The sequence below is a fragment of the Ancylobacter gelatini genome (assembly GCF_022601675.1).
GTDB lineage: Bacteria > Pseudomonadota > Alphaproteobacteria > Rhizobiales > Xanthobacteraceae > Ancylobacter > Ancylobacter gelatini.
Genome location: NZ_JAKVIL010000004.1, coordinates 221,726 through 334,907 on the forward strand (window position 1 = coordinate 221,726; position 113,182 = coordinate 334,907).

The following is a 113,182-nucleotide window of genomic DNA, read 5'->3' on the forward strand; positions in this document are numbered from 1 at the left end:
CGCCGGACGCCCTATTCCAGCTCGACGATATGCCCATCCTGCAGCGTCACGCGGCGGTGCATGCGATAGGCGAGATCGAGATTGTGCGTCGCGATAACCGCCGCGAGCCCGGTTGCCTCCACGAGTTGCGACAGCGCGCCGAACACATGGTCCGCGGTGTGGGGGTCGAGATTGCCGGTGGGCTCGTCCGCCAGCAGCACGCGCGGCGCGTTGGCCACGGCACGGGCGATGGCGACGCGCTGCTGCTCGCCGCCGGACAGTTCGCCGGGGCGATGGTCGAGACGCTTGGCGAGGCCGAGATAGCTCAGAAGCTCGGTGGCGCGCTTGGTGGCCTCGCGCTTGGGCAGGCCGCGGATCATCTGCGGCAGCATCACGTTCTCCAGCGCGGAGAACTCAGGCAGCAGATGATGGAACTGGTAGACGAAGCCGACATCGGTGCGGCGGATGCGCGTGCGCTCGGCATCGCCCAGGCCGGCGGTCGGCTTGCCGGCGATGTACACCTCGCCGGCGTCCTGGTGCTCCAGCAGGCCGGCAATATGCAGCAGCGTCGACTTGCCGGTGCCCGAGGGCGCGACCAGCGCGACCGACTGACCCTCCAGCACCGAAAAATCCGCGCCACGCAGGATGTCGAGCGTGGCGTCGCCTTGCGGATAGCGACGCTCGACGCCTTGCAGTCGAAGGGCGGCCGATGGCACGGGCAAGGATCCTATTCGTAACGGAGCGCTTCCACCGGATCGAGGCGCGCGGCGCGCCAGGACGGGTAGAGCGGAGCGAGGAAGGAGAGCACCAGCGCCATGATGACGACGGTCGCGGTCTCGCCGGCATTCATCTCGGCGGGCAGGCGCGAGAGGTAGTAGAGCTCGGGCGAGAACAGCTCGGTGGCGGTGAGCCAGGAAATGAACTGGCGGATCTCCTCGACATTCAGGCAGACCACCAACCCCAGCACGAAGCCGGCGAAGGTGCCGACCACGCCGATGGCCGCGCCGGTGACGAGGAAGATGCGCATGATCGCGCCGCGCGTGGCGCCCATGGTGCGCAGAATGCCGATGTCGCGCCCCTTGTCCTTCACCAGCATGTTGAGGCCGGAGACGATGTTGAACGCCGCCACCAGCACGATCAGCGTGAGGATGAGGAACATCACGTTACGCTCGACCTGGAGCGCATTGAAGAAGGTGGCGTTTCGCTGGCGCCAGTCGACGATATAGATCGGTCGTTCCGCCGCCGCATGGACCAGCGGCCGGAACGCGTCCATGGCGTCGGCATTGTCGGTGTAGACCTCGATGGCGGTGACGTCGCCATCCTTGTTGAAATAGGCCTGCGCCTCGGGCAGTGGCATGAACACGAAGGCGCTGTCATATTCCGACATGCCGATCTCGAACACCGCCGCGATCTTGTAGTTCTTGATGCGCGGCGTCGTGCCCATGGGCGTTACCGCGCCGCGCGGAGCGACCAGCGTGATGCTGTCGCCGGCCCGCAGCGAGAGCTGGTCGGCGAGGCGCTTGCCGATCGCGACCCCCTCCCCGCTGTCGAAGCCCTCCAGCGTGCCCTGCCGGATGTTGCTGCCGATCGAGGGCAGCTCGCGCAGATCCTTTTCCGAGATACCGCGCACCAGCACGCCGCCAGCATTGAAGGGCGATGACGCCAAGGCCTGCCCCTCGATCAGCGGCACGGCGAATTTCACGCCCGGCACGCCGGCGATGCGCTGCGCGACCGCCTCGTAATCGGTGAGCGGGCCATCGAGCGGCTGGATCAGCATATGGCCGTTGAGGCCGAGAATCTTGGACAGAAGTTCGGTGCGGAAGCCGTTCATCACCGCCATGACGATGATCAGCGTCGCCACGCCAAGCATGATGCCGAGAAAGGAGAACCCGGCGATGACCGAGATGAAGCCTTCCTTGCGGCGCGCCCTCAGATAGCGCAGCGAGAGCATCCATTCATAGGCACTGAACGGCCGGGTTCCGCCAGCCTCACGCGGGGCAGCGGCTTTTGCCGCCTTGCCGCGGGACCTGTCCGGCGTCGCGCCGGATGCGCTCTTTGCTGCCATGCGTTCTCCGCCGCGCGGGGCGTTCATTCGAGAATCTGGGCAAGCGCCGCCGCGATCGGCAGCGTCTCGCGATGACCGTCGGCGCGGCGCTTCAATTCCACCGTGCCGTTCGCCAGCCCTTTCGGACCGACGATGATCTGCCAAGGCAGGCCGATCAGGTCGGCGGTGGCGAATTTGGAGCCGGGCCGCTCGTCGGTATCGTCGTAAAGTACGTCGACATTGCGGGCGACCAGCTCGGCATAGATGGTCTCGCAGGCGGCATCGGTGGCGGCATCGCCCACCTTGAGGTTCAGCAGCCCGACCCGGAACGGCGCGATGGCCTCCGGCCAGATGATGCCGTTCTCGTCATGCGAGGCCTCGATGATCGCGGCGGCGAGGCGCGAGGGGCCGATGCCATAGGAGCCCATGTGCACGGGGCGCTCCACGCCGTCCGGCCCGGTGACCTTGGCGCCCATCGGCTCGGAGTACTTGGTGCCGAAATAGAAGATGTGCCCGACCTCGATGCCGCGCGCCGAAAGCTGGCTGCCCTGCGGCACCGCCTCGAAGGCCTCGCGGTCGTGCTTCTCCTCGGTCGCGGCATACAGGCTGGTCCAGCCGTCGACGATGGTCTGCAACGCCTTCGGATCGTCGAAATCGACGCCGGCATCTGGGGTGGCCATGTTGAGATAATCGGCGTGGCAGAACACCTCGCTCTCGCCAGTCGAGGCGAGAATGATGAATTCGTGGCTGTGATTGCCGCCGATCGGCCCGGTATCTGCCACCATCGGAATCGCCTTCAGCCCGAGCCGGGCGAAGGTGCGCAGATAGGCGACGAACATGCGGTTATAGGCCGTGACCGCGCTCTCGAAGTCGAGGTCGATCGAATAGGCGTCCTTCATCAGGAATTCGCGCGAGCGCATCACGCCGAAGCGCGGGCGGACCTCGTCACGGAACTTCCACTGGATGTGGTAGAGGTTCAGCGGCAGGTCCTTGTAGGACTTCACATAGGCGCGAACGATCTCGGTCAGCATCTCCTCATTGGTCGGCCCGAACAGCATGTCGCGTTCGTGGCGATCCTTGATGCGGAGCATTTCCTTGCCGTAATCGTCATAGCGCCCGCTCTCGCGCCACAGATCGGCCGACTGGATGGTCGGCATCAGGATCTCGATCGCGCCCGCCCGGTTCTGCTCCTCGCGCACGACGTTGCAGATCTTGTCGAGCACGCGCTTGCCCAGCGGCAGCCAGGCATAGATCCCCGCGCTCTCCTGCCGGATCATCCCGGCGCGCAGCATCAGCCGGTGCGAGACGATCTCTGCTTCCTTCGGGACTTCGCGGAGGATGGGAAGGAAATAGCGGGAGAGGCGCATCAAGTGGACTCACGATTCGGCCGGCGGGCGCGCGCGGCGGGGGCAATCCGAGTGAAACCGGATCGGTCGGAAAATTACAAGCCCTTGAGGCCCGGACGGAACGGCCATTCCGTCACGCCAGTCCGATCCCGAAGGAAATCGTGCTGCGCGAACTATCGCAATGCACAATCGATCTATTGCGGCGCAAGGATGACAAAGGTGCGACTCATGGCTTATGTTGCGTGCCTCTGAAAGAGGGTCCGCCAGACGCCGCTGCGAGCGCGATGACAGGCTCAGGTCTCGGGAGGAATGACGACTAAGAAAGCCCCCCGGCAGATGCCGAAACGGCACGGAATCGGGTTGCGGGCGGAAATTCAAGAAGAGCAGGCGGGACCGAGGTCCCGCCTCTTTTTTTGCCCGGCGCGTGGCGCGTTCAATAAGGTTTGAACGGCATCGGGAACATGTCGAGCGTCAGCCGTCCGGTTTCAACCGACCAGTAGAACAGCCCGACGATCACCGCGGCGATCACCGAGGTCGCCAGAATCTTGCGCAGCAGGAGCGGGCGCTGGGGCGCGCCGGGCTCGGTGCCGTCCTCGATCACGCCGTCCTCGTGCTGGGAGCGCACGCCGAACGGCAGCACGGCGAAGATCACCGTCCACCAGACGATGAAATAGATCGCGATATAGGTGGTGATGCCCATGTTCCGGCCTCAGGCCTGTTCCAGCTCGACGAGCGTGCCGAGCAGGTCCTTGGGATGCAGGAACAGCACCGGCTTGCCATGGGCGCCGATGCGCGGCTCGCCGGTGCCCAGCACCCGCGCGCCGGCCGCCTTCAGCCGGTCGCGCGCGGCGAGAATGTCCTCGACCTCGTAGCAGATGTGATGGATGCCGCCATCGGCGTTGCGTTCAAGGAACTTCGCGATGGGAGAGCCCTCCCCCAGCGCGCCCAGCAGCTCAACCTTGGTGTTGGGCAGCTCGATGAACACCGTGGTCACGCCGTGCTCGGGCTGGTCCACCGGCTCGGAGACCGCGGCACCGAGCGTGTCACGGTAGAGCGCGCAGGCGCTCGCAAGGTCCGGCACCGCGATGGCGACATGGTTGAGGCGACCGATCATGGCAGGCTCCCTGGTTCGAGGCGCCCTTCATACCGTGATTACCAGCACATGGCAGAGCGGCTTCTTGCCCCACACGCCGTTCACCGAGCCACGCACCGCGCGGCTGAGCGATTCCGCCACCAGATCGGGATCGCGGCGGCGCGGCTTGGGCAAATTGTCCAGGCAATCGAGCACCGCGTCCTCGATCACCTCGTCGATCGGGCGCCCGCCGAGGCCGAGCCTCGGCAGGCCCGACAGATCAATCATCGGATCGCCCACCACCTCGCCCTTGGCGGTCATGGCGACGGCGATCGACACCAGCCCGCCAAAGGACAGCCGCCGGCGCTCCGCCACGGCCGGATCGGCAGCGGCGGTGAGCACATGGCCGTCCTTGTACAGCTTGCCGACGCTGATGCGCTCCGACACTTCCGCCCCGCGCGCGGGATCGCCGCCTGCAAGGCGCACCACATCGCCATCGACGATGCGGATCACTTCCTTGGCGCCCATGCGGCGGGCAAGCTCGGCATGCTCGGCCAGATGCAGCGGCTCGCCATGGACCGGCACGGCGACCTGCGGGCGCAGCCACTGGTACATCTGCTCCAGCTCACCGCGCCGGGGATGGCCGGAGACATGGACCAGCGCGTCGCGGTCGGTGATGACCTTCACCCCGTCCAGAACCAGCGCGTTGATGATGCGGTTCACCGCCCGCTCATTGCCGGGAATGGTGCGCGAGGAGAAGATCACATGATCGCCGGCCGACAGCGCGATTTCCGGGTGGTCGTCGTCGGCGATCCGGGCCAGCGCCGCGCGCGGCTCGCCCTGGCTGCCGGTGAGGATCGCCACCACCTTGTCGCGGGGCAGGAAGCCATAGGCATCCACCGAGCGGAAGGCGGGCAGTCCGTTCAGCAGCCCCTGCTCGCGCGCCACCATCACGACGCGCTCCATGGCGCGGCCGACCAGCACCACCTCGCGACCCGCCTTGATCGCCGCCTCCGCCACCGAGCGGACACGCGCGACGTTGGACGCGAACGTCGTCACCGCCACCCGGTAGGGCGCCTTGGCGATCAACTCGCCCAGCACCGCCTGCACGTCGAGTTCGGACGGCGAAATGCCGTCGCGAATGGCATTGGTCGAATCGCAGATCACCGCGCGCACGCCTTCGTCGCCGAGCGCGGTAAAACGGGCCGGGTCGGTGACGTTGCCGACCACCGGGGTCGGGTCGATCTTCCAGTCGCCGGTGTGCACGAACAGGCCGAGCGGGGTGCGCAGCGCCAGCGCGTGGCTGTCGGGGATCGAATGCGCGACCGGCACGAACTCGACCTCGAACGGGCCGATCTGCACCCGCCCGCCCGACGGCACGACATGGAACGGAATCCTGGGCGCTCCCGGCTCGTTCAACCGGCGCGCCTCGGCCAGCGCATGTGTGAACGGCGTGGTGTAGACCGGACAGTCGAGACGCGGCCACAGGTCGACCAGGGCGCCGACATGATCCTCATGGCCATGGGTGAGCACCAGGCCGACCAGACTGCCGCGCTCGCGCTCCAGAAAGGCGACGTCGGGCATCACGATGTCGATGCCCGGCAGGTCCGGTCCGGCGAAGGAAATGCCGAGATCGACCGCGAGCCATTTGCGCCGGTTCTTCGGGCCGAAACCATACAGCCCCAGATTCATGCCTATCTCGCCCACGCCGCCCAGCGCGACGAAGACCAGTTCATCCGGCATCTTGCTCACTCAACAGCCTTTCACACCCGGTCCCGCTCCGCGGACGTCATCGTCCGAACGACAGGCGGGACCCTCAACATTTCCTCGCGCGAGCATGATCGCCACCTGACGGCCGATCAACTCCCGCTCTCCCCTTTGCCGTGACGCCTTTTGCCATTGGATGCAATCCAAACGGTGGCGATCAGCCGCCTGGCGCCGGAAAAACATCGCCGGCATTGATGATTTCACGCGCGCCGTCGCTCCGGCGCAGCAGCATGGCACCGGACGCATCGAGCGCCTCGAACACGCCGGACGTCTCGCGCTCGCCCAGCCGTACCAGTACCGGGCGCCCGATTCCCGACGCGCGGCGCAGCCATGCGTCCCGTATCTCGGCAAACCCCGCGCCGCGCGCCCATTGCGCCAGCCGCTCCTGCATCGCCGCGTCGAGCGCCGCGAGCAGCGCGTCCGGTGATGTGGGAAAGCCTGCGCCGGCGAGGTTGACGGCCTTGTAGGGCGTATCGGGAGGGTTGTGCGCACAGTTGACGCCAAAGCCGATCACGGTGGCGCCGCGCCCATCCGGCAGCAGCGTGGCCTCCAGCAGGATGCCGGCAAGCTTGCCGCCGTCGATCAGCACGTCGTTCGGCCATTTCAGGCCGATGCGCAGCGGGTCGATCCCCGTCACCGCGCGCACGGCGTCGTGCAGCGCCAGCGCCGCCACGAAGCAGAGTTCGGGTTGACGGATCAGCGGCGCGGCGTCGACCAGCAGCAGCGTGGCGTAGAGATTGCCGGGCTCGGAACTCCACGGACGTCCGCGCCGGCCGCGCCCGGTGGTCTGGCGCTCGGCCACGAACCAGCAAGGCGCCGGACCGTTCGCACGGGCCAGCGCCTCGATATTGGTGGAACCGACGGCCTCGAAGCGGACGACGGGGCTCGGCGCCGCCGCCATCCTCAGAACAGGGCTTTCGCCGCGACGCCGGCCGCCGCCAGCAGGGGCGCGGGATAGGCGAAGAGCAGCACGGTGAACAGGCCCGAAACCGCCAGCACCGCGCGCAGTTCACCGGGCATCGGTTCGAAGGCGCCGGCCGGCTCGTCGAAATACATCACCTTGACGATGCGCAGGTAGTAATAGGCGCCCACCACGCTCGCCAGAACGCCGACCACGGCCAGCGTGTACAGCCCGGCCTCGATCGCGGCGAGGAACACGTAGTACTTGGCGAGGAAGCCCGCGAGCGGCGGGATGCCGGCCAGCGAGAACATGAGCGCCGCCAGCATGAACGCCATCACCGGGTTGGTGCGCGCGAGGCCGGCGAGGTCCTCGTAGTTCTCGACCATGCCTTCCTTGCGGCGCATGGAGAGGATCACCGCGAAGGTGCCGAGCGTCATGGCGACATAGACCGCCATATAGACCAGCACGCCGCGCACGCCCTGCTCGGTGCCGGCGGCGAGGCCGACCAGCGCATAGCCCATATGGCCGATCGAGGAATACGCCATGAGTCGCTTCAGATTGCGCTGGCCGATGGCGGCGAAGGCGCCGAGCACCATGGAGGCCAGCGAGACGAAGACGACGATCTGCTGCCACTGATGGGTGACGTTCGGCAGCGCCTCGATGGCGAAGCGTACGAACACCGCCATGGCCGCCACCTTGGGCGCCGCACCGAAGAAGGCGGTGACCGGGGTCGGGGAGCCTTCATAAACATCCGGCGTCCACATGTGGAACGGCACGGCCGAGACCTTGAAGCACATGCCGGCAAACATGAACACGATGCCGAAGATCAGGCCGAGCGAGGGCTCGCGCGCGGCATTGGCGATCTGGGCGAAATTGATCGAGCCGGTGAAACCGTAGATCAGCGACGCCCCGTAGAGCAGCATGCCCGAGGACAGCGCGCCGAGGACGAAATACTTCAGGCCCGCTTCCGTCGAGCGCACGGAATCGCGGTTATTGGCGGCGATCACATAGAGCGCGAGGCTCATGAGTTCGAGGCCCATATAGAGCGCCAGCAGGTCGCCCGCCGAGATCAGCACCATCATGCCCAGCGTCGAGAGCAGGATGAGGATCGCGAACTCGAAACGGCTCTGCTTCTCCGCCTTCAGCCAGTCCACCGACATGGCCAGCGCCCCGCCGGCACCGAGCAGCGCCAGAATCTTCATGAAGCGGCCGAACTCGTCGACCTGGAAGCTGCCATTGAACAGCACCACCTTTTCGGCGGGGCTGAGGAACACCAGCACCAGCGCCGCGAACAGCGCCGCCAGCGCGAGGCCGTTGACGGTGTCCACCGACTTCGGCCCGACGATGGCGCCGAACAGCACGAGGAAGATCGCCGCCGCTGCGAGCAGCAGTTCCGGCAGCGCGGGGCCGAGCGCGGCAAAAGTGAGGGTCATCGGGCGGGCTCCGCGAAATGCGTGTGTCGGCGGGTCAGATAAACGATCAAGGCAGCACCAGGCTGGCAGCCTTGATGGCGCCGGCGGCCACATCGGCGCGGGCCACGATCGCCTGCACGGCGACGTTGCACGCATCGAGGATCGGCTGCGGCCACACGCCGAACAGGATGGTGAAGAACAGCAGCGGGACGAACGAGACCATCTCGCGGCGGTTCACGTCGAGAATGCCCTTGAGGCTGTCCTTTTCCAGCGCGCCGAACACGACGCGGCGGTACAGCCACAGCGCGTAGGCAGCCGACAGGATGACGCCGCTGGTAGCGAAGAACGCCACCCAGCTGTTGCGGCCGAACACCGCGATCAGCGTCAGGAACTCGCCGATGAAACCCGACGTACCCGGCAGGCCGACATTGGCCATGGTGAAGATCATGAACACCGTGGCGTAGATCGGCATGCGCTGGACGAGGCCGCCATAGGCCGCGATCTCTCGCGTGTGCATCCGGTCATAGACCACGCCCACGCACAGGAACAGCGCGCCCGAGACGAAGCCGTGGCTGACCATCTGGAACACCGCACCCTGGATGCCTTCCTGGGTCAGGGTGAAGATGCCCATCGTGACGTAGCCCATATGGGCGACCGACGAATAGGCGATCAGCTTCTTCATGTCCTCCTGCACCAGCGCCACCAGCGAGGTGTAGACGATCGCGATGATCGAGAGCGTGAAGACGAAGGGCGCGAAATAGGCGGAGGCTTCCGGGAACATCGGCAGGCTGAAGCGCAGCAGGCCGTAGCCGCCCATCTTCAGCATGATGCCCGCCAGGATCACCGAACCGGCGGTCGGCGCCTCGACATGGGCGTCCGGCAGCCAGGTGTGCACCGGCCACATCGGCATCTTCACCGCGAAGGAGGCGAAGAACGCTATCCATAGCCAGTACTGCATGCCCGACGGGAAGCCGTGCTTGAGCAGCACCTCGATATCGGTCGTGCCCGCCTGCCAGTACATCGCCATGATGGCGAGCATCATCAGCACCGAGCCGGCGAGCGTGTAGAGGAAGAACTTGAAGGTGGCGTAGATGCGCCGCTTGCCGCCCCAGATGCCGATGATCAGGAACATCGGGATCAGGCCGCCTTCGAAGAAGATGTAGAACAGCAGCAGATCCAGCGACGAAAACGTGCCGAGCATCAGTGTCTCAAGCACCAGGAAGCAGATCATGTACTCCTTGACGCGGACATGGATCGCTTCCCAGCTCGCCAGGATGCACATCGGCATCAGCAGCGTGGTGAGCAGCACGAAGGGCAGCGAAATGCCGTCCACGCCCATGCGATAGGCAGCGAAGTCGCCGAGCCACGGCGTGCGCTCGACGAACTGGAAGCCCGACGCCGAGGGCTCGAAGCCGACCAGCAGCAGCAGCGAGATCAGGAAGGTGACGAGCGTCGCCCAGAGCGCGACCCAGCGCGTGTTGCGCTGAGCCACCTCGTCATCGCCGCGGATCATCACGACGATCAGCAGCGCGCCGACCAGGGGCAGGAAGGTGACGACGGAGAGAATGGGCCAGTCGTACATATCAGTGCGAGCCCCCGAACATGAACCAGGTGATGAGGGCCGCAACGCCGACCAGCATCACGAACGCGTAGTGATAGAGATAGCCGGTCTGGATGCGCACCACGCGGTTGGTGGCGTCGATGACCCGGGCCGAGACCCCGTTCGGGCCGTAGCCGTCGATCACGCGGATGTCGCCCTGCTTCCAGAGGAACTTGCCGAGCCACATGGTGGGCCGCACGAACAGGAAGTCGTAGATCTCGTCGAAATACCACTTGTTCAGCAGGAAGCGGTACAGCACGTCGTTCTGCTTGGCGAGCGCCTTCGGCACCGCCGGATTGACGATGTACATCCAGTAGGCGGTCAGGAAACCCAGAGCCATCATCACCGTCGGGGCCCACTTCGCCCAGCCGGGAATGTGGTGCATCTCCTCAAGGATCTTGTTCTCCGGACCCATGAAGATCGACTCGCGGAAGAAGTGATCCACGTCGTGCCCGACGAAATACGGGTAGAGGATCATGCCCGCGAACAGGGCGCCAAAGGAGAGCACGCCGAGCGGCACCAGCATGGTGAGCGGCGATTCATGCGCGTGCTCATAATGATGATGGTCATGCGGCTTGCCGTGGAAGGTCATGAACATCTGGCGCCAGGTATAGAACGCCGTCAGCGCCGCCGCCGCCACCGTCATGATCCAGGCATAGGTCGCCACCGGCGAGGCGCTCACGAAGGCCGTCTCGATGATCGCGTCCTTGGAATAGTAGCCAGCCGTGAACGGGAAGCCCGTCAACGCCAGACCACCGATCATCATGGTGCCGTAAGTGAAGGGAATCTTGCGCCACAGGCCGCCCATGTGCCGCATGTCCTGCTCGTGGTGCATGGCGGTGATGACCGAGCCGGCCGCAAGGAACAGCAGCGCCTTGAAGAAGCCGTGGGTCAGCAGGTGGAACACGCCGACCGAATAGGCGCCGGTGCCGAGCGCGGTGAACATGTAGCCGAGCTGCGAGCAGGTCGAATAGGCGATGACGCGCTTGATGTCGTTCTGCACGCAGCCGATCGTCGCCGCGAAGAAGGCGGTCGAGGCGCCGAAGAACATCACCACGTTGAGCGCCGTCTCGGACAGCTCGAACAGCGGGGAGAGGCGCGCCACCATGAACACGCCGGCGGTGACCATGGTCGCGGCGTGAATGAGCGCCGAGACCGGGGTCGGGCCTTCCATGGCGTCCGGGAGCCAGGTGTGCAGGCCGAGCTGGGCCGACTTGCCCATGGCGCCGACGAACAGCAGCAGGCAGATGATGGTCGGGGCGTGCCACTCATGACCCAGGAAGGAGAGCGACTTGTCCGCCAGTGACGGCGCAGCGGCGAAGACCTGCTCGAACGAGACCGAGCCGGTCATCAGATAGACCGCGAAAATGCCGAGCGCGAAGCCGAAATCGCCGACGCGGTTGACAATGAACGCCTTCATCGCCGCGGCGCAGGCCGAGGGCTTCTCATACCAGAAGCCGATCAGCAGGTAGGAGGCGAGGCCCACGCCTTCCCAGCCGAAGAACAGCTGGACGAGATTGTCACTCGTGACCAGCGTCAGCATGGCGAAGGTGAACAGCGACAGATAGGCGAAGAAGCGCGGACGGCTCGGGTCCTCGTGCATGTACCCCATGGAATAGAGGTGCACGAGGGTGGAGACGGTGGTGACGAGGATGAGCATCACCGCGGTCAGCGTGTCGACGCGCAGCGCCCATTTCACGTCGAGCCCGCCGGACGCCATCCAGGTGAACAGCTCCACCGTGCCGCCGCCATGGCCGAACGCCACGTTGAAGAAGGTGATCCAGGCCAGCACGGCCGACACGCCGAGCAGGCTGGTGGTCACGAGCTCGGAAGCCCGCGCGCCGATCACCCGGCCGAAAAGGCCGGCAACCAGAAAGCCGATGAGGGGAAGGAAGACGATCGCCTGAAACATGGAATGACGTCCCTCAGCCCTTCATCGTGTTGATGTCTTCGACGGCGATCGACCCGCGATTGCGGTAGAACACCACGAGGATCGCGAGGCCGATGGCCGCCTCGGCGGCAGCCACCGTCAGCACGAACAGGGCGAAGATCTGCCCGGTGATGTTGCCGAGGAAGACCGAGAACGCCACGAAATTGATGTTCACGGCGAGCAGGATCAGTTCGACCGACATCAGGATGACGATCACGTTCTTCCGGTTCAGGAAGATGCCGAGCGTGCCAAGCGTGAACAGGATCGCCGCGACGGTGAGGTAGTGGGGAAGCCCGATCATGGTCACAGCCCCTTGCCCGAAGGCACCTTGACGATGTCGATCGCCGCGGCCTTGTTGCGCGCGTTCTGCGCCGGGATGCTCTGGCGCTTCACGTTCTCGCGGTGGCGCAGCGTCAGCACGATGGCGCCGATCATCGCGACCAGCAGCACCAGACCCGCCATCTGGAAGAACATCACATATTCGGTGTAGAGCACGCGGCCGATCTGGACGGTGTTCGACACGTCGGAGGTGGTGGTCAGCACCGCGCCGGTCACACCTTCGCCAAAGGTCCAGGAACCAAGCACCAGCACCAGCTCGGCGAGGAAGACGAGGCCCACCAGTACGCCCACCGGCAGGTACTGCAGGAAGCCCTGCCGCAGTTCCACGAAGTCGACGTCGAGCATCATCACGACGAACAGGAACAGCACCGCGACCGCGCCGACATAGACGACGATCAGGATCATCGCCAGGAACTCGGCACCGATGAGGATGAACAGGCCCGACGCGTTCACGAAGGTGAGGATGAGGAACAGCACCGAATGCACGGGATTGCGCGAGGCGATGACCATGAAGGCCGACGCGACGGCGACACCCGCGAACAGGTAAAAGAACAGCGCGGCGAGGGTCATGCCCGGTTCTCCCCGATGTGTCCCGCGCCTTCGCCGGGTGCCTTTGCGGCTTTCCTCGTCACGTCGTTCACCTTGAAATTCTCCCCGGCACTCAGCGATAGGGCGCGTCGAGCGCCATGTTGCGCGCGATCTCGCGTTCCCAGCGGTCGCCATTCGCGAGCAGCTTGGCCTTGTCGTAATAGAGCTCCTCACGGGTTTCCGTGGCGAACTCGAAATTCGGACCCTCGACGATGGCGTCCACCGGGCAGGCTTCCTGGCAGAAGCCGCAATAGATGCACTTCACCATGTCGATGTCGTAACGCGTGGTGCGGCGGGTGCCGTCGTTCCGGCGCGGGCCGGCTTCGATGGTGATCGCCTGCGCCGGACAGATCGCCTCGCACAGCTTGCACGCGATGCAGCGTTCCTCGCCGTTCGGGTAGCGGCGCAGCGCATGCTCGCCACGGAAGCGCGGGCTGACCGGCCCTTTCTCGAACGGGTAGTTCAGCGTCGCCTTCGGCTTGAAGAAGTAGCGCATCGCCAGGAAGAAGGCGGAGACGAACTCCGTCAGCAGCAGTGAGCGTGCAGCAAGGTCAAGTCTCATGACATCCTCCGCTCAGCTTCCGGCGCCCGGCGCCATGCCGGAAAAGTGCAGCACCGACGCCACCAGCACGACCATGAACAGCGAGATCGGCAGGAACACCTTCCAGCCCAGGCGCATCAGCTGGTCGTAGCGGTAGCGCGGGACCATGGCCTTCACCATGGCGAACATGAAGAACACCAGCAGGACCTTGATCAGGAACCAGATGATGCCCGGCACCCAGGTGAAGGGTGCGATCGGGAACGGCGGCAGCCAGCCGCCCATGAACAAGATGGCGGTCAGCGCGCACATGGTCATGATCGCCACGTATTCACCGAGCATGAACATCATGTACGGGGTGGAGCCGTATTCCACCATGAAGCCGGCGACCAGCTCGGATTCCGCCTCGCCCAGATCGAAGGGCGGCCGGTTGGTCTCGGCCAGCGCCGAGATGAAGAAGATCACGAACATCGGGAACAGCGGCAGCCAGTACCACTGGAACATGCCGTAGGGGCCGTTCTGCGCCTCGACGATGGCCGACAGGTTCAACGAACCCGCGCACATCAGCACGGTGACGATCACGAAGCCGATCGAGACCTCGTAGGACACCATCTGCGCCGCCGCGCGCAGCGCGGACAGGAACGGGTACTTCGAGTTGGACGCCCAGCCGCCCATGATGATGCCGTAGATGCTCAGCGAAGAGATGGCGAAGATGTAGAGCACGCCGACATTGATGTCGGCGACCACCCAGCCATCGGCCAGCGGCACCACGGCCCAGGCGGAAAGCGCCAGCAGGCAGGTGATGAACGGCGCGAGCAGGAACACGCCCTTGTTCGAGCCGTCCGGGATCACCGGCTCCTTGAGCACGAACTTGATGAGGTCCGCGAAGGACTGGAACAGGCCGAACGGGCCGACCACATTCGGTCCGCGGCGAAGCTGCACAGCCGCCCAGATCTTGCGATCGGCGAGAAGCACATAGGCGACCACGATCAGCAGCCCGACCAGAAGCCCGAGGCTCTGGGCGAGGATGATCGCGACCTGGATGAGAGTGTCAAGCCAGCTGGTTTCGGTCATGCTCCCCCTCCCCTCACTCGGCCGCCGCCGCGAGGCGGCTGGACGCGAGCGCGGAGCATTCGGCCATCACGGCGGATGCGCGTGCAATCGGATTGGTCAGATAGAACTGGCTCACCGCCGCGCGGAACGGCGCGCGATCGGCCGCCCCTTCCTGCGCCGCAAGCGCCACGAGGGCGGCGACATCCGCCGGCTCCACATGGTCGATGCGGGCGAGATGGGGATGGGTGGCATAGAGCGCGGCGCGAAGCTGGCCGAGCGTGTCGAACGGCAGGCGCTGGCCGAGCACGTCAGACAGCGCGCGCAGCACCGCCCAGTCCTCGCGGGCCTCGCCGGGCGGGAAGGCGGCGCGATTGGCGATCTGCGCCCGGCCTTCCGTGTTCACATAGGTGCCCGACTTCTCGGTGTAGGCCGCGCCTGGCAGGATGACGTCGGCGCGGTGCGCACCGCGATCGCCATGGGTGCCGAGATAAACCACGAAAGCGCCCGGCGCGATGTCGATCTCGTCCGCGCCCAGCGCGAACAGCACGTCGACCCCGCCCGGATTGGTCATGGCGACCGCATCGAGCCCGCCGGCGCCCGGCACCGCGCCGACATCGAGCGCGCCGACACGCGCGGCCGCGGTGTGAAGCACCGAGAAGCCGTTCCAGCCTTCCTTGACCGCACCGACCGAGACAGCGAGACGGGCCGCCAGCGCCAGCACCGCCGCGCCGTCGGGACGCGACAAGGCGCCCTGCCCGATCAGGATAAGCGGACGCTCCGCCTTCTTCAGCGTTTCCGCGAAGGTGCCGTTGCCGGCGAGGTCGGTCAGCGTGTCCGGGCCGGCGCCGAGATAGTCGTAGGCATAGGTCAGGTCGACCGGCTCGCCGACGAGGCCGATCGGAAAATTGCCATGCAGCCAGCGCTTGCGGATGCGGGCATTGAGCACGCTCGCCTCAAGGCGCGGATTGGCGCCGACGATCAACAGCGCATCGGCCTGCTCGATGCCGGCGATGCTGGTGTTGAACAGATAGGAGGCGCGGCCGAGCGCGGGGTCGAGCTTGGCCCCGTCCTGCCGGCAGTCGATATTGGCCGAGCCGAGCGCGGTCAGCAGTTGCTTGAGCGCGAAGGCCTCTTCCACCGAGGCCAGATCGCCGACCAGACCGCCAATGCGGTTGCCGGGCACGCCCTTGACCTTGGCGGCGATGGCGGCGAAGGCTTCGGGCCAGGAGGCGGGCTTCAGCCGGCCACCGACGCGCACATAGGGGCGATCGAGGCGCTGGGTCTTCAACCCGTCCCAGATGTAGCGGGTCTTGTCGGAAATCCACTCCTCGTTCACGTCCTCGTTGAGACGCGGGAGGATGCGCATCACCTCGCGGCCGCGCGTGTCGACGCGGATGTTGGAGCCGACCGCGTCCATAACGTCGACGGATTCGGTCTTCACCAGCTCCCACGGACGGGCATGATAGGCATAGGGGCGCTGGGTGAGCGCGCCGACCGGGCAGAGATCGACCACGTTGCCCTGCAACTCGGACGACAGCGCCGCCTCGAGATAGGTCGTGATCTCCATGTCCTCGCCGCGGCCGATGGCGCCGAGCTCGGCGACGCCCGCGACTTCCGTGGTGAAGCGGACGCAGCGCGTGCACTGGATGCAGCGCGTCATCGAGGTCTTCACCAGCGGGCCGATATACTTGTCCTCGACCGCGCGCTTGTTCTCGGCGTAGCGCGAGGTGTCCACGCCATAGGCCATGGCCTGGTCCTGCAGGTCGCACTCGCCGCCCTGGTCGCAAATCGGGCAATCCAGCGGGTGGTTGATGAGCAGGAACTCCATCACCCCTTCGCGGGCCTTCTTCACCATCGGCGACTTGGTGAGGATCACCGGCGGCTCGCCATTCGGGCCGGGGCGCAGGTCGCGCACGCTCATGGCGCAACTGGCCTGCGGCTTGGGCGGGCCGCCCTTCACCTCGACCAGACACATGCGGCAATTGCCGGCGATGGACAGCCGCTCATGGAAGCAGAAGCGCGGAATCTCCGCGCCCGCCGCCTCGCACGCCTGAAGCAGCGTGTACTCGGCGGGAACCTCGACCTCGATGTCGTCGACGATGAGCTTGGCCATGATGTTCTCTCACTCCGCCGCGACGGGGACGGGATCGGAATGCGGGTTCGCCGAATACTGGTCGATCCGCTTTTCGATCTCGGGACGGAAATGCCGGATCAGCCCCTGCACGGGCCATGCCGCCGCGTCGCCGAGCGCGCAGATGGTGTGGCCCTCGATCTGGGTGGTCACCTGAAGCAGCAGGTCGATCTCGCGCTTCTGAGCGCGCCCTTCGGCCATGCGGTCCATCACGCGCCACATCCAGCCCGTGCCCTCGCGGCACGGCGTGCACTGGCCGCAGCTCTCATGCCGGAAGAAGTAGGAGATGCGGGCGATGGCGCGGATGATGTCCGTGGACTTGTCCATCACCAGCACGCCGGCGGTGCCGAAGCTGGACTTCACCGCGCGGCAGCCGTCGAAATCCATGATCAGGTCGGCGCACTGGTCCGCCGGGATCACCGGGCAGGACGCGCCGCCGGGGATGATCGCCAGCAAATTGTCCCAGCCGCCGCGAATGCCGCCGCCATGCTTCTCGATCAGTTCCTTGAACGGGATGCTCATCGCCTCTTCGACGACGCAGGGCGTGTTCACATGGCCGGAGATGCCATAGAGCTTGGTGCCGACATTGTTGGCGCGGCCGATGCCCGAGAACCAGGCCGGACCGCGGCGCAGGATGGTCGGGGCGACCGCGATCGATTCGACGTTGTTCACCGTGGTCGGGCAGCCATAGAGGCCGACATTGGCCGGGAACGGCGGCTTGAGGCGCGGCTGGCCCTTCTTGCCTTCCAGGCTCTCGATCAGCGCGGTCTCTTCGCCGCAGATATAGGCGCCGGCGCCATGGTGGACGATGATGTCGAAGTCCCAGCCATGGACGTTGTTCTTGCCGATAAGCCGGGCCTCATAGGCCTGGTCGACCGCCGCCTGCAGGTGCTCGCGCTCCTGGATGAACTCGCCGCGCACATAGATGTAGGCGGCATGCGCGCCCATGGCGAAGCCGGCGATGAGGCAGCCCTCAACCAGATGGTGCGGGTCGTGGCGCAGGATCTCGCGGTCCTTGCAGGTGCCGGGCTCGGATTCGTCGGCGTTGACCACGAGATAGTGCGGACGGCCGTCATTGTTCTTGGGCATGAACGACCATTTCAGGCCGGTGGGGAAGCCCGCCCCGCCGCGCCCGCGAAGGCCGGACGCCTTCATCTGGTCGATGATCCAGTCGCGGCCGGCTTCCAGAATGGTCTTGGTGCCGTCCCACGAGCCGCGCTTCAGCGCGCCCTGAAGACCGAAGTCCTCATAGCCGTAGATGTTGGTGAAGATGCGATCCTTGTCGGCAAGCATGGTTCGCTCCTCAGTTCGGCTTGGCCGGGCCGTTGGAATCGGCTTCGCCTGCGGCTTTCACGGCCTCGGCAACCGGCGGCTTAGCCGGCGCCGGATCGCTCTTGGGCGGCGCCGGTGGCGCGGCGGCGGCGGCGGGCTCGGGCACCGGGGCAGGCTGGGCGGCGGCGGCTTCGCGAGCGGCGATCGCCTCGCGGGCGGCGGCAAGGCCGGCACCCTGTCCGACCATCGAGCCGTCGAACAGCTCCGGCGAGATCAGCACGCGCAGGCCCGTGACCGGCTCGGAACTCTTGCGCCCGTTCTGCGGCCCGACCTTCGGGTGCTCGCCGCGATCGAAGGCGTCGATGATGTTTTCGAGGATTTCCGGGGTCAGGTCCTCATAGACGTCGCGAACCACCTGCACCATCGGCGCGTTCACGCAGGCACCGGCGCACTCGACCTCTTCCCACGACAAATTGCCGTTTTCCGACAGGTGGAACGGCTCGGGATGAATCTTGTGCTTGCACACCTTCATCAGGTCGCCCGCGCCCTTGAGCATGCAGGGCGTGGTGCCGCACACCTGGATGTGCGCCTTGCGGCCCACGGGAAGCAGCTGGAACTGGGTGTAGAAGGTCGCGATCTCGTAGACGCGGATCGGCGGCATGCCGAGCATCTCGCCGACATAACGCATCGCCGGCTCGGAAACCCAGCCGTCCGCCTGTTCCTGCGCGCGCATGAGCAACGGGATCACCGCGCTGGCCTGACGGCCCGCCGGATATTTCGCAATGGTCTTCTGCGCCCAGTCGAGATTCTCCGCCGTGAAGGCAAAGCTCTCCGGCTGAAGTTCCTTGGGTGCAAGCCTACGGACAGACATGCCCTAACCTTCCGATCGAACCGCCTCGCCCGACGGGCTCAGCGGTCCACCTCACCGAACACGATATCCAGCGACCCGAGGATCGCCGAGACGTCCGCGAGCATGTAGCCGCGGCAGAGGAAATCCATCGCCGACAGATGCGCGAAGCCGGGCGCGCGGATCTTGCAGCGATAGGGTTTGTTGGTGCCGTCGGCGACCAGATAGACGCCGAACTCACCCTTCGGGGCCTCGACCGCGGCATAGACCTCGCCGGCGGGAACGTGGAAGCCTTCCGTGTAGAGCTTGAAGTGGTGGATGAGCGCTTCCATCGAACGCTTCATCTCGCCGCGCTTGGGCGGGACGATCTTGTTGTCGACGGCCGAATGCGGGCCGGGCTCTTTCAGCAGGCGCTCGCAACACTGGCGCATGATGTAGGCCGACTGCCGCATCTCTTCCATGCGAATGCAGTAGCGGTCGTAATTATCGCAGTTCTTGCCGATCGGAATGTCGAATTCCATCTCGTCATAGCACTCATAGGGCTGCGACTTGCGCAGGTCCCACGCCGCGCCGGAGCCGCGCACCATCACACCGGAGAAGCCCCAGGCGAAGGCGTCTTCAAGGCTAACGATGCCGATATCGACATTGCGCTGCTTGAAGATGCGGTTGTCGGTGAGCAGGCCTTCGAGGTCGTCGCAGACCTTGAGGAAATACGGGATGAAGTCGCGGATGTCCTCGATCAGCTTGACCGGCAGGTCCTGATGCACGCCGCCGGGGCGGAAGAAGGCGGCATGCATGCGCGAGCCCGAGGCCCGCTCATAGAACACCATCAGCTTCTCGCGCTCTTCGAAGCCCCAGAGCGGCGGGGTGAGCGCGCCGCAGTCCATGGCCTGCGTGGTCACGTTGAGCATGTGCGAAAGAATGCGGCCGATCTCGGAGAACAGCACACGGATGAGCTGGCCGCGCACGGGCACCTCAAGGCCCAGCAGCCGCTCCACACCGAGGCAGAAGGCATGCTCCTGGTTCATCGGCGCCACATAGTCGAGGCGGTCGAAATAGGGCACGGCCTGCAGATAGGTCTTGGTCTCGATCAGCTTCTCGGTGCCGCGGTGCAGCAGGCCGATATGCGGATCGACGCGCTCGACGATTTCGCCGTCGAGTTCGAGAATGAGACGCAGAACACCATGCGCTGCAGGATGTTGCGGCCCGAAGTTGATCTGGAAGTTGCGGACGTTGGCGTCGGTTTCGACAGGTGCGTTCATGGGTTCCGTCTCCGCCTCAGCCCGCCTTCGGCGCCGCGGCACCGGCCTTCTCGTCGCCGGGCAGCACGTAGTCCGGACCTTCCCACGGCGACAGGAAGTCGAAGTTGCGGAACTCCTGCGCGAGCTTCACCGGCTCGTAGACCACGCGCTTGCGCTCGTCATCATAGCGCACCTCGACGAAGCCGGTGGTCGGAAAGTCCTTGCGCAGCGGGTAGCCGTCAAAGCCGTAATCGGTGAGCAGACGGCGCAATTCCGGGTGGCCGGAGAACAGGATGCCGTACATGTCGAACGCCTCGCGCTCGAACCAGAGCGCGCCCGGAAACACCGGCGTCGCGGACGGAACCGGCGTGACCTCGTCGGTCTCGACCCGCAGCCGCACACGGGCGTTCAGGGTCGGCGACAGCAGGTGATAGACCACATCGAAGCGCTTCTCGCGCTTGGGATAGTCCACCCCGCAAATGTCGATGAAGCACACGAAGCGACAGGACGGGTCGTCGCGCAGGAAGGCGAGCACCTTCAGCACCTGCGCGGCGGAGACGACGAGCGTCAGCTCGCCGAACGCCACCACCACCTCGTCGACGGCGCCCGGCAGGGCCTCCGCAACGTGTGTTCCAAGCTCTTTAAGGGTCTCGTCCATGGTCGGTTCCGCATCCCGCTCTTGGGTCGCATTGGCCGGTCGGCGTTCGGGAGTTCAGCGCTCGATGGTGCCGGTACGGCGGATCTTCTTCTGGAGGAGCAGCACGCCATAAAGCAGCGCTTCCGCCGTCGGAGGACAGCCGGGGATGTAGATGTCGACCGGAACGATCCGGTCACAGCCGCGCACCACCGAATAGGAGTAGTGATAATAGCCGCCGCCATTGGCGCAGGAGCCCATGGAGATGACGTAGCGCGGCTCCGGCATCTGGTCGTAGACCTTGCGCAGCGCCGGGGCCATCTTGTTGGTCAGCGTGCCGGCGACGATCATCACGTCGGACTGGCGCGGAGACGCGCGGGGAGCGAAGCCGAACCGCTCCACATCATAGCGCGGCATCGAGGTCTGCATCATCTCGACCGCGCAGCACGCCAGGCCGAAGGTCATCCACATCAGCGAGCCGGTACGCGCCCAGTTGATGAGATCGTCGGTAGCGGTGACGAGGAAGCCCTTGTCGGCCAGCTCCGCATTCACCTCGACGAAGAACGGATCCGTTGCACCGACCGGGCGGCCGGTGTTCGGATCGATGATGCCCCGTGCCGCGGGCGCGACCAGCGGCCCGCCGGACACAGGAGAATTCACGGCGCTCAATCCCATTCGAGCGCTCCCTTCTTCCATTCGTAGACGAAACCGACAGTGAGGACGCCAAGGAACAGCATCATCGACCAGAAGCCGAAATTGCCGAGCTCCCCGAAGGTGATGGCCCACGGGAACAGGAAGGCGACCTCAAGATCGAAGATGATGAAGAGGATCGACACCAGATAAAAGCGGACATCGAACTTCATGCGCGCATCGTCGAACGCATTGAAGCCACATTCATAGGCGGACATCTTCTCCGGATCAGGCCGACTGAACGCGACAAGAAACGGAGCGACAAGCAGCGCCACGCCGATGACGGCCGAGACTCCGATGAAGATGACGACCGGTAGATAGTCCTGAAGCAGGCTGCTCATGGGCTGCACCCTCCCCGGCCAGTGTACGCCGGTTGGCGTACCATCGCAGTTGCGAAATATTCAAAGCACGAGGGCAGGCTTATCGCACCGTTCTAGGCGAGGCAAGGGCAACAATGCGGGTTCGCCGAGCCTGGTATACAGAATTCACAGCTTGACCGAAGGGCCTCCAGCCTTTCTACCGCATTGCGGCATGTCCTTGGGTGACGCGCGGATTATTCTGGCATGCCACTTTGGTCGCATAAGCCCGTCAAACGCAGGTCGCACCACGGAAAAAGCATCATGCTGCGCTGCGATCGCGAAGGGCGATATGACGCATGCGCCCGCGGCCGCTGCCGGCGGGAGGTAGCGAAATATGGGCAACCGGGCGCGTCGGCGCGCCTAGCGGGCAGGGTCAGGCGTCATCGGCGCGCCCGGGTCGCGCGCGGCGTTGTCGGCGAAGGGCGAGGGCCGCTGCAGCGCGCGGCTGGTCGGCATGCGAGTCGTGTCCTGGGGCGCAGCCGCCGGCGCGGGGGCCTTCTCGCGCACTTGGCCCGACAGCCACAGCGTCACGCCGACGATGGCAAAGACGCTGAGCCACACGCCCGCTCCCGCGTCGCGACGCGGCGGCACCACCAGCGCGATCGCAAGAGCCGCTCCGACGATCAGGATCAACCAGGACAGCATCGCACCCTCCATTTGAGAAGGAACAATGCGCCCTGCGCCGCCCGGTTCCCCGTGGGCTATCGTGACGGCTGGCCGCGCACCGCCCACCGCGTCATCCGCTGCTCGACCAGAGCGCAGGCGGCATAGACGCCGATGCCCATCAGCGCGATGGCGAACAGCCCGGCGAAGGTGGTGGCGGAATCGTTCCGCGCGCTCGCCGACAGCATCAGGAAGCCGATACCGCGATTGCCGCCCACGGTCTCGGACAGCACGGAGCCGACAAAGGCCAGCGTCACCGACACTTTCAGGCTGGCGAACAGATAGGGCATGGCGCGGGGAATGCCGACCTTGGTCAGCGTCTCCCATTGGCTGGCGCCGAGCGAGCGCATCAGGTCGCGCATTTCCGGCTCGATGGTGGCGAGCCCGGTCGCGACGTTCACCACGATCGGGAAGAACGAGATGACGAAGGCAGTCACCACCGCCGGCAGCGCGCCGATGCCGAGCCAGATCATCAGGATCGGGACGATCGCCACCTTCGGAATGGCGTTGAAAGCGATCAGCAGCGGGTAGAGCCCGGAATAGACGAAGGGCGAGGCCCCGACCGCGAGCCCCAATAGCAGGCCGAAGGCAATGGCCATGACGAATCCGGCCAGCGTGGTCCACAGCGTCTCCAGACAGAATCGCAGCAGGATGTCCCAGCGCTGGACGATCACCTCCATGATGCGGCTCGGGCGCGGCAGGATGATCTCGGGCACCACGAAGGCAAGGCACGCCAGTTCCCAGCCGATGAGCAGCACCGCGAGGGTAAGCCACGGCATGGCGAGGCGCAGCAGGCGGCGCTGACGGCCGGTCATGGCCCCCTCCCCGGCATCAGGCGTGCTCCATCTGGATGCGCTCGCGCAGTTCATGGACGATCTCGACGAAGCCGGGCTCGAAGGTGGTGTCCAGCGTGCGCGGGCGCGGCAGGTCGATGGTGCGCCGCTTCACGATCCGCCCCGGGCGGCGGCTCATCACATAGACCGTATCGGCGAGATAGACCGCCTCGCGCAGATCGTGCGTGACGAGGACGGCGGTGAAGCGCCGCTCCAGCCACAGCTTCTGCATCACCCCCCACAATTCCTCGCGGGTGAAGGCGTCGAGCGCACCGAACGGCTCGTCGAGCATGAGGATTTCCGGCTCGTGGATCAGCGCCCGGCAGACATTGCAGCGTTGCTGCATGCCGCCGGAGAGCTGCCAGGGATATTTGTCGCCGAAGCCGGCGAGCCCGACCGACGCCAGCAGCGCCTCCGCCTTGGCCTCATACTCCGCGCGGTGGCGCCGCAGCCGGTGCTTGTGCGGCGCCACGACCTCGAAGGGCAGCATGATGTTGTCGCGGGTGGTGCGCCACGGCATCAGCGTGGAGTTCTGGAACGCCATGCCGACACCGGGGATCGGCGCCGTCACCTCCCGCCCATGCACCAGCACCGTGCCCGTGCTCGGCGGCAGCAGGCCGGTGACCAGCTTCATCAGCGTGGACTTGCCGCAGCCGGACGGGCCGACCACCGCGACGAACTCGCCCTTCTCGATGCTCAGCGTGGCATCGCCGAGTGCCACCATGCGCTCGCGCCCCTCGCCATAGGCAAGGCTGACGTTACGCAGTTCGACGAGAGGCTCTGACGCCATGGCCGGTGCGTGAGCGCTCACGGCGCGACCATGCGCTGCTCTTTCGGGGGCAGGTATTTGTCGGAGAACACCTTGTCCGGCGCCGGGGCACTCGGAAGGCCGAACGCCTCCGAGACATCGGTGATCGAGCGGGCGAAGCGTTCGGGATCGACATTGCCCATGCCATTCGCCTTCACGAAGGGCGTCAGCACGTTCATGTCGAGCGAGAGCTTGAGCCGCTCCAGCTCCAGCGCCTCGTCGATCAGCGGATCGCGCGTCTTCACCGCGTCGATGCCGGCCTGCGGGTTGGCGGCGACTTCCTTCCACGCCTTCGCGGTCGCGCGCAGGAACGCTGTCACCACCTCCGGCTTCGCGGCCATGGCGGGCGAGCTGATGATGCCGTTGCCGTACACGTCCATGCCGTAATCGCTGTAGTTGAACGAGACGATCTCCTCGGCCGGCACGCCGCGCGCCTTGAGGTCGAGGATCGACGAGAAATAGTGGCCGGAGATGAAATCCACCGTGCCCTGCACCAGCGACTGCTCGCGAAGCTGGGGGGTGAGGTTGACATGCTCGACGCTCTTGGGGTCGAGCCCCACCTTCTTGGCGAAGGCCGGGAACAGGCGGAATGAGGCATCGAACACCGGCGCGCCGAGCTTCTTGCCGGCGAGGTCGGCGGGCTTCTCGATGCCGTTCTTCTTCAGCGTGTGCACGCCGAAGGGCGGGAAATCATAGGCGATGAAGACGGCAAGAATCTCCTTGCCGGGATTCTTGGCATTGTACTCGATGAGCGAATTCACGTCGGCGAAGCCTATGTCATAGGCACCGGTGGCCACCCGCTGCACCGCCCCGGCCGAGCCCTGGCCGGGATCCATGGTCACATCGAGGCCCTCTTCCTTGTAGTAGCCCTTGTCGAGCGCAAGGATGAAGGGCGAGGTCGGCCCCTGGAACACCCAGTCCAGCGTGAACTTCACCGGCGTCTGCGCCTTAGCCGCCATCGGTGCCGCAAAAACCGCCACCGCGCCGAGCGCGAGAGCGCCGAGACCCTGCGTGAAACGCGCGATGCCGGACCGGCGCGATGCACCCTGTCCTGCCGCCGAAAGCGGCGTGTGGCGGCGTGTGATGGCTCCAGTCATCGCGGGACCTCCCCTGTCATGCGCAAGCAATATCGACCGATTCTCACGCGCCGTGGCTGAGAAAGGCCGCGGGCGAGAGGTCGTTCGCATGCAAATTCACCGCCAACGCCCGGTCGAAGCGGCCGCGCGCGTCGCCATGCCTTTGTGCAAACCGCCTGAGAAAATCCGCGCGACTGTCGCTGCGTCATCACTGGTTGCAGCCGTCAGTCCTCCCCATGTCTAGCCGGGGAGCAATGGGTGTGCGTGTTGGCCGTCGCGGAACGGAGGCGGCGGCCGGGAGGGTACGATGCTTTACTGGACCATCCTGATCGTCGGCTGCCTGATCATCGCCGCCATGATCCGCATGCAGCGCAACAACGCCAAGCCGGGTTCCTGGCTGTTGATCGTGGCCGTCGCCGGGGGCGTGCTGTGGCTGGCAAGCCTCGTCGACACGCCGAGCTATGACGAGGCGCCGGGCATCGACAGGGAGGCGACCTCCGTGCCGCCGAGCGGCTATCAGGCGCTGCCGCCACCGACGGAAGATTACGAGCAGCCCGCCGCCCCGCGCTGAGCGAGACGGCGGGTCGCGCTCAGGATCGGATCGCGCGGACGATCCAGATCAGGATGCAGGCGCCGATCACGCCGGCGACCAGATAACCCAGCCAGCCGCCGAAGCCGACGCCGATGAAGCTGAACAGGAAGCTCGCCACGGCCGCGCCGATGATGCCGAGCACGATGTTCGCCAGAATGCCGGTGCCGGTATTCATGACGGCGGAGGCGATCCAGCCCGCCAGACCGCCGATGATGATGGCGGCGATCCATCCGATTTGTGCGTCTTCCATGCCAATCCCCTTCATGGCGTGAGTGCGGAGCGGAAACGCCGGACGCCCCCGATCGGTTCCGGTTCGCCGCTACCTTTCGTGCCGGTGGAACGCCGGTCATGAGCGAGGCGAGCCCGGCATGTTACCGTCATTTCCGCGAGTCGTGCAGATCGGCTCATGTGCATCGGAGTGCCGGACATGAAACGCCCGAACCTGTCGCCCCGCCCCTTCCGCGCGCTGGCGGCGCGCTTTGTGGCCGCCTTGGTGCTGACGGCAGCCGCGGCCCTGCCTGCTGCCGCGCAGGAGCACGGGCGGATCGAGGTCGGCAGCGGCGTCAGCTACCAGGCGATCGGGCGCTGGGACACCGCGCGGCTCGACAGCGTGGCCTCCACGGAGGCGCCGACCTTCTTCGGGATCGATTCGGCGGCCCCGCCGGCGCGTAACGCGGTGAAGCTCTACCGCGTCACCTATCCCTCGGTCGTACCCGAGCGCGGCAACCGTCCTATCGTCGCCACCGGTCTGCTCGCCATTCCCGACACCGACGCCACGCGCTTTCCGCTGCTGTCCTACCAGCACGGCACCGTCTATGGAAAACAGCAGGTGCCCTCGTTCCCCGACCAGTCGCCGGAGACCGCGCTCGCGCTCGCCCGCTTCGCCGCGCAGGGCTACATCGTGATCGGCGCGGATTATTTCGGCATGGGCTCCTCGACCGAACCGGAAGGATATCTCGTCAAGGAAAGCCACCAGCAGGCCACCTTCGACATGATTTCGGCGAGCCGCGCCGTGCTCGCCCATCTCAAGCTCACGGCCGGCAAGCTGGTACTGGGCGGCTGGTCGCAAGGCGGCTTCGTCACCATGGCGTTGCTGGAAAAGCTGGAGAGCGCCGGGGTGAAGGTCGCGGGGGCAGCGACCGCAAGCGCGCCGGTCGACGGCTTCCTCTGTCTCAACGGGTTCCTGTTCTTCCCGCGCGCCAATGACGCGAACTGGGTGAACTCGCTGTTCGTCCTCACCGCCTTCTCCTTCGAGAACTATTACGGCGTTCCGGGCCTTGCCCGCTCGCTGCTGACGACAGAGGCCTATGAGGCCGGACGCAAGATCTATGAGCGCGAGCCGGTCGAGGCTGCCGACCTTCCCACCGACCTGCACAAGCTGATCCAGCCCGACTATTTCGATCCGCAATTCTTCGCCGCCTCGGCCTATGGCCGGATCCTGAAGGAGCGGACGAATGCCTATCGCTGGGTGATCACGACCCCGGTGCGCAATTACTATGGCGAAGACGATGAGGTGATCGCGACCGATTTCGGCAAGCTGGCGGCGAGCTATCAGCACGCCATGGGGGCCGGCAATTCCCGGGTCGAGGCGATCTCGACCGGCAAGACCAACCATCGCGGCACCTACGCCACAGCCATACCGGAATGGAAGGCGTGGTTCGATTCGCTGCCGGACGACTGAGGGCGGGCCCTCGCCTCACTCGCATTTCGCTTTCGTGCGGAACGCGAGGCCACCGGCGCGGGTTGTCTCCTGACAACATCAGGAGGCCACGATGATCATTTCCGAGCAGCACAACAAGGACAAGGCCAAGCCCGGCGAAACTCGCAAGAGCCCCGATCGGCTTGGCCCGAAATCGCCCGGCCATGCCCGCAGCGGCAATCCGCAGCAGAGCGTGCTTGCCGGCGAGGACGACGAGAAGGAAGCCACCAGCAAAGCCACGCCCCGCTAAAGCGGGGCGTCGGCGCGCGACGACCGCGTGGCGAGCAATTCGGATGATATGTGGGGAATTGAGTGGCGGGAGTGACGGGGCTCGAACCCGCGACCTCCGGCGTGACAGGCCGGCGCTCTAACCAACTGAGCTACACCCCCAACGTCGGAGCGCCGTGGGCGCCGCGTCGAGTGGGGCGGGAATTACGGCAGCCCCCGCCGGGTGTCAAGCGCGTCTGACGTCATCCACAAGCGATCAGCCCGGCAATTGTGGACGGCGCCCCGCGAGAATGCCGTCCATGGTCGCCATGGCGGCGATCAAAAGCGGCACGGCGAGGAATGTACCGACCGGCCCCCAGAGCCAGGTCCACAGCGCCATGGACAGGAAAACCGCGAACGGATTGAGCGACACGCGCCGCCCGACGATGAGCGGCGTCAGCACCTGCCCCTCGATGCTGGTGATCACCAGAAACGCCGCCGCCGGCAACAGGGCGGGGACCAGGGTCGGAAAGGTGACGATGCCGGCGATGGTGAGGATCAGCGTCATCACGGCCGGGCCGACATAAGGCACGTAATTGAGCACGCCCGCCAGCGCGCCCCATAGCAGCGCGTTGGGCAGGCCGAGCGCCCAGGTCATGGCGGTGGTCGCGATGCCGAGGCCGATATTGATGGAGGTCGCGGCGATCAGATAGGCGCCGAGCCGCTCCTCGATCTCGCGGAACACGCGCAGCGTCGCAAGCCGGGTCGAGCGTGGCGTCATCGCCTGCACCACCTTGCGCTTGATCTGGGTGCGACCCGCGAGGAAGAACAGCAGCGAGCCGACGAACAGTATAAACTCACCGATCGCCGGCGTGACCAGGCTCAGCACGCTCTCCAGCATCCGCGAATCGGCGACGGCAACCGTCATCGGCGCCTCCGCCGCACGGCCGATCGCCTCGATCGAATCGAAGAAGGACGAGATGCGCGCCATGGCCGGCTTGAAGGAGGCGAAGCGCTCCTGAAGCGTCGCCCCGATCTCCGGCGCACGGGCGATCCACTCGGCGAGCGGGCCGGACAACACGCTGGCGACGCCATAGATCGCGGCGATGATCGCGGCGACCAGCACAAGCGAGGTGACGGCGGTCGGAATGCCGCGCTTGGTCAGCGCCTCCATCGCCGGGCCGATCACGCTGCCGATGATCACGGCGGCCACGATGGGAATCAGCACTGATCGCGCGGCCACCATCGCGCCCGCCAGCACGATGAGCGCGATAAGCGTGATCGAAACCTGACTGACTCGCAGCCAGAGGCGCTCATTGCGTATCTGCTGCACCGAGTCGGCCGGCAGCTCCGGGGGCACTCCAGTGACGGTCGATCCAGCCCCCGCGCCACGCCAGATATCCACGTCTTCCCCCGATCTCAGACGCGCACCACGGCGCCCGCCAGCATGCAAACGCGCCCGGGCCGCGCCGGTTCCCGCGCCCAACGGGAGGTTGTGGCGGCGCGCACGCCATTCGGCTTGGCCCGAGGGCCGATTTCCGGCATGCTGCCCTGTATTGAAGGGTCAGAAGGCCCATTGGCGGCCGATCGGGCCTGCTCCGCGTGGAATCACACAATGCCCCCCACATCCCCCATCGTGCCTGTGATCCTCGCCGGCGGCAGCGGTACGCGGCTATGGCCGGTCTCTCGGGACAGCCTGCCCAAGCAGTTCCAGCCGCTGGCTGGCGAGCGCACCATGTATCAGGCGACGCTGGCCCGGGTTGCCGATTCCACGCTGTTCACCGCACCGATCGTGCTCACCCACGAGGATTTCCGGTTCTTCGCCCGCCGGCAGGCCAGCGATATCGGGATCGAGGCCAAGGTGGTGCTGGAGCCGGCGCGCCGCGATTCCGGCCCGGCGCTGCTCGCCGCCGCGATGATCGCCCAGCGCCTCGCGGGTGAGAACTGCCTTGTGCTGGCACTCGCGGCCGATCATGTCGTGCTCGACGACGACCTGTTCATCGATGCCTGCCGCACCGCTGCTGCGGGCGCGAGCCAGGGCCATATCGTCACGTTCGGCATCACGCCGACCGAGCCCTCGACCGCTTATGGCTATATCCGCTCCGGTGCGCCGCTGGACACGGCGGGCGTCAAGGCCGTGGCGAGCTTCGTGGAGAAACCCGACGCCGCCACAGCCGAGCGCTACATCGCGGAAGGCTATCTCTGGAACTCGGGTAACTTCATGTTCCCGGCCTCGCTCCTGATCGAGGAAGCCGCCCGCTTCGAGCCCGCCATCGTCGGGGCGGTGCGTGAATCGGTGGAGAGCGCGACCGACGACCTCGGCTTCGTGCGTCTCGACCCGAAAGCCTTTGCCAACTCGCCCTCTAAGTCGATCGATTTCGCGGTGATGGAGCGCACCAAGCGCGCCGCCGTGGTCGCGGGTACGTTCCGCTGGTCGGACATTGGAAGCTGGGACGCGCTGCGCGCGCTCGCCAAGGGCGACGCCGCCGGCAATGTCGTCCACGGCCCGGTGACGATGCTGGATTCGCACAACAACTTCATCCACTCGGAAGGCCCGCTGGTCGCGACCATCGGCCTCGACAATGTGGCGGTGGTCGCGACGGAGGACGCGGTGCTGGTGATGCCCGCCAATCGTGCGCAGGACGTCAAGCCGCTCGTGGCCAAGCTCAAGAGCGAGCAGCGCAACGCCGCCAGCGAGCATGTGAAGGCGCACCGCCCCTGGGGCACCTACCAGACCATCTGCCGCGGCGAGCGCTTCCATGTGAAGAAGATCGTGGTGGAGCCCGGCGGGCGGCTCTCGCTCCAGAAGCACTATCACCGCGCCGAGCACTGGATCGTGGTGAAGGGCACTGCCGAGGTCACGCTCGACGGCAGGGTGTTCGAAGTCCGCGAGAACGAATCGACCTATCTGCCGCTTGGCGGCGTGCATCGCCTCGCCAATCCCGGAAAGATTCCGCTGGAGCTGATCGAGGTCCAGACCGGTTCCTATCTCGGCGAGGACGACATCGTGCGGCTAGAAGACGTCTACAACCGCAGCTGATCGCGTCGCGCGTACCCCTCCGTCGACCCAAGGCCCCGGATTTCGCGATCCGGGGCCTCGTCATGTCCGGCCGCCGCGCAGGCGCCCCCCCCCCCCCGCTCCGGACCGCTCTCCATTGCATCCCGGCCCATTGCCGCTTATGTCACCGGGGCCGAAGCCCCCGCCGCCGTTCCGCGACCTGACCGGAAGACGTGGCGGGCCAGCCAGGAGTATATGCCTTGGGCCTTGCCCGCTCGGAAAACCCCGTGATCGCGCCGCTCGCCGACATCCGCGCAAGTGCGCGCCGAACCCTCGCCGTCGAAGCCGGCGGCCTTGCCGCGCTCGGCGAGGCGGTGGAAGGCGCGCTCGGCGAGGCGCTCGAAGCCGCGATCGGGCTGATCGAGCAGGCGCGGGGCCGCGTCATCGTCACCGGCATGGGCAAGAGCGGACATATCGGCCGCAAGATCGCCGCGACTTTGGCCTCGACCGGCACGCCGGCCCTGTTCCTGCACGCGGCCGAGGCCAGCCATGGCGACCTCGGCATGGTGACGCAGGACGACGTGCTGCTGGCGATTTCCTGGTCGGGCGAGACCGCCGAACTCGGCGATGTCGTCGACTATGCCCGCCGCTTCGCCAACCCTCTTCTGGCGATCACCTCCAATGCCGGCTCGACGCTCGGCCGCGCGGCCAATGTCGCACTGGTGCTGCCCCGCGCCGAGGAGGCCTGCCCGAACGGGCTGGCGCCCACAACCTCCACCCTGCTGCAACTCGCGCTCGGCGATGCGCTGGCGGTGGCGCTGCTGGAGAGGCGTGGTTTCTCGGCCTCCGATTTTCGTGTGTTCCATCCCGGCGGCAAACTCGGCGCCCGGCTGCTCAAGGTCTCGGACCTGATGCATGCCGAGGAGACCGTGCCGCTGGTCGCGGTCGCGACGCCCATGAGCGAAGCGCTGATCGAGATCACCGGCAAGCGCTTCGGCTGCTGCGGCGTGGTGGATGGCAGCGGCCGCCTGATCGGGATCGTCACCGACGGCGACCTACGCCGCAAAATGACGACCGACCTGCTGAGCCTTCCGGTGGAGCAGGTGATGACGGCCTCTCCGCTGACCGTCGCGCCCGACGAATTCGCCAGCGCCGCGCTCGGCGCCATGAGTCGGCGGCAGATCACCGTGCTGTTCGTCGAGAGCGAGGGCACGCCCGTCGGTATTCTTCACATTCATGACCTTCTGCGCGCCGGCGTCATCTGACCGCCGCGACCCGCGCCGACCGAGGAGACGCCGATGAGCGGCATCAAGGCCAATTCCGTGGTGAGTGCCGGCTCCGTCCGCTTCGGCAATGAGCTGCCGCTCGCGCTGATCGCCGGCCCCTGCCAGATGGAGAGCCGCGAGCACGCGCTGGAATGCGCCGCCGCCATCAAGGAAATCGCGGATCGGCGCGGCATCGGCGTTGTGTTCAAGGCCTCGTTCGACAAGGCCAACCGCACCTCGATCCATGGCGCGCGCGGCATGGGGCTTTCCGGCGCGCTGCCGGTCTTCGCCGAGATCCGCGAGCGCTACGGCCTGCCCACGCTGACCGACATTCACGAGATCGACCAGTGCGCCCCCGCCGCCGAGGTGGTGGACGTGCTGCAGATCCCCGCCTTCCTGTGCCGCCAGACCGATCTTCTGATCGCGGCGGCGCAGACCGGCCGCGTGGTCAACGTCAAGAAGGGCCAGTTCCTCGCGCCCTGGGACATGACCAATGTGGTCGCGAAGGTTACCGACAGTGGCAATGCGAACGTGATGGTGACCGAGCGCGGCGCCTCCTTCGGCTATAACACGCTGGTGACCGACATGCGGTCGCTGCCGATCATGGCGGAAGGCACCGGCGCGCCGGTGATCTTCGATGCCACCCATTCGGTGCAGCAGCCCGGCGGCAAGGGCACCTCCTCCGGCGGGCAGCGTGAATTCGTGCCGGTGCTGGCGCGCGCGGCGGTTGCCGTGGGCGTCGCCGGCGTCTTTATCGAGACCCACCCCGACCCGGACCACGCGCCGTCCGACGGGCCGAACATGGTGCCGCTGAACCAGTTTGAAGCGCTGGTCGAACAGCTTCAGGCCTTCGATCGCATCGCCAAGGGCCTTAAGGCTCGATGACGGAAGCCAGCTCGCCGGCCCCCCTGCGCCCTCTCCTGCTCGGAGTGATCGAGAGTGCCTCGCGGATCGGCGCGGTAGCCTGCCTGATTGCGCTGCCTCTGCTGTCCCTGCTGCCCGCCGGCTCGATCGAGCGCACCGGCGTCGGGAAAGATCTGGAGCATTTCGCCGCCTATGCCGGCACCGGCGTGCTGCTGACGCTCGGCATCGGCTCGCGGCAGCTGCGCATCGTCGCCAGCATCCTGTTGATGGTCTTGGCCGCCGGCCTCGAAGTCGCGCAGAGCTACACCGCGACCCGCAGCGCCGAGTTGGAGCAGTTCGCCTCTGGGGTTCTCGGCGCGGGCGCGGGCCTCATCGTGGGCTCGCTGGGCCGTCGTCTGCTGGCGGGGCGCAGGCTCTGGGGCGGCTTCTCGCGCTGAGCAACGCCCCCGGCCGTATCAGCGGCCTAGGGGCGCCAGGGCGGCTGTCGTGCCGCTCACAGGCTCTGATTATAGGCGCCGACGTCCGGATGGGTGCGCAGCACGCCGTCCACCAGCTTGAACATGTCGTACATGCGCTCCTTCGAGACCGGGCTTTCCACGACCACGACCAGCTCCGGCTTGTTGGAGGAGGCGCGCACCAGTCCCCACGAGCCATCCTCCGCGGTGACGCGCACGCCGTTGACGGTCACGAGGTCACGGATGGACTGGCCGTCAATCTTGTCGCCGCGCAGCAGCATGCCCTCGAAGTGCTTCACCACGGCGTCGACCACGCCGTATTTCTTCTCGTCCGGGCAATGCGGCGACATGGTGGGCGAGGACCAGGTCTTGGGCAGTGCCTCCTTGAGGTGCGACAGCTTCTTGCCCGGATTGCGGTCGAGCATGTCGAGAATGGCGATGGCCGAGACCAGGCCATCATCGTAGCCGCGCCCGATCGGCGTGTTGAAGAAGTAGTGGCCCGACTTCTCGAATCCGACCAGCGCGCCGCTCTCGTTCACCCGGCGCTTCATGTAGGAATGGCCGGTCTTCCAGTAATCCGCCTTGGCGCCGTTGGCGATCAGCACCGGGTCGGTGACGAACAGGCCGGTCGACTTCACGTCGACCACGAAGGTCGAGCCGGGATAGAGGGCGGAGAGGTCGCGGGCGAGCATCACGCCCACCTTGTCGGCGAAGATCTCCTCGCCGGTATCGTCCACCACGCCGCAGCGGTCGCCATCGCCATCGAAGCCGAGGCCGACATCCGCGCCCGATTCCAGCACCGCATCGCGCATGGCGTGCAGCATTTCCATGTCTTCGGGGTTCGGATTGTATTTCGGGAACGAGTGGTCGAGTTGAGTATCGAGCGGCACCACCTCGACGCCCAGCGCCTCAAGGATCCCCGGCGCGAAGGCGCCCGCCGTGCCGTTGCCGCAGGCCACCACGGCCTTGATCGGGTGCCTGAGTTTCGGCCGGTCGGTGAGGTCCTTGATATAGATTTCCGGGAAGTTCTCGACATAGCGATACGCGCCGCCCGGACGCTGAACGCCGGCGCCCGCCAGCACGATTTCCTTGAGCCGGCTCATCTCGTCGGGACCGAAGGTCATGGGCCGGTTCACGCCCATCTTAACCCCGGTCCATCCATTGTCGTTATGGGAGGCGGTGACCATGGCGACACAGGGAATATCGAGCGCGAACTGCGCAAAATAGGCCATGGGCGAGAGTGCCAGCCCGATATCATGCACCGTGATTCCCGCGCTCATCAGCCCGAGGGTCAGCGCCTGCTTGATCGACGAGGAATAGCCGCGGAAATCGTGGCCGGTGACGATTTCCGGCCGGATGCCGAGTTCGTGGATCAGCGTACCAAGCCCAAGACCGAGCGCCTGCACGCCCATCAGGTTGATCTCGCTGCCAAACAACCAGCGCGCGTCATACTCGCGAAAGCCCGTCGGCTTCACCAGCGGCACGGTCTCGTAGGCATAGGTGTTCGGCTTCAGGGACGCCTGGGGCTGCGGGAGCATCTCAAATCCTGTGACCAGCGGGACCATCAAACCACTTCAGACCACACGCCTTATGGAAGACGGGGGACTGGCACGTCAATCTTGCACGGTTCACGCCCGGAAGGCGCTGCGCAGCTTGCGCGAGGCGCGCCACAGACGCCAGAAACGGCCGAGGGGCGAAACCGGCTCGGCAGGCGCGAACGGATCGGCGCGGCGTCCGAGCCGGTCGAGGTCACCCGGCACCAGTGCCAGCGGCAGGAAGGCCGGCAGATTCGCGGCGTCGACCTCCGCCAATGCCGCCAATGCCAGCTCGTAATGCTTGCGTGCCAGCACGCCGAGATCACCGAGCGCGGCTCGCAGCGCCGGGCTCGCCCGGCCGGACACCGCATCCTCGCGGGCCAGGCCATGGGCTTTCAATATGTCGAGCGGCAGGTAGCACTGGCCGCGCCGGGCATGGTTGGGAAAGGCGCGCAGCAGGCCGGTCACCGCATAGGCGACCCCGGCATGACCGGCCGCTTCCGCCGAGGCCCGGTCCGCCGACCCGCTCAGAACCAGCGTGGCAAGGCGGATCAGCGCCGAGGACGTCTCCCCGGCATAGCCCTCCAGGTCGTTCACGCTCGGCATGGCGTCGTCATAAAGATCGAACACCCGCGCATCGAGCAGGGCGAAGAAGGCGTCGCGCGGCAGGCTGTAGGTCTCCACGGCGTCGAGCAGCGCCGCCGCCACCGGATTGGCGCGCACATCGCCTCGCGCGCCGCCGATCAGCGCCTCGCTCCACCATTGCAGGCGCACCTCGCCGGCGAGCGGATTGGTGATCGCCTCGCGCACCCGCGACACCTCGACATTGAAGGCATGCAGCGCGAACAGCGCCGGCCTGCGGTCCGTCGGGGCGTAGAGGTCGCTGACATAGCGGTCGCGGTCCAGTCCGCGCACCAGCGCCGCGCAATGATCGGTGTCGGTCTGGCTCATGAGCGGGTTCCCGGCGCGGCGGTCACGGCAGCGCCAGCAGCGCGGCGGCGACGGCCCGGCCCTCGTCGAGCAGCACGTTATAGGTGGAGGCCGCCGCGCGCGTGGGCATCGCGTCGACACCGATGCCGACATCGCGCAGGCGCCAGCGCAGCGCCTCCGGCACCGGCCACGGCTCCAGCCCGGTGCCGATGATCAGCATCTGGATAGCCTCGGCCTGCCGGAACACCTCGGCGAGCGCGGCCGCGTCGATATCCGCCGCGCGCACGGGCGCCCAGGCATGAATGCCGGACGGCAAAGCGAGGATGGAGCCGGACGAGGCCATGCCGGCGAAGTGGAAGAAGCCCTTCCCGTAGCCTTCCACGGGCACCTGGCGCGGCAGATGTGCGTCGGGTGTCGCCATGTGCTCCTCAGCGCGCCGGGCGCTCCGCCCTCTGCTCGCGCTTGTCCTCCGCGCCGTCCTTTTCCGCCATGGTGCGGGTGGTGACGCCGAGATAGATCAGCAGCGGCGAGGCAATGAAGATCGAGGTGTAGGTGCCGACCAGCACCACGCCGAACATCATCGTGATCGAGAAGGAATGGATCGCCCGCCCGCCGAACAGCACCAGCGCCAGCAGCGCCAGCGTGACGGTGACATGGGTGATCACCGAGCGCGAGAGCGTCGAATTGATCGACTGGTTGAGCAATTCGTCGGTCGGCATCTTCTTGTAGCGCCGCAGCATTTCGCGGATTCGGTCATAGATGACGATCGTATCGTTCAGCGAGTAGCCGAGAATCGTCAGCAGCGCGGCGACGCTGGTCAGGTCGAAGTCGATCTGGAAGATCGCCATGAACCCGATGGTGAGCACGATGTCGTGGAAATTCGCGATCGAGGCGCCGAGCGCGAACTGCCATTCGAAGCGGAACCAGAGGTAGATCAGGATGCAGAACACCGCCAGCATCAGGCCCACGATGCCGTAGCTCAGCAACTCCTGCGAGACGCGCGGTCCCACCACCTCGACGCGGCGATACTCGACCTGATCGCCGAGCGCGGCACGCACCTTGCCGACCACGGCCTGCTGTGCGCTCTCGCCACCCGGCTGCTGGGCAACGCGGATCAGCACTTCGCCGTCGCTGCCGATTTCCTGAATCTGCACCTCGCCGAGTTCGAGGGCCTCCAGCTTTGAGCGCACATCGCCGATGTTCAGCGTCTGGTTCGGGTAACGCACTTCAAGCAGCGTGCCGCCCTTGAAGTCGATGCCGAAATTCAGGCCGAGCGTGAAGAACGCCACCAGCGCCACGATCGACAGCAGCGCCGAGATCGGGAAGCTGATGCGCCGGAAGCGGATGAAGTCGAATTTGGTATCGTCCGGGACGATGCGAAGCAGACGCATGGAAGCTCTCGCCTTTCTCAGATCGGCACGCGCTGGGGACGCTTCCAGCGCACCCAGAGCGAGACCATCAGGCGGGTCAGCGTGAAGGCCGTGAACACCGTGGTAATGATGCCGATGCCGAAGGTGATGGCGAAGCCGCGCACCGGGCCCGAGCCGATATAGAACAGCACCGCCGCCGCGATGAAGGTGGTGATGTTCGAATCGAGAATCGTCGCCAGGGCGCGGGTGAAGCCGGCATCGATCGCCGAGATCGCCGAGCGTCCGGCGCGCGCTTCCTCGCGGATGCGCTCATAGATCAGCACGTTGGAATCCACCGCGATGCCGACGGTGAGCACCACGCCGGCGATGCCCGGCAGGGTCAGCGTCGCACCCAGCATGGCCAGCGCACCGAAGATCATACCGACATTGACCGCGACCGCGAGCACCGCCACCACGCCGAACAGGCCGTAGGTCGCGATCATAAACGCGGCGACGGCAAGCGCGCCGACGATCGAGGCCATGACGCCCGAGCGGATCGAATCGGCGCCGAGGCCGGGGCCGACCGTGCGCTCTTCCACCACCTGCAGCGGCACCGGCAGCGCGCCGGCGCGCAGCAGGATGGCGAGGTCGTTGGCCTGCTGGACGGTGAAGTTGCCGCTGATCTGGCCGGAGCCGCCGGTGATCGGCTCGCGGATCACCGGAGCGGAAATCACTTGATTGTCGAGCACGATGGCGAAGGGACGCCCGACATTCTGCTGGGTGGCCTCGGCAAAGCGCCGCGCACCGTTGGAATTGAAACGGAAGGTGACCACCGGCTCACGCGTATTGGGATCGAAGCTCGGCTGCGCGTCGGTCAGGTCCTCGCCCTGCACCAGCGCACGCTGCTCGACCACATAGGGAACCGGCGGCTGGTCCTGCGAGTACAGGATCTCCGTGCCCGCCGGCGGCCGGGTCTGCAACGCCTGCTGCGGATTGACCGACATATCGACGAGACGGAAAGACAGCTTGGCGGTCTGGCCGAGCAACGCCTTGAGACGCGACGGGTCCTGAAGTCCGGGCACCTGAACCTGGATGCGATCGGAACCCTGGCGCTGGATCGAGGGCTCGGTCGTGCCGAGCTGGTCGATGCGCTTGCGCACGATCTCGATTGACTGAGACACCGCCTGGATGGTGCGTGCCTGGATGCCGGTCGAGGTGGGCGTGAGGCTGATCACGTCGCCGTCGCGCGTCACGTCGGTATCGAGCTGGCCGCTCGAGGCCAGCGCGCCGCCGATGGGCTGGGCAAGTGTGCGCAGCTGGGTGAGCGCGGCCTCCGCGTCCTGGCCCTCACGAATGCGGACCTGAACGGAATCGCCCTGGATATTCAGGCCGCTATAGCCGACGCGGGCATCGCGCAGCACGCGGCGCGCATCGTCGCGGAGCATTTCGAGCCGCGCCTTGCGCACTTCCGACTGCTCCACCTGCAGGACGATATACGAACCGCCCTGCAGGTCGAGACCCAGCACGATCTTACGCTGAAGGAAGCTCGGCAGACTGTCGTAAGCGGCCGGCGACAACAGGCTCGGCACGATCATCAGGCACATGACCGCGGAAAAGACCACGGTCGCCAGCGCCTTCCATTTGGAAAAGTAGAGCATGTTGTTCTTTCCGGGCGCTCACCCGAAGCAGGCGTCCGCCGGGTGGACGCCCGGCTCGACGCCTCAGTCGGCGCTGTCTTCCTTGGCGGGCTCGCCCTTGGCGCGCACGTCGGAAATCATGCCGCGGAGCTGGCGGATCTTCACGCCCTCGCCGATCTGCAGTTCGATCTCGGTGTCGTCGATGACGCGCGCAACCTTGCCGATCAGGCCGCCGGAGGTGACGACGGTGTCGCCGCGGCGAACGCTCTTCACCAGTTCCTGGTGCGCCTTAACCTTCTTCTGCTGCGGGCGCAGAATGAGGAAGTACATGATGACGAAGATCAGCACGAAGGGCAGCAGCGACATCAGCATGTCGGTGCCGCCGGGGCCTCCGGCCTGCGCATAGGCGGGCGTAATGAACATGTGGGTTCCTTGTCCGTCGAGACACGAGCTGGGCCGCAGGCCCGTTGAAGCGGCGCGGACTATACTGACGCGCCTGCCGATTGCAAACGCTGTGCGCACGCGTTCGGGTCACGGTTGTGAAAACCCGTCGAACCGCCGGCAATTACCGGCCCGCCATGCCTTGCCGCCCCCCTCGCCTGTGGGTATGTCCGGTCCGGCAAGGAGCCTGACCATGACCCACACCCCGGAAGATCTCGGCGCCGTCCTCACCCGCATCGCCGAGGCCTTGGAGCGCCTCGCCCCCGCCCGTGCGGAACCGGCCGATTTCACCGCGGCCGACGCCTTCATCTGGCAGGCGGACCTGCGCCGGCTGGAGCCGGTGCCGCGCGTTTCCAAGGTCGACATGGAGTTGCTGCGCGGCATCGACCGCACGCGCGATCTGCTGGTCGACAACACCCTGCGCTTCGCGCGCGGCCTGCCGGCCAACAACGCTCTGCTCTGGGGCGCGCGCGGCATGGGCAAGAGTTCGCTGGTCAAGGCGTCCCACGCCTCGGTCAACGAGGAGACGGCGAAGGAAGGCAAGCTGCCGCTCAAGCTGGTCGAGATCCATCGCGAGGACATCGAGACCCTGCCGGCGCTGATGGCGCTGATGCGCGGCTCGCCGTTCCGATTCGTCGTGTTCTGCGACGACCTCTCCTTCGACGCGGACGATACCTCCTACAAGTCGTTGAAGGCGGTGCTGGAGGGCGGCATCGAGGGGCGGCCGGACAATGTGATCTTCTACGCCACCTCGAACCGCCGGCACATCCTCGCCCGCGAGATGGTGGAGAACGAGCGCTCGACCGCGATCAATCCCGGCGAGGCGGTGGAGGAGAAGGTCTCGCTTTCCGACCGCTTCGGCCTGTGGCTCGGCTTCCACAAATGCAGCCAGGACGATTATCTGGCGATGGTCGAAGGCTATGTCGCCCATTTCAATATCCCGGTCGACGCCGAGACGCTCCGCCGCGAGGCGCTGGAATGGTCGACCACGCGCGGCGCCCGCTCCGGCCGCACCGCGTGGCAATATGTGCAGGATGTTGCCGGCCGGCTCGGTGTGCCGCTCGCCGGCTAGCGATCAAACGCGAAAGGGAGAGAGGGCATCGGCCCTCTCTCCCCTCTTGATGTCGGCGGGCTGTTCCTGCGAGCTCAGAGCCCGGCGAGGTGCTGGGATGGATCGACCGGCTGCGAACCCTTGCGGATTTCGAAGTGCACCTGCGGCGAGGTCACCGAGCCGGTCTGGCCGGCCTTGGCGATCACCTGACCGCGCTTGACGGTATCGCCCTTCTTCACGTCGAGCGTGCTGTTATGGGCATAGGCGGTGACCCAGCCATCGGCATGCTTGATCAGCACGAGGTTGCCGTAGCCCTTGAGCTCGCTGCCGGCATAGGCGACGACGCCATCCTCGGCCGCCTTGACCGAGGTGCCTTCCGGCACCGAGACGTTGATGCCTTCATTCTGCTGCCCGCCAGGCTTGGGACCGAAGCCGGAGATCACCCGGCCGCGCACCGGCCAGCGGAACTGCACCCCGCTGTCGCTCCGCACGTCATCGGCGGACTGCGCCGGCTTCACGGCGGCGATGGTCTGCGCCTTGGGCTCGGCGGAGGCGGTCGCGACCGCCTGCGTCGCCGCAGCGGTCACGGCCGGCGTCGCGGCGGCGACCAACGGCTTGGCGGCGGGAACCGCGGCAACGGCCGCCTGCGTGGCCTTGGGGGTTGCGGCGGCAATCGCCGTGGTCGCGGCGCCCGGAATGTTCAGCTTCTGGCCGATGCGCACCGAGGCATTGGGATCGAGCCCATTGGCCGCGGCCAGCTCCGTGCGGGAGACGCCGTACTGGCGAGACAGCGAGGAAAGGGTCTGCCCGCTGGTGACGACATGCGCGCCGGCGGCGGCGCTGGCGGAGCGCACCGGAGCGGCGGCCTGCGCCACGGTGTTCTGCATCGCGGCCTGTGCCGGCTGGGCGACAGCGGCAAGCTGCGTCGGCGCCGCGGCCACGGCCTGCTGGGCAGCGGCGACCGGCTGGGCGCCGTAGAGTGCCTGCTGGGTCTGGGCGGGCACATGAGCGGCATAGTTCGGCGAGACATAGGGGGCGTTCGCGCCATAGGCGGGCGCAGCGGCGGCCTGCGGCGCGCCGTAGCCGGCGGGCGCGGCACCGTAAGGGCCGGGAGTGGCGCTCGCTACCTGCTGCGGCGCTCCGTTGATCGGCCCGCGCTGCACCGCGCCGGTCGGCGCGCTTGCGACCGAGCCGGTATAGGCCGGGGCGCCCTGGCTGGCGAACGGGCTGGCATTTGGATTACTGAACCGCGCGGTATCCGAGCTGCATGCCGCCGCCGATCCCCCAAGAAGGGCGACGATCGACAGACGCAAGAACGACTGGGACCCCGACGTCGACAGGAAGTTACGCATCGCACACACCCGAACGCTAAACACCCGTGAATTAAAGCGGCGTATAGGTAAACGTCGGCTTAAATCCGCCACGCAAAAGCACACACCGCGGCAATTTCGCGGCAAGGTGTTGCGGCACCAGGCCTTAGAGCACCGAAGCGACGCCAGGCAGCAGCGGCACGAAGCGCACCGGGGCGAGGTCGCGGCGTACCAGCCCGGCGACTCCCGGCACGAAGCGGGCCAGCATCTGGGTCTCGTCGGGCGGGCCGATGGGGGCGATCAGCACGCCGTCGGGGGCGAGTTGGGCCAGCAGGGCGGGCGGAATGTCGCGCACCGCCGCGCTGATCACGATCCGGTCATAGGGCGCGCGGGACGGATGGCCGAGCCGGCCGTCGCCATGCACCACCTCGACATTGGCCAGCCCGATCTGACGCAGGCGCACCGCGCTGGCATGGACGAGGGTGCGAAAGCGCTCCACCGTGACCACATGGCGGGCGATCGAGCCGAGGATGGCGGCGTAGTAGCCGCTGCCGGTGCCGATCTCCAGCACGCTGTGGGCCGGCGTCAGGTCAAGCGACTCGGTGGCGAGCGCCAGCACCGAGGGTTGGCTGATCGACTGGCCGCAATCGATCGGCAATGCCTGGTCGGCCCAGGCCAGCGGGCGGAACGGCGGCTCGATGAAGCGCTCGCGGGGCACCTGCTCGAAGGCGCGCATCACCAGCCGGTCGCGTATGCCGCGCTTGCGCAGCGACAGCAGCAGCTCGGCCCGCTCGACCGCATCGTCCTTCGCCGCCGCCACCCTCGCCCCCTGCCCCGTTCAGCGCGCGAAGCGCCGGGCGAGCTGCGTCATCATCGGCTCGTCGGTCATGTCGAGGCGCAGCGGCGTCACCGAGATGCGCCCCTCATCCAGCGCGTGGAGGTCCGAGCCGTTCACGGTCTCGAAGATGCGCTTCTCGAAGGCGATCCAGTAATAGGGATTGCCGCGCCCGTCGGCGCGCGGCTCGATGCGGATCAGGTCCTGGTCGCGACGGCCCTGCGCGGTGATCGCCACGCCCTTCACCTCGTCGATGGGCCGGTTCGGGAAGTTCACGTTGAGCACGATGCCGGGGGGAATGCCCTCGTCCAGCAGCTCGCGCACCACGCCGGGGCCGAAATGCTCGGCCACCGTATAGGGCGGCGCGCTGCGGGTCTCGAAGCCATAGGCCTGCGACAGCGCGATGGAGGGGATGCCGAGCACCGTGCCTTCCATGGCGCCGGCCACCGTGCCGGAATAGCCGACATCCTCCGCCACGTTCTGCCCGCGATTGACGCCGGAGAGCACGAGGTCGGGCTTGGCGTCCTTCATGATGTGGCGCACCGCCATGATCACGCAGTCGGTCGGCGTGCCCTTCACCGCGAAGCGCTTCTCCGAGACCTGGCGCAGGCGCAGCGGATCGGACAGCGAGAGCGAATGCGAGACGCCGGACTGGTCGAATTCCGGTGCCACCACCCACACATCGTCCGACAGCGCGCGGGCAATGTTCGCGCAGGCATCCAGCCCCGGCGCGTGGATGCCGTCATCATTGGTGACCAGAATGCGCATGCCCGTCTCGTCCTCCACAACCGCGTCAGCCCCGGGCCTGGCCGGGGGATCCACGTCTTCTGCACGGTCAAGGCATGGATGGCCGGGTGAAGCCCGGCCATTACGATCCGCCAGCCCCGACCCGCAAGCCTCACGCCTCGATGCGGGTCAGCCCGCCCATATAGGGCACCAGCACGTCGGGCACGGTGACCGAGCCGTCGGCGTTCTGGTAGGTCTCCAGCACCGCCACCATGGCGCGGCCGACCGCGACGCCCGAACCGTTGAGCGTGTGCAGGAAGCGCGGGGACTTGGCCCCCGCCGACCGATAGCGCGCATTCATGCGGCGCGCCTGGAAGTCGGTGCAGGTCGAGACCGAGGAAATCTCGCGGAACGCGTTCTGTCCCGGCAGCCAGACCTCGATGTCAAAGGTCTTGCCCGAGGCAAAGCCCATGTCGCCGGTGCACAGCATCACCACGCGATGCGGCAGGTCGAGCTTCTTCAGCACGTTCTGCGCGCAATCCAGCATGCGCTCCTGCTCGGCCGGCGAGTTCTCCGGGGTGCAGATGGTGACCATCTCCACCTTGTTGAACTGGTGCTGGCGGATCATGCCGCGCGTATCACGCCCCGCCGACCCCGCCTCCGCACGGAAGCACGGGGTGAGCGCGGTGAGGCGCAGCGGGAGTTCCTCCTCGGAGAGGATGGCGTTGGCGACAAGATTGGTCAGCGGCACTTCGGCGGTGGGGATGAGCCCGAGGCGCTTTGCCGTAAAAGGCTTCTCGGCATCCGTATCGATCGTCGCCCAATAGTCCTCGATCATGAAAGCACTTGAGGCGCTTTTTGCAACGTTCTCAATGACCGCATCAATGTCGGCTCGACTGAATGTCCGCTCGCCGCGACCAAGGGTCGACTTGGCGAAGCGCTCAATCGCCCGCATCGTATGCTCCACCCAGTCAGGCGTCCGAGGATCAGTGAAAAACTGATCCTCCTCAAACTTCGGCAGCTGCGCCGTGCCGAACATCGCCTCGTCCTTCACCAGAACCGGCGGGGCGACCTCAGTCAGGCCGTGCTCCTCGACATGGGTGTTGAGGAAGAATTGGCCGATAGCGCGCTCCAGCCGCGCGAGCTTGTTCTTCAGCACCACGAAGCGCGCGCCGGAGAGCTTGGCCGCCGCCTCGAAATCCATCTGGCCGAGCGCCTCGCCGATCTCGAAATGCTGCTTCGGCGGGAAGGCGTAGCTGGGCGGCTCACTGTACCGCCGGGCCGGCACTTCCACATTGTCGTGCTCGTCGGCGCCGGGAGGCACGTCGGGCAGCGGGACGTTGGGGATCGCCGCGAGCTTGGCGTGCAGCTCCGCTTCCGCCGCCTTCACATCCCGTTCCAGTTTGGGAATGTCGGTCTTGAGCTTGCCGACCTCGGCCATCAGCACTTCGGCGAGCGAGTTGTCGCCGGCCTTCTTGGCGGCGCCGATCTCCTTGGAGACGGCGTTGCGGCGGGCCTGCAGCTCTTCCAGTTTCACGATGCCGGCGCGGCGGGTCTCGTCCAGCGAGAGCAACGATTCCACCAGCGACCGCGCCTCGGATTCCGGCGTGCCGCGCCGTGCCAATGCGTCAACGAGACCCTGCGGTTCCTCGCGGATCCATTTGATGTCGTGCATGGAAGTCCGTCCTTGAAAGACCTGCCGTTAAGCCCTCAGGCGGCGGGGCTTTCATCCCCGGCCTGATCCGCCGTCGCGCGCTTCTTCTCGACCATGCGCACGAGGTAGACCGAGACCTCATAGAGGAGCAGGGTCGGGATCGCCAGAGCGAACTGGCTCACCACGTCCGGCGGGGTGAGCACCGCGGCCGCGACGAACACGCCGACAATGGCGTAGCGCCGGAATTTCCTGAGCTGTTGCGAGGTCACGAAGCCGATCTGCGCCAGCAGGGTCAGGATCACCGGAAGCTGGAAGCAGATGCCGAAGGCGAAGATCAGCGTCATGATCAGCGAGAGATATTCGCTGACCTGCGGCAGCAGCGAGATTTCCGCCGAGCCCGGCCCGGCCGCCTGCTGCATCGAGATGAAATAGGTCATCGCCAGAGGCATGGCGACGAAATAGACGAAGGCCGCGCCGATGAGGAAGCATACCGGCGTCGCGATGAGGTAGGGCACGAACAGCCCGCGCTCATGCTTGTAGAGCCCCGGCGCCACGAACATGTAGATCTGCGTCGCCACCACCGGGAAGGAGATGAACGCCGCCCCGAACATGCCGAGCTTGATCTGGGTGAACAGGAATTCCTGCGGCGCGGTGTAGATCAGCTTCACATTCTCGGTGCCGCCGGCCGCGAACTCATAGGGCCACAGCAGAATGTTGTAGATGAACTTGCCCAGCATGAAGCAGGCAAAGAACGCGATGAAAAACGCGATCAGCGACTTGATCAGCCGCGTGCGCAGCTCGATCAGATGCTCGATCAGCGGCGCCTTGGAGGCGTCGACTTCATCCTGGCTCATGCCGCCGGGCCTTCATCATTGTTGCCCGGCGCCTTGACGCGCGGCTTGCGTCGGGGCTTGGCCGGTGGATTGGGAGCCGGACCGTCCAGCGCGGCGACCGCGTCCGCCACCTCCGGCTCGGCCGAGGAGGTCTTGGCCGCGCGCACCCTCTTCGGCTTCGGCGCGGGCTCGGTGACGGCATCGCCGCCGGCCGCCGGCTCCTTGGCCTTGCGCACGCGCTTGGGCTGTTCAGGCGGCACCGGCGCAGCAGACGCTGCCGGTGTTGCGGAAGCCACGGGCGGCACCGGCGCGGGTGGTACCGGCACCGACGCGGCAGCGGACAGGCTGGAGGGCGTGTCGAGCTTGGCGGCGGCGTTGCGCACCTCGTCCTCGATGGTCTCGAAGGCGTTGCTCTCCAGCTCCGTCGGCTCGGGCAGTTGCGCCTGAACCGGATCGGCCGAGGGCAGGTCCGCGCGCTCGACCCCGGTGGTCGCCGCCTTCAACTCACTCTCGATGTCGAGCAGCGGGTTGGAAGGCAGTGCACCGGAAATGCTGTTCTTCGTGTCGTCCACGAAGCTGCTGACGGTGCCCTTCGCGTCATCGGCGAAGCCGGTCAGATCCTTTTTGAGGTCGACGAGATCGGCCTCCCGCAACGCCTCCTGGAACTGTCCCTGAAACTCGCCGGCCATGCGGCGCAGTTTCCCCACGGACTTGCCGACCGTGCGCAGCACGCCCGGCAGTTCCTTCGGCCCGATCACGACCAGCGCGACGATGCCGACCACCAAGAATTCGGACCAGCCGATATCAAACATGAGTCACGCCGAGGCCGCGTCAACACGGCCCCTCTCCGATCCGATGGGGTCCCGATACACGGGAATCAGCCGACCTTGGTGCGCTCGGCGTCGACGCTGGCCTGGTGGTCGAGCGTACGAACCGGCTCGGCCGGCTTGGCGGGCGGCGTCTCGTCGTCGTCAGCCATGCCCTTCTTGAAGGCCTTGATGCCCTTGGCGGCGTCGCCCATCAGCTCGGACAGCTTGCCACGACCGAACAGGAGCAGAACGACCACCAGCACGATGATCCAATGCCAGATGCTCAATGAACCCATAGTCAAAACTCCCTCGTGGGTACGCGGCCGGCCCCTGACGGCGGCGCACCGCAATTCAGAAGGGACACTAGGGCCGGGTTGCGGCGAAGACAAGAACCTCTGCCGGATCTATGTGCACACCTACGTCATGCCCACAGGCTAGGCCGGCCTGGGTGCGGCGCCGCACGATCAGCGGATGGTCCAGCCCCTGCACCGCGACCTCGTAGAAATCCAGCTCGCCAAGGAATTTGTGGGTCATCACCCGCCCCGGTATGCCCGATCCCGGCGCCCGCAGCTCGACGCCCTGCGGACGAATGGCCGCAACCGCCTCCACGCTGTCCGCCAGCCCCGGCGCGGCGAAGCGGCCGAGCGGCGTCTCTATACGGCCATGGGCGACCGGTCCGTCCACCTCGTTGATTTCGCAGAAGAAGCGGGCGACCTCCAGATCCACCGGCGCGCGGTAGAGTTGCTCGGGTGTCCCGGCCTGCACCAGCTGACCGCGCCGCATCAGCGCGATACGGTCGCCAAGCCGCATCGCTTCCTCGGGATCGTGGGTCACGATGATGCAAGTCGCCCCCGCCTCGCGCAGCACGTTCAGAGTCTCGGCGCGGACCGCCCCGCGCAGCCGGCTGTCGAGGCCCGAGAACGGCTCGTCCATCAACAGGATACCCGGCCGGGGCACCAGCGCCCGCGCCAGCGCGACGCGCTGCTGCTCGCCGCCGGAAAGCGCGTGGGGGAAGGCGTCGGCGTAGCGCTCCAGCCGCATGCGGCGCAGCGCGAGGCGCGCCTGCTCCAGTCCCTCGGCGCGGGTCAGCCGGCGCAGGCCGAAGGCGACATTTTCCAGATTGGTCAAATGCGGGAACAGCGCATAGTCCTGGAACACCAGCCCGATATTGCGCCGCTCCGGCGGCACGAAGTCGTCGGGCCCCGCCACGACCATGCGGTCCAGCAGGATGCGGCCGGAACTCGGCCGCTCGATGCCGGCGATCAGACGCAGCAGCGTGGTCTTGCCACAGCCCGAGGCGCCGAGCAGGCAGAGTATCTCGCCCGGCTCGACCGTGAGCGAGATGCCGCGCACCGCTTCCTTCTCGCCATAGTGATGGCGAACCTCGTCGATCACCAGCCGACTGGCCATGGAGACCGGCGTGCGCGCCAGCATTTCCTGCATCGATAGACCCTTCCGCTCGCGTTACCGCCGCCTCACGGGTTTCAGCCCCCGACGGCCTGCCGTCAAGCCCCGGCGTCCGCGGCGTCTTCGGGGCCGTCCTCGTCCGCGCCGTCCGGCTCCGGCGCGAACAGCAGGTTGAATTCCGGCTCCAGAGGGTCCTCGTCGTCCTGCAACCCGGCATCGTCGCTCGGCAGCGGTACGGTGAGCCCGGCCGAGACGCGGGAGTCGATGAAGCCGGTGCCGCGCAGTTCGTCCAGCCCCGGCAGGTCGCGGATCGCCTCCAGCCCGAAATGCACGAGGAAGGTCTCGGTGGTGCCATAAGTCACCGGACGCCCCGGGCTGCGCCGCCGCCCGCGCATGCGGATCCAACCGGATTCCAGCAGCACGTCCAGCGTGCCCTTATTGGTGGAGACGCCGCGTATTTCCTCGATTTCCGCCCGCGTCGCCGGCTGGTGATAGGCGATGATCGCCAGCGTCTCCAGCGCGGCGCGGGAAAGCCGGCGCGGCTCCGGCTTGTCGCGCGCCAGCAGGAAGCCGAGGTCCGGCGCGGTACGCAGCATCCATTTACCGGCCACGCGCACCAGATTTACACCGCGCGGCGCGTAATCGGCAGAAAGACGCGACAGCAGCGCGGGCAGGTCCGCGCCCTCCGGCAGGCGGGAGGCCATCACCTCCTCGCTCAGCGGCTCGCCAGCGGCGAACAGCATGGCTTCCAGCAGGCGCAGCGCCAGCGGGCGCTCCCGGAGCATCGCCATTTCCGGCTCGTCGTCATGGAGACGTGGCGCGCGCGCCGCTTCCGCGCTCATGCCCCCTCCCCCGTCGGACCCGATGCGTTGTCGGCCCGCGCGCGAATCCAGATCGGCGCGAAGGCCTCTTCCTGCTGAACGTCGATCAGCCCCTCGCGCACCATTTCGAGGCTGGCGGAAAAGCCGGAGGCGAGCGCGGTGGCGCGCATCTTCGGATCGGCGATCCAGTTGAGCAGGAAGCCGTCGAGCCGTGCCCACTCGCCGGCAAAAGCCAGCCGTCCGATCAACCGCTCCAGCCGCTCGCGTGCCTCCGCCAGCGAGATGACATTGCGCGGGGCGAAGCGCACCTGCGAGAGCGCGTTCTTCTGGCGCTGCGCGCCATAGGCGGCGAGCAGGTCGTAGAGATTGGCCTCGTAGACATGGCCGACCGGGCGGTCGAGCCGCTCCGGCGCGCCGCGCAGGAACACCTGATGGCCCACGCGGTCGCGGGTGGCCAGATGCGCGGCGGCGGAGCGGATGCGCTCCAGCCGGCGCAGTCTTTCGGCCAGATCGGCCGCCAGATCGGCGCCGCTTGGGCCGTCTTCCTTCGGCGGATCGGGCAGCAGCAGGCGGGACTTCAGGAAAGCGAGCCAGGCCGCCATCACCAGATAGTCGGCGGCGAGTTCAAGGCGGATGCGCCGGGCCTCGTCAACGAAGCGCAGATATTGCTCGGCGAGTTCGAGGATCGAGATGCGGTGCAGATCCACCTTCTGGGTACGCGCCAGCGCCAGCAGCAGATCGAGCGGCCCCTCGAAGCCGTCGACATCGACGACGAGCGCGCCCTCGCCGGGCTCGCGCGCGTCATCTGCCTCGAACGCAAAGCGGCTTTGTTCCATATCGACCGGCGGCTGGTGTTCAGGATGCCGCGATCATATCCGAAAAATGCGCGCGCGCCTCAATTTGCTCGATTCTTCCGGGCGCCTGGAGCCGGGCCAGCGCGGCGGCGCAGCGCCGGGCCGCTTCACCCGCCAGCACGGGCGTGCGCGAGGCGACCTCGACCATCTCGTCCAGCTTGCCGTTACAGTGCAGGGCAAGGTCGCAGCCGGCCGCAAACGATGCCTCCGCCCGCGACGCCAGCGAGCCGGCGAGCGCGCCCATGGAAAGGTCGTCGCTCATCAGCGCGCCGTCGAAGCCGATGTGGCCGCGAATGATCTCGGCGATGACGCGCGCTGAAGTGGTGGCCGGGCGCTCGGCGTCGATGGCGCTGTAGACGACATGAGCGGTCATGCCGAGCGGCAGATCGTTGAGCAGCCGGAACGCCTCGAAATCGGTCGCCTCCAGCTCGGCGCGCGAGGTCTCGACCACCGGCAGGCTCTCATGGCTGTCGGCGCGCGCGCGGCCATGGCCGGGAATGTGCTTGAGCACCGGGAGCACGCTCCCGCTCATCAGCCCCTCCGCCGCCGCGCGGGCGAGCCTCGCCACCGCTTGCGGGGTAGTGCCGTAGGCGCGATCGCCGATGATGCCGTGGCCTTCCGGCAGTCGCAGATCCGCGCAGGGCACGCAGTCGACAGTGATGCCGAGTTCGGCAAGGTCCTGTGCCATCAGCCGCGCGCCCAGACGCGCCGCCTCGACCGCGCGAGCCGCATCGCCCGCCTCGGCGATGCCGGCGAACACGGCGGCCGGCGGATAGGCCGGCCAGTGCGGAGGGCCGAGCCGTTGCACGCGCCCGCCCTCCTGGTCGATCAGCACCGGCGCATCATCGCGCTGGACCGTCGCGCGGAACGCGTCGACCAGGGCGCGCACCTGCGCCGGGCTCTCGACATTGCGGCGGAACAGAATGAGGCCCCAAGGCGCGGCGTCGCGGAAGAAGGCCGCCTCTTCGGGCGCCAGCACGGTGCCAGCGCACCCCGAGATGAAGGCGCGCGGCGCGTTATATGCGGTCATGACGATGTGCCGTGTCTGGAGCGGTGGCCGGAAGGCCGCCGGCTCAGTTGCGCTGAACCATGCAGTCCCCGCCCTGCGCACGCAGGGCCTGGCACAGCGCGTTGGCTTCCTCGCGATTGGCGAAGGAGCCGACCTGCGCGCGGTAATAGACGCCGCGATCGCCGAGATCGGCACGGCGGACCGCCATCTGCTGGCCGCCGAGCACGCTCGGATACTTGGCCTGCCACGAGCGCCATGTCGCCTGCGCCTCGGCCTCGGAGCGCACGGAGGCGATCTGGACGACATAGGCGCCGGCGGGCGCCGGAACGGCGCTGGCGGCCGGCGCGGCGGTGGTCTGTGTCGGCGCGCGCGGCGCGGCAGCCACGTTGTCTACGATCGAGGGTGTCGCCGAGAGCGGGGTCGGGTCGGTGTTGATCGGGCCTGAGGTGCCGGCGCTCAGCGCGATCGGCGCGTTGGCCGTCGGCTGGGCAGTCGGGGCCACGGTCGCGGGCGCACCCGGCAGCGGGGTCGGCGCGGCGTCCTCGACGATGGAACCGTCGGCGCGCACGGTGAGGGTGCGCACGCGCTTGGGCTCGGTCGAGTTCGGCTGGACCGGGGTCGGGGACGCGCCGGTGGCGGGCTGGATCACGCGCGGCTGCTGCGGCTGGGCGGCCTGCGACACGTCGACAGGCTGCTCCTCGCTCGACACGACGCGCTCATTGCCGGTGGGCGTGTTGCCGCCCACGCGGTCATAGATCAGCTTCTGGCCGTCGGTCGGCGCCTCGGCGGAGGGCTCTGGTACCACCTTGTTCGGCCCCTCGTCGGCACGGATCACCGGCGGCTGGCCGCCCGATGTCGCCGGGCCGGAGCTCGACGACCGGAAGGCGTAGACGCCGGCGACGCCGAGCACCACGAGGCCGATAACGGTTCCCACCACCGCAAGCCGGCGGCTGCCGCGCGGCGGGGCGCTCTCGACCTCTTCGTGCTCGTAACGTTCATCGAAGCCTTCCTGTCCGTCGGCACCGTAACCGGCATCCTCGACGGCGGAACGGCCGTAATCATACGCCTCCTCGTCCAGATCCAGCGGACGCGGCTCGGCCGGGCGCGCGGGTGCCGGCCGCGAGACGGCCGGTTCGGGAGCGCGAGGCGAGCGTGCGTGCGGTTCGGCGGAGAAGGGCTGGCCCAGCGCCTGCGACACCGCATCGACGCCGACGGCTCCCACGCGGCCACGATCGGCGCCGCGCGGCGCGGGGGCAACTGAAGGTGCACTCACCCGCGATTCCGTCGGCTGGGGACGGGGCGGCATATATGAACGCTGCTCCGGCGCACGCGGCTCGGGCGCACGGGCTTCAGGAGCGCGCATCTCAGGAGCACGCGCCTCAGGAGCACGCGCCTCGGGTGCGCGGGGCTCTGTACGAGCGAAGCCGCGATTGAGGTCACGCGCGGCGTCTTCGAGCGAGTGGCGCTCGGAGCGCGGAACCGAACGCGCGGTCCCGTCGGAATAGACTTCGGCGGCAAGTGCGGCGAAGGAGCCCGGCGCGGCGGGCGGGCGCGGCTGGGGGGCCGCGGGGCGCGGGGCGGCAGGCCGGACCGGGGCTGCAGGGCGGGGCGGCGGCGCACCGAGCGAGGGCTCTCTACGCACCGGGGCGCCCGGGCGCGGCGCCGAACGTGCCAGCGCGGCGAATTCGTCGTCCTGGCCCATCAGGCGAGCGAGCTCGGCAAGCGGGTCTTCGGCGGCATGCCGTTCCTCGGTGGAACGCTGGCCAAAGGCGGCATCGTCCTGCCGATAACGCGTCGTCTCGTTGCCCATGTCTCGAACCTGCTCGCTGCGTCGCGTGACTTAAACCACCCCGATGGGGCGACCTGATGGCAGCGGGCCGCACGCTACGCTGCGCGCCACGCTCACCGCATTTCTTCGGGAGCACCGACTCCGAGGATCCCGAGACCTGAAGCGATGATCAGCGCAACGGCATGAACGAGAGCCAGCCGCGCATAAGTCGACTTTCGATCATCTTCGATAATGAAGCGTAAATGAGGCAGGTCTTTTCCGCGATTCCACTGTCCATGCAGGGCGCTGGCAAGATCGTAGAGGTAGAAGGCCAGCCGATGCGGCTCGCGTGCCGCTGCGGCCTGCTCGATGATTCGCGGATAATTCGCAATGAGCCGCGCCAGACCGATCTCGCCTTCATCGGTCAGCAGGGAAAGATCGGCGGTGGCGAAGGCGGATGCTTCGCTGGGCAGGTCGGCATAGGCGAGCTTCGCATTGCGCAGGATCGAGGCCGCCCGCGCATGGGCGTACTGGACATAGAACACCGGATTGTCGCGGGTCTGCTCGATCACCTTGGCGAGGTCGAAGTCGAGCACCGCGTCGTTCTTGCGGTTCAGCATCATGAAGCGCACCGCATCGCGGCCGACTTCATCCACCACATCACGTAACGTCACGAAGTCACCGGCGCGCTTCGACATCTTCACCGGCTCGCCATTGCGCAGCAGGCGCACCAGCTGGCACAGCTCGACATCGAGGCTGCCCGCGCCGTCGGTCGCGGCCTTCACCGCCGCCTGCATGCGCTTGACATAGCCGCCATGGTCGGCGCCCCAGACGTCGATCATGCGCGTGAAGCCGCGGTCGAACTTGTCCTTGTGATAGGCGATGTCGGCGGCGAAATAGGTATAGGCGCCGTCCGACTTCATCAGCGGGCGGTCGACGTCATCGCCGAACTGGGTGGCACGAAACAGGGTCTGCTCGCGGTCTTCCCAATCCTCCATCGGCTGGCCCTTGGGCGGCTGGAGGCGGCCCTCATAGACCAAATCGCGGGCGCGCAGCGTCGCCAGCATGCCGTCGATGATGCTGGGCTGGCCATCCTTGCGGGCGTGCAGCGTGCGCTCGGAGAAGAACACGTCGTGATGGATGTCGAGCGTGGCGAGATCCTGCCGGATCATCGCCATCATCGCATCGATGGCGACGTCCTTGACCAGCGGCAGCCATTCCGCCTCGTCCCTGTCGAGGAGGGTGCGGCCGTATTTGGTGACGAGCGCCTTGCCGACGGGGACGAGATAATCGCCGGGATACAGGCCCTCGGGAATCGTGATCGCCTCGCCCAGCGCCTCGCGGTAGCGCAGGAAGGCGGAGCGGGCGAGCACGTCGACCTGCGCGCCGGCGTCATTGATGTAATATTCGCGTGTGACGTCAAAGCCGCCAAAGGCCAGCAGATTGGCCAGCGCATCGCCGAACACCGCGCCCCGGCAATGGCCGACATGCATCGGGCCGGTGGGGTTCGCCGAGACATATTCGACGTTCATCTTCACACCGGCGCCGAGATCGGAACGGCCGAAATCGCGCCCGCCCTCCAGCGCCGCCGCGAGCACGCGAGGCCACCAGGCCGGCGCAAGCGCGATATTGATGAAGCCCGGCCCGGCGATGTCCACGCGCGCGACATCGGGGAGCGCCGCGAGCTTGGCCGCCAGCTTCTCCGCAAGGTCGCGCGGCTTCATCCCGGCGTCCTTGGAGAGCACCATGGCGGCGTTGGTGGCGAGATCACCGTGGCTGGCATCGCGCGGGGGCTCGACCACGACGCGCGCGGCGTCGAGGCCGGCGGGCAGCGCGCCCTCGCGTGCGAGGTCATCCAGCGCGGCGCGGACGTGATCGACGAAAAGGGCGAACAGGTTCATCTGAAACGGCTCCCGGCACGGCTGGCCCACAGGTTCCGAAGGGCCGCTGCCGCTACCGCAGTTCGCCGCGCAAGTCAAAGAAGGGGCCGTTTATAGGGTATCCTTCGAGGCTCGCTTGCGCCTTCTCAGGGCGTGACCGCCGCCGCGCGGACCGGATCGCCCCCGAACAGCCGCTCATATTCGGCCCGCGCATAGCGATCGGTCTGGCCGGCGAGAAAATCGGCGATGCGCCGGGCCCGGCGCGCCGGCAGCAACGCGTCTATACCCGCGCGCCATTCCGTCGGCAGCGCCTGCGTATCGGCCATGTAGCGGGCGAACAGCGCGCGCACCACGTCGCCGGCGACATCCATCTCCGCCATCACCCGCGGATGGCGGTACATGCGCGGGAACAGGAACGCCTTTACCGCGCGCTCCGCCTCCGCCATGGCGGGCGAGAAGCCCACCAGCGGCCGGCCGAGCCGGCGCACGTCGTCCGCATGGCCCGGCCGCGCGTCCGCCACGCGACGGGCAGTCTCGGCCACCACATCCTCGATCAGCACCGTGATCACCCGGCGGCCGATTTCGTGGATCATGCGGGCGAGGTCGAGGCCCGGCCAGTGCGCGCGGATATCGCCGATTACCGGGCCGATGAGCGGCAGGCCGGCCAGTTCGTCCACCCCGAACAGGCCCGCGCGCAGGCCGTCATCGAGATCGTGCACGTCATAGGCGATGTCGTCGGCGAGGGCCGCCACCTGCGCCTCCGCGCCGGGCCAGCTCCACAGCCAGAGGTCCTGGCGCTCGGCATGAACCGCGAGCGCATGCGGCAGTGGGCCGACCAGGGGGCCGTTATGCTTGACGATGCCCTCATGCGCCTCCCAGCTCAGATTGAGCCCATCAAAAGCCGGGTAGCGGTTCTCCAGCTTGGTGACCACGCGCAGCGACTGGGCGTTGTGATCAAAGCCGCCATACTCGGCCATGCAGGCGTCCAGCACGCGCTCGCCGGCATGGGCGAAGGGCGGGTGGCCGAGATCATGCGCCAGCGCCAGCGTCTCGGCGAGATCCTCGTCCACGCCGAGCGCGCGGGCCAGCGAACGGGCGACCTGCACCACTTCCAGCGTATGGGTGAGGCGGGTGCGGTAATGGTCGCCCTCGTGATAGGAGAACACCTGCGTCTTGTAGGCGAGGCGCCGGAAGGCGCTGGAATGGATGAGCCGATCGGCATCGCGGCGGAAAGCGCTGCGCGCGCCGCTGTCCGGCTCCGGGAACAGCCGCCCTCGACTCTCCTCCGCCTTCGACGCCCATGGCGCGCGCGGAATGGCTCCTGCCACCGCCATCAGGCCCTCGCCGCCGTCATGAGCGGGTCTCCCATGCGCTCCGCCCCCTTTGACTCGGGGCGGGCAGCACTTAACTATTGCAGCAGGTCACATTCAACCTGAAGACAGCGCCATGCACCCTGAAGACAGCGCCATGAGCTCAAGCCCTTCGATTGCCCCGGTCGAAAGCGTCGGCGTCACGCCGAGCGCGGTGCGGCGTATCGCGGAAATCCTGAGCCAGGAGCCGCCGGAGAGCCTGCTGCGCGTCAGCGTGGAAGGCGGCGGCTGCTCGGGCTTTCAGTACAGGTTCGACATCACCCGCCAGCGCGAGGCGGACGACACCATCATCGCCGAGGGCGGCGCCACCGTGGCGATCGATCCGGTGTCGCTGGAATACATGTCGGGCTCGTACATCGATTTCGTCGACGACCTGATCGGCGCCTCCTTCAAGATCACGAATCCGCACGCCACCGCCTCGTGCGGCTGCGGCACCAGCTTCGCGCTCTGATGGGGCCTCTCGGCATCCTCTGCGCGCTGCAGCAGGAACTCGCATATCTGGCGGACAATCTCGACCATGACGGCACGACGACGGTGGCCGGGATGGATTTTCACACCGGCCGGCTGGACGGGCACAGCGTCGTGCTGGCGCAGGCCGGCATGGGCAAGGTGAACGCCGCCATCGCCTCGACGCTGCTGATCGAGCGGTTCAAGGCCCGCACGCTGATGTTCTCCGGCATTGCCGGCGGGCTCGACCCGGCCCTGAGCATCGGCGACGTGGTGATCGCGGACCATGTGCTCCAGCACGATGCCGGCTTCACCGATCCGGACGGCTTCAAGGTGTATCAGGCCGGCCATCTGCCCTTCTTCCGGCCCTATGAGGGGCTCGGCCATGCCGCCGATCCCGATCTTCTGCGACGCGTCGAGGCCGCGCTCGCCGATCTCGCGCTGGCACCGCTCTCCGCCAGCCCCGGCGACCACCCTCCCCGCCTCCATGTCGGGCGCGTTCTCACCGGCGACCAGTTCGTGAACAGCGAGGCGCTGCGCGTGCGCCTGTTCGAGGAACTGGGCGGAGCGGCGGTGGAGATGGAAGGCGCGGCGATGGCGCAGAGCTGCGAAGCCTTCGGCGTGCCATGGCTGGTGATCCGCGCGCTGTCGGACCTTGCCGGCGCGCAGTCGCATTTCGATTTCGCCACCTTCGTCGACGAGGTGGCGCTGTCGTCGGCGCTGATCGTGCGCCGGCTGCTGCCCGTTCTGTGAACGGGTTCCTTTATCCCGCCCTTATGCCCTCGCCCCGACTTCCCAATCGAAAGCTGACCCGCCGGGCGCCACATTGACGTCGCGGCCGATGTCGGCCGATGGAGGCGACCATGATCATGTCCACCCTGCTTTCCGTCCTGATGCGGGCGGCCCACCGCTTTGACCGGCGGTTGACCGACGGCGCGTGCCAGCACGGCCGCTATTGCGTGGGCGACGAGAAGATCCGCCACCGCGCCTGAGCCGGCGACATTTGCGCCGCCCGCCGCGAGGCCGCATTCTGCGCGCCGACTCGACACTGGCCCACGACCGAGGGGCCCGACACGCGGACCTACGCCCATGCGCATCGCCACCTGGAACGTCAACTCGATCCGGCTGCGGATCGACAACACGCTGGCCTGGCTGAAGGAAACCTCGCCGGATGTGGTGTGCCTTCAGGAGATCAAGTGTCAGGACGAGCAATTCCCGCGCGAGGCGTTTGAATCTGCCGGCTACAACGTCGCCGTCCATGGCCAGAAGGGCTTCAACGGCGTCGCCATCCTCTCTCGCCTGCCCTTCGACGAGGTGACCGCCGGCCTGCCGGGCGACGAGGCCGACGTCCAGTCGCGCTTCATCGAGGTGGTGGTGTCGACCGGAACCGGCGTCGTGCGGGTATGCGGCATCTATCTGCCGAACGGCAACCCGCCCGACACCGAGAAGTACCCCTACAAGCTGAACTGGATGGCGCGGCTGAAAGCCCATGTCGCCCAGCGCCTCACCTATGAGGAGCCGTTGATCGTTGCCGGCGACTACAACGTCATCCCCGCGCCCGAGGATGTGCACGATCCCCGCGCGTGGGAGGGTGATGCGCTCTATCTTCCGCGCACCCGCCTCGCCTTCCGCGAACTGGTCAATCTCGGCCTCACCGATGCGGTGCGGGCCTCCAGCGACGCGGCGGGGCTCTATACGTTCTGGGATTATCAGGCCGGCGCCTGGCCACGGAACAACGGCATCCGCATCGACCATCTGCTGCTGTCGCCGCAAGCTGCCGATCGGCTGAAGGGCGTCGGCATCGACAAGCATGTGCGCGGCTGGGAAAAGCCGTCCGATCACGTTCCGGTGTGGGCGGATATCGATCTGGCGGCCTGACATCCCGTCAGGCCGGCGAGGCGGCGCCTCAGCGCGTCGCCTTCATGTACTGTTCGAGATAGACAAGGGCCATGGCGCGCTCATCGGAATTGGCCGAGCTGAACGCCTCCTCATAGAGATCGACGACCCATTTGTCGTCCGGGCCGGCGGCGGCGTCGCGGGCGAGCGTCAGCCACATCAGGCCGCGCGCGGCCTGACGCGAGATGCCGTCATCGCCCTTGAACAGCATCCCACCAAGCGCGGCCTGCGCCTGATACTGCCCCTTATGCGCGGCAAGGCCGAGCCAGCGGGCGGCGAGGCGGGTGTCGCGATTAACGCCCGTGCCCTCGATATAGAGCCGCGCGAGATGGTACTGCGCGTCCGGGTCGCCGAAATAGGAGGCGGCATAGGCGAACATGTCGCGCGCGCGGTTGGGATCGCGGCGGACATTGCTGTTGGGAATGCCGATCAGGTAATAGGCACCGAGCGAGACGAAGGCATTGGCCACGAAGCGCGCCTGCGGGGCCGACGGGTTGTCGTCGGCATGCATGTTGGCGATCTGGGTGAAGTAGTCGAACGCCTTGATGTCGTTGCGCTCGACACCCTCGCCCTCGACATACATGCGCCCAAGCTTCCACTGCGCGCCGACATGGCCCTGGTCGGCCGCGTAGCGCAGAGCGTCAATGCCCTTCTCGGTCTCGCCGGACCGCAGCGCCCGCGTGCCGAACCGAACCGATTCGTCGATGCCGCGGGGCATGGCGCCCGACAGTGCCGCACCCGGAATCACCGCGCTCGGCACCACCGGGCCCGGCAAAGCCGGGACGGCGGGACCGTCGGGGGACCCATCGAACGCCGGCGCTACGGCCGGCGTCACGACAAGCGCCAGAACGGCGAGAAGAAGTGAACGGTCAAATATCCGCATAGCACGATGTCTCGGCCGCGCCGCCGGGATGGGTCACCGCACCGTCACGAGCGGGTCCCACGGCATGCGCGAACTTCCAGATAGCCCCCGAGCCAACCGGAGACGGACGCGGAGCCCACTCCGCCCGGCGGGCAGCGAGTTCCTCGTCCGAAAGCGCCACGTCGAGGGTGCCCTCGACTGCGTCAATAGTGATGATGTCGCCATCGCGCAGCAGGCCGATCGGCCCGCCGACCGCCGCTTCCGGCCCGACATGGCCGATGCAGAAGCCGCGCGTGGCGCCGGAGAACCGGCCGTCGGTGATCAGCGCCACCTTGTCGCCCATGCCCTGGCCGTAGAGCGCCGCCGTGGTCGACAGCATCTCGCGCATGCCGGGGCCGCCCTTCGGGCCTTCATAACGGATGACCAGAACCTCGCCCTCTTCATAGGCGCGGTTGGTGACAGCCTCGAAGCAGGCTTCCTCGCCGTCGAAGCAGCGCGCCGGGCCGGAGAACTTCTGGTTCTTCAGGCCGGCCACCTTCACGATGGCGCCTTCGGTGGCGAGATTGCCCTTGAGGCCGACCACGCCGCCGGTGACGGTGATGGGGTCATTGGCCGGGCGAACCACGTCCTGGTGCGGGTTCCACTTCACCGAGGCAAGGTTCTCGGCGATGGTCCGGCCGGTCACCGTCATGCAGTCGCCGTGCAGGTAGCCGTGCTCCAGCAGGGTCTTCATCAGCAGCGGAATGCCGCCGGCCTCGAACATGTCCTTGGCGACATAGCGGCCGCCCGGCTTGAGGTCGGCGATGTAGGGCGTGCGCTTGAAGATCTCGCAGACGTCGAACAGGTCGAACTTGATGCCCGCCTCATGGGCGATGGCCGGCAGGTGCAGGCCGGCATTGGTCGAGCCGCCGGAGGCCGCGACCACCGTCGCCGCGTTTTCCAGCGCCTTGCGGGTCACGATATCGCGGGGGCGGATGTTGCGGGCGATGAGGTCCATCACCTGCTCGCCGGCCGCCATGCAGAACTTGTCGCGGATTTCGTAGGGTGCGGGCGCACCGGCCGAATAGGGCAGCGCAAGGCCGATCGCCTCGGAGACCGTCGCCATGGTGTTGGCGGTGAACTGCGCGCCGCAGGCACCGGCGGAGGGGCAGGCCACCTGCTCCAGTTCGTCGAGGTCGGCATCGTTCATGGCGCCGACCGAGTGCTTGCCGACCGCCTCGAACAGGTCCTGCACCGTGACCGGCTGGCCGCGGAACGAGCCCGGAAGGATTGAGCCGCCATAGATGAAGATCGACGGCACGTTGAGGCGCACCATGGCCATCATCATGCCGGGCAGCGACTTGTCGCAGCCGGCGAGGCCGACCAGCGCGTCATAGGCATGGCCGCGAATGGTGAGCTCGACGGAGTCGGCGATCACCTCGCGCGAGGCCAGCGAGGCCTTCATGCCTTCGTGGCCCATGGCGATGCCGTCGGTGACGGTGATGGTGCAGAATTCGCGCGGCGTGCCGGCGGCCGCGGACACGCCCTTCTTCACCGCCTGCGCCTGGCGCATCAGCGAAATGTTGCAGGGCGCGGCCTCGTTCCAGCAGGAGGCAACACCCACCAGCGGCTGGTGAATCTGCTCCCGGGTCAGGCCCATGGCATAAAGATAGGAACGATGCGGAGCGCGGGACGGCCCTTCCGTGACGTGACGGCTGGGCAGGTTGCGCTTGTCGATGATGGTCTTGGCGTCCATTTTTATGCACTTTCCCGGCGGAAGCGGAATTCACGGGCCCTGCACCCGAGACACTACTCTCCACTACCTGTCTGTCGGATTTCGTGCCGGTTTGTGGCGGCTTCTGGGCGCCAGGGGGTCTGGTTCCGCTTATGGTTGCGAATGAGCGACACTGTTGCACATCCGTCACGTCGAAAGGTAGTGCAGGAGAGCGACGCCCGGACACCGAGTGGCACCATGGCTAAGTTTTTCTTGCCGCCGCAAGCAAGGGCATCGGCCTGGACGAGCCGACCCTTCCGCTCGGGGCCGCGACCGTCATCAGCGTGTCACGCAGCTGTGCGGGAAAGCCTGTTCACGAACAATCACCTGCACGGGGACCTGAAGACATGTCGAGCGGCAACATCGTTGAGCGGCTGAGGGCGATGGCGGCGGATATCGAACGCTTTCCGCGCGACAAGATCGAGGACGAACTCTCCGAGGCCGCCGATGTGATCGAGCGCCTGCGCGCCGAGCTCGATAAATTTCTGCCGCCGGTTGAGGCGCCGACGGGCGCCGCCGACGGCGAGTAAGGGCCGCCGTCGGCGCTCAATCGGCGGCGCCGCGCACCCAATGCGCCGACGACACTTCCGGCAGGCGGCGCAGATGCGCGACGAGGTCGTCGAGTTCCTTGCGCGAGACCACGGTGGAAACGAGCTGGGCCGTGATCTCGACCATGTCGTTGGGGCGCGGCTCATCGTCGATCGAGGCGGCCGGGAAATTGGCGTGGTCCAGTTCGGCGGAGAGGTGAGCCTGAAGATGGGCGGTGTCGGCGAGGCGCCCGATCAGGATCACCTCATAGCTCGCCTCGCTCTCCTCGCCCTGCGGCAGGCGTTCCATCCACCGCACCAGCGGGCGCAGCAGCGTGTTCCCGGCCAGCACGAAGGCGGTGAGCAGCACGGATTGGGCGATGAGGTCCGCCCCCGCGCAGGCCCCCACGGCCGCCGAGCACCACAGCGTCGCCGCGGTGTTGAGGCCGGAAATATTGGCGCCGTCCTTCATGATGACGCCGGCGCCGAGGAAGCCGATGCCCGACACGACATAGGCGATGACGCGCACCGCCCCGTCCGGGCCGCTCAGATGCATCGCCATGTCGACGAACTGGCACGCGCCGATCGCCACCAGAACATTGGTCCGCAGCCCCGCCATGCGCTGGCGGTATTGCCGCTCGGCACCGATCAGCGTGCCCATGGCAAAAGCCACGATCAGGCTGATGACGGTGCTTGCGAGTTCGGCAAGCTGGAACGAGGCGATGAACGGCATGGGTCTGTCTCGCCTCGCGCGCGGTCACCGGTGAGCCGGCGGACAAGGCGGCATCGCCCTGCCCCGTCTGGTCTAATGCCTCGCGGGTGACATTTCGATGACGGGCCGAGAACGGGCGGCGCCTACCCGGCCAGCGTCGACGCATCCTCCGGCATCGTCAGGGCCGAGCCCATAGCGTGAAAGACCGTTCCGGGAAACCCGCCCTGACATGCGAGCGAATGCCACTCCTCGCCGGGACGACACGCCTCGCACGGGCTAGAAGTGCCAGGCTAGGCTGACGGTCGGGCCGTGCATGGTGGTGTTGTAGCGGAACGAGCCGCCATTGCCGTTCGAATTCTCGTAATCCTCGTAGAGGTAGCGATAGCCGATGGCGGTGGAGAGCGAGGGCGTCCACATATAGCCAACACCGAGATAGCCGGTGCTGGACAGCTTGGAGCCAACACCGAAGCCGCCAATGTCGGCGACAGCGTTCACGAACCATTTTTCATCGATCTTCCAGTTGGCGACCAGACCAATGGTCGGATCGACCCACGATTCGCTCTGGCTGCGAGAGAGCGTGACCGGAAGCAGGGCCGGCGTCAGCGACAGCTCGGCCGACAGATCGACATAGCGAAGGCCGCCCGTGACCGCGATATCGACATTCCTGATGCCGAGCGGCAGCCAGTAACCGACGGCGGCGGTCGCGATCACCTCATCCAGTTCGGCATCGAGACGGCTGGCGCCGTAAAGCCCGACATTCTGGCCATGAGACAGCTTCGCCACGACGAGATCGCCAAGAAACAGCCAGTTGCCGTTGGTGGCCATGAACGAACCCATCAGCGCACCGTCGAAATTTTCCAGCACATCACCGATGGAGGCGTTAACGGGCGAGGTCGGCAGGTCGCGCACGCCGACATCTCCATCGACCGCCGTCAGCCAGCCATAGAGCGTTGCCTGAAAACGCCAGTCCGACGTGGTGACGACAGGCGCGGGAGCTTTGACCGCGACCGGCGATGGCATATCGGCGGCCCCGGCAATGCCTGCGGCCAGAAGCGCGGCGAACAAAGTCGCCGTGCCGACATGCGCGCGCAACCTGCTCATCCGGCTCAGCTCGCTTTGGTGACGGCCGGGATGACCCACGAGCCGTCGAGGATAGACGGATCGTTCTCGTCCGGCCAGTAAAGGCGCAGCATCAGGTTGAAGCGGTCCTTGGGCGCGGGCAGCCAGTTGGCTTCCTTGCCGGGGCCGGGGCTCTCGTTCTGGATGTAGATGACCAGCGAGCCGTCCGGCTCCAGCGCGGGATTGGTGCGCATGCTCATGGAATAGCGATTGATCGGGTTGGCGACGAAGAACATGTTCGCGTCATACATGGTCAGCGACCAGAAGCCCTTCACCGGCGGCAGCTGGCCCGCCGCAAAGCGCAGCTGATACTTCTTCGCGCCGCTATATTCGTCGCCTTCCTTGCTCTTGAGCGAGGTCGGGTACACCGCGTCCTGCGGGCGGTTGGCGCCAAGGCCGATGGCGGTGATCAGCGCACGCTGGAGATAGTCCGTGCCATACAGCCCGGTCTTGGTGGTGTAGCCCCAGCCATTGACCTCCTTCACGTCGCCGTCGCTGAACTTGAAGTGCAGCATGATGCGATCGAAGGACATCTGCGGCAGCCGCTTTTCCCAGCGGGCCTTGACCGCCCTGGCATCGAAGCTCTGGCCCGGCACGAGGCCGATCTCCTTGAAGCGCGCCAGCGCCGGCTCATCCTTGGCGGCAGCCGGGTTGGTCTTCATGAGTTCGGCGAGCAGCGTGAAATACTCGGTGGCGGTCAGCGCGTTCACCTGATCGCGCACAGCCGTCTTCATGTCGATCGAGGGGTCCACCTTCCCGGCCGGCGGGGTGTAGTCCTTGCCGAGCGCGCTCAGGGGGAACAGCTTGAACTGGTCCTGCAGCGCATGGACGGCGGCATAGTCCTCCGGCGTGCCGGTGCAGTAGATGCGACCGAGCATCCAGACCATGCTGGTCGGCGACTTGAGCTGCGCCATGCCGTCGGGCACCGTGCCGCTCCAGCCGGGGCCGGTGACGAGGAAGGTCTGCGCGCCCGTGCCGGTGGTGCGCGAGCCCGGCACCTGGAACACATTGGTCCAGCCATCCAGGAAAGGCAGCAGGAAGTAGCGCCCCTTCATGTCCGGAATGCTCACCACCCAAGGTTCGGCGCCGACATCGAAGAAGGCGGTGGTGTAGAGCGTATCGGCATTCGGCGCCGTCACGTCGCGGAACGCGGCGTCGGGATAGGAGCGCGCCTTCATGATGGTGCCCATCGGCGCCCGCGTGCCTTCCGGCTTCGCGACGTTGGTCATCACCCGGCGGGTGTATTCCATCGTCACCAGCGGATAGCCGTAGACATAGGCATCGGAGGCGATCTTGAAGTCCTCGGTTCCCTCGACGAGGTCGAACAGCGGACCGTCCCAGGCCTGAGCGCCCTGATGGGTAGCGGCGAGCGCGACGGCGGTTCCGCCCAGCAGCAGGGCGCGGCGCGAGAGTGTCATGATCTGGTTCCTCCATGACGTGTCGGGGACACCGCGAGCTTCATCCGGCGAGGGCGACGATCATGTCTGCCGGTCGGGCGCTCGATGGCGTGAAAGGAAGGCCGCTCGCGGCGGCAAGACGGGGCCGTTGAATGCGCGATCCGGCCGACGGCGGGGGGCGCCGGCGGGGCACAAAGATCTTTGACGCAGATCATCTGTATACTTCTTTTTGATGACATGCAGTCGTTAAGCAATGCTTCCATTTATTCATGGACTTCGGGTCGCAGATGTCTTGTCAACGAGGCAAGGCATAGCTTAGGTAAATTGCAGCCGCTTGCTTTTTGAGGACAGGAGCCTCCGAATTTGAACGACGCTCCGTCACAGCGTGTCGGGCCGCTCGCGGCCTTGCCGGGCCTGCTCGATGAACTCGGTGTCGACGTGCCGCTGGCGTTCGACGGCTCGGGTATCGAGCCTTCCCAGCTCGTGCCGGATGCGCGTTTTCCCTACCCGATGCTGGCCGCCCTGCTGGAACGCTCGGCCCGGGTTGCGCGGTGCCCGCATCTCGGACTTCTGGTTGGCGCGCGCAATGATCACCGCGCGCTCGGCCCTATCGGCGACATGATGGCGAGCGCCGCGACACTCGGCGAGGCGTTCCGCGATTATGTCGGTGTTCAGATCGGCTATTCGCGCGGCGCCGTGGTCTATCTGCAGACGGCCGGCGACGACACGCTGATTGGCTATGGCCTCTATGCCGAACTGGCATCGGGCCGCCAGATCCATGATCTGGTCATGGCGCTCGGCTGCAACATGGTGCGATCGCTCACCGGCGGCCGCGCGAGCCCGCTGCGCGCACTCGCCAGCGTGGGCCCGCCGGGAAATCTGGCGCCTTATCGCAGCACGATGAAGACCACCGCGTTGTTCGAACAGGAACACACCGGCGTCGTCGTCTCGGCGCGCGACATGGCGCTCGCGCTCCCCGGCGCCAATCCCGCCCGGCACCTGCAGCTTCGCACCGGCATCCAGAAAATGCTGCGGGGCGACCTCGAAGACATCGCGGCACAGGTGCGTCACATACTGCGTCCGCGCCTGATGACCGGCGAGGCCGACCGTGATTCGGTGGCGCGCGAACTCGGGCTGGGCGGCCGCACGCTGGCGCGCCACCTCAACCGGGCCGGCACCAATTTCGAGGCGATCAAGGACGAGGTTCGCTTTGCCATCGCCCGCGAACTGCTCGCGCTGACCCGGCTGCCGATCGGGCGGATCGCCGAAGCGCTTTCCTACTCGGCCAACAGCACGTTCGACCACGCCTTCACGCGATGGGCGGGCATGGCGCCCTCCCAATGGCGGGCGGCGCGGCAGGCGGACGACTAGGCGGCGGCGCGGGGAAAAATGGCGCGGCGCGCGGCGCCGTGCCTGCTGGTTGCTGAGGGACCGGCCGCCGCCGGTCGCCGTGTCATCACGGCGGCCAGCCGACCGGCCGGGGCGCTCACGCCCCCTTGCCGAGCCGGGCGAGCGCCTCGCGGATCTTCGTCGCGCGCGCATCGGCCGCCTCGCGACGCTCACGCTGCTCCTCGATCACCTCTTCCTTGGCGCGGGAGAGGAAATCGGGGTTGTTGAGCTTCACGTCGATCTTGGCGATCTCGTCGCTCGCCTTGGCCAGTTCCTTGGCGAGGCGCCCGGCTTCCGCGTCCATGTCGATGATGCCGGCGAGCGGCAGCGCCGCCGTCTCGCCGCGCACAACGATCTGCACCGCGCCGGTCGGGGCCTCGTGCTCGAAGGCGATGGAGGACAGCCGCGCGAGACGCGCCAGCGCGTCGTTCCACACGCCGACACGCTCGCGGGTGATCTCCGACACGCCGACCAGGACCAGCGGGATCTGCGCACCGGCCGGCACGTTCATTTCCGCGCGCACCGAGCGGATTTCCGTGACCAGATCGACCAGCCAGCCCATCTCGGCCTCGGCATTGGGCGCCTCCAGCCCTTCCAGCACCGGCCAGGAGGACAGCGCTAGCAGGTTCTCGCGCGGGCTGCCGCCCTCGGCGGTGCGCGCCCACAGCTCCTCGGTGAGGAACGGCATGAACGGGTGCAGCAGCTTGAGGATTTCATCCAGCACGAAGGCGGTGGTGGCGCGGGTCTCGGCCTGATGCGGGTTCTCGGCGTTCATGAACACCGGCTTGGCGAGTTCCAGATACCAGTCGCAGAAGATGTTCCAGACGAAGCGATAGGCCGCGCCGGCCGCCTCGTTGAACTTGTATTCCTCCAGTGCCTGCGTGATCTCGCCAAGCGTCTTCTGGGTCTCGGAAATGATCCAGCGATTGAGCGCCGAGCTGACGCCGGCCGGATTGAAGGCCTCGCCGCGCACGCAGCCATTCATCTCCGCGAAGCGCGCGGCGTTCCAGAGCTTGGTCGCGAAATTGCGGTAGCCCTCGACCCGCGAGGTCGCCAGCTTGATGTCACGGCCCTGCGCCGCCATCGCCGCCAGCGTGAAGCGCAGCGCATCGGCCCCGTACTTGTTCACGAGGTCGAGCGGATCGATGACGTTGCCCTTGGACTTCGACATCTTGGCGCCCTTCTCGTCGCGGACGAGGGCGTGGATGTAGACGTCATTGAACGGCACCTCGCCGTCCATGAAGTGCAGGCCCATCATCATCATCCGGGCGACCCAGAAGAAGATGATGTCGAAGCCGGTGATCAGCACGGAGGTCGGGTAGAAGCGGGCAAGCTCGCCGGTCTCGTCCGGCCAGCCCAGCGTGGAGAACGGCCACAGCGCCGACGAGAACCAGGTGTCGAGCACGTCCTCGTCACGCGTGATCAGGCTCGCGCGCTTCTCGGGATCGGCGGCGAGCAGCTGCGCCTCGGCATCGGTGATGATGCCGTTCTGCACGCAATGGGCGAGCGCGGCGGCGACGGCCTCCTCTTCGGTCTCCTCGACGAAGATGCTGCCGTCCGGCCCGTACCAGGCCGGAATCTGGTGCCCCCACCAGAGCTGGCGCGAGACGCACCAGGGCTGGATGTTCTCCAGCCACTCGAAATAGGTCTTCTCCCAGTTCTTCGGCACGAAGGAGGTCCGCCCCTCGCGCACCGCCGCCAGCGCCGGCTGGGCCAGCGTGTGGGCGTCGACATACCACTGGTCGGTAAGCCAGGGCTCGATCACGACATTGGAGCGGTCGCCATGGGGCACGGCATGGGTGTTCGGCTCGATCCTGTCGAGCAGGCCGCGCTCCTCCATCAGCGCGACCACGGCCTTGCGGCCGGCTTCGCGCGAGAGGCCATCCAGCGCCAGCACGTGATCGAGGTCGGGACCGGAGACGGCGCCTTCGAGGAACTCGCCATTGCCGAGCAGCGTGAGCCGCGCCTCGGCGTCCAGCACGTTGATCATCGGCAGGTCGTGACGGCGGCCGACCTCGAAATCGTTGAAGTCGTGCGCCGGGGTGATCTTCACCGCGCCGGTGCCCTTGGTGGGGTCGGAATACTCGTCCGCGACGATCGGGATCAGGCGCCCGACCAGCGGCAGCACCACCTTGGCGCCGGCGGCGACCAGGCCCTGATAGCGCGGGTCTTCCGGGTGCACCGCGACCGCGGTGTCGCCGAGCATGGTCTCGGGACGGGTGGTGGCGACGACGATGTAGTCGCGGGTCTCGAACTCGTAAGGCTGGTTGTTCTCGTCGAAGGCGATCGGGTGCTGATAGGTCACGCCGTCCGCCAGCGGGTAGCGGAAGTGCCAAAGATGGCCCTTCACCTCGACCTGAAGCACTTCGAGGTCGGAAATGGCGGACTGGAACTTCGGGTCCCAGTTCACAAGGCGCTTGTCCTTGTAGATCAGCCCTTCCTTGTAGAGCCGGACGAACACCTTCAGCACGGCGCGGGACAGGCCCTCATCCATGGTGAAACGCTCGCGCGACCAGTCGCAGGAGGCACCGAGCTTCTTGAGCTGGTTGATGATGGTGCCGCCGGATTCCTCCTTCCACTGCCACACGCGCTCGATGAAGGCCTCGCGGCCCATCTCGCGGCGGCCGGGAAGCTGGCGCTCGGCGAGCTGACGCTCGACCACCATCTGGGTGGCGATGCCGGCATGATCGGTGCCGACCTGCCACAGCACATCCTTGCCGCGCATGCGCTCGAAGCGGCACAGTACGTCCTGCAGCGTGTTGTTCAGCGCGTGCCCCATGTGGAGCGAGCCGGTGACGTTCGGCGGCGGGATGACGATGCAATAGGGCGGCGCGCCGGCCCGCTCGGGACGCCCGGCCTGGAATGCCTTCGCATCCAGCCAGCCCTGGTAGATGCGGTCTTCGACGGCGGCGGGATCGAACCTGTTATCGAGCATGACGGCTCCGGGCACCTCGTTCGAGCCGCTAGCCGCCGGCAAAACATGCCGCTCGGCCGGGGACGGGCTCACGATAAAGACAGGAGAGCCCGATCCGGTCGGCGCGGGCTCTGAACGGGTGCGAGAGAAAGCGGAGCCGGCGCGCTGAGTCAACAACGACCTCGGCAGAGCACCCCTCACGCACCAAAGGCGGGCCACCCGCGAGGGCACCCGCCTTTGTGATGAAACACGAATGACGTGGCCGGCTCAGCCCTGACGGGCGACGCGCTCGATCTCGGCGCGCACGAGGCGCTCGACCAGCGCCGGCAGGTTCTCGTCCAGCCAGCTCTTGAGCATCGGGCGGATCGCTTCCGTCACCACGTCTTCCACCGAACGCGAGTTCGAGGCGACGGTGCGGGCCAGCGAGCCGAAGGAGGCGGCCACCGCGCTGTTGGTCGGCGCGGAAACGAGACGCTCGGGGCGAGGCAGCTCCGCAGCCGTCTCGGGCGCCCGCACGGGCTGGACCGGGCGGGCCTCGACCGGGCGCTGCTCCGCCGTGGCGGCGGGGGATGCGGGGTTACGCGGCGAGAGAGGGGCGGGCTTCGCTTGCACCTGCATGTCGACGGCCTCCGGCACGGGGGAACTGGTTTCGGCCCGCTGCGACGCGGGCTCGGTGGAAGTCACGGCGACCGACACATCAGTCGCGGCATGGGCGACGTCCTGCACGAGGCCCGGCGGCGTGGCGGGCTCGGCATGAGCGGGAGCGTCGGGGAGCATGGCTGCCGCGTAATTCGCGGACGCCTCACTCAAGGACGCCTCACCGCCAGCAGGATTGGCGGCCGTCTCGAACAGCTCGGCCGGCATAGCGGCAAGCTGCTCCTGCACCGCCTGCTCGACCAGAGCGAGGTCCATCAGCGCGGCGGCAAAGGGGGCGTCGAGGTCGAATTCGTCGATGACGGGTGCCGCCATGGCCTGCGGCTCCGTCCGCGGCGCGGGAGCGGTGCGCGAGGCGTCATAGCTGCGCGGCGCGTAAGGATCGGAGAGCGGGCGGCGGGCCACGGCCTGCGTATAGCCGGCCGCCGCGCGCGGCGCGGGCGCAACCACAGGGCGCGCGAAGGAGCGCGGCTCGGACGCACGGGTTTCGGAGGCGCGGGTTTCGGAAGAACGCGGCTCGGACGCGCGGGGCTCGGAAACCGGCTCGGCGGGACGGGCCGGCTCAGCCTCGGCCCGCGTCGGCTCGGCGGCGAGAGCGGGCGACGAGGCCTCCGCCGCGCGCGCATCGGCGGCCACATCGTCGGAGATGATGCGCCGGATGGAGGCGAGAATCTCTTCCATGGACGGCTCGTTGGCCCTCGCACTCACCGACATGCGCTGCATCCGATTGTTGAAACGACGCCACACCGACGGGAATGTCGCCGAATCAGGCGAATCACTCCGTTAACGTCCTGTAAATATGGCATCGGGAAAAGGCGGGCGCCAAGCAGCCCACCCGTCAAGACTGTGGACGGCGCGAGCGCCGTCCGTTCTTACTGACCGCCGGGCGTGCGCACGCCGAACCAGGCATCGCGCACCTGGTCGTAATGGACCTTGGGATTGTAGGTCGCCACCTTGAGCCCGAGCCGGGTCGCGGACAGCTCGCCGCTGGCGGAGAGCACGGCATAGGACGCCACCACGCGATCGCGCTGGGCGATGACGAGGCTGGCGCGGGCATCGAACAGCGCGGTCTGCGCGTTCAGCACGTCGAGCGTGGTGCGCTGGCCGACCCGCCACTCCTCGCGCACGCCGCGCAGGGCGATCTCGTTCGCCGCCACCGAGGCCTGCGCCGATTCGATCGCCGCCTTGGCCGCCTCAAGGGCGCCCCAGTACTGCACGACATTGGCGCGGACCTGATCGCGGTTCACGTCCACCTCGATCCGCACCTGACCGAGGGTTTCCTTGGTCTGGCGAATCGTCGCGAACTCGGCGCCGCCCTGATAGATCGGCACGGAAAGGTTCAGCGAGGCGGCCGCCGAGGTCTGGCGCTCGACATTGGCCGAGTTGTTGTAGTTGGACGAGGCCGAGCCATTCAGCGTCAGGGTCGGCGACAGCGCGCCCTCGGCCACCTTCACGTTCGACAACGCCGCGTCCACCGCGAATTCCGCCGCCTTGACGGCGGGATGGCGGGAGAGGCCGAGCTCGACCGCCCGCGTCTGCGACTTGGCCAGCAAGGCGTCGATCGGCCGGCCCGGCGTAAGCTTGACCGGGCGCAGGCCCGTGACCTGGAAGAACACCGCGTTGGAGGTGTTGAGGTTGGACTCGGCCAGCGCCAGCTCGCTCTCGGCATTAGCCACGCTGGCCTCGGCCTGCGCGACGTCGGTACGGGTGATTTCACCCACCGCGAAACGGTCGCGGGCGGCGCGCAGTTCTTCACGCAGCGCTTCGAGGTTCTGCTTCTGCAGCTGAACCAGAGCGCCGTTCTGGAGAACGTTCATATAGGCGGTCGCCGCGTCCAGCAGCACGAGCTGCTCGGTATTGCGCAGCAGCTCGCGCTGCCCCCTCACCTGCGATTCAGCGCCACGCACCGAATTGGCGGTGCGCAGGCCGTCATAAATGGTCTGCGCGATGGTGATGCCGACACCGGAAGGAGAGGTCCTGGTGTTGCTGATCGAGCCGCTGCCAAGCGCCCGGGCATACGCCGAATCGATACGCGTCTCCGCCCACTGCATGCCGACGAAGGCACTGCCGAACACCTGAGGGCGATAGCCGGACAGCGCGATCGGCACGTATTCGTCGGTCGCGCGGGTGGCGGCGCGCTGCGAGTTGAGCGTCGGATTGTTCTGATAGGCCGATGACAGCGCCTGATCGAGGGTCTGCGAATAAGCCGGCAGCGCAGTCGCGAGGAAAAGCGCGGTCGCCACAGATGCAACGACCCTGCCCCCGGTAGCAGAAACCCACATGGTCCAAACCCCTGCGAATGCTAGTTTTTCCGGAGGCGCCCAACAGGCGCCCCCCTTATCCCTTAATCGGGCCTTAATAGGATAGGGGTTGGAAGCACGGATGTGAACCGGCCGGTTCGCCATGGCCGGCCGTTTTGCGTCGGGCGCGACAGTTCCGCCACAGCCCCCTTGCGGAAGCCTCAGAATACAAAGGCCGGGCGGGCCTCGAAACCGGGCAGAACCGGCACCGCCGCGTCGAAGGCAATGCGGGAGCCGATACCGCCGGTGGTATTCGTGTACACGGTCGCGCGAGCCGAGCGACCGCGGCCGACCACGGCAACGAGTCGGCCTTCCGGCTTGAGCTGAGACAGCAGGGCCGGCGGCACCTCGTCAACGGAGCCATTCAGCAGAATCACGTCATACGGCGCCTCGCCCGGCCAGCCCGCATTCATCGGCCCCTGGACATAGGCGGCGTTGAGCAGGCCAAGCTCCTCCAGCAGGCGCGTGCCCTGCCCCGCGAGCTCGGCATCTTCCTCGAGCGCGACGACCTGCCCGGCCAGCCGGGCCAGAACGGCGGTGGAATAGCCGGTGGCGGCACCGACATCGAGGACCAGCGCATCCGGGCCGATCGCGGCGGCCTGCAGCAGGCGCGCCAGCACCATCGGCTCCATCAGATAACGCGCGGGCGTGCCCGGCTTCACCATCAGGTCGTCGTCGATATAGGCGAAGTTCTTCAGGCTGGCGGGAACGAACTTCTCGCGCGGCATCTCCCGCATGGCGGCCACGATACGCAGATCGGTCACGTCATTGGCACGAACCTGCGCGTCGACCATGGCGCGGCGCATCTCTGCGAAATCGATCATCGGAAAACCTCGAAACAGAAAAAACGGCGACGGGCGGTAGCCGGAGAACCACGGGCATGAGTATTGCGCAGGGCCGGCCGTTGGCAAGCCTTCTCGAAGGTTTCCAAATGTCGCAATCTCTCCCCCGACGGCCTCGCCGGAGCCATTCCCATGTGGATGGTGCGTTGCCGAGCGCGAACGGCTCTGTTATGAGGCCGCTGCCCGGGCTGGCCCGGCAGGGCCGCCCAGGCTTCGGCCACGTGGCGGAGTGGTTACGCAGCGGACTGCAAATCCGCGTACGGGGGTTCGATTCCCTCCGTGGCCTCCAGTTCACGCACGCGTCGCCGACGGCCTCAATCTTGCCGTCGGCGACGCGTGATGTGCCGGGCAGAGGCGCTTGGTCCTGCCTCGGCCAAAGGATCTCCAAGGTTTGACAACACGTCATGATCGTCGTTGATGATGCCCCGCACGCGACCGGCCGCGTGATGACACCGGGTCCCGCGCACGCAACCCTCGCTTCTTGCCGGCAAGGAACCGCCTGATGGTGCCTCCCAAATTGGCCAATGCCTTCCGCAATCTGATCAGTCCTGAAACCCGGGACACGATCGGACGGCTCCTGCTCACTGACGGCCGCCGCCATTGGAAGGGCTACGCGATCTCCTTCTTCTTCATGGGGATCATGGCCGCGACGACATCGGGCCTCGCCTATCTCATGGGCGACGTGATCAACCGTATTTTCGTCGAGCAGAATTCGGCCGCCATCTGGATCCTGTCGGCCGCCGTGCTGGCACTGAGCGTGGTCAAGGGCTTCGCCACCTATGGCCAGGCGATCACACTGGCGCGGGTCGGCAACCGCATCATCGCCGACAACCAGAAGCGCGTGCTCGAGCGGCTGCTCTCGCAGGATGTCCGTTTCTTCAACGGCCAGCACACCGCCGAGATCATGCTGCGCTTCAATGCCGGCGCGCAGGGCGCCCGCAACGTGCTCAACCTGCTCATCACCAGCCTCGGCCGCGACCTGCTCTCGGTGATCGGCCTTACCGCAGTGATGATCATCCAGGACCCTTTCATGGCGGTGATCGGCCTGATCGTGATGCCGATCGCGGTCGGCGGCGTGCGCAGCCTGATCCGCAAGGTGCAGAAGATCTTCTCCCGCGAGTTCTATTCCGCGGTGCAGATCATGACCGAATCGATCGAGGTGTTTCAGGGCATCCGCACGGTGAAGTCCTTCACCCTGGAGGGTGATCTGCGCACCAGGATTGCCGGCCGCATCGACGCGCTGGAAACGGCATCCAACCGGATGATCCGCGCGCAGTCGCAGGCCGGCCCGCTGATGGAAGCTCTGGGCGGCGTCGCGATCGGCCTCGTGGTCATGTATGCCGGCTGGGGCGTTCTCCACGGCGGCCGCACCCCGGGCGAGTTTTTCTCGGTGATCACCGCGCTGCTGCTCAGCTATGAGCCCGCCAAGCGCCTTGCGCGTCTCAACATCGACATGACCGCGCATCTCCTCGGCGCGCGCATGCTGTTCCAGATCCTCGATCTCAAGCCGATCGAGAACGACCCGCCCGGCACGCCGGATCTCAAGCTCGAGGGCGGCGAGATCGCGTTCAACGACGTCTTCTTCGGCTATCGTGAAAACGAGCCGGTGCTGCGCGGGCTGTCCTTCGTGGCGGAGGCCGGCAAGACCACCGCGCTGGTCGGCCCTTCGGGCGGCGGCAAGAGCACGGTGATGGCGCTGATCGAGCGGTTCTACGACGCCGAGTCGGGCACTATTTCCATCGACGGGCAGAATGTCGAGCATCTGACCCGTCAGTCGGTGCGCGAAGCGGTCGGCATGGTGAGCCAGGATGTGTTCCTGTTCTCCGGCACGATCCGCGACAATATCGCCGCCGGCCGCCCGGGCGCGAGCGACGAGGAAATCCAGCAGGCCGCCCGTTCGGCGCACGCGCATGATTTCATCATGACCTTCGCCGGCGGCTATGATTCTCATGTCGGCGAGCATGGCGCCCAGCTTTCGGGCGGCCAGCGCCAGCGCATCGCGATCGCCCGCGCCTTCCTCAAGAACGCGCCGATCCTGCTGCTCGACGAGGCCACGGCGGCACTGGACAGCGAATCGGAGGCCGAGGTCCAGAAGGCGCTGCGTTCGCTGCAGATGCACCGCACGACGCTGGTGATCGCCCATCGCCTGCAGACGGTGGTGAACGCCGACCGCATCTGCGTGATCGAGAGCGGACGCCTGGTTGAAAGCGGGCGCCACGACGAGCTGATCGCACGGCGCGGCCGTTATTATTCCTTCCACCAGCTCCAGTTCGCGGGGCAGGAAGAGCGCCTGAGCGCCTGATGATATCCACAGCCATGCGGGAGCGGCTTCACAAACCGGTCCCGCGTTGCTATATGCCCCCGGCGAGACGCGCTTGGCGGTTCTGCCCGGCGCCTCCGTTCCCTGATAGCTCAGTTGGTAGAGCGTTCGACTGTTAATCGAATGGTCGCAGGTTCGAGTCCTGCTCAGGGAGCCACTCCCCCGTTACCGGGGCGGCTCAGCTTTTCCCAAAGAGCTCTCCTACCCATCGAAATTGCTGGATAATTTGATTTCCAGCCTCCGCTCGCTGTCCCAGCCGGGATCGGCCAGAGCCACCTCATCCCGCGAATTTGTTGGCCTTGTTGTTGGCCTGCAGGCCGTGTTTTCGTGATCCCAGCGATCAGCAGGGAGAGCGAACATGGCCTTGTCAGATGCCGCGTGCCGGACGGCCAAAGGCCGGGACGGCGAATACAAACTTTCCGATGGTGGCGGCCTCTATCTTTTCGTGAAGCCTGCGGCCGCTCAGGGAGAGTTCCGCCTGCATGAGCGGCAGTGCGGCCATGATCGCCGTGCTGTTGGCGCCAACGGCCAGCATCGCCAGGCATGACGACCACAAAACCAGCGATAAGATTGTCTGCCGCTTCAACGCCTACACCACGACCGCGCGCCCGGTATATTGCTACTCATGACCGCGAAGCCGTCGACAGCAGATCTTCGGCTTTCTCGACGGGAAAGGGTTTGGGAGCGTGCCATGGACAGCGACATTGACGACCTGAAGACGCTTTTCACCGCGAAGCCACGCCCTACCAGTTGGGCCGAGCGGCGCGCGCGCATGGACGAGATTTGCGCCATCGATCCGCCGCCTGCCGACATCGTCTTCACGCCCTTTGCCATTGGCGGCATTCCGGCCGAATGGTCGCTAGCCCCCGAACGCGATGCAGCGCGGGTTCTGCTTTATTTCCACGGCGGCGGCTATTGCGCCGGATCGATCGGCAGCCATCGCGCCATGGTCGGCGGGGTCGGCAAGCTCGCAGGCATCCGCACGCTCGCAATCGACTATCGGCTTGCGCCGGAGCATCCCTATCCCGCCGCTCTGGAGGATGCGCTTGCCGCATGGCGCTTCCTTGGCGAGCAGGGCTACACGCCGCAATCCATAGCCATTGGCGGCGACAGCGCTGGCGGCAATCTCACCTTGGCGCTACTGTTGAGGCTGCAGGCCTTAGGCGAGCCCCTGCCGGCTGCGGCCTGGCTAGTCTCGCCCTGGCTGGACCTGCAGATGACGGGAGCCACCCTTGACAGCAAGGCCGACATCGATCCGCTGATCAGCCGTGACTACCTCACCGGGCTCGCCACCGCTTTTCTCGCGGGCCATGATCCGGCCGATCCGGCGGTTTCACCGCTCTACGCGGATTTCACCGGCCTGCCCCCTGTCCTGATCCAGGTCGGCTCCAGCGAGACGCTACTCGACGACGCCGTGCGGGTAGCCGGCGCGCTTGGCGCCGCCGAGGTCCACGCCACGCTGGAGATATGGCCGCGCATGATCCATGCCTGGATGCTGTGGTCTGGCAGGCTCGCCGACGGGCAGGCTGCCAGCGCCCGCGCGGGAGAATGGCTATGTCGGGCCCTGCGTCCAAAGCTGTCGCAGCAGGAACGCGACGGCTGACCGGCGCCCGACGGAGTGTGACGGGAGCTTGGGACGGACTTTGCCGAGGTCATAACAAGGCCCGGCCGGCAGCACGGAACATGCTGCCGGCCGGGACGAACCTCGTGCTTTTACGGCCGGCCCCGCTCAGGCCGGCACGGCGAGGCCGTAGCGGGCGGCGGGATGGGCGAGTGACAGGCGGGGCCACAACGCCATGCGCGCCGCGGCCAGACCGTCCCACTCCCCGGCATCGGGCAGCGAGGGAATGGTGATGGCCTCGCCAAGATCGAGCCCGGCCAGCGCGCCATCGACCAGTTCGTCCACCGCCATGAACACCTCTGCCGGCAGGTGGCTGAAATCGAGGCCGGAATTCTCGAAGAACTCGGTGCGGGTCAGGCCCGGCAGCACCGCCTGAATGCGAAGCTCGGGCCGGTCCTTGAACTCGTTCTGCAGGGACTGGGTCAGGTTCAGCACATAGGCCTTGGTGGCGCTGTAGGCGCCGAGCAGGTTTTCCGGCATCAACGCCACCACCGAGGCGATGTTGATCAGCGTGCCGCCGCCGCGCGCGGCAAAGGCGTTCACCGCCGCCACCGACAGCTGGCTCAGCGCCACGACATTGACCTGCACCATCGCATCGATGCGTGCGGCTTCGGCACCAAGCACCGGGCCTTCCGTGCCGACGCCCGCATTGTTCACCAGCAACGAAATGGCAGCGTCATCCGTGACCCGCGCGACCAGACGCGCGACGTCGGCAGGGTTGCCGAGATCGGCCGGCAGCACCTCGACCTTGCGCCCTGTCTCGCGCACCAGTTCGCCCGCGAGTTCCTCAAGCCGCGCCTTGTTGCGCGCGACCAGCACGAGATCATGGCCACGGCTGGCCAGCCGGCGCGCATAGACCTTGCCGATGCCGGACGAGGCGCCGGTGACGACGGCCGTTCCCTTGGTAGCGTTGGTGTTCATGACAATCTCCATTTCCAGCGCGGCGACGGCCGCTCTCTTCGTTTTCACATTATGATCATCATTTTTAATTCTCAAGTCTCAATTGAACGGTTTTCGCCTGGCCTGCGTATAAGAACGATGCCACTGACCCGCGCCCGAGGGACCTGATGACCGACGCCCTTCCCTCGCCCACCGGCCGCCCCGATCGCCCCGCTCTCGTCTGGTTGCGCGACGATCTTCGCCTGGGCGACAACCCGGCACTCGCCGCCGCCATCGCCTCGGGCCGGCCGGTGCAGTTGCTTTATGTGCTGGACGAGGAAAGTCCCGGCCTGCGCCCGCTGGGCGGGGCAGCGCGCTGGTGGCTCGGGCGCGCGCTCGCGGCGCTGGAGCGCGACATCGCGGCGCATGGCGGCCGGCTGTTGCTGCGGCGGGGTGCGGCCGGGGCGGTGATCGCCGCGTCGGTCAAGGAGATCGGCGCCGCCACGGTCTATTGGAATCGGCGGTACGGCGCGGCCGAGATCGCGGTCGACACCGCGCTCAAGGCCGAGCTGCGCGCGCAGGGCGTCCTCGTGGAGAGCTTCGGCGCCACGCTGCTGCACGAGCCGTGGACCGTGCTGACGCAAGCCAGAAGCCCCTACAAGGTCTTCACCCCATTCTTCCGTGCCGCGGCGAGCCAGCCGATGCGCGCGCCGCTCCCGCGCCCCACCGGCAACGGCTGGCTGCGGCCGGCAGCGGACGCACCGCCGGGCGAAGCGCTCGCCGACTGGCATCTGGAGCCCTCGCGCCCCGACTGGGCGGGCGGGCTGCGGGAGGCCTGGCAACCGGGCGAGGACGGGGCACGGGCGGCGCTGCACGCCTTCCTCGACCATGGCATCCACGGCTATGCGCAGGGCCGTGACGTGCCGGGCCGTGCCAATGTCTCACGGCTGTCGCCCTTCCTGCGCTTCGGCCATATCTCGCCCCATCAGGTCCTTGCAGCGCTGCGCCATGCCGAGGCCGCTGGCGAGGTGGCGGCGCCGGATGCGGCCAAGTTCACCAGCGAAATCTACTGGCGGGAGTTCTGCTACCATCTGATGTTCCATCTGTCGGACATCGCCGCGACCAATATCGACCGGCGCTTCGACGTGGTGGAATGGCGCGACGACGCCACGCTGGAAACAGCATGGCGCAAGGGGCTCACCGGCTATCCCATCATCGATGCCGGCATGCGCCAGCTCTGGCGCACCGGCTGGATGCACAACCGGGTGCGCATGCTCGCCGCCTCGTTCCTGATCAAGCACGGGCTCACCGACTGGCGACACGGCGAGCGCTGGTTCTGGGACACGCTGGTGGATGCCGATGCCGCGAATAATCCGGCGGGCTGGCAATGGGTCGCCGGCTGCGGGGCGGATGCCGCGCCGTGGTTCCGCATCTTCAATCCCGTGACGCAGGGGGAGAAATTCGATCCCGAGGGCGCCTATGTCCGCGAATTCGTGCCGGAACTCGCAGGGCTGCCGCCGCGCCTGATCCACCGGCCATGGGACGCCGATGCCGCGACGCTCCGGGCCGCCGGCGTGGAACTCGGCCGGACTTATCCGCGCCCGATCCTGGATCTGGCCGCCGGAAGAACGCGGGCGCTGGAGGCGCTGGGGTGCATTCGCGGCGAATGACGCGTCTCGCCGGTTGCCGATCCGGTTCCACGACACTAATTTCGTGAACCTTTTCGCAACGCGCAGAACCCAAATCATCCCATGGACATCCGCAACGGCCTCGTCGAATCGATCGGCAATACGCCGCTCATCAAGCTGCAACGCGCCTCGGAAGAGACCGGCTGCACCATTCTCGGCAAGGCGGAATTCCTCAACCCCGGCCAATCGGTGAAAGACCGCGCCGCGCTGTTCATCATCAAGGACGCGGTGGCGAAGGGCCTGCTCAAGCCGGGGGGCGTCATTGTCGAGGGCACGGCGGGCAATACCGGCATCGGCCTCGCGCTGGTCGGCAACGCGCTCGGCTTCCGCTCGGTGATCGTGATTCCCGAAACCCAGAGCCAGGAAAAGAAGGACATGCTGCGCCTTGCGGGCGCGGCGCTGGTGGAGGTGCCTGCGGTCGCCTATGCCAACCCGAACAACTATGTGAAGGTCTCCGGCCGCCTTGCCGAAGCCCTGGCGAAAACCGAGCCGAACGGGGCGGTCTGGGCCAACCAATTCGACAATATCGCCAACCGGCAGGCCCATATCGAGACCACCGGCCCGGAAATCTGGGACCAGACCGAGGGTGAAATCAGTGGTTTCGTCAGCGCGGTCGGCACCGGCGGCACGCTGGCGGGCTGCGCCCTTGCGCTCAAGGAGCGCAATGCCCGCATCAAGATCGCCCTCGCCGATCCGTTCGGCGCCGCGCTCTATTCCTATTACACCACCGGCGAACTGAAGGCCGAAGGCTCCTCGATCACCGAAGGCATCGGGCAGGGCCGCATCACCGCCAATCTCGAAGGCGCGCCGATCGATATCGCCTACCAGATCCCGGACGCCGAGGCGGTGCAGATCGTGTTCGACCTGCTCGAATATGAGGGCCTGTGCCTGGGTGGATCATCCGGCATCAATGTCGCCGGCGCGATCCGCCTCGCGAAGGAACTCGGCCCGGGGCACACCATCGTCACCGTGCTGTGCGACTTCGGCACCCGTTACCAGTCGAAACTGTTCAACCCCGACTTCCTGCGCGAAAAGGGCCTGCCCGTTCCCGGCTGGCTGGAGCGCAGGATCGAATTGCCGAGCGTGCTGGTGTGATGGCAACCCATCTTCTGTTCCGCGACGACGCCTATCTGGCCGAGACCGCCGCCGTCGTGACCGGCGTGACGCCGGAAGGCGGCGTGATCGTCGACCGCACCGTGTTCTACGCCACCGCCGGCGGGCAGCCGGGCGACAAGGGCGTGCTGGTGCGCGCGGACGGCTCAGAGATCGCGCTGGCCACGGCCGTCTATGGGCCGGACAAGGCTGAGATCATCCATGTACCGGCCACAGCGGGCGGCGCGCTGCCCGAGCTCGGCGAACAGGTGACATTGCGGCTGGACTGGCCGGTGCGCCACCAGCGCATGCGCATGCACACCGCGCTGCATCTGCTGTCGGTCGCCCTGCCCTATCCGGTCACTGGCGGCTCGATCGGCGAAAGCGAGAGCCGGCTCGACTTCGACATTCCCGATGCCGGGCTCGACAAGGACGAGATCACCGCCAAGGTGAACGCGATGATCGCCACCGGCGCCGCGGTTACCGAAAGCTGGATCAGCGACGACGAACTCGACGCCAATCCGGGTCTGGTCAAAACCATGTCGGTGAAGCCGCCGCGCGGCTCCGGACGGGTGCGGTTGGTGAATATCGATGGGCTCGATCTCCAGCCCTGTGGCGGCACCCATGTGCGCAATGTGAGCGAAATCGGCGCCGTGCTGGTGACGAAAATCGAGAAGAAGGGCCAGCAGAATCGCCGTGTGCGGCTGGCCTTCGCCTGAGACGCGTGCGTTTGCGGCCTGTACCGGGAGTTTGAGCGATGGCCTACGATCCCCACTTCGTCAGTACCGAATGGCTCGCCGACCATCTCGGCGCACCGAACCTCGTCATCGTCGACGGCTCCTGGCACATGCCGGCGACGGGACGCAGCGGGCGCGCCGAATATCTTGAGCGGCACATTCCCGGTGCGGTGTTCTTCGACCTCGACGCCATCTCCGACACATCGAGCCCCCTGCCGCATATGCTGCCGTCGGAGACGCTGTTCCGGGCGGCGATGGAAGCGCTGGGCATCGGCCGGACCATGAAGATCGTGGTTTACGATACCGCAGGCCTGTTCTCGGCGCCGCGCGTCTGGTGGACGCTCAAGGTGTTCGGCGCCGTGGACGTGCAGATACTCGATGGCGGCTTTCCGAAGTGGCTGGAAGAGGGGCGCCCGCTCGAAGCGGGAGAGCCGAAAATCTATCCGGCGAGCTTCCCCGCCAAGCTCGACCGCGAGCGCGTGGCGAGCCTCGCCGATGTGGCCAGCGCGATCGCCAGCGGCTCGGCGCAGATTCTCGATGCCCGCGCCGCCGAACGCTTCCGCGGCGAGGTGCCAGAGCCGCGGGTCGGGCTGCGCTCCGGCCATATTCCGGGTGCCCGCAACCTGCCGGTTTCGGAAGTGGTGAAGGAGGGCCGCCTCGCCGATGCCGACACGCTGCGCGCAGCCATAGCCGCCTCGGGCATAGACCCCGCGAAGCCGGTGATCACGAGTTGCGGCTCGGGCGTCACCGCCGCGATCCTGTGGCTCGCGCTCGATACGCTCGGTACCCCGCCAAAGGCGCTCTATGACGGATCGTGGACCGAATGGGGCGGCTCCGACCGGCCGATCGCCACCGGCCCGGCGGACTGACGCCGCCTCCGGCAACCGGAAAGTCAAAGGGCCGGCCCGCACGCGCGGACCGGCCCTTTTCGTTGAGACCTGGCGACCACCGGAAGGCAGTCGGCACCCCGCCACAAGCCATGAGGTCAAGGCGCGCTACCGGCGCGCCGCGCCTCAGTGCAGGATCTGGCTGAGGAACAGCTTGGTGCGCTCGTGCTGCGGGTTGGAGAAGAACGCGTTCGGCTCGTTCATCTCGATGATCTGGCCGGCATCCATGAAGATGACGCGGTTGGCAACCTGACGCGCGAAGCCCATTTCATGGGTCACGCACAGCATGGTCATGCCTTCCTCGGCAAGGCTGACCATGGTCTCCAGCACTTCCTTGACCATTTCCGGGTCGAGCGCGGAGGTCGGCTCGTCGAACAGCATGATCTTCGGCTTCATGCACAGCGCGCGGGCGATGGCGACGCGCTGCTGCTGGCCGCCCGAGAGCTGGCCGGGATACTTGGCCGCCTGCTCGGGGATCTTCACCTTTTTGAGGAAGTGCATCGCCAGTTCTTCGGCGTCCTTCTTGGGCATCTTGCGGACCCAGATTGGCGCCAGCGTCAGGTTTTCGAGAATGGTGAGGTGCGGGAACAGGTTGAAGTGCTGGAAGCACATGCCGACCTCGCGGCGGATCTCGTCGATGCGCTTGAGGTCATTGGTCAGTTCGATGCCGTCGACCACGATCGAGCCCTGCTGGTGTTCCTCCAGCCGGTTGATGCAGCGGATCATGGTCGACTTGCCCGAGCCCGAAGGCCCGCAGATCACGATGCGCTCGCCGCGATGGACGCGCAGGTTGATGTCCTTCAGCACATGGAATTCGCCGTACCATTTATGCACGCCCACCAGTTCCACCGCGGTTTCGCGCATGGGCGGCGTGTGAACGGCCGGGAGTTCGTCGCCGGAGACGATCGAATGAGGTTCGGACATGGGACTCTCCGTCGTTCAGTGTCTGTGGGATGTGTTCAGGCGCCGCTCCACGAAGAGGGAGTAGCGGGACATGCCGAAGCAAAAGAGGAAATAGATGATGCCGGCGAAGGCGAAGCCGGTGTAGAGCGTCACCGGCGTCGCCCAGTTGGGGTCGGTGAACGCGGCGCGAAGCTGGCCGAGAAAATCGAAGATCGAGACGATCAGCACCAGCGTCGTGTCCTTGAACAGGCTGATGAAGCTGTTCACGATTCCCGGAATGACCAGGGTGAGCGCCTGCGGCAGGATGATGAGGCGCATCATCTGCCACCAGCCCAGCCCCATCGACATGGCGCCTTCGTACTGGCCCTTCGGGATCGCCTGCAGGCCGCCGCGGATGACCTCCGCCATATAGGCGGCCGAGAACAGCGCCACGCCGACCAGCGCGCGCAGCAGGCCATCCGGGTTCACGCCCGAGGGCAGGAACAGCGGCAGCATATAGGTGGCGAAGAACAGCACGGTGATCAGCGGCACGCCGCGCCAGAACTCGATGAAGATCACCGAGAGCAGCCGCACGATCGGCATGTGCGAGCGCCGGCCGAGCGCCAGAAGAATGCCGAGCGGCATCGAGGTGACGATGCCGGTCACCGCGATCACCAGCGTTACCAGCAGGCCGCCCCAGGAGCGGGTCTCCACCTTCTGCAGGCCGAAATCGAAATCCCACATCAGGATGATGATGCCGAGCCCGACGAAGAACATGCCGACGCCGCGCGCCGCGCTCATCGCATTGCCGCCGAGCAAAGCGAGGATGCCGCCGGCAATGGCGCAGAACACCAGCGCCGTCAGCACATAATCCAGCCAGAATCCGGGGTTGAGCCCCATGACCGTGTCGGTGCCCGACATGAACGGGATAACCCCGGCATGGCCGAGCATGAAGTTCGAGAGGTCGATATTGCCGCCGGTGAGCAGCACGAAGGCCACCACCGGATAGACCGCGAAGAAGAGGAAGGAGTTCAACCGCTTCATCGGCCAGTCGAGCACCATGAGCGGCACCAACAGCACCGCGCCGAGGGCGAACACGATGTCGACCCGCCAGCGCTGGTCCGCCGGATAGAAACCGTAGATCAGCTGGGAGAACTTCGCCTTGATGAAGGGCCAGCAGGCGCCGACCTCGGGCCCGAGGCAGGCCTCGCGGTTCTGCCCCTCCCATACCGCGTCAATGAACAGGAAGCGCACCACGGGCGGGACCACCAGCACGAGCAGCGCTATGCCGAACAGGGTGAGCAGGGTGTTGAGAACGCCGGAGAACAGGTTCTCCCGCATCCACGCGACCGCACCGATATTGCGTTTCGGCGGCGGCAGCGGCGTCACCAGTTCGCTGCGGATGAATGTCCCGTCGTCGAAGGTCAGACTCATCGCGCGCTCCTCACCGTTCGATCAGCGCGACGCGCCGGTTATAGGTGTTCATGATGATGGAGGTGATGATCGAAATGACCAGGTAGACGCCCATGGTGATCGCGATGATCTCGATCGCCTGCCCGGTCTGGTTCAGCGTGGTGCCGGCAAACACGGCCACGAGGTCGGGGTAGCCGATCGCGACCGCGAGCGACGAGTTCTTGGTTAGGTTGAGATACTGGCTGGTGAGCGGGGGAATGATGACCCGCATGGCCTGCGGAATGACCACCAGCCGCAATGTCTGGCTGGAGCGCAGCCCGAGCGAATGAGCCGCCTCGGTCTGCCCATGGCTCACGGCCATGATGCCGGCGCGCACATTCTCGGCGATGAACGCCGCGGTATAGGTGGCGAGCGCCACGGTCAGCGCGATGAACTCGGGAATCACCCGCACACCGCCCGCGAAGTTGAAGCCCTTGAGCTCCGGCGCCTCGAACGAGACGGGAAACCCGGTCAGCGCCATCGCGATCAGCGGCAGCCCGACGATCAGGCCGAGATTGATCCGGAAGGTGGGAAGCGGACGGCCGGTCTCCTCCAGCCGGTTCTTCGACCAGGAGGCGACGAACACCGCGATCACGATGGCGAGCCCGAACGCCCACACCACATAACCGGTGCCCTCGGCGAAGACCGGGCGCGGCACGATGAAGCCACGATTGGACAGGAAGACCTCGCCGAACAGCGAGATGCTCTGGCGGGGCCCCGGCAGCGCGCTGAGCACGGCGAGATACCAGAACAGGATCTGGAACAGCGGCGGCAGGTTGCGCAGCAATTCGACATAGACGCTGGACAGCAGCCGGACGACGAAGTTCTTCGACAGGCGGCCGATGCCGACCAGAAGACCGATAATGGTGGCGATGAAGATGCCGACCACCGCGACCAGCAGCGTGTTGAGCACGCCGACCAGGAAGGCCCGGCCATAGGTGGAGGACTCGCTATAGGGGATCAGCGTCTGGCTGATACCGAATCCGGCGGTGTTCTCCATGAACCCGAAGCCTGTGGCGATGTTCTGCGCCTTCAGGTTTTCCTGGGCATTCTGGAGGAAGTCCCAGCCGAGCAGCACGATGATGATCAGCGCCGCGAGCTGGAACAGGATGCTTCGGATTTTCGGGTCGTTGATGAAAGATGTCCGCGACCGGGTCGCAGTCGCTTGCGCAAGGTCAGCCATGGTCCCCCTCGCCTCGATTCGAGGCTTATTCACACATGTGCGACGGGGAACGGTCCGGTCTGACGCCGGCTAATGCCCGCTCCGCGTCCCGATGGAAGTCGCGCCCGCGCCAGGAGGCGGGGCGCGACGACCGGATCAGCGGATCGGCGGGGCGTACTGGAGGCCGCCCTTCGTCCACAGCGCGTTGGTGCCGCGCGCGAGCTTCAGGGGGGTGTCGGGCCCGACGTTACGGTCGTACATCTCGCCGTAATTGCCGACCTGCTTGAGGATCTGGAACGCCCAGTCATTGCCGATGCCGAGGCCCTCGCCGAACTTGCCCTCGGTTCCGACGATGCGCTTCACTTCCGGATTCTCGGACTTGAGCATCTCGTCGGCATTCTTGGAGGTGATGCCGAGCTCTTCGCCGTTGACCTGGGCGAACAGGGTCCACTTCACGATGTCGAACCACTGGTCATCGCCGTGGCGCACGACCGGGCCGAGCGGCTCCTTGGAGATGATCTCGGACAGGACGATATGATCGTCCGGGTTCGTCAGTTTGAGGCGTTCAGCCGCGAGGCCCGAACGGTCGGTGGTGTAGACGTCGCAGCGGCCGGAATCATAGGCCTTGATGGTCTCGTCAGCGGTCGCGAACGCGATGACTTCGTATTCCATCTTGTTGGCGCGGAAGAAGTCCGCGACGTTCTGCTCGGTCGTGGTGCCGGTCTGGGTGCAGACCGACGCGCCGGAGAGCTCAAGCGCCGAATTGACGTTCTTGTCCTTGCGGATCAGGAAGCCCTGGCCGTCATAATAGGTGACGCCCGTGAAGTTCAGGCCGAGCGAGGTGTCGCGCGAAATCGTCCAGGTGGTGTTGCGCGACAGGATGTCGATGTCGCCGGACTGCAGCGCGGTGAAGCGGTCCTTGGCGGAAAGCGGGGTGAACTTCACCTTGCTGGCATCGCCGAGCACGGCAGCGGCCACGGCGCGGCAGAAATCCACATCGAGGCCGGTCCACTCACCCTTGTCATTGGGGTTGGAGAAGCCGGGCAGGCCCTGGCTGACGCCGCACTGGATGAAGCCCTTGGACTTTACCTGGTCGAGCGTTGCCGCCTGAGCGCCGACCGCGCAGAGCCCGAAAGCTCCGGCGAAGGCGAAAGTGGAAATGAGGCGTTTCATGTTAGCTGCCTTCGTTCATTCGGTTTTGATTTATCGCCCCGTTCACGCTGCGCGAACGGCACGGGTGGAGAAGCAAGGCAATAAGCGTGCCGCATGCACGCCCCTTCGCGCGACAAGGCATGCTTCCTTCGTCTGACGCACAGCCTGCGGCATGTGTGGCCCGCCTCGCCAGACCTAACGTCATCAGAGCGCCCTATTCATGTACGGTCAAGCGCTTGACGGCCCGCCCGCCGGGGCGGCCAATGGCAACCACACTGGGCGACTCGACGCGGTACGATGATGGCAGGACAACCTAAAGACGCCGAAAACCACGCTTTTGCCGTGGAGACACGGATCGTCAATGGCGGGCGCGACCCGCAGCGCTTTGACGGCTTCGTGAACACCCCGATCGTGCGCGGCTCCACAGTTCTTTCGCCCACGGTCGCCGATCTCGAGGCACATACCGGGCGCTACACTTATGGCCGGCGGGGCAATCCGTCGGTGGAAGCGCTGGAACAGGCGCTCACCGACCTCGAAGGCAGCGCCGGCGTGGTGCTGACACCCTCCGGCCTGTCGGCGATCAGCGTCGCCCTGCTGGCGGTGCTGGAGGCCGGCGATCATCTTTTGATGGTGGACACCGCGTACCAGCCCACGCGCCGCGTGTGCGACGCCGTGCTCCGGCGCTACGGGATCGAGACGACCTATTACGATCCGCTGGCCGGAGCGGGCATCGAGGCGCTGATCCGGCCCAACACCCGCGCCATCTTCATGGAATCGCCGGGCTCGCAATCCTTTGAAATGCAGGACATTCCGGCCATCGTCGAGGTCGCCCGCCGGCATTCCATCACCACGCTGATGGACAACACCTGGGCGACGCCACTGTTCTTCCGCCCGCACGATCTTGGGGTCGATGTCGCGATCCAGGCCGGCACCAAATATCTCGGCGGCCATTCCGACCTCAATATCGGCACGATCTCGGCCACCGATCCCTGCTTCCGCAAGATCAAGCTCACCCATGGCGATCTCGGCATCACAGTGGCGCCGGAAGATGCATTTCTGGCGACGCGCGGGCTGCGCACCATGGCGGTGCGTCTCGTCCATCATCAGGCATCGGCGCTGAGGGTGGCGCAGTGGCTCGCCGCGCGCCCCGAAGTGCTGCGCGTCCTTCATCCCGCGCTGCCGGACCATCCCGGCCACGCGATCTGGCGCCGCGACTTCAAGGGCGCGTCGGGCCTGTTCAGCATCATCCTCAAGCCGGTGCCGAAGGCGGCTGTGGACGCCTTCCTCGACAGCCTGCGGCTGTTCGGGCTCGGCTATAGCTGGGGCGGGTTCGAGAGCCTTGCCATTCCCTTCGACTGCTCGACCTACCGCACCGCCACGCGCTGGCAGCCCGGTGGCCCGGCGGTTCGGCTGCATATCGGGCTGGAGAATGTCGACGACCTGATCGAGGACCTCGCACAGGGGCTGGAGCGACTGGGGCGCGTGGGTTCGGGCCGCTAATTCGCCCGACGATATAGCGAGATGCGCACCCGGCGGCCTTCATTGTAGTCATAGCCGGGAATGTCGGCGCCGCGATCGACACGCAGGCCCAGCGCTTCGGCGCGGCGCACGAAACGCATCTCCTGCCGCCGCTCCACGAACACCGCGCGGCAGCCGCCCTCCTGCAGGAAATCGGCCGCGGCCGCCCCGTCCAGGAAACGCACCGGCACCGCACCCGGCGCCAGCAGCATCAGGCTCGGCTCGTTGAAGCCGGCGCTGCCGATCGCGATCGGCTGGCCAGCGCGCGCGCAGGCTTCCGCGCTGGCGGCTTCGGCGAGCCGCGGCGAGACCCAGATGCTCTGAAGGTTTGGCACGATGAGTTGCATCACCCCGAAGCCGGACACCAGCATGCCGGCCACCGCGAGCAGGGTCGCCTTCTCCACGCCGTAATCGCGCACCGACCCGGCGGCGATCACCAGTGCGAAGAAGCCGAGCAGCAGCAGCGGCCAGGACAGCACGCTGGTGGTGCGGTCGAAGATCGCCAGTCCGAGCAGCGCCAGCACCGCTATCAGTGCGCCGATCACCGGCCACAGCCACAGCAGTCGCACCAGCCGCGTATTGGCAAGCGCCAGCGCCCCGCGCTCGACCGCCAGCGCGATCAGGATCGCGATGGCCGGAAAGGTCGGCAGCACGAAACCGGGGATCTTGGTCGGGTAAAACTCCAACACCAGCCAGACCGGCAGCACCCAGGCCAGCAGGCAGCGCACCGAGCGCAGCCGTCGTGCCTTCCACAGGATCGGCAGAGTGAGGGCCGCCAGCGGCGCCGCCGGCCAGAACAGGCCCCAGAACATCAGGAGATAGGCGCCGGGCAGCGCGGTGAAGCCGGGAAAGAACGGCGCCACCCGTCCGATCAGCAGCCTCTCCGCGGTTTCAGCGGCGCTCTCCGTGCCGGTCCAGTGGCGCAGGACGAACCAGTTCGCCACCAGCAGCAGGCAGACCGCGAGGCCATGGAACGGCGCCAGCGGACGCAGCAGCCGGACCGAGCGGTCCGCCGCCGCCAGCGCCACCAGCGGCACGGCGACATAGAGCGGTGCCAGCACCCCCTTGGCCATCAACGCCGCGCACAGGCCGCCCCAGAAGATGGCGGCGAGCTTCACGTCGATCGCGGCCGGCAGCGGCGGGCGTCCGACATTTTCCCCGCCGCGGCCGACATAGACGCGGGCGAAGGCTCCCATCATCGCCGCCACCGCCGCCACCAGCACCGCATCCGGCACGGCGAGCCGCGCGGCGATGCCGATCGCGGCGCTGGAAGCGAGCAGGGTCGCCGCCAGCAGCGCGGCACGGCGGCGCACAAAGGCAAGTGCTGCCCAGAATGTAAGCAGCACGGCACCGATTCCCGCGGCCAGCGAGGGAAGCCGGTACAAGGCGATGGTGTGAACCGCGCCCTCGCCTGCCACCACCTCGCCGAGCGCGACCACGCCGGCCTGCAGCCAGTAGAAGCCGAACGGCCGGGTATGACGCGCCTCCACCCCGATGCGCGTATCGGTGAGGCTGCCGCCCTCGACCATCTGCCGCGAAATCTGTGCCGTGCGCGCCTCGTCACGGTCGACGACGGGAATCGCGAACAGGCCGGGCAGGAAGGCGATGAGCGAGAGGCCGACAAGGAACAGGCAGGCCCGCAGATTGCTCCGGGAGCAGGCATCGAACAGCGCCAGAATGCGTTCCGCCGCCCGCAGCCGGCCGGGCGCGGCCAGCGGCGAGCCGGGCTTCTTGTGGGTTCCTGTTCGCGAGATCATTGCGGCCGCCCTTTCGAAAGCGGGCGGAACATACCAGATGCGCCGCGCGCGGAAAGCGCGACACGCGCTAATGGAAGCAGCAGGGCTGCGCTATTCGGCCACCTGCTGGACCGCCGCGCCACCCGTGGCCCGCTCGGCCCTCCAATTACGGATGAAACCGGGCACGCGCACCGCCGGCATGGCCTGAGAGTACAGATAGCCCTGGCCATGGTCGCAGCCATTCGTACGCAGAAAGGCCGCCTGCGCCTCGTTCTCGACCCCCTCCGCCACGGTCTGAATACCGAGGCTCTGCCCGAGATTGATCACCGCGCGCACGATCGCGGCGTCGTCAATGTCGTGCTCGATGTCGTGAACGAAGGAGCGGTCGATCTTGATGCGATCGACAGGGAATTGCTTGAGATGGGTCAGCGAGGCGTAGCCGGTGCCGAAATCGTCGAGATCGATCCGGACCCCGGCAGCGTTCAACGCACGCAGACTCTGGCGCACCACCTCGTTGCCGCGGCCGAGAAACACTGTCTCGGTGACCTCGACGGTAAGTCGCTCGGGAGGCAGTCCGGCAGCGTCCAGCGCGGAGAGCACGCGCTCGGGCAACTCGCCGCGCGCGAATTCGGCCGAGCTGACATTGATGGCGACATGGCCGAAATCGCATCCCGCCGCCTGCCATGTGGTCATGTCGCGCATCACGGTGTCCAGCAGGCGCTCGCCTATCACCAGCGCGAGATACGGATCGTCAAAGGCCTGACCGAAGTCCTTCGGCCCGAGCAGTCCCTTGCGGGGATGGCGCCAGCGCAGCAGCGCTTCGAACCCGACGATGGCGCCGGTGGAGAACGACACCTTCGGCTGGTAGTAGGGCACGAACTCGCCCTTCTTCAGGGCCAGCCGCACGCGCTCGGCAAGCTGGATCCGGTTCTCGGTCGCCTGCTGCATGCGCGTGTTGTACTCTACGGCGATACCGCGCCCCGACGATTTCGCGCGATACAGCGCAATGTCGGCGTTCTTGAGCAGCGTGGACGGATCGGCGCCGTGATCCGGCGAGACCGCAACCCCGATGCTGCTGCGGCAGGACAGTGACGTCCGGCGGTAGACAAACGTCTTGTTGAGCACCGCCAGCACGCGCTGGGCGACCAGCAGGCCGTCCACCGGGCTCTCTATATGTGACAGCAGCACGATGAATTCGTCGCCGCCCAGCCGGGCAACGGTGTCGACCTCGCTGACGCTGCGGCTCAACCGACCGGCGGCCTCGATGAGCAGCGCATCGCCGGCATCGTGGCCGAGCGTGTCGTTGACGTCCTTGAACTGATCGAGGTCGATCAGCAGCACGCCGACATGCTTGCCGCTGCGCTTGGCACGGCGCAGGGCGGCCTCCAGCTTCTCACGCATCAATCCCCGATTGGGCAGGCCGGTCAGAGCGTCATGATTGGCCATGCGCCACATGCGCTGCTCGGATTCCTTCTGTTCCGTGACATCCTGAAGGATGCCGAAGGCGCGGACCACCTTGTCGTCCTCGACCTCCACCTCGCAGGTCTTGCGCACGATGCGGTGCCCGCCCTGCGCGTCGACGAAGGGAAGCTCCACCTCGAAGGGCTCGCGGGTCCGGATCGCCTGTTCCAGCTTGCGTTGGAACTGGTGCCGCGCCTCGATGGGAAAATGCGAGAACGCCACCTCGGTCGAAGGCTCGCGACCCGGTGTCAGTCCGTAGATGCGGAACAGCCCGTCCGACCAGGTCAGCCGGTTGGTCGCGATGTCGAACTCCCAACCGCCGACGCGCGCCAGCCTTTCGGTCTGCGCGAGCAGGGTCTGGCGCCGCCACAATTCCCGGCTCTGCATTTCCAGAAGGCCCTGGCTGGTGCGCCGGTGCTCCAGCTCCCGTTTGGTGCGCCGCGTCGCCTCATGAAAGCGGAACTGGTCGGTAACGAGCTGGGCCAGGCGGCCGACCACTTCGATCTCGGCCTCGGTGATCTCGCGCGGTTCCCGGTCGAAGATGCAGAGCGAGCCGATATGGAGCCCGGAGCGCAGCGCGATGGGCACGCCGACATAGAACCGGATATGCGGCTCGCCGGTCACATAGATGTTGTCGCGAAAGCGCGGATCCTTCGTCGCGTCCGGCACCACGAGAATGTCCGGCGACATGATGGTCCAGGCGCTGAATGAATGCTCGCGCGAGGTCCCCTCGACCTCCCAGCCGGATCTGGCCTTGAACACCTGCCGCTCGCGATCGACGAGGCCGATGCAGGCATAGGGAACATTCAGCACGATGCGGCCGAGCAGGCACACGCCCTCCAGCGCTGCCGACTGACCGGAGCCCAGAATCTCGAGGGCATGCAGTTCAGCCAGACGCTCGGCTTCATTCTCCGGTATCGGATATGCCATGGGGACCTGCTGAAACCGCTAAACGGGCACGCTAGCGCAAAGGGTGCATGTGATGGTGTCGCAAAACTACTAGTATTGCCACATTTCAGCGACGCTATCGTCAAAATAGGTGGGATTCGGCGCCACATGCGGGGCGCTTCGGCCCGCCGCCACCATCGGGGCGAGACTGCCGGCCTCGACAATGACGCAAGGCGCCCCGACGACACCCTCCCGCGCCCGCGTCGGAGCTCCGGCATCCCAGCCTCCAGCGAAGCGCGCACGCGCGGCGGAACTGCATGCGCTCTGCGCACCGCCGTTGCTTCAGATCAGCTCAGGAACAGACGCGTGTACTGGGTTTCGTGCCGCATCGAGGCGATGTCGGAGCGCAGCGCCGCGCCGCCCAGCCGTGCCAGCGGCACGTCCATCGCCGCAAGCGCGACATCGCTCAGGCTACGCGCGGCGCTGGCGAGCACATGGTTGCCGTCGGCCTGGCCGAGCGGCACCAGCCGCACCGCCGCCGAGACGAGATTGGCACACACGGCGGTGAGAAAGCCGGTAAGCGTCGAACCGAGCGGCAGGCCGTGAGCCGCCGCGGCCGCGCCGACCGCGACCGGATAGGCATAGCGCCCGCCCCAGGCGGCGCAGGCGCGTTCCAGCGCGGGGGCCGGCCAGGCGGCGCGGGTGGCGGCGAGGAAGGCGTCGCCCTGGTTCAACGTCTCCATCTGGCGCTCCCGCGAGGGCGCGAAAGCGGCACCCAGTTCGGCGACCTCAATGAAATCCGCGTCCCGGCCGGACTCCACCGCGCGCCAGGCATGAGCGAGCAGCACCGCATCGGCGAACGGCCCGCCATGGCGCAGCAGGTCCTCGATCCAGCCACGGAGAGAGGCGGCGTCCTTGATGTCGCCGGTCTCGACCGCCCACTCCAGCCCGTGGGAATAGGCGAAGGAGCCGACCGGATAGGCCGGCGACAGCCAGACAAGCAGCGGCACGAGGTCTACAGCGCCGGGGAACGCGTCCCGGCCCGTAGCGCCTGCCTCACTTATGGTCGTGATGGTGGTGATGGCCGTGCCCATGCGGGTGGTCGTGGGAAGGGTCGTGAGGCGCATGATCGTGGTGCGCATGATCATGATGGGCATGATCGTGGCCGCAGCCGCAGCCCTCGCCATGGGCATGCTCATGCTTGGGTTCGCCGACATGCAGCACATCGCGCACCGGCGCGGCCGCGTGGTCGTCGCTCACATGGTGATGACGGTGCTGGCTGTGATGATCATGCCCGCAGCCACAGTTCTCGTCATGCTCATGATGGTCATGCGCGTGATGCGCATGCCCATGATGGCCGTGATCATGGTGTGCGTGATCAGGATGCGCGTGATCATGGTGTGCATGTTCATGGCCGTGATCGTGATGGTCGTGACCGCAGCCACAATCCTCGCCATGCTCGTGGTGTTCATGCCCGTGCGCCTGATGCCCGTGCGCCTCGGCGGCCTCGTAGGCGCCGCCTTCCGGCTCGAAGGAGGCGTCGACCACGTTGACCTGCGCACCCAGCCCGCGCGCCATTTCTTCCAGCACGGGATCGCGGGCGATGCGGATGCGGTCGGCCAGAAGTTCGGCCGGCACATGGCGATTACCCAGATGCCAGGCGAGGCGCGCGAGATGATAGGGATCGCGCGCCACGATCTCGGCGACCGGCTCCTCGGCGGCCACCACCGCCACGGTGCGCCCGTCGTCCAGCAGCAGGCCGTCGCCGTCCTTGAGCCGGGTGGCCTCGGCGAAATCGAGCAGGAACACCACGTCGCCCTCCCCGCGCATCGCAATGCGGCGACGATGGCGGCCGTCATGGGGCAGCACCACCTTGTCGGCGGCGGCGCTCGTGTCCCAGGTGCCGGCGGGCAGCAGCGTGCGGGCGTGGATCATGGCGGTCTCCTTCGAGCGAAGCTCTGTCTGGAACCGACAATTAGAACAGGAAGTAGCGCTGCGCCATGGGCAGTTCGCTCGCCGGCGCGCAGGTCAGCAATTCGCCATCCGCACGCACTTCATAGGTTTCGGGGTCGATTTCGATGTTCGGCGTCGCGCCATTGTGAATCATCGAGGCCTTGCCGATGCCGCCCCGGACATTGTCGACCGCGATGAAGCGCTTCTCCAGCCCGAGCCGCGCGCCAACGCCCCGCTCCACCGCCGCCTTGGAGGTGAAGGTCAGGCAGGTCGCGGTGCGGGCCTTGCCGAAGGCGCCGAACATCTCGCGGTAATGCACCGGCTGCGGGGTCGGGATCGACGCATTGGGGTCGCCCATCTGCGCGGCCACGATCACCCCGCCCTTCACCACCATGTCCGGCTTGGTGCCGAAGAAGGCCGGCGACCAGATGACGAGATCGGCCAGCTTGCCCGGCTCCACCGAGCCGATGTGCCGCGCGACGCCATGCGCGATCGCCGGATTGATGGTGTATTTCGCGACATAGCGCTTGGCGCGGACATTGTCGTTGCGCTCGCTGTCGCCCGGAAGCGGGCCGCGCTGCAGCTTCATCTTGTGCGCGGTCTGCCAGGTGCGGGTGACCACCTCGCCGAGCCGGCCCATGGCCTGGCTGTCGGAGCTCATCATCGAGAGCGCGCCGAGATCGTGCAGGATGTCCTCGGCGGCGATGGTTTCCTTGCGGATACGGCTCTCGGCGAAGGCGAGATCCTCGGCGATCGAGGGGTGGAGGTGGTGGCACACCATGAGCATGTCGAGATGCTCGTCGAGCGTGTTCACCGTAAACGGCCGGGTCGGGTTTGTGGAGGACGGCAGCACGTTGGGCAGGCCGGCCACCTTCATGATGTCCGGCGCATGGCCGCCGCCTGCGCCCTCGGTATGGAAGGCGTGGATGGTGCGCCCCTTGAACGCCTCGATCGTGTCTTCGACAAAGCCGCTCTCGTTCAGCGTGTCGGTGTGGATCATCACCTGGATGTCGTACTCGTCGGCCACCGAGAGACAGCAGTCGATCGCCGCCGGGGTGGTGCCCCAATCCTCATGAAGCTTCAGCGCGCAGGCGCCGGCCTCGATCTGCTCGACCAGCGCGCCGGGCAGCGAGGCATTGCCCTTGCCGGCCAGCGCCAGATTCATCGGAAAGCTGTCGAAGGCGCGTAGCATCATCTCGATGTGCCACGGGCCGGGCGTGCAGGTGGTGGCGTTGGTACCCGCCGCCGGCCCGGTGCCGCCGCCGAGCATGGTGGTGACCCCACTCATCAGCGCGTGCTCGATCTGCTGCGGGCAGATGAAATGGATGTGGCTGTCGAAACCGCCGGCGGTGACGATCTTGCCCTCGCCCGCGATCACCTCGGTGCCGGGACCGATCACGATATCGACGCCGGGCTGAATGTCCGGGTTGCCGGCCTTGCCTATGGCGTGGATGCGCCCGTCGCGCAGGCCGATATCGGCCTTCACCACGCCCCAGTGGTCGAGGATCACGGCATTGGTGATGACCGTATCGACGGTGCCTTGCGCGCGGGTCATCTGCGCCTGGCCCATGCCGTCGCGGATGGTCTTGCCACCGCCGAACTTCACCTCTTCGCCATAGGTGGTGAAGTCCTTCTCCACCTCGATGATCAGCGAGGTGTCGGCGAGGCGAATGCGGTCACCCGTGGTCGGCCCGAACATCTCGGAATAGACGGCGCGGGAAATCTTGATGGCCATGGACGCGTATCCGGTCAATCGGGAAGCGGGAGGGCGGAGACGAAACCAGCCGGCGGGGTCACAGGCGCCCCATGACCGCCTGTCGGAAGCCGTAGACCTCCTTCTTGCCGGCAAGGTCCACCAGCATGACCTCGCGCGACTGGCCCGGCTCGAAGCGGACGGCAGTACCGGAGGGAATGGCGAGGCGCATGCCGCGCGCCTTCTCGCGGTCGAAAGCGAGGGCGGGGTTGGTCTCGAAGAAATGATAATGGCTGCCGACCTGGATCGGGCGGTCGCCCGTGTTCGACACGGTGAGCGACAGGAACTCGCGCCCCGCGAGCAGCTCGATCTCGCCGTCCTCGAACAGGATCTCGCCCGGCGCGCCCTCATGTCCCAGCCCGCCGCGGATCGGCTCATGGACCGTGACCAGCTTGGTGCCGTCCGGGAAGGTCGCTTCCACCTGCACGTCGTGGATCATCTCGGCGACGCCGGGCATCACCTGATCGGCCGTGAGCACGGTGGCCCCCAGCGTCATCAGTTCGGCGACGCTCTTGCCGTCGCGCGCGCCTTCCACCACGACATCGGTGATCAGCGCCACGGCCTCGGGATGGTTCAGCTTCACGCCGCGCTCCAAGCGGCGGCGGGCCACCTGGGCAGCCATGGCGACCAGAAGCTTGTCCTTCTCACGCGGGCTCAGATTCATCGGCGTTTCTCCGGCTCACTTCAGGCAATCGGCGGCTAGGTAAGCATGGTTGTCGCGATCACACCACGCACCCGCCCCTCAAATTCAGCGGCTTTCACCATCACGCCACATCGCGTGGCGAATTCCGGCGCGCGGGCGGCGCGCTCTTGCATCAGGAATGCCAAATCCGCGGGGGATCCGCCACACCCAGATCGCGGATGATGCGGCGTATCGCGCGATCGAGCCCCGCCCCGTCACGCGCCAGCAGGCGCACGGCCAGAATGCCGTTCCACGCGCTGGCGCCGGCCTCCAGCCCGTCGGGCAGGCCGTCTGTCGCCTCTTCCCCGATGCCGAGCGCGGCGCGCACCGGCTGCAGCCGGCTCTCGGCGTCGGGGGCGATCAGGAGAATGGTGGCGAGCGCCGCCCAGTGCCGCATCACCGCGCCACGTCCCAGCACGGCGGCAAGGTCGCCGGACAGGTCAAGCCCGTCGGCATAGATCAGTCGCCCGTCACGGCGCACGCGCCAGCTGTCGAACAGGGCGCCTTGGCGGAGCGTCTCGCCGGAGGCGGTGCGCCCGAGTACCAGCGGCTCGACCAGCAGCAGCCGGCCGCTGCCGGCGACCTCCGCCGTGATGGAGCGCTCGACGCGGGCGCGGTCGAACAGGATGGTGGCCTGCGGCATCCAGTCGAGGCGCGCGCCAGCGCGGACCTCCAGCTCCACGGCGAGCTGCGTGAGCGCGCCGTCCGAACGGTAGATCTTCTCGGCTGCCTGTGTGGTGAGCACGAGATGGGCGCCGTCGCAGGCGCGGGCCCGGACATGAGAACTATCGCCACCGGCGAAGCCGCCGCCGGTGTTCAGCAGAACGCCTTCCAGCGCCGCGCCGCGCCGGCCGGAGAGCGGGAAGCGCACGCGGCTCGGCCCCGCCTCCTCCACCGCGCCGCGCACGGTGCGCCCGCCGGCGGCAAGCGCCTCCACGAACAGCCGCCCTTTCGCGCGCAGCTCGACGGGAATGGTCGAGCGGGGCGAAGCGTCAGACGGCAATTCGGTTGCGTACATCCGGGTCCTCAAGGGCGGCGCCATCGCCCGACATCACCACCGCGCCGCGCTCCATCACGATGAAATGGTCCGCGAGCTCCTTGGCGAAGTCGAAATACTGCTCGACCAGCACGATGGCCATATCGCCCTTGCTCCGCAAGTAGCGGATGGCGTTGCCGATGTCCTTGATGATCGAGGGCTGGATGCCCTCGGTCGGCTCGTCGAGCACCAGCACCTTCGGGCGCATGGTGAGCGCGCGGCCGATGGCGAGCTGCTGCTGCTGGCCGCCGGACAGGTCGCCGCCGCGCCGGCGCATCATCGAATCCAGCACCGGAAACAGCGAGAACACGTCATCGGGAATCGAACGGTCGGCGCGCTTGAGCGGTGCAAAGCCGGTTTCGAGATTTTCCGCCACGGTGAGCAGCGGGAAGATCTCGCGCCCCTGCGGCACGAAGGCGATACCGCGCCGCGCCCGGTCGGCCGGCGCGAGCCGCGTGATGTCCTCGCCGTTGAAGCGGATGGCGCCGCTGGCGATCGGCTGCTGGCCGACAATGGCGCGCATCAGGCTGGTCTTGCCGACGCCGTTGCGCCCCAGCACGCAGGTGACCTTGCCCGGCTCGGCGGTAACCGAGACCCCGCGCAAGGCCTGCGCCGCGCCGTAGAAGAGGTTGACGTCCTGAACTTCCAGCATGCCGCTCAACGCCCCAGATAGACTTCGATGACGCGCTCATTGGCGCTCACCTGATCGAGCGTGCCTTCCGCCAGCACGGAACCTTCGTGAAGGCACATCACCCGCACGCCAAGGTCGCGCACGAAGGTCATGTCGTGCTCGACCACCACCACGGAATGGCCATTGGCGTTGATCTCGCGCAGCAGCTCGGCGGTCTGCGCGGTCTCGGCGTCGGTCATGCCCGCGACCGGCTCGTCGACCAGCAGGAGCTTGGGGTCCTGCGCCAGCAGCATGCCGATTTCCAGCCACTGCTTCTGCCCGTGCGAGAGCGCCCCGCCGAGGCGGCCACGATGCTCGGTGAGCTTGATGGTCTCGAAGATTTCGTCGATGCGGTCGCGCTGCTCGGCGGTCTCCTTGCGGAAGATGTTCGGCAGGGCGGAGCGCTGCCCCTTGAGCGCGAGGCGCAGATTGTCGAGCACGGTGTGGCTCTCGAACACGGTCGGCTTCTGGAACTTGCGGCCGATGCCGAGCGTGCAGATCTGCGTCTCGTCGAGCTTGGTGAGATCGACCGTGCCGCCGGCGAAGAACACGTCGCCCCTGTCGGGCCGGGTCTTGCCGGTGATGCAGTCCATCATCGTGGTCTTGCCGGCACCGTTCGGGCCGATGATGGCGCGCATCTCGCCCGGATCGACCGTGAAAGACAGCGCGTTAAGCGCGCGAAAGCCGTCAAAGGTGACAGTCACGCCGTCGAGATAGAGCAGCGCCTCGGTCAGGTCCTTCTTGGCGATGGCGTCGACCGGTGCGGGTTCCAGCGTTTCGGTAGTGCTCATGGTCGCCTCCCTCACTCCGCCGGCCGGGGCTCGGCGAGCGGCGGGGCCGCCTCGTCCGGCGGCGGACGGCGCTTCTCCCGCCACTCATAGAACGTGCCGACGATGCCCTTGGGCAGGAACAGCGTGACCGCGACGAACAGCCCGCCCAGCATGAACAACCAGTAGGGCGCCAGCAGGCCGGAGGTGAAATAGGTCTTGGCATAGTTCACCAGCACCGCCCCGAGCGCAGCGCCGACCAGCGTGCCACGCCCACCCACAGCCACCCAGACGATGATCTCGATCGAATTGGCCGGCGAGAATTCGGAGGGGTTGATGATGCCGACCTGCGGCACGTAGAGCGCGCCGGCAATGCCCGCCAGCATGGCCGAGACCACGAAGGCGACCAGCTTGTAGTTCTCCGCCCGGTAGCCGGTGAAGCGCACGCGCGTCTCGGCGTCGCGGATGGCGACCAGCACCTTGCCGAAATGCGAGCGCACCAGGAAGCGGCACAGCACATAGCCGCCCGCCAGCGCCAGCGCGGACAGCGCGAACAGCGTGGCGCGGGTGCCGTCGGACTGGATATTGAAGCCGAGAATATCCTTGAAGTCGGTCAGGCCGTTATTGCCGCCGAAGCCCATGTCGTTGCGGAAGAACGCCAGCAGCAGGGCGAAGGTCATGGCCTGGGTGATGATCGACAGGTACACGCCGGTGACGCGCGAGCGGAAGGCGAACCAGCCGAACACCAGCGCCAGCACGCCGGGGGCGAACAGCACCATCAGCGCGGCATAGGGGAACATATCGAAACCCCACCAGAACCAGGGCAGCTCCTTCCAGTTCAGGAACACCATGAAGTCCGGCAGCACGGGATCGCCATAGACGCCGCGCGTGCCGATCTGGCGCATCAGATACATGCCCATCGCGTAGCCGCCGAGCGCGAAGAAGGCGCCATGGCCGAGCGAGAGAATGCCGACATAGCCCCAGATCAGGTCCACCGAGAGCGCCAGCAGGGCGTAGGTGAGATATTTGCCCAGCAGCGAGACCACATAGGTCGGGATGTAGAACGGCGAATCCGGCGGCAGCAGCAGGTTCAGCGCCGGCACCAGCACGGCGACGCCGAGCGTGATGGCGAGGAAGATCTGGCCGCTGGTGCCGAGCAGGGCCGGCGGGCGGGTGTCGAGCGTGCTCATGATTCGATCGCCCTCCCCTTGAGAGCGAAGAGGCCGCGCGGCCGCTTCTGGATGAACAGAATGACGATGACCAGCAGCGCGATCTTGCCCAGCACGGCGCCGGCATAAGGCTCCAGCAGCTTGTTGGCGATGCCGAGCGACATGGCGCCGACCAGCGTGCCCCAGAGATTGCCCACGCCGCCGAACACCACGACGAGGAAGCTGTCGATGATGTAGCTCTGGCCGAGATTGGGCGACACGTTGTCGATCTGGCTGAGCGCCACCCCGGCGATGCCGGCGATGCCGGAGCCGAGGCCGAAGGTCATGGCGTCCACCCAGTTGGTGCGGATGCCCATCGAGGCCGCCATGCGCCGGTTCTGCGTGACCGCGCGCATTTCCAGCCCGATGCGGGTGAGCCGCAGCACGCCGAGCAGCGCGACAAAGACGAGGAAGGCGAAGATCACGATCCAGAGCCGGCCATAGGTGATGGCGAGATGGCCGAGGTCGAAGGTGCCGGACATCCAGCTCGGCGCGCCAACCTCGCGGTTGGTCGGTCCGAACGCGGTGCGGATCGCCTGCTGGATGATCAGCGAGATACCCCAGGTGGCCAGCAGCGTTTCAAGCGCGCGGCCATAGAGGAAGCGGATCACGGTGCGCTCGATCAGCACCCCGATGAGGCCGGTGAACAGGAAGGCCACGGGAATGGCGATCAGCAGCGAGGCATCGAACAGAGCGGGGTTATAGGTGCGGATCAGTTCCTGCACCACGAAGGTGGTGTAGGCGCCGAGCATCACCATCTCGCCATGGGCCATGTTGATGACGCCCATCACGCCGAAGGTGATGGCAAGGCCGATGGCGGCAAGCAGCAGCACCGAACCCAGCGAGACACCGTACCAGACATTCTGTGCGGCGCCCCAGATGGCGAGATTGCGCTCGATCCCGGCAATGGCGTCGGCGGCGGCCTGCTTCACCTCGGGGGCCGCGCTGTCGGGCACGCTGCGCAGGATGGCGAGAGCGTCCTGGTTGCCTTCAGCGCCCACCAGTTCCACGGCGGCGATGCGTTCGGCCGGCGTGATGCCTTCCTTGGCGATGACGATCGAAGCGCGCGCCAGCGTCATGGCGGTCTTCACGCGCGGGTCGGTTTCCTTGGCGAGCGCGGTCTCCAGCGCCGGGAGCGCCGCCTCGTCGCGGGAGCGGCCGACCGCCTGCGCGGCGTCGAGGCGCTTGGCAGCGTCCGGGCTCACCAGCGAGAGAGCGCCGTTGGCGGCCTCGATCGCGCGGCGGATGCGGTTGTTGACGCGCACCGGCTTTACCGCCGGGGCGTCCGCCACCGGCTGGAGCGTCACCGGGTCGAGCAGCGCCCCCGCCGCGTTGCGGATGAAGACCTGTCGGGTCGACGGGCTGAAGACGAGATTGCCGTCGGCGAGTGCGGAGACGATGCCGGCGGCGGCGGGACTGCCGCTGAGCGCCAGCTCACCAAGCGCAGCTTCCGTGTTGCCATAATTGTCGGTGGCGATCTGGCCGAGCGGCCCGCTCAGGTCCTGCGCCTGGGCACGATCCGCGCCCGGCAGGCAGAAGGAGGCAACCGATAGCAGAAAGGCCAGCGCGCAGCAGAAGCTACGAAATCGAGCGATGGTGGTCATCGTCATCCGTCGATGTGGCGCGTGGAAAAGGCCGGAGTCGGTCCGGCGGCGATGAGGAGGCGGACAGCCGCCTTCCCGGCACGCGTCGTCGCGTGAAGGGGAACCGGCCACCTTCGGGACTGCCCGGGGGCGGCCGGTTCGATCAAGCGTCAGGCGTCAGCCCGGCATCAGTTGCCGGCGCCGCCGCACTTGCCGGTCTTCACGTTGAAGTTGCCGCAGTTCATCGGCGAACGCCAATCGGAGATCAGGTCCTTGGAGCCTTCGAGGTGGGGCGACCACTCTTCGGCGACGATCAGGCCCGGGGTCTGGGACACGACGTCGAACTGGCCGTCATCCTTGATTTCGCCGATCAGCACCGGCTTGGTGATGTGGTGGTTCGGCATCATCGCCGAGAAGCCGCCGGTGAGGTTCGGAACGGCCACGCCGATCAGCGCCGGGATCACGACGTCCGGATCGGTGGTGCCGGCCTTCTCGACCGCCTTGACCCACATGTTGAAGCCGATGACGGTGGCTTCCATCGGGTCGTTGGTCACGCGCTTGTCGTTCTTGATGAACGCGCGCCACTTCTCGATGAACGCCTTGTTCTCCGGCACGTCGACCGACTGGAAGTAGTTCCACGCGGCGAGGTGGCCGACCAGCGGCTTGGTGTCGATACCGGCGAGTTCTTCCTCACCCACCGAGAACGCCACGACCGGGATGTCGGTCGCCTTGATGCCCTGGTTGCCGAGTTCCTTGTAGAACGGGACGTTGGCGTCGCCGTTGATGGTCGACACGACGGCGGTCTTCTTGCCGGCCGAGCCGAACTTCTTGATGTCGGCGACGATAGTCTGCCAGTCCGAATGACCGAACGGCGTGTAATTGATCATGATGTCCTCGGCGGCGACGCCCTTGGACTTCAGGTAGGCTTCGAGAATCTTGTTGGTGGTGCGCGGGTACACGTAGTCGGTACCGGCGAGCACCCAGCGCTTCACGCCTTCGTTTTCCATCAGGTAGTCGACGGCGGGAATCGCCTGCTGGTTCGGGGCCGCGCCGGTGTAGAACACGTTGCGCTCGCTCTCCTCGCCCTCGTACTGGACCGGATAGAACAGGATGCCGTTCAGCTCCTTGAACACCGGGAGCACGGACTTGCGGGAGACCGAGGTCCAGCAGCCGAACACGACCGCGACCTTTTCCTTCTCCAGAAGCTCACGCGCCTTCTCGGCGAAGAGCGGCCAGTTCGACGCGGGGTCGACGACTACGGCCTCAAGCTTCTTGCCGAGCACGCCGCCGGCGTCATTCTGCTCCTTTACCATGAACAGCACGGTGTCCTTCAGCGTGGTCTCGCTGATGGCCATGGTGCCGGAGAGGGAGTGCAGCACCCCGACCTTGATGGTGTCCTGGGCATTCGCCGGTACCGCGGAACCGGCAATCGCCAGCGCGGTCGCGCCCAACAGTGCGCGGCCGGCCACGCGCCGCGCATGGGTGAACAGGTTCGACATTTTATTTCCCTTCTGGAGTACGCACGCAGGACCCCCGTCCGCGTGCCGAAGGGGGAGGTGTGCAACGCCCGTGCCAACACAGGGAGTCTCGGGCTGGGGCGGCTCGTCACCGCGGCGCCCCACGACCAAAGAACAATATGCCGAAATTCGCGCCATATGCTCAGAGATTGTACGCTGACGCGGGATCGTCCGGTTTCGGCCGCGATGTTGGCATACAAACTAATGCTGCCTGCCTGCGAATGGCGGTTTCTGCCTCAAACCTGAACAGCGGCCCGCGCCAGCCGGTCGATCGCGGCGTCCAGCGTGCCGTCCGTTTTGGCGAAGCAGAAGCGCACCACGCTTTCCACACGGTCCTGCGCATAGAAGGCGGAGACCGGGATCGCCGCCACGCGGTCGCGCTCCACCATCTGCCGGCACAAGGCCTCGTCCTTCAGGTTGATGCCCTGCGCGTCGAGATCGACATTGAGGAAGTAGGTGCCGGATGACGGCAGAACCCGCATGCCGATCCGCGTCAGGCCCGCACTCAGCCGGTCACGCGAGCGCTGCAACCCGGCGCGCATGCCGAGGAACCAGTCGCGCTCCTTGCCTAGCCCATAGGCCACGGCCACCTGCAGCGCGGGCGGCGTGGTGAAGGTGAGGAACTGGTGGGCCTTGGAGAGCACCTGCATCAGCTCCGGCGCCGCGCAGACGAAGCCGACCTTCCAGCCGGTCATGCCGAAAATCTTTCCGGCCGAGCCGATCTTCACCGCGCGCTCGCGCATGCCGGGAAGCGCCAGCACGCTGGTGTGCTCAAGCCCATCGAACACGACATGCTCCCACACCTCGTCGCTGACCAGCACGGCGTCGTGGCGCACGCAGAAGCCCGCCAGCAGTTCCAGTTCCTGCCGGTCGAACACGCGGCCGGTCGGGTTGTGCGGGTTATTGAACAGCACCAGCTTGGTGCGCGGCGAGAAGGCCTCCGCCAGCGCGGCCTCGGTGATGCGCCAGGCCGGCGGCACGAGGCGCACGAGGCGCGGAATGCCGCCGGCACGCTGCACCAGCGGCAGATAGGCGTCATAGAGCGGCTGGAACAGCACCACCTCGTCGCCCGGCTCGATCAGCGCCAGCAGCGCGCCGGCCAACGCCTCGGTCGCGCCGGAGGTCACCATCACCTCGCGCTCGGGATCGAGGTCGAGCCCCTGCCACAGGGCGTAATGGTCGGCCACCGCGCGGCGCAGCTCCGGCAGCCCCATCATCGGCGGATACTGGTTCCAGCCGTTCAGCACCGCCTCGGCCGCCTTTTCGCGCACGTCGCGCGGGCCGGGATCGTCCGGAAAACCCTGCCCGAGATTGACCGCCTCATGCTCGCGCGCGAGCCGCGACATGGTTTCAAACACGGTGGTGGGCAACGAGGCGAACAGGCGGTTCATTTACAGGAAACCTGAGTATTTAAAATCGAACGACGGTCATAGCCTGTTCTTATCCTCCTGCCCCCGGCAAAAGGAAAGAGCCCCTACCCTGCCAGCACCGCGTGATTGTCGAAACGCGGCCCGCCCGAGCGCCGCGCGACGACACCGACGCCCTCGCCGTCGGTCGCGATCAGCACCACCTCGCCGAGCCCGCTGGTGGCGAGGAACTGGCCCGGCTCTCGCGTCGGCGCGAGGCCGCAGCCGTCGACCAGCGGGATCGAGCCGAGGAAACGCCCATCGGCCTTCCACAGCATCACCCGGTTGCCGCGCGGGCTGGCGGCGGCGACAAAGGCGCCCGAACGGTCATAGGCGACCGAACCGACATAGGTGCGCAGACCGCGCCATTCCGCGTCCGGCGCGTCGAAGGCGCGCAGCCTTTCGCCCTCCACCGCATAGACCAGCGGGCGGGCGATCTCATCGGCGATCAAATCCTGCGCGGCGACGACCACCTGCCCCGTCGGCCCGGCCGCGAGATGGCGCAGCGACAGCGAGGACAGATCGTCCGAAAGCTCGGCCACCGCGCGCAGCCGGCCGGTCTGCGCGTCGAGCAGCGCGATGCTGGCGCCGGCAACCTCGGCACCGATGGCCTCGGGCGTGTGCGGCTCGATACCGCCATTGGCCACCACCAAAGCGCCGCCCGACGGCAGCATGTCGTGCGGGCCGATGCCCGAGGACGCCCATTCGGCGACGATGGCAAACCCGGCCTCGACGTCGCGCAGCGAGACGACGCCATCGCCGCCCGGCACCTCGATCTCCACCGCCAGAAAGCGCTGTCCGCCCTCGATGAAGCGGCCATGGCCGGAGAACACCCGCCCCTCGCCCGGCTCGAAGGTCGCGAGCACCGTGCCGTGCCGGCGGTCGAACAGCAATGCCGTCGTGCCGGGCCGGCGGGCCACCGCGATCGCGGTGGCCCCGTCCGGGCTCGGCTCCACCCAATGCAGCCGCTGCATGCCGGCGCCGACCTGCGTCGCGCCGTAATCGGGCGACAGCACGACCGGCGCGAAACCGTCGGCCACGCCGGCGGTCGCCAGCCACTCGACCTCCAGCAGATGGTCCTGCGCGTGGGCGGTGCCGAACAGCACGCGCGGCGCGCTCGCGAGGCTGCCGACGGCGGCGAGAAGCGAGCGGCGGGAGAGGTCAAAGAGGCCCATGACCCGCCTCAATCGCCATCGAGCGCGTTGAAGCCCAGCGGCACGCCGAGGCCGGAGGCCAGCGGATCGGCGACCTTGGCCTGCGCGGCCTTGAAGGTCGCGGCCGCGCTCTCCAGCGCCTTGCGGCCCTGCGGTGTGGTGGCGGCCGTGCCAATATCATCGGGCAGAGCTTGCGCGGCCTTGGCCGCAGCGTCGGTGGCGGCTGCAATCACGGCCTGCCCCTTGGCGTCGATGCCCTTGGCCAGCAGCAAAGCGAGGTCGTCGGCGCTGGTGATCATTGCGGCGATGGTCGCCTTCGACAGGCCGCTGCGCCGCCGGTCCGCGATCAGCGGCCTGGCCTCGTCGGGCGACTTGCCGAGCACCGCCAGCAGCCGCTGGTCCACGACGCGCTGATAGGCACCGGCAAGGTCGGTCACGATCTGGCTGAGCAGCGCGGACGGATCGGGGAAGAACACCGGGTCGCTCTTTCCGGCGAGAAGTTGGGCCAGCAGGCCGCTCGTGCGATCGCCCCAGCCTTGCCGGATCTCGCCCGCCATGGTGTCGAGATTGCCGGCGACCGCGAGACCGATCCCGCAGCGCCGTGTCGCTTCCGGCCCGGCGAGCAGCGCGTCGGCCGCGCCTTCTTCATAAAGCAGGCGCTCCAGTGCCGGCAGGCCCTGCGCGGCGGCGCTGAGCCGCCCGAAACGCTCCGGCTGCAGCCGTTCGTCGGTCGGGTCGGCGATCAGTTCGGCCAGCGAGCGACCGATGGCGTTGCGCCGCTCGGGGAACAGGTTGAAACGATCCGGGCGGAGCGACAGCGTGACCGGGCCGAAGGTGATGAACTCGACCGAGGCCCAGGCATTCGACGTCGCCGCGAACCGCTGCTTCAGCTCTGCCAGCCCGGCGGCGGAAGGGCCGGCGCAGAAGCGGGCCCAAGCGTCCTTCTGCGCGGTGGTCGCGGCATGGAGCGCGTCATAGCGCGGCAGCAGCCATTGCTCGACCACCTCAGGGGCGGCGATCGGCGCGGCGTGGGCCCGGACGCTGAAAAACTGCGCCACCAGCGTGGCCGCCGTAGCGACCGCCGGCACGCCCAGCGCGGTCTGCCCGATCTGCGAGGCGAGCGCCAGAGCCATGGCGAGGGGGGAGCGGGACATGATCGGCCTCGGATCAGAGGGAAGAAACATAGTCGAGCAGGGCGCGGCGCTGGCGCGCGCTCAACTCGTCAAAACGGTCACGGGCGCGGGCGGCCTCGCCGCCGTGCCACCTCACCGCCTGCGCGACATCGGCCGCCCGGCCATCATGCAGCAGGCCGGCGCCGCGCGCGAGGCCGCGCGACAGGCCCGCCAGTGGCGCGGTGCGCCATTCGCCCGCGCCCGCCCCCGGCACGCCGACCGGATCGGCGAGGCCCTCGCCCATGTCGTGCAGCAGCACATCCGTGAACAGCGCCACTGTTCCGCCGTCGCGCAATTGCAGTTCCGGACGATGACAGGTGGCGCAACCGGTGGAAGCGAACAGCCGGGCGCCATGCGCGTCAGCCTCGGTCGAAGGCAGCTTCAACCCGGCGAGATAGGCAACGATGCGCTGGACGATGGCGTCGCCTATTTCCGGCGCGCCCTCGGCGTCGCGGCCATGGGGCGCGTTGCGGCAGCCCGTCTGCGCCTCGCTACAGTCGCCCCAGGGCTCCGGGCGCTCGGGGGTGGAAAGGCCAAGGTCGAGCGAAAAGGCTTCGGCGGTCTGGCTCGCCAGCGTGGCATGGCTCGCCTTCCAGCCGAAACGACCGATGGCCGAGCCGCCTTCGGCATGGTCCAGCCGCCGCGCACGGCCCCGCACGCCGTCGCCGTCGCGGTCATCCGGGTCCTCCAGCGCGAGGATCGTGGCGTCGTCCACCTGCTCCAGCAGGCCACGTCCGCGCAACTCCGGGGCGGCACGCAGCGAGATGAAGGTGGCGGGGTCCAGCGGCCCATATCCGGCATTCTCGATGCGCGGCACGCGGCGTCCCTGCTCGACGGCGACCGCGATCTCGCCTTCCGCCGGCACGCCGGGCAGAGTCATGGTTTCCATCCGACGGCCATAGACCGGATCGGCCGCGCCATCCTCCCGGATCAGCGACAGCACCAGACCAAGCCCTTCCGGCCGGCCGGCCTCGTCCAGCGCCGTGGCCCCGCGCCCGGCACCCGCCGGGTGGCAGGCCGAGCAGGAGCGGGCGTCGAACAGCGGGCCGAGCCCATCATTGGCGCGGGTGGAACTGGGCGCGGGCACCCAGGGCCGTTCAAACAGGGCCTTGCCGATCGCGCGGTCGAGCCCGGCCTCCCCGGCCTGGGCGGGCGGCGCGAGAACGGCGAGACCCGACAGGACGCCGCCCGCGAGCGCGAGCCATGCCAGGCCTCTCCGCCACAGGGGGAAGCCGGCCGCGCGGCTTCCGGGCAAGGGCGAGCGCGGCGTGGCAGGCCGGCGCGACCTCGCCCCGCCCCCTCGAGGAGAGGAAGTATGCCACGCGATCGGGTCGGAGGGCGCCATCACACCACCCGGAAATAGCCCATCATCCCGGTCTCCATATGCTCCAGGATGTGGCAGTGGAACACCCAGTCCCCCGGCGCGGCGACGAAGGCGATCTCCACCGCCTCCCCCGGCTGCACCAGCACGGTGTCCGCCAGATGACGCGGCAGCCGGTCGAGACTGGAGGAGAGCACCTCGAAGGCATGGCCGTGGAGGTGGACGGGATGCGGAAAGCGCGTTTCGTTCTTGATCTCGACGCGGTAGCTGGCATCGGCCCTCATGGTCGCGAGCGGCGGCGGCACGCTGCGGCGCTCACCGGTGGGCCAGCTATCCTGATTGATGCCCCAATAGGTGGTGGAGCCAACGCACAGGCTGTCGAGCAGGGCCTTCGCCAGCGGATCGTCCGGGGGGAGACTGAGTTCCTTCACCGCGCTGTCGGTCGCCTGCTGCAGCGTGAAGGAATGGCGTGTCGCCTTTTTGAGGTCGGCGCGCGGAATGGCGGCCTTGGGCAGGGCATAGGCCGGCTTGCCGCGCTTCACCCGGCCCTGCGCGGTGAGCGTGGCGAAGCTGTAGATGTCGGCGGCGCGATAATCGCCGATCGTCACTGTGGAGCCATCCGCCGGCATGCGCAAAGCGAGGTCTATGCGCTGGGCCGGACCCATGCGCCAGACGCCATCCGGCAGCGAATCCAGGCTCACGGGCGGCAAGGCATGGCCGTCGACCGCGATCAGCATCGCCTCCGCGCCCTCGACGCCGATATCCATGATGCGGGTCGAATCGACGTTCAGGATGCGCAGCCGCACATCTCCACCCGCCGGGGCCGACAATTCGAGCGCGGCCACGCCGTTCACCGAGCGCGTGGCGCCGAAGGTGCCGGCCTTCGAGGCGCCGTCCGGCTCGGACAGATCGAGGAAGCTGCCGTCCTGCGCGAGGCGCCAGTCCTTCAGCGACAGCACATGCTCGGCGTCGAATGTGGGATCGCGCGGGTCCTCGACGACCAGCACGCCGACCAGCCCGCGCCCGGCCTGCCCGGTCTCGTCGCAATGGGGATGGAAGAAGAAGGTGCCGGGATCGTCCAGCGGGATGCGGTAGACGAAGCGACCGCCGGGCTGAATCAGCGGCTGGGTGATGGTCGGCACGCCATCATATTCGTTCGGCATGCGGATGCCGTGGAAATGCACGGTCGAGCCCTCATCGAGCCCGTTCTCGAAGGTGGCCTCAAGCCGCGTGCCGCGCGGCAGGCGCAATTCCTGAAAAGGGATTCCGTCATAGGCATAAATGCGCGTGGCGGGTCGGTCGGCGCCGAGCAGGCGGAAATCCATCTCGCCGGAGGCCAGCGTCAGAGTCTTCGTCGGCACGAAGGCGGCCGGCGTGCGGGCGACACTGACACGCGAAGGGGCCAGTGCCGCCCCCGCGCCCAGTGCCGCCGCGCCAAGAAAGGCGCGGCGCGAGAGTGTCGCGCCGCCGCTCATCGCTGCGGGCTCACTGGCCGACCTTGGAAGGATCGTCCAGGCTGTCGGAGCCTTCGACCTTGATCTTCAGCTTGAGCGCGGAGACCACGCCCTCGATGGCGCGGGTCTGGGCAACGAGGGAATCGACGCCCTTCTGCACCAGCGCGTTGCCCTCGACATTGCCTTCGCCGATCTGCTGGTCATAGGCCTGCTTGCCGCTGTCGGCCTCGTCCTTGATCGCCTTGAGCGCGGCCAGCGCGGCGTCGATCTTGGCTTCCGCCTCGTCATTCGCCTTGGGCGCCAGAGCGGCGGCATAGGCGGCGATGGACGGCCCCTCGACCACCGACCCGTCGACGCGGGTGTACGTGCCGCGATAGATGGAGGCGATGCCCAGCTCGTCATAATAATGCGAGTTGTGGGTGTTGTCGGAGAAGCAGTCATGCTCCTCCTCGGGGTCGTGCAGGATCAGACCGAGCTTCATGCGCTCGCCCGCCAGTTCGCCATAGGAGAGCGAGCCGAGGCCGGTGAGGATGGTGCCGAGCGCGGCCTTGCCCTTCTGGTCCAGCACCGCCTTGCGGGCCTTGCCCTTCGGCCCCCACCACTTGGTCATGTCGGTGAGGTCGGTCACCAGCAGGTCGGTCGCGGCCTTGAGATAGGCGGCGCGGCGCTCGCAGTTGCCGCCGGTGCAGTTCGAGGTCGAGTAATCGGTCGCGGGGCGCTTGCCGGCGCCCGGTCCGGTGCCGTTCAGGTCCTGACCCCAGAGCAGGAATTCAATGGCGTGATAGCCAATGGCGACATTGGATTCGACGCCGCCCGCCTCCTGAAGGCTGTCCAGCAGCTTCGGGGTGATCTTGGTGGTGTCGATGGTTTTCTTGCCGACGCGCACCTTGGTATTGGCGATGATGTTCGCGGTATAGAGGGGGTTCTCGTCCGACGTATCGCCATAGCTCTTGTCGACGTAATCGATGAGGCCTTCGTCGAGCGGCCAGGCGTTCACGCGGCCTTCCCAGTCATCGACGATGGCATTGCCGAAGCGGAAGCCCTCGGTCTGCTGGTAGGGCACGCGGGCGGCCTTCCAGGCGGCCTTGGCGGTGCCGAGATTGGCCTCGGTGGGTTCGGCGATGAAGGCGTTGACCGCAGTCTGGAGCGCCTTGGCGGTCGTCAGGCTGTCGCCATACATCGCCTCGGCGATATTGGCGTAGGTGACGGCAATGTCCTTGGGCTTCGGCGCGGTATCGGCATGCGCCGGGGCGGCGGCGACCGCGCCCAGCGCGAGGGCCGCGAGCAGCGGCGCGGCGAATGTCATTCGGGCTCGCATGGATGTCTCCTCCGGGCGCCTCCGCGGCACCCCCTAGCGAAGCATTCCTACGCCACGGAACGAAACACCTGCAAGTCTTCGATCTTACTTTAGAATGTTTATACAGTGAATGCTACGCTGCGTCATGTCGGCTATTGATCAGCATCAAGGCGAATACTTTAGGATGTGGGCCGGGTTCACGAAGCAGGATTCGCCAGCGTGGCCAGCGCCTCTTGCAGATCCTCGTCCGTTACGCTGGCGAGCGGGCGCAGCACCTTGGCGGCCTCGGTCTTGCGGCCGGGACGCATCACCAGCACCACCGTCTCGGCACCGCCGCAGGCCGGATCGCCGCAGGCGATTTCAGTGATCGACAAGGTGGTTTCCTCGCCGACGCCGAGAATCTCCCGGGCTTTCCGCGCAAGCTCGCGCGCCGCATCGGGCGCCGCCTCGCTGCCCTGCCCCCGGCGAAAGAATAGCCGTGCCATACTTCAATCCTCGTTCGCGCCGCGTGGACCTCGTTCGCGCCGCGCGGGCCGCTTCGTGCAGCAGCTAAGCGCGCGGCGCGTCCGGCGCAAGCCGCCACGACGGCGGGCAGATTTATCCAAGTAAATTCAAACCGCCTTCTTTAGAACTATAATAACAATTAAAGATAGGCATTGTGATACTGAGCGTGACGGAGTATTCATCTTCACGAAGTTGATGACCACGGCGAAATCCGGGCGTCATCGACTGCCTGACAGGTTCGCGAGACCGTTTTCCCGGCTGGTCTCGTGATCCCGCGCGGGACGGCGGCACGCGCTCCCTCAGCCGTCGTCCCGCGCTTTCAGGCCCTCAGTCGGCATCGCCCGCGTGCCACGGCCCGGTCCATGGCGTCGGCTCCGCTAGCCCGAGATGGCGCAGCGCGCCACATGCCGCCGCATAGCCGGTGGCGAAACAGCCCTGAAGCAGATAGCCGCCGGTCGGCGCCTCCCAATCAAGCATTTCGCCGGCTATGAACTGGCCTGACCGTGCGGTCAGCATCAAGTCCGGCCCCAGCGCGGAGCGGGCAACGCCGCCGGCCGACGAAATGGCGCGTTCCAGCCCGGCGAGCCCTTCGACCGCAAGAGGCACCGCCTTGATCCGCATGGCCAGCGCCTTCGGCTCGGAGGGCAGGTCCAGGCCGGCCTCGCGCAGCAGCGAAGCCGCGGCGGGCGAGAGCGCGGCGGCCTTGCGCAGCCGGTTGGCCATGGATTCGCCTTTTCGCGTCGCCGCGAGCCGGGCCACGAGTTCCGCCTCGCCCAGATCGGGGCGCAGGTCGACGGTGAGCCGTGCGGCACCGTCCCACTCCGCCTCCTCGCGCAGCCGGGCGGAGAGCTCGTAGACCGCGCCGCCCTCCAGCCCCGCTTCGGTAATCATCGCCTCGCCGCGCGCACGCACGCCGCCGGCCGTCAGCGCGATGCGCTTGAGCGGCTGGCCGGCATGGCGGGCGCGGAAAAAGTCGCTCCAGACAATGCGCGCGCCGCTATTGGACGGGCGCAGCGGGGCCACGCTCACGCCGGCTTCGCGGAACGGCGCGACCCAGCTTCCATCACCGCCGAGCCGCGGCCAGCTCGCCCCACCCAGCGCGAAAATCGCGGCGTCGGCCGCAACCACATGCTCGCCCTGCGGGGTCGAGAAACGCAGCGCACCCTCCGGCGTCCAGCCGCGCCAGTCGTGCCGCGTTTCCAGCGTCACGCCGAGTTCGCCGAGCCGGCCAAGCCAGGTGCGCAGAAGCGGGGAGGCCTTGAAGCTTTTGGGAAACACCCGGCCGCTGGTGCCGATGAAGGTCGCCTCGCCGAGCCGCTCAGCCAGCGCGCGCAGTCGCGCCGGCGGATAGACGTCGAGCATCGGTGCCAGCCAGTCGCGCGCGGCGCCATAGCGGGCGAGGAAGCTCTCGCGCGGTTCCGAATGCGTGAGGTTCAGCCCGCCCCGACCGGCGATGAGGAACTTGCGCGCGGGCGAGGCCATGCGCTCATACAGGCTCACCCGGCAACCGGCCTCGGCGAGCACCTGCGCGGCGATGAGGCCGGCAGGGCCGGCGCCGACAATGGCGACCGACGGGCCGGTGGAAGCGAAAGTCGAGTCGTCTCCGGTGCTTGCGGTCACGGCTTCACATCCTGATTCCGGGCGGTCTCGATTTGAGGCGGCGATTCAACGCGCCGCCATACTGATTCAGCTGTGGCGCACATGTGGTTGATGCTCAAGCCTGATCCGGGTCGGCGACGTCGCTGATGCGCAGGCTGGCCTGCGAGCGGCCCTGCCAGCTGTCGATGTCGAGCGTACCGGCCACATGCATCTGCCGGCCCCGCGCGTCCAGCAGCGCCTGCCCGAGCGGGGCGTTGGCGGCGCGGAAGGCGACGGCGTTGAGCGTCGCGCCGTCCGAGCCGCGCAGTCGCACCCGCACCTGATCGGCGCTTCCGGTTTCCGCGAACACGATGCGATGGGCGGGAAAGGCGAACACCGGCTGCGGGTTTCCCGCGCC

At 67.0% G+C, this 113,182-nt stretch carries 104 protein-coding genes and 3 tRNA genes (1 of these 107 only partly in view); 24 read left to right on the forward strand and 83 right to left on the reverse strand.

The genetic code is table 11. From position 1 onward, the window contains the following. Window positions 1–11: 11 nt before the first annotated feature. The 25 genes from MKI84_RS09365 to MKI84_RS09485 form a co-directional block, all read right to left on the reverse strand. Window positions 12–695 carry an ABC transporter ATP-binding protein gene (locus MKI84_RS09365; protein WP_425353819.1) on the reverse strand — a complete coding sequence of 228 codons (684 nt, stop codon included), beginning with the start codon at window positions 693–695 and terminating at the stop codon, window positions 12–14. An 11-nt stretch (window positions 696–706) separates the two neighbouring features. Further along, window positions 707–1,930: a lipoprotein-releasing ABC transporter permease subunit gene (locus tag MKI84_RS09370; protein WP_241619212.1), complete on the reverse strand. Its 1,224-nt coding sequence runs from the start codon at window positions 1,928–1,930 to the stop codon at window positions 707–709. A 137-nt stretch (window positions 1,931–2,067) separates the two neighbouring features. Further along, window positions 2,068–3,390: a proline--tRNA ligase gene (gene proS / locus MKI84_RS09375; protein WP_241618863.1), complete on the reverse strand. Its 1,323-nt coding sequence runs from the start codon at window positions 3,388–3,390 to the stop codon at window positions 2,068–2,070. Between the two features lie 412 nt (window positions 3,391–3,802). Beyond that, the gene (locus MKI84_RS09380) at window positions 3,803–4,069 is read right to left on the reverse strand and encodes a DUF1467 family protein (protein WP_241618865.1); all 267 of its coding nucleotides are present in this window, start codon (window positions 4,067–4,069) and stop codon (window positions 3,803–3,805) included. Between the two features lie 9 nt (window positions 4,070–4,078). Then, entirely contained in the window at window positions 4,079–4,483 is a 405-nt protein-coding gene (gene mce / locus MKI84_RS09385) for a methylmalonyl-CoA epimerase (protein WP_241618867.1), read from the reverse strand. A gap of 27 nt (window positions 4,484–4,510) precedes the next feature. Then, complete coding sequence (locus tag MKI84_RS09390) at window positions 4,511–6,184, reverse strand: ribonuclease J (RefSeq protein WP_241619214.1); 1,674 nt, start codon at window positions 6,182–6,184, stop codon at window positions 4,511–4,513. 181 nt (window positions 6,185–6,365) lie between these two features. Further along, entirely contained in the window at window positions 6,366–7,109 is a 744-nt protein-coding gene (locus tag MKI84_RS09395) for a biotin--[acetyl-CoA-carboxylase] ligase (RefSeq protein ID WP_241618869.1), read from the reverse strand. Window positions 7,110–7,111: 2 nt separating this feature from the next. Then, window positions 7,112–8,542: an NADH-quinone oxidoreductase subunit NuoN gene (nuoN, locus tag MKI84_RS09400; protein ID WP_241618871.1), complete on the reverse strand. Its 1,431-nt coding sequence runs from the start codon at window positions 8,540–8,542 to the stop codon at window positions 7,112–7,114. A gap of 46 nt (window positions 8,543–8,588) precedes the next feature. Then, on the reverse strand, window positions 8,589–10,103 hold the full coding sequence (locus MKI84_RS09405) for an NADH-quinone oxidoreductase subunit M (RefSeq protein ID WP_241618873.1): 1,515 nt from the start codon (window positions 10,101–10,103) through the stop codon (window positions 8,589–8,591). 1 nt (window position 10,104) lies between these two features. After that, window positions 10,105–12,033 (reverse strand): NADH-quinone oxidoreductase subunit L, encoded by a 1,929-nt coding sequence (nuoL, locus tag MKI84_RS09410; RefSeq protein WP_241618874.1) that lies wholly within the window; start codon window positions 12,031–12,033, stop codon window positions 10,105–10,107. Window positions 12,034–12,046: 13 nt separating this feature from the next. Continuing rightward, window positions 12,047–12,352, reverse strand: a complete 306-nt coding sequence (nuoK, locus tag MKI84_RS09415) for an NADH-quinone oxidoreductase subunit NuoK (protein ID WP_241618878.1) — start codon at window positions 12,350–12,352, stop codon at window positions 12,047–12,049. Window positions 12,353–12,354: 2 nt separating this feature from the next. Continuing rightward, the gene (locus MKI84_RS09420) at window positions 12,355–12,960 is read right to left on the reverse strand and encodes an NADH-quinone oxidoreductase subunit J (protein ID WP_241618880.1); all 606 of its coding nucleotides are present in this window, start codon (window positions 12,958–12,960) and stop codon (window positions 12,355–12,357) included. A gap of 91 nt (window positions 12,961–13,051) precedes the next feature. After that, window positions 13,052–13,540: an NADH-quinone oxidoreductase subunit NuoI gene (nuoI, locus tag MKI84_RS09425; protein ID WP_241618882.1), complete on the reverse strand. Its 489-nt coding sequence runs from the start codon at window positions 13,538–13,540 to the stop codon at window positions 13,052–13,054. 12 nt (window positions 13,541–13,552) lie between these two features. Then, window positions 13,553–14,590: an NADH-quinone oxidoreductase subunit NuoH gene (gene nuoH, locus MKI84_RS09430; RefSeq protein ID WP_241618885.1), complete on the reverse strand. Its 1,038-nt coding sequence runs from the start codon at window positions 14,588–14,590 to the stop codon at window positions 13,553–13,555. A 13-nt stretch (window positions 14,591–14,603) separates the two neighbouring features. Continuing rightward, the gene (gene nuoG / locus MKI84_RS09435) at window positions 14,604–16,682 is read right to left on the reverse strand and encodes an NADH-quinone oxidoreductase subunit NuoG (RefSeq protein WP_241618888.1); all 2,079 of its coding nucleotides are present in this window, start codon (window positions 16,680–16,682) and stop codon (window positions 14,604–14,606) included. 9 nt (window positions 16,683–16,691) lie between these two features. Beyond that, window positions 16,692–17,993, reverse strand: coding sequence for an NADH-quinone oxidoreductase subunit NuoF (gene nuoF / locus MKI84_RS09440; protein ID WP_241618891.1), 1,302 nt, complete (start codon window positions 17,991–17,993; stop codon window positions 16,692–16,694). A gap of 10 nt (window positions 17,994–18,003) precedes the next feature. Next, window positions 18,004–18,843, reverse strand: a complete 840-nt coding sequence (gene nuoE, locus MKI84_RS09445) for an NADH-quinone oxidoreductase subunit NuoE (RefSeq protein WP_241618892.1) — start codon at window positions 18,841–18,843, stop codon at window positions 18,004–18,006. Window positions 18,844–18,881: 38 nt separating this feature from the next. Next, window positions 18,882–20,081 (reverse strand): NADH-quinone oxidoreductase subunit D, encoded by a 1,200-nt coding sequence (locus MKI84_RS09450; protein WP_241618894.1) that lies wholly within the window; start codon window positions 20,079–20,081, stop codon window positions 18,882–18,884. Window positions 20,082–20,097: 16 nt separating this feature from the next. Further along, window positions 20,098–20,718 (reverse strand): NADH-quinone oxidoreductase subunit C, encoded by a 621-nt coding sequence (locus MKI84_RS09455; protein ID WP_241618896.1) that lies wholly within the window; start codon window positions 20,716–20,718, stop codon window positions 20,098–20,100. A 54-nt stretch (window positions 20,719–20,772) separates the two neighbouring features. Further along, window positions 20,773–21,369 (reverse strand): NuoB/complex I 20 kDa subunit family protein, encoded by a 597-nt coding sequence (locus MKI84_RS09460; protein WP_241618897.1) that lies wholly within the window; start codon window positions 21,367–21,369, stop codon window positions 20,773–20,775. Continuing rightward, on the reverse strand, window positions 21,360–21,725 hold the full coding sequence (locus MKI84_RS09465) for an NADH-quinone oxidoreductase subunit A (protein WP_241618900.1): 366 nt from the start codon (window positions 21,723–21,725) through the stop codon (window positions 21,360–21,362). The genes MKI84_RS09460 and MKI84_RS09465 overlap by 10 nt, the downstream gene beginning before the upstream one ends. A 378-nt stretch (window positions 21,726–22,103) precedes the next feature. Next, window positions 22,104–22,388 carry a hypothetical protein gene (locus tag MKI84_RS09470; RefSeq protein WP_241618901.1) on the reverse strand — a complete coding sequence of 95 codons (285 nt, stop codon included), beginning with the start codon at window positions 22,386–22,388 and terminating at the stop codon, window positions 22,104–22,106. A 56-nt stretch (window positions 22,389–22,444) separates the two neighbouring features. Then, window positions 22,445–23,221: an ABC transporter permease gene (locus tag MKI84_RS09475; RefSeq protein WP_241618904.1), complete on the reverse strand. Its 777-nt coding sequence runs from the start codon at window positions 23,219–23,221 to the stop codon at window positions 22,445–22,447. 16 nt (window positions 23,222–23,237) lie between these two features. Further along, window positions 23,238–24,029, reverse strand: coding sequence for an ABC transporter ATP-binding protein (locus tag MKI84_RS09480; RefSeq protein WP_241618906.1), 792 nt, complete (start codon window positions 24,027–24,029; stop codon window positions 23,238–23,240). Window positions 24,030–24,046: 17 nt separating this feature from the next. Then, window positions 24,047–25,144 (reverse strand): ABC transporter substrate-binding protein, encoded by a 1,098-nt coding sequence (locus MKI84_RS09485; protein WP_241618908.1) that lies wholly within the window; start codon window positions 25,142–25,144, stop codon window positions 24,047–24,049. Between the two features lie 286 nt (window positions 25,145–25,430). On the opposite strand from MKI84_RS09485, the gene MKI84_RS09490 reads away from it, so the two are divergent. After that, a complete protein-coding gene (locus MKI84_RS09490) occupies window positions 25,431–25,694 on the forward strand; it encodes a hypothetical protein (protein ID WP_241618911.1) in 264 nt (87 codons plus the stop codon). Window positions 25,695–25,713: 19 nt separating this feature from the next. Here the strand turns inward: MKI84_RS09490 and MKI84_RS09495 are convergent, their stop codons facing one another. Next, window positions 25,714–25,965: a GlsB/YeaQ/YmgE family stress response membrane protein gene (locus MKI84_RS09495; RefSeq protein WP_241618912.1), complete on the reverse strand. Its 252-nt coding sequence runs from the start codon at window positions 25,963–25,965 to the stop codon at window positions 25,714–25,716. A 177-nt stretch (window positions 25,966–26,142) separates the two neighbouring features. Here MKI84_RS09495 and MKI84_RS09500 point away from each other — a divergent pair, with 177 nt between their 5' ends. After that, on the forward strand, window positions 26,143–27,396 hold the full coding sequence (locus tag MKI84_RS09500; RefSeq protein WP_241618914.1) for an alpha/beta hydrolase family protein: 1,254 nt from the start codon (window positions 26,143–26,145) through the stop codon (window positions 27,394–27,396). A gap of 91 nt (window positions 27,397–27,487) precedes the next feature. Then, window positions 27,488–27,664, forward strand: a complete 177-nt coding sequence (locus MKI84_RS09505; RefSeq protein WP_241618916.1) for a hypothetical protein — start codon at window positions 27,488–27,490, stop codon at window positions 27,662–27,664. Window positions 27,665–27,727: 63 nt separating this feature from the next. Here the strand turns inward: MKI84_RS09505 and MKI84_RS09510 are convergent. Continuing rightward, window positions 27,728–27,804: transfer RNA gene (locus MKI84_RS09510), tRNA-Asp, on the reverse strand. Between the two features lie 94 nt (window positions 27,805–27,898). After that, entirely contained in the window at window positions 27,899–29,026 is a 1,128-nt protein-coding gene (locus MKI84_RS09515; protein ID WP_241618917.1) for an AI-2E family transporter, read from the reverse strand. Window positions 29,027–29,236: 210 nt separating this feature from the next. Here MKI84_RS09515 and MKI84_RS09520 point away from each other — a divergent pair, with 210 nt between their 5' ends. The 4 genes from MKI84_RS09520 (at window position 29,237) to MKI84_RS09535 (ending at window position 33,185) form a co-directional block, all read left to right on the forward strand. Then, window positions 29,237–30,661 (forward strand): mannose-1-phosphate guanylyltransferase/mannose-6-phosphate isomerase, encoded by a 1,425-nt coding sequence (locus MKI84_RS09520; protein ID WP_241618919.1) that lies wholly within the window; start codon window positions 29,237–29,239, stop codon window positions 30,659–30,661. Window positions 30,662–30,906: 245 nt separating this feature from the next. Next, window positions 30,907–31,884: a KpsF/GutQ family sugar-phosphate isomerase gene (locus MKI84_RS09525; protein ID WP_241618922.1), complete on the forward strand. Its 978-nt coding sequence runs from the start codon at window positions 30,907–30,909 to the stop codon at window positions 31,882–31,884. 33 nt (window positions 31,885–31,917) lie between these two features. Further along, window positions 31,918–32,769 (forward strand): 3-deoxy-8-phosphooctulonate synthase, encoded by an 852-nt coding sequence (kdsA, locus tag MKI84_RS09530; RefSeq protein ID WP_241618925.1) that lies wholly within the window; start codon window positions 31,918–31,920, stop codon window positions 32,767–32,769. Further along, the gene (locus tag MKI84_RS09535; protein ID WP_241618926.1) at window positions 32,766–33,185 is read left to right on the forward strand and encodes a VanZ family protein; all 420 of its coding nucleotides are present in this window, start codon (window positions 32,766–32,768) and stop codon (window positions 33,183–33,185) included. The genes kdsA and MKI84_RS09535 overlap by 4 nt, the downstream gene beginning before the upstream one ends. Before the next feature lie 56 nt (window positions 33,186–33,241). On the opposite strand, the gene MKI84_RS09540 is transcribed toward MKI84_RS09535, so the two are convergent. The 6 genes from MKI84_RS09540 to yajC form a co-directional block, all read right to left on the reverse strand. Next, window positions 33,242–34,741, reverse strand: a complete 1,500-nt coding sequence (locus MKI84_RS09540; RefSeq protein ID WP_241618927.1) for a phosphomannomutase/phosphoglucomutase — start codon at window positions 34,739–34,741, stop codon at window positions 33,242–33,244. 90 nt (window positions 34,742–34,831) lie between these two features. Then, window positions 34,832–35,689, reverse strand: coding sequence for a phytoene/squalene synthase family protein (locus MKI84_RS09545; RefSeq protein ID WP_241618929.1), 858 nt, complete (start codon window positions 35,687–35,689; stop codon window positions 34,832–34,834). A 22-nt stretch (window positions 35,690–35,711) separates the two neighbouring features. Next, window positions 35,712–36,089 (reverse strand): Mth938-like domain-containing protein, encoded by a 378-nt coding sequence (locus MKI84_RS09550; protein WP_241618931.1) that lies wholly within the window; start codon window positions 36,087–36,089, stop codon window positions 35,712–35,714. 7 nt (window positions 36,090–36,096) lie between these two features. Next, complete coding sequence (gene secF, locus MKI84_RS09555; protein ID WP_241618933.1) at window positions 36,097–37,059, reverse strand: protein translocase subunit SecF; 963 nt, start codon at window positions 37,057–37,059, stop codon at window positions 36,097–36,099. Window positions 37,060–37,076: 17 nt separating this feature from the next. Beyond that, a complete protein-coding gene (gene secD, locus MKI84_RS09560) occupies window positions 37,077–38,675 on the reverse strand; it encodes a protein translocase subunit SecD (RefSeq protein WP_241618935.1) in 1,599 nt (532 codons plus the stop codon). A 63-nt stretch (window positions 38,676–38,738) separates the two neighbouring features. Beyond that, window positions 38,739–39,077, reverse strand: a complete 339-nt coding sequence (gene yajC, locus MKI84_RS09565) for a preprotein translocase subunit YajC (RefSeq protein WP_241618938.1) — start codon at window positions 39,075–39,077, stop codon at window positions 38,739–38,741. A 211-nt stretch (window positions 39,078–39,288) separates the two neighbouring features. Between yajC and MKI84_RS09570 the strand changes: the two genes are divergently transcribed. Further along, window positions 39,289–40,167 carry an ATP-binding protein gene (locus MKI84_RS09570; RefSeq protein WP_241618940.1) on the forward strand — a complete coding sequence of 293 codons (879 nt, stop codon included), beginning with the start codon at window positions 39,289–39,291 and terminating at the stop codon, window positions 40,165–40,167. Between the two features lie 74 nt (window positions 40,168–40,241). Here MKI84_RS09570 and MKI84_RS09575 read toward each other — a convergent pair whose 3' ends face one another. The 14 genes from MKI84_RS09575 to MKI84_RS09640 all read right to left on the reverse strand — a co-directional run bounded on the left by MKI84_RS09575 (window position 40,242) and on the right by MKI84_RS09640 (window position 55,386). Continuing rightward, window positions 40,242–41,498, reverse strand: a complete 1,257-nt coding sequence (locus tag MKI84_RS09575) for a M23 family metallopeptidase (RefSeq protein ID WP_241618942.1) — start codon at window positions 41,496–41,498, stop codon at window positions 40,242–40,244. 124 nt (window positions 41,499–41,622) lie between these two features. Then, window positions 41,623–42,276, reverse strand: a complete 654-nt coding sequence (locus tag MKI84_RS09580; RefSeq protein ID WP_241618944.1) for a protein-L-isoaspartate(D-aspartate) O-methyltransferase — start codon at window positions 42,274–42,276, stop codon at window positions 41,623–41,625. A gap of 18 nt (window positions 42,277–42,294) precedes the next feature. Beyond that, window positions 42,295–43,059: a 5'/3'-nucleotidase SurE gene (gene surE / locus MKI84_RS09585; protein ID WP_241618947.1), complete on the reverse strand. Its 765-nt coding sequence runs from the start codon at window positions 43,057–43,059 to the stop codon at window positions 42,295–42,297. Between the two features lie 130 nt (window positions 43,060–43,189). After that, window positions 43,190–44,692, reverse strand: coding sequence for a serine--tRNA ligase (gene serS, locus MKI84_RS09590; protein WP_241618949.1), 1,503 nt, complete (start codon window positions 44,690–44,692; stop codon window positions 43,190–43,192). Between the two features lie 35 nt (window positions 44,693–44,727). Then, the gene (gene tatC / locus MKI84_RS09595) at window positions 44,728–45,525 is read right to left on the reverse strand and encodes a twin-arginine translocase subunit TatC (protein WP_241618951.1); all 798 of its coding nucleotides are present in this window, start codon (window positions 45,523–45,525) and stop codon (window positions 44,728–44,730) included. After that, entirely contained in the window at window positions 45,522–46,316 is a 795-nt protein-coding gene (gene tatB / locus MKI84_RS09600; protein ID WP_241618953.1) for a Sec-independent protein translocase protein TatB, read from the reverse strand. Before tatB ends, tatC begins: the two co-directional genes overlap by 4 nt. A gap of 65 nt (window positions 46,317–46,381) precedes the next feature. Beyond that, window positions 46,382–46,609 carry a twin-arginine translocase TatA/TatE family subunit gene (locus tag MKI84_RS09605; RefSeq protein WP_241618956.1) on the reverse strand — a complete coding sequence of 76 codons (228 nt, stop codon included), beginning with the start codon at window positions 46,607–46,609 and terminating at the stop codon, window positions 46,382–46,384. Window positions 46,610–46,676: 67 nt separating this feature from the next. After that, complete coding sequence (locus MKI84_RS09610; RefSeq protein WP_241618958.1) at window positions 46,677–47,756, reverse strand: ABC transporter ATP-binding protein; 1,080 nt, start codon at window positions 47,754–47,756, stop codon at window positions 46,677–46,679. Between the two features lie 62 nt (window positions 47,757–47,818). Next, window positions 47,819–48,562: an SMC-Scp complex subunit ScpB gene (scpB, locus tag MKI84_RS09615; protein ID WP_425353820.1), complete on the reverse strand. Its 744-nt coding sequence runs from the start codon at window positions 48,560–48,562 to the stop codon at window positions 47,819–47,821. Further along, the gene (locus MKI84_RS09620; protein ID WP_241618961.1) at window positions 48,559–49,377 is read right to left on the reverse strand and encodes a segregation and condensation protein A; all 819 of its coding nucleotides are present in this window, start codon (window positions 49,375–49,377) and stop codon (window positions 48,559–48,561) included. Before MKI84_RS09620 ends, scpB begins: the two co-directional genes overlap by 4 nt. A 19-nt stretch (window positions 49,378–49,396) precedes the next feature. Next, window positions 49,397–50,425, reverse strand: coding sequence for a beta-N-acetylhexosaminidase (gene nagZ / locus MKI84_RS09625; RefSeq protein ID WP_241618964.1), 1,029 nt, complete (start codon window positions 50,423–50,425; stop codon window positions 49,397–49,399). A gap of 43 nt (window positions 50,426–50,468) precedes the next feature. Beyond that, window positions 50,469–51,677 carry an SPOR domain-containing protein gene (locus tag MKI84_RS09630; protein WP_241618968.1) on the reverse strand — a complete coding sequence of 403 codons (1,209 nt, stop codon included), beginning with the start codon at window positions 51,675–51,677 and terminating at the stop codon, window positions 50,469–50,471. 629 nt (window positions 51,678–52,306) lie between these two features. Then, window positions 52,307–54,073 (reverse strand): arginine--tRNA ligase, encoded by a 1,767-nt coding sequence (gene argS / locus MKI84_RS09635; RefSeq protein WP_241618970.1) that lies wholly within the window; start codon window positions 54,071–54,073, stop codon window positions 52,307–52,309. Between the two features lie 125 nt (window positions 54,074–54,198). Continuing rightward, complete coding sequence (locus MKI84_RS09640) at window positions 54,199–55,386, reverse strand: deoxyguanosinetriphosphate triphosphohydrolase (RefSeq protein ID WP_241618973.1); 1,188 nt, start codon at window positions 55,384–55,386, stop codon at window positions 54,199–54,201. Between the two features lie 133 nt (window positions 55,387–55,519). Here MKI84_RS09640 and MKI84_RS09645 point away from each other — a divergent pair, with 133 nt between their 5' ends. From MKI84_RS09645 to xth, 4 genes are all read left to right on the forward strand, one after another. Beyond that, window positions 55,520–55,873: a HesB/IscA family protein gene (locus MKI84_RS09645; RefSeq protein ID WP_241618975.1), complete on the forward strand. Its 354-nt coding sequence runs from the start codon at window positions 55,520–55,522 to the stop codon at window positions 55,871–55,873. Beyond that, on the forward strand, window positions 55,873–56,622 hold the full coding sequence (locus MKI84_RS09650; RefSeq protein ID WP_241618977.1) for a 5'-methylthioadenosine/adenosylhomocysteine nucleosidase: 750 nt from the start codon (window positions 55,873–55,875) through the stop codon (window positions 56,620–56,622). Before MKI84_RS09645 ends, MKI84_RS09650 begins: the two co-directional genes overlap by 1 nt. A gap of 110 nt (window positions 56,623–56,732) precedes the next feature. After that, window positions 56,733–56,861: a hypothetical protein gene (locus MKI84_RS20650; RefSeq protein ID WP_281063212.1), complete on the forward strand. Its 129-nt coding sequence runs from the start codon at window positions 56,733–56,735 to the stop codon at window positions 56,859–56,861. Window positions 56,862–56,958: 97 nt separating this feature from the next. Beyond that, window positions 56,959–57,747: an exodeoxyribonuclease III gene (xth, locus tag MKI84_RS09655; RefSeq protein WP_241618979.1), complete on the forward strand. Its 789-nt coding sequence runs from the start codon at window positions 56,959–56,961 to the stop codon at window positions 57,745–57,747. A gap of 28 nt (window positions 57,748–57,775) precedes the next feature. Here xth and MKI84_RS09660 read toward each other — a convergent pair whose 3' ends face one another. After that, window positions 57,776–58,648 carry a tetratricopeptide repeat protein gene (locus MKI84_RS09660; protein ID WP_241618981.1) on the reverse strand — a complete coding sequence of 291 codons (873 nt, stop codon included), beginning with the start codon at window positions 58,646–58,648 and terminating at the stop codon, window positions 57,776–57,778. Beyond that, window positions 58,635–60,362 (reverse strand): dihydroxy-acid dehydratase, encoded by a 1,728-nt coding sequence (gene ilvD, locus MKI84_RS09665; protein WP_241618982.1) that lies wholly within the window; start codon window positions 60,360–60,362, stop codon window positions 58,635–58,637. The genes MKI84_RS09660 and ilvD overlap by 14 nt, the downstream gene beginning before the upstream one ends. A gap of 365 nt (window positions 60,363–60,727) precedes the next feature. Here ilvD and MKI84_RS09670 point away from each other — a divergent pair, with 365 nt between their 5' ends. Further along, window positions 60,728–60,910: a hypothetical protein gene (locus MKI84_RS09670; RefSeq protein WP_241618985.1), complete on the forward strand. Its 183-nt coding sequence runs from the start codon at window positions 60,728–60,730 to the stop codon at window positions 60,908–60,910. Window positions 60,911–60,926: 16 nt separating this feature from the next. Here the strand turns inward: MKI84_RS09670 and MKI84_RS09675 are convergent, their stop codons facing one another. From MKI84_RS09675 to MKI84_RS09685, 3 genes are all read right to left on the reverse strand, one after another. Continuing rightward, window positions 60,927–61,640: an MgtC/SapB family protein gene (locus MKI84_RS09675; RefSeq protein ID WP_241618987.1), complete on the reverse strand. Its 714-nt coding sequence runs from the start codon at window positions 61,638–61,640 to the stop codon at window positions 60,927–60,929. Window positions 61,641–61,895: 255 nt separating this feature from the next. Continuing rightward, on the reverse strand, window positions 61,896–62,720 hold the full coding sequence (locus tag MKI84_RS09680; protein ID WP_241618989.1) for a hypothetical protein: 825 nt from the start codon (window positions 62,718–62,720) through the stop codon (window positions 61,896–61,898). Between the two features lie 5 nt (window positions 62,721–62,725). Further along, on the reverse strand, window positions 62,726–64,156 hold the full coding sequence (locus tag MKI84_RS09685) for a DUF1254 domain-containing protein (RefSeq protein ID WP_241618990.1): 1,431 nt from the start codon (window positions 64,154–64,156) through the stop codon (window positions 62,726–62,728). A 342-nt stretch (window positions 64,157–64,498) separates the two neighbouring features. On the opposite strand from MKI84_RS09685, the gene MKI84_RS09690 reads away from it, so the two are divergent. Then, window positions 64,499–65,506, forward strand: coding sequence for an AraC family transcriptional regulator (locus tag MKI84_RS09690; protein ID WP_241618992.1), 1,008 nt, complete (start codon window positions 64,499–64,501; stop codon window positions 65,504–65,506). Window positions 65,507–65,621: 115 nt separating this feature from the next. Here MKI84_RS09690 and MKI84_RS09695 read toward each other — a convergent pair whose 3' ends face one another. The 4 genes from MKI84_RS09695 to MKI84_RS09715 all read right to left on the reverse strand — a co-directional run bounded on the left by MKI84_RS09695 (window position 65,622) and on the right by MKI84_RS09715 (window position 72,216). Next, window positions 65,622–68,459: a valine--tRNA ligase gene (locus MKI84_RS09695; protein WP_241618994.1), complete on the reverse strand. Its 2,838-nt coding sequence runs from the start codon at window positions 68,457–68,459 to the stop codon at window positions 65,622–65,624. 246 nt (window positions 68,460–68,705) lie between these two features. Then, window positions 68,706–69,806: a DUF2497 domain-containing protein gene (locus MKI84_RS20655; protein WP_281063213.1), complete on the reverse strand. Its 1,101-nt coding sequence runs from the start codon at window positions 69,804–69,806 to the stop codon at window positions 68,706–68,708. A 158-nt stretch (window positions 69,807–69,964) separates the two neighbouring features. Beyond that, window positions 69,965–71,374 carry a TolC family outer membrane protein gene (locus MKI84_RS09710; RefSeq protein ID WP_245404716.1) on the reverse strand — a complete coding sequence of 470 codons (1,410 nt, stop codon included), beginning with the start codon at window positions 71,372–71,374 and terminating at the stop codon, window positions 69,965–69,967. 179 nt (window positions 71,375–71,553) lie between these two features. Continuing rightward, window positions 71,554–72,216, reverse strand: a complete 663-nt coding sequence (locus MKI84_RS09715) for a protein-L-isoaspartate O-methyltransferase family protein (RefSeq protein WP_241618998.1) — start codon at window positions 72,214–72,216, stop codon at window positions 71,554–71,556. Window positions 72,217–72,449: 233 nt separating this feature from the next. On the opposite strand from MKI84_RS09715, the gene MKI84_RS09720 reads away from it, so the two are divergent. From MKI84_RS09720 to MKI84_RS09740, 5 genes are all read left to right on the forward strand, one after another. Continuing rightward, a tRNA-Cys gene (locus MKI84_RS09720) sits at window positions 72,450–72,523 on the forward strand. A 213-nt stretch (window positions 72,524–72,736) separates the two neighbouring features. Further along, the gene (locus MKI84_RS09725) at window positions 72,737–74,536 is read left to right on the forward strand and encodes an ABC transporter ATP-binding protein (protein WP_241619000.1); all 1,800 of its coding nucleotides are present in this window, start codon (window positions 72,737–72,739) and stop codon (window positions 74,534–74,536) included. Window positions 74,537–74,635: 99 nt separating this feature from the next. After that, a tRNA-Asn gene (locus tag MKI84_RS09730) sits at window positions 74,636–74,711 on the forward strand. Window positions 74,712–74,912: 201 nt separating this feature from the next. Beyond that, a complete protein-coding gene (locus MKI84_RS09735) occupies window positions 74,913–75,101 on the forward strand; it encodes an Arm DNA-binding domain-containing protein (protein WP_241619001.1) in 189 nt (62 codons plus the stop codon). Between the two features lie 144 nt (window positions 75,102–75,245). Further along, a complete protein-coding gene (locus MKI84_RS09740) occupies window positions 75,246–76,157 on the forward strand; it encodes an alpha/beta hydrolase (RefSeq protein WP_241619003.1) in 912 nt (303 codons plus the stop codon). Between the two features lie 126 nt (window positions 76,158–76,283). On the opposite strand, the gene MKI84_RS09745 is transcribed toward MKI84_RS09740, so the two are convergent. Then, window positions 76,284–77,096 carry an SDR family NAD(P)-dependent oxidoreductase gene (locus MKI84_RS09745; protein ID WP_241619005.1) on the reverse strand — a complete coding sequence of 271 codons (813 nt, stop codon included), beginning with the start codon at window positions 77,094–77,096 and terminating at the stop codon, window positions 76,284–76,286. A 146-nt stretch (window positions 77,097–77,242) separates the two neighbouring features. Between MKI84_RS09745 and MKI84_RS09750 the strand changes: the two genes are divergently transcribed. The 4 genes from MKI84_RS09750 to sseA all read left to right on the forward strand — a co-directional run bounded on the left by MKI84_RS09750 (window position 77,243) and on the right by sseA (window position 81,440). Continuing rightward, window positions 77,243–78,724 (forward strand): cryptochrome/photolyase family protein, encoded by a 1,482-nt coding sequence (locus tag MKI84_RS09750; RefSeq protein WP_241619007.1) that lies wholly within the window; start codon window positions 77,243–77,245, stop codon window positions 78,722–78,724. 81 nt (window positions 78,725–78,805) lie between these two features. Continuing rightward, window positions 78,806–79,837 (forward strand): cysteine synthase A, encoded by a 1,032-nt coding sequence (locus tag MKI84_RS09755; protein ID WP_241619009.1) that lies wholly within the window; start codon window positions 78,806–78,808, stop codon window positions 79,835–79,837. After that, window positions 79,837–80,553: an alanyl-tRNA editing protein gene (locus MKI84_RS09760; protein ID WP_241619012.1), complete on the forward strand. Its 717-nt coding sequence runs from the start codon at window positions 79,837–79,839 to the stop codon at window positions 80,551–80,553. The genes MKI84_RS09755 and MKI84_RS09760 overlap by 1 nt, the downstream gene beginning before the upstream one ends. Before the next feature lie 38 nt (window positions 80,554–80,591). Next, window positions 80,592–81,440 carry a 3-mercaptopyruvate sulfurtransferase gene (gene sseA / locus MKI84_RS09765; RefSeq protein WP_241619014.1) on the forward strand — a complete coding sequence of 283 codons (849 nt, stop codon included), beginning with the start codon at window positions 80,592–80,594 and terminating at the stop codon, window positions 81,438–81,440. Window positions 81,441–81,584: 144 nt separating this feature from the next. Here sseA and MKI84_RS09770 read toward each other — a convergent pair whose 3' ends face one another. From MKI84_RS09770 to MKI84_RS09785, 4 genes are all read right to left on the reverse strand, one after another. Further along, window positions 81,585–82,322 carry an amino acid ABC transporter ATP-binding protein gene (locus MKI84_RS09770; RefSeq protein ID WP_241619219.1) on the reverse strand — a complete coding sequence of 246 codons (738 nt, stop codon included), beginning with the start codon at window positions 82,320–82,322 and terminating at the stop codon, window positions 81,585–81,587. Window positions 82,323–82,397: 75 nt separating this feature from the next. Next, on the reverse strand, window positions 82,398–83,774 hold the full coding sequence (locus MKI84_RS09775) for an amino acid ABC transporter permease (protein ID WP_241619018.1): 1,377 nt from the start codon (window positions 83,772–83,774) through the stop codon (window positions 82,398–82,400). Window positions 83,775–83,784: 10 nt separating this feature from the next. After that, window positions 83,785–84,975 (reverse strand): amino acid ABC transporter permease, encoded by a 1,191-nt coding sequence (locus MKI84_RS09780; RefSeq protein ID WP_241619021.1) that lies wholly within the window; start codon window positions 84,973–84,975, stop codon window positions 83,785–83,787. A 135-nt stretch (window positions 84,976–85,110) separates the two neighbouring features. Next, entirely contained in the window at window positions 85,111–86,127 is a 1,017-nt protein-coding gene (locus MKI84_RS09785) for an amino acid ABC transporter substrate-binding protein (protein ID WP_241619022.1), read from the reverse strand. Window positions 86,128–86,406: 279 nt separating this feature from the next. On the opposite strand from MKI84_RS09785, the gene metC reads away from it, so the two are divergent. Further along, complete coding sequence (gene metC / locus MKI84_RS09790) at window positions 86,407–87,606, forward strand: cystathionine beta-lyase (protein ID WP_241619024.1); 1,200 nt, start codon at window positions 86,407–86,409, stop codon at window positions 87,604–87,606. Here metC and MKI84_RS09795 read toward each other — a convergent pair. The 21 genes from MKI84_RS09795 to recJ form a co-directional block, all read right to left on the reverse strand. Then, window positions 87,603–89,381: an ArnT family glycosyltransferase gene (locus tag MKI84_RS09795; protein ID WP_241619026.1), complete on the reverse strand. Its 1,779-nt coding sequence runs from the start codon at window positions 89,379–89,381 to the stop codon at window positions 87,603–87,605. The two genes, metC and MKI84_RS09795, sit on opposite strands and share 4 nt — an antisense overlap. A gap of 90 nt (window positions 89,382–89,471) precedes the next feature. Then, window positions 89,472–91,751, reverse strand: coding sequence for a putative bifunctional diguanylate cyclase/phosphodiesterase (locus MKI84_RS09800; protein WP_241619028.1), 2,280 nt, complete (start codon window positions 91,749–91,751; stop codon window positions 89,472–89,474). A 305-nt stretch (window positions 91,752–92,056) separates the two neighbouring features. Next, window positions 92,057–92,803 (reverse strand): urease accessory protein UreF, encoded by a 747-nt coding sequence (locus MKI84_RS09805; protein WP_241619030.1) that lies wholly within the window; start codon window positions 92,801–92,803, stop codon window positions 92,057–92,059. After that, on the reverse strand, window positions 92,766–93,644 hold the full coding sequence (locus tag MKI84_RS09810; RefSeq protein WP_342593622.1) for an urease accessory protein UreE: 879 nt from the start codon (window positions 93,642–93,644) through the stop codon (window positions 92,766–92,768). The genes MKI84_RS09805 and MKI84_RS09810 overlap by 38 nt, the downstream gene beginning before the upstream one ends. Before the next feature lie 40 nt (window positions 93,645–93,684). Beyond that, complete coding sequence (gene ureC, locus MKI84_RS09815; protein ID WP_241619032.1) at window positions 93,685–95,397, reverse strand: urease subunit alpha; 1,713 nt, start codon at window positions 95,395–95,397, stop codon at window positions 93,685–93,687. Window positions 95,398–95,455: 58 nt separating this feature from the next. Next, on the reverse strand, window positions 95,456–96,079 hold the full coding sequence (locus MKI84_RS09820) for an urease subunit gamma (RefSeq protein WP_241619034.1): 624 nt from the start codon (window positions 96,077–96,079) through the stop codon (window positions 95,456–95,458). Between the two features lie 151 nt (window positions 96,080–96,230). Then, window positions 96,231–97,115: an urease accessory protein UreD gene (locus tag MKI84_RS09825; RefSeq protein WP_241619037.1), complete on the reverse strand. Its 885-nt coding sequence runs from the start codon at window positions 97,113–97,115 to the stop codon at window positions 96,231–96,233. Continuing rightward, a complete protein-coding gene (gene urtE / locus MKI84_RS09830; RefSeq protein WP_241619039.1) occupies window positions 97,090–97,785 on the reverse strand; it encodes an urea ABC transporter ATP-binding subunit UrtE in 696 nt (231 codons plus the stop codon). The genes MKI84_RS09825 and urtE overlap by 26 nt, the downstream gene beginning before the upstream one ends. A gap of 5 nt (window positions 97,786–97,790) precedes the next feature. Beyond that, window positions 97,791–98,594 carry an urea ABC transporter ATP-binding protein UrtD gene (gene urtD, locus MKI84_RS09835; protein WP_241619042.1) on the reverse strand — a complete coding sequence of 268 codons (804 nt, stop codon included), beginning with the start codon at window positions 98,592–98,594 and terminating at the stop codon, window positions 97,791–97,793. 11 nt (window positions 98,595–98,605) lie between these two features. Further along, a complete protein-coding gene (gene urtC / locus MKI84_RS09840) occupies window positions 98,606–99,760 on the reverse strand; it encodes an urea ABC transporter permease subunit UrtC (protein WP_241619045.1) in 1,155 nt (384 codons plus the stop codon). Further along, window positions 99,757–101,388: an urea ABC transporter permease subunit UrtB gene (urtB, locus tag MKI84_RS09845; protein WP_425353821.1), complete on the reverse strand. Its 1,632-nt coding sequence runs from the start codon at window positions 101,386–101,388 to the stop codon at window positions 99,757–99,759. Before urtB ends, urtC begins: the two co-directional genes overlap by 4 nt. A 161-nt stretch (window positions 101,389–101,549) precedes the next feature. After that, on the reverse strand, window positions 101,550–102,860 hold the full coding sequence (urtA, locus tag MKI84_RS09850) for an urea ABC transporter substrate-binding protein (protein WP_241619049.1): 1,311 nt from the start codon (window positions 102,858–102,860) through the stop codon (window positions 101,550–101,552). 254 nt (window positions 102,861–103,114) lie between these two features. Beyond that, the gene (locus MKI84_RS09855; RefSeq protein ID WP_241619051.1) at window positions 103,115–104,269 is read right to left on the reverse strand and encodes an aminotransferase; all 1,155 of its coding nucleotides are present in this window, start codon (window positions 104,267–104,269) and stop codon (window positions 103,115–103,117) included. A gap of 83 nt (window positions 104,270–104,352) precedes the next feature. Further along, the gene (locus MKI84_RS09860) at window positions 104,353–105,459 is read right to left on the reverse strand and encodes a DUF1513 domain-containing protein (protein ID WP_241619054.1); all 1,107 of its coding nucleotides are present in this window, start codon (window positions 105,457–105,459) and stop codon (window positions 104,353–104,355) included. An 8-nt stretch (window positions 105,460–105,467) separates the two neighbouring features. Next, window positions 105,468–106,592: an imelysin family protein gene (locus tag MKI84_RS09865; protein ID WP_241619055.1), complete on the reverse strand. Its 1,125-nt coding sequence runs from the start codon at window positions 106,590–106,592 to the stop codon at window positions 105,468–105,470. A 13-nt stretch (window positions 106,593–106,605) separates the two neighbouring features. Further along, a complete protein-coding gene (locus MKI84_RS09870) occupies window positions 106,606–107,865 on the reverse strand; it encodes a di-heme oxidoredictase family protein (protein ID WP_241619057.1) in 1,260 nt (419 codons plus the stop codon). Between the two features lie 89 nt (window positions 107,866–107,954). After that, a complete protein-coding gene (locus MKI84_RS09875; protein WP_241619059.1) occupies window positions 107,955–109,406 on the reverse strand; it encodes a multicopper oxidase family protein in 1,452 nt (483 codons plus the stop codon). A gap of 10 nt (window positions 109,407–109,416) precedes the next feature. Continuing rightward, complete coding sequence (locus tag MKI84_RS09880) at window positions 109,417–110,703, reverse strand: imelysin family protein (RefSeq protein ID WP_241619067.1); 1,287 nt, start codon at window positions 110,701–110,703, stop codon at window positions 109,417–109,419. Between the two features lie 176 nt (window positions 110,704–110,879). Next, complete coding sequence (locus MKI84_RS09885; RefSeq protein ID WP_241619085.1) at window positions 110,880–111,167, reverse strand: hypothetical protein; 288 nt, start codon at window positions 111,165–111,167, stop codon at window positions 110,880–110,882. A gap of 346 nt (window positions 111,168–111,513) precedes the next feature. Then, the gene (locus MKI84_RS09890; RefSeq protein WP_241619087.1) at window positions 111,514–112,806 is read right to left on the reverse strand and encodes a BaiN/RdsA family NAD(P)/FAD-dependent oxidoreductase; all 1,293 of its coding nucleotides are present in this window, start codon (window positions 112,804–112,806) and stop codon (window positions 111,514–111,516) included. 94 nt (window positions 112,807–112,900) lie between these two features. Further along, window positions 112,901–113,182, reverse strand: the final stretch of a protein-coding gene (gene recJ / locus MKI84_RS09895) for a single-stranded-DNA-specific exonuclease RecJ (protein ID WP_241619089.1). The gene runs 1,539 nt beyond the window's last position; 282 of the gene's 1,821 nt are visible here — the last part of the coding sequence; the start codon falls outside the window, past its right edge; the stop codon is at window positions 112,901–112,903.

Excerpts from the sequence above, each read along its gene's own strand:
- MKI84_RS09370 (WP_241619212.1), bottom strand. The coding sequence starts at position 1,930 with ATGCTCTCGCTGCGCTATCTGAGGGCGCGCCGCAAGGAAGGCTTCATC.
- proS (WP_241618863.1), bottom strand. The coding sequence starts at position 3,390 with ATGCGCCTCTCCCGCTATTTCCTTCCCATCCTCCGCGAAGTCCCGAAG.
- MKI84_RS09380 (WP_241618865.1), bottom strand. The coding sequence starts at position 4,069 with ATGGGCATCACCACCTATATCGCGATCTATTTCATCGTCTGGTGGACG.
- mce (WP_241618867.1), bottom strand. The coding sequence starts at position 4,483 with ATGATCGGTCGCCTCAACCATGTCGCCATCGCGGTGCCGGACCTTGCG.
- MKI84_RS09390 (WP_241619214.1), bottom strand. The coding sequence starts at position 6,184 with ATGCCGGATGAACTGGTCTTCGTCGCGCTGGGCGGCGTGGGCGAGATA.
- MKI84_RS09395 (WP_241618869.1), bottom strand. The coding sequence starts at position 7,109 with ATGGCGGCGGCGCCGAGCCCCGTCGTCCGCTTCGAGGCCGTCGGTTCC.
- nuoN (WP_241618871.1), bottom strand. The coding sequence starts at position 8,542 with ATGACCCTCACTTTTGCCGCGCTCGGCCCCGCGCTGCCGGAACTGCTG.
- MKI84_RS09405 (WP_241618873.1), bottom strand. The coding sequence starts at position 10,103 with ATGTACGACTGGCCCATTCTCTCCGTCGTCACCTTCCTGCCCCTGGTC.
- nuoL (WP_241618874.1), bottom strand. The coding sequence starts at position 12,033 with ATGTTTCAGGCGATCGTCTTCCTTCCCCTCATCGGCTTTCTGGTTGCC.
- nuoK (WP_241618878.1), bottom strand. The coding sequence starts at position 12,352 with ATGATCGGGCTTCCCCACTACCTCACCGTCGCGGCGATCCTGTTCACG.
- MKI84_RS09420 (WP_241618880.1), bottom strand. The coding sequence starts at position 12,960 with ATGACCCTCGCCGCGCTGTTCTTTTACCTGTTCGCGGGTGTCGCCGTC.
- nuoI (WP_241618882.1), bottom strand. The coding sequence starts at position 13,540 with ATGAGACTTGACCTTGCTGCACGCTCACTGCTGCTGACGGAGTTCGTC.
- nuoH (WP_241618885.1), bottom strand. The coding sequence starts at position 14,590 with ATGACCGAAACCAGCTGGCTTGACACTCTCATCCAGGTCGCGATCATC.
- nuoG (WP_241618888.1), bottom strand. The coding sequence starts at position 16,682 with ATGGCCAAGCTCATCGTCGACGACATCGAGGTCGAGGTTCCCGCCGAG.
- nuoF (WP_241618891.1), bottom strand. The coding sequence starts at position 17,993 with ATGCTTGCCGACAAGGATCGCATCTTCACCAACATCTACGGCTATGAG.
- nuoE (WP_241618892.1), bottom strand. The coding sequence starts at position 18,843 with ATGTCTGTCCGTAGGCTTGCACCCAAGGAACTTCAGCCGGAGAGCTTT.
- MKI84_RS09450 (WP_241618894.1), bottom strand. The coding sequence starts at position 20,081 with ATGAACGCACCTGTCGAAACCGACGCCAACGTCCGCAACTTCCAGATC.
- MKI84_RS09455 (WP_241618896.1), bottom strand. The coding sequence starts at position 20,718 with ATGGACGAGACCCTTAAAGAGCTTGGAACACACGTTGCGGAGGCCCTG.
- MKI84_RS09460 (WP_241618897.1), bottom strand. The coding sequence starts at position 21,369 with ATGGGATTGAGCGCCGTGAATTCTCCTGTGTCCGGCGGGCCGCTGGTC.
- MKI84_RS09465 (WP_241618900.1), bottom strand. The coding sequence starts at position 21,725 with ATGAGCAGCCTGCTTCAGGACTATCTACCGGTCGTCATCTTCATCGGA.
- MKI84_RS09470 (WP_241618901.1), bottom strand. The coding sequence starts at position 22,388 with ATGCTGTCCTGGTTGATCCTGATCGTCGGAGCGGCTCTTGCGATCGCG.
- MKI84_RS09475 (WP_241618904.1), bottom strand. The coding sequence starts at position 23,221 with ATGACCGGCCGTCAGCGCCGCCTGCTGCGCCTCGCCATGCCGTGGCTT.
- MKI84_RS09480 (WP_241618906.1), bottom strand. The coding sequence starts at position 24,029 with ATGGCGTCAGAGCCTCTCGTCGAACTGCGTAACGTCAGCCTTGCCTAT.
- MKI84_RS09485 (WP_241618908.1), bottom strand. The coding sequence starts at position 25,144 with ATGACTGGAGCCATCACACGCCGCCACACGCCGCTTTCGGCGGCAGGA.
- MKI84_RS09490 (WP_241618911.1), top strand. The coding sequence starts at position 25,431 with ATGCTTTACTGGACCATCCTGATCGTCGGCTGCCTGATCATCGCCGCC.
- MKI84_RS09495 (WP_241618912.1), bottom strand. The coding sequence starts at position 25,965 with ATGGAAGACGCACAAATCGGATGGATCGCCGCCATCATCATCGGCGGT.
- MKI84_RS09500 (WP_241618914.1), top strand. The coding sequence starts at position 26,143 with ATGAAACGCCCGAACCTGTCGCCCCGCCCCTTCCGCGCGCTGGCGGCG.
- MKI84_RS09505 (WP_241618916.1), top strand. The coding sequence starts at position 27,488 with ATGATCATTTCCGAGCAGCACAACAAGGACAAGGCCAAGCCCGGCGAA.
- MKI84_RS09520 (WP_241618919.1), top strand. The coding sequence starts at position 29,237 with ATGCCCCCCACATCCCCCATCGTGCCTGTGATCCTCGCCGGCGGCAGC.
- kdsA (WP_241618925.1), top strand. The coding sequence starts at position 31,918 with ATGAGCGGCATCAAGGCCAATTCCGTGGTGAGTGCCGGCTCCGTCCGC.
- MKI84_RS09535 (WP_241618926.1), top strand. The coding sequence starts at position 32,766 with ATGACGGAAGCCAGCTCGCCGGCCCCCCTGCGCCCTCTCCTGCTCGGA.
- MKI84_RS09540 (WP_241618927.1), bottom strand. The coding sequence starts at position 34,741 with ATGCTCCCGCAGCCCCAGGCGTCCCTGAAGCCGAACACCTATGCCTAC.
- MKI84_RS09545 (WP_241618929.1), bottom strand. The coding sequence starts at position 35,689 with ATGAGCCAGACCGACACCGATCATTGCGCGGCGCTGGTGCGCGGACTG.
- MKI84_RS09550 (WP_241618931.1), bottom strand. The coding sequence starts at position 36,089 with ATGGCGACACCCGACGCACATCTGCCGCGCCAGGTGCCCGTGGAAGGC.
- secF (WP_241618933.1), bottom strand. The coding sequence starts at position 37,059 with ATGCGTCTGCTTCGCATCGTCCCGGACGATACCAAATTCGACTTCATC.
- secD (WP_241618935.1), bottom strand. The coding sequence starts at position 38,675 with ATGCTCTACTTTTCCAAATGGAAGGCGCTGGCGACCGTGGTCTTTTCC.
- yajC (WP_241618938.1), bottom strand. The coding sequence starts at position 39,077 with ATGTTCATTACGCCCGCCTATGCGCAGGCCGGAGGCCCCGGCGGCACC.
- MKI84_RS09570 (WP_241618940.1), top strand. The coding sequence starts at position 39,289 with ATGACCCACACCCCGGAAGATCTCGGCGCCGTCCTCACCCGCATCGCC.
- MKI84_RS09575 (WP_241618942.1), bottom strand. The coding sequence starts at position 41,498 with ATGCGTAACTTCCTGTCGACGTCGGGGTCCCAGTCGTTCTTGCGTCTG.
- surE (WP_241618947.1), bottom strand. The coding sequence starts at position 43,059 with ATGCGCATTCTGGTCACCAATGATGACGGCATCCACGCGCCGGGGCTG.
- serS (WP_241618949.1), bottom strand. The coding sequence starts at position 44,692 with ATGCACGACATCAAATGGATCCGCGAGGAACCGCAGGGTCTCGTTGAC.
- tatC (WP_241618951.1), bottom strand. The coding sequence starts at position 45,525 with ATGAGCCAGGATGAAGTCGACGCCTCCAAGGCGCCGCTGATCGAGCAT.
- tatB (WP_241618953.1), bottom strand. The coding sequence starts at position 46,316 with ATGTTTGATATCGGCTGGTCCGAATTCTTGGTGGTCGGCATCGTCGCG.
- MKI84_RS09605 (WP_241618956.1), bottom strand. The coding sequence starts at position 46,609 with ATGGGTTCATTGAGCATCTGGCATTGGATCATCGTGCTGGTGGTCGTT.
- MKI84_RS09610 (WP_241618958.1), bottom strand. The coding sequence starts at position 47,756 with ATGCAGGAAATGCTGGCGCGCACGCCGGTCTCCATGGCCAGTCGGCTG.
- scpB (WP_425353820.1), bottom strand. The coding sequence starts at position 48,562 with ATGAGCGCGGAAGCGGCGCGCGCGCCACGTCTCCATGACGACGAGCCG.
- MKI84_RS09620 (WP_241618961.1), bottom strand. The coding sequence starts at position 49,377 with ATGGAACAAAGCCGCTTTGCGTTCGAGGCAGATGACGCGCGCGAGCCC.
- nagZ (WP_241618964.1), bottom strand. The coding sequence starts at position 50,425 with ATGACCGCATATAACGCGCCGCGCGCCTTCATCTCGGGGTGCGCTGGC.
- argS (WP_241618970.1), bottom strand. The coding sequence starts at position 54,073 with ATGAACCTGTTCGCCCTTTTCGTCGATCACGTCCGCGCCGCGCTGGAT.
- MKI84_RS09640 (WP_241618973.1), bottom strand. The coding sequence starts at position 55,386 with ATGGCGGTGGCAGGAGCCATTCCGCGCGCGCCATGGGCGTCGAAGGCG.
- MKI84_RS09645 (WP_241618975.1), top strand. The coding sequence starts at position 55,520 with ATGAGCTCAAGCCCTTCGATTGCCCCGGTCGAAAGCGTCGGCGTCACG.
- MKI84_RS09650 (WP_241618977.1), top strand. The coding sequence starts at position 55,873 with ATGGGGCCTCTCGGCATCCTCTGCGCGCTGCAGCAGGAACTCGCATAT.
- MKI84_RS20650 (WP_281063212.1), top strand. The coding sequence starts at position 56,733 with ATGATCATGTCCACCCTGCTTTCCGTCCTGATGCGGGCGGCCCACCGC.
- xth (WP_241618979.1), top strand. The coding sequence starts at position 56,959 with ATGCGCATCGCCACCTGGAACGTCAACTCGATCCGGCTGCGGATCGAC.
- MKI84_RS09660 (WP_241618981.1), bottom strand. The coding sequence starts at position 58,648 with ATGCGGATATTTGACCGTTCACTTCTTCTCGCCGTTCTGGCGCTTGTC.
- ilvD (WP_241618982.1), bottom strand. The coding sequence starts at position 60,362 with ATGGACGCCAAGACCATCATCGACAAGCGCAACCTGCCCAGCCGTCAC.
- MKI84_RS09670 (WP_241618985.1), top strand. The coding sequence starts at position 60,728 with ATGTCGAGCGGCAACATCGTTGAGCGGCTGAGGGCGATGGCGGCGGAT.
- MKI84_RS09675 (WP_241618987.1), bottom strand. The coding sequence starts at position 61,640 with ATGCCGTTCATCGCCTCGTTCCAGCTTGCCGAACTCGCAAGCACCGTC.
- MKI84_RS09680 (WP_241618989.1), bottom strand. The coding sequence starts at position 62,720 with ATGAGCAGGTTGCGCGCGCATGTCGGCACGGCGACTTTGTTCGCCGCG.
- MKI84_RS09685 (WP_241618990.1), bottom strand. The coding sequence starts at position 64,156 with ATGACACTCTCGCGCCGCGCCCTGCTGCTGGGCGGAACCGCCGTCGCG.
- MKI84_RS09695 (WP_241618994.1), bottom strand. The coding sequence starts at position 68,459 with ATGCTCGATAACAGGTTCGATCCCGCCGCCGTCGAAGACCGCATCTAC.
- MKI84_RS20655 (WP_281063213.1), bottom strand. The coding sequence starts at position 69,806 with ATGTCGGTGAGTGCGAGGGCCAACGAGCCGTCCATGGAAGAGATTCTC.
- MKI84_RS09710 (WP_245404716.1), bottom strand. The coding sequence starts at position 71,374 with ATGTGGGTTTCTGCTACCGGGGGCAGGGTCGTTGCATCTGTGGCGACC.
- MKI84_RS09715 (WP_241618998.1), bottom strand. The coding sequence starts at position 72,216 with ATGATCGATTTCGCAGAGATGCGCCGCGCCATGGTCGACGCGCAGGTT.
- MKI84_RS09725 (WP_241619000.1), top strand. The coding sequence starts at position 72,737 with ATGGTGCCTCCCAAATTGGCCAATGCCTTCCGCAATCTGATCAGTCCT.
- MKI84_RS09735 (WP_241619001.1), top strand. The coding sequence starts at position 74,913 with ATGGCCTTGTCAGATGCCGCGTGCCGGACGGCCAAAGGCCGGGACGGC.
- MKI84_RS09740 (WP_241619003.1), top strand. The coding sequence starts at position 75,246 with ATGGACAGCGACATTGACGACCTGAAGACGCTTTTCACCGCGAAGCCA.
- MKI84_RS09745 (WP_241619005.1), bottom strand. The coding sequence starts at position 77,096 with ATGAACACCAACGCTACCAAGGGAACGGCCGTCGTCACCGGCGCCTCG.
- MKI84_RS09750 (WP_241619007.1), top strand. The coding sequence starts at position 77,243 with ATGACCGACGCCCTTCCCTCGCCCACCGGCCGCCCCGATCGCCCCGCT.
- MKI84_RS09755 (WP_241619009.1), top strand. The coding sequence starts at position 78,806 with ATGGACATCCGCAACGGCCTCGTCGAATCGATCGGCAATACGCCGCTC.
- MKI84_RS09760 (WP_241619012.1), top strand. The coding sequence starts at position 79,837 with ATGGCAACCCATCTTCTGTTCCGCGACGACGCCTATCTGGCCGAGACC.
- sseA (WP_241619014.1), top strand. The coding sequence starts at position 80,592 with ATGGCCTACGATCCCCACTTCGTCAGTACCGAATGGCTCGCCGACCAT.
- MKI84_RS09770 (WP_241619219.1), bottom strand. The coding sequence starts at position 82,322 with ATGCGCGAAACCGCGGTGGAACTGGTGGGCGTGCATAAATGGTACGGC.
- MKI84_RS09775 (WP_241619018.1), bottom strand. The coding sequence starts at position 83,774 with ATGAGTCTGACCTTCGACGACGGGACATTCATCCGCAGCGAACTGGTG.
- MKI84_RS09780 (WP_241619021.1), bottom strand. The coding sequence starts at position 84,975 with ATGGCTGACCTTGCGCAAGCGACTGCGACCCGGTCGCGGACATCTTTC.
- MKI84_RS09785 (WP_241619022.1), bottom strand. The coding sequence starts at position 86,127 with ATGAAACGCCTCATTTCCACTTTCGCCTTCGCCGGAGCTTTCGGGCTC.
- metC (WP_241619024.1), top strand. The coding sequence starts at position 86,407 with ATGGCAGGACAACCTAAAGACGCCGAAAACCACGCTTTTGCCGTGGAG.
- MKI84_RS09795 (WP_241619026.1), bottom strand. The coding sequence starts at position 89,381 with ATGATCTCGCGAACAGGAACCCACAAGAAGCCCGGCTCGCCGCTGGCC.
- MKI84_RS09800 (WP_241619028.1), bottom strand. The coding sequence starts at position 91,751 with ATGGCATATCCGATACCGGAGAATGAAGCCGAGCGTCTGGCTGAACTG.
- MKI84_RS09805 (WP_241619030.1), bottom strand. The coding sequence starts at position 92,803 with ATGGGCACGGCCATCACCACCATCACGACCATAAGTGAGGCAGGCGCT.
- MKI84_RS09810 (WP_342593622.1), bottom strand. The coding sequence starts at position 93,644 with ATGATCCACGCCCGCACGCTGCTGCCCGCCGGCACCTGGGACACGAGC.
- ureC (WP_241619032.1), bottom strand. The coding sequence starts at position 95,397 with ATGGCCATCAAGATTTCCCGCGCCGTCTATTCCGAGATGTTCGGGCCG.
- MKI84_RS09820 (WP_241619034.1), bottom strand. The coding sequence starts at position 96,079 with ATGAATCTGAGCCCGCGTGAGAAGGACAAGCTTCTGGTCGCCATGGCT.
- MKI84_RS09825 (WP_241619037.1), bottom strand. The coding sequence starts at position 97,115 with ATGTACGCAACCGAATTGCCGTCTGACGCTTCGCCCCGCTCGACCATT.
- urtE (WP_241619039.1), bottom strand. The coding sequence starts at position 97,785 with ATGCTGGAAGTTCAGGACGTCAACCTCTTCTACGGCGCGGCGCAGGCC.
- urtD (WP_241619042.1), bottom strand. The coding sequence starts at position 98,594 with ATGAGCACTACCGAAACGCTGGAACCCGCACCGGTCGACGCCATCGCC.
- urtC (WP_241619045.1), bottom strand. The coding sequence starts at position 99,760 with ATGAGCACGCTCGACACCCGCCCGCCGGCCCTGCTCGGCACCAGCGGC.
- urtB (WP_425353821.1), bottom strand. The coding sequence starts at position 101,388 with ATGACGATGACCACCATCGCTCGATTTCGTAGCTTCTGCTGCGCGCTG.
- urtA (WP_241619049.1), bottom strand. The coding sequence starts at position 102,860 with ATGTCGAACCTGTTCACCCATGCGCGGCGCGTGGCCGGCCGCGCACTG.
- MKI84_RS09855 (WP_241619051.1), bottom strand. The coding sequence starts at position 104,269 with ATGAACCGCCTGTTCGCCTCGTTGCCCACCACCGTGTTTGAAACCATG.
- MKI84_RS09860 (WP_241619054.1), bottom strand. The coding sequence starts at position 105,459 with ATGGGCCTCTTTGACCTCTCCCGCCGCTCGCTTCTCGCCGCCGTCGGC.
- MKI84_RS09865 (WP_241619055.1), bottom strand. The coding sequence starts at position 106,592 with ATGTCCCGCTCCCCCCTCGCCATGGCTCTGGCGCTCGCCTCGCAGATC.
- MKI84_RS09875 (WP_241619059.1), bottom strand. The coding sequence starts at position 109,406 with ATGAGCGGCGGCGCGACACTCTCGCGCCGCGCCTTTCTTGGCGCGGCG.
- MKI84_RS09880 (WP_241619067.1), bottom strand. The coding sequence starts at position 110,703 with ATGCGAGCCCGAATGACATTCGCCGCGCCGCTGCTCGCGGCCCTCGCG.
- MKI84_RS09885 (WP_241619085.1), bottom strand. The coding sequence starts at position 111,167 with ATGGCACGGCTATTCTTTCGCCGGGGGCAGGGCAGCGAGGCGGCGCCC.